We start from the raw sequence: 115,343 nt of genomic DNA, 5'->3' as shown, positions 1-115,343 counted from the left end.
ACCACGCTCTGGGCCCAGGCCGTCGGTACCGACCCGCTGGGCGGCGAGAACCTGCTCGGGCCGGAGGATCTCGCGATGGTGCGGGGCGAGCTGGAGGAGAACGACGACGTGGACGGCGTCGTCGACTGGCTCTGGCCGGCCCTGACCCCGACCCGCCTGGTGCGCGAACTGCTCGCCTCACCGAAGCGCATCCGGGCCGCCGCCGCGCGGGTCGGGCTCACCCAGGCCGAGCAAGACCTGTTGCTGCGCACCGGCAATGCCTGGTCGGAGGCCGACGTGCCGCTGCTCGACGAGGCCGCCGAGATCCTCGGCCGCGACGACTCGACCGCCCGGCGCCTGGCCGACGAGCTGCAGACGGCCAACCTGGCCTACGCGCAGGGCGTGCTCGACCTGCTGCGCGGCTCGGAGTCCGGCGACTTCGAGGACGAGGAGAGCGAGATCCTGGCCGCGTTCGACCTCGTCGACGCCGAGGCGCTCCTCGACCGCCAGGAGGAGATCGACCACCGCACCGCCGCCGAGCGCGCCGCCACCGACCGCACCTGGCGCTTCGGGCACATCGTGGTCGACGAGGCGCAGGAGGTCTCACCGATGGCCTGGCGCATGCTGATGCGCCGCTCGCGCTCGATGACGATCGTCGGTGACGTGGCCCAGACCGGGGATCCGGCCGGGGCGTCGTCGTGGCGTCAGGCGCTGGGCCCGCACGTCGGCGACCGCTGGCGTCTCGAGGAGCTGAGCGTCAATTACCGCATGCCGCAACCGGTCGCGCGGGTCGCGGCGTCGGTGCTGCGGGCCCTCGCCCCCGATCTGCCGGTGCCCGAGCCGGTGCGTCCCGACGGCCCGCACCCCTGGAGTCTGTGGGCGGCCGACGTTCCGGCGGCGCTGGCGGCAGCGGTGGCCGGTGAGCTGCGCACGCTGGACCGCGGCCGGCGCCTGGCCGTGGTCACGGCGCCGGGCCGGTCGTCCACCATCTTCGGCGTCCTTGCCCGCTCCCTGCCCGAACCCGTTGCCCTCGGCGAGGATCCGGACGACGATCGGCCCGCACGGGTGGTCGTGCTGGAGCCCCGTGAGACCAAGGGCCTGGAGTTCGACGCGGTCGTGGTGGCCGAGCCCGATCTCGTCCTGGCCGCCTCACCCCGCGGGCTGGGCGATCTGTACGTCGCGATCACCCGGGCCACGCAACGGCTGGGCGTGGTGCACGCGGCCGATCTTCCGGAATGCCTCCGGGGCCTGCGGTCCGTAGGCTCCCCGGCATGAGCCCACCGTTCCGTCTGGAAGGCCCGGGAATCGTCCTGCGCGAGTTCGGTCCCGACGACGTCGACGTGACCGCCGCGATCGTCGGCGACCACCACGTCACCCATTGGCTGGCCTTCGACGAGCAGGACCGCGAGAGCGCCGCGAGCACGGTCGCGGCGGCGATGGACTCGGCGCTGGTGCGCCCGCGCACCGAATACCTGCTGGTGATCGCCGAACCCGGTGACGAGACGATGATCGGTTTCGTCCGGCTGGCTCTCGGCGGGGTGAAGGCGGCCAAGCTGGGCTATGCGATCCACGCCGACCACTGGGGCCGCGGCCACGCGACGGCCGCGGCTCGCCTGGTCCTCGGCCACGCCTTCACCGAGCTGGGGCTGCACCGGGTGACAGCGGCGATCGGCCCGGTGAACGTGCGTTCGGTGGGCGTGGTCGAGCGCCTCGGTTTCCGGCTCGAGGGCAGGCTGCGCGACCACGTCTTCACGAACGGCGCGTGGCGCGACAGCCTGCTGTTCTCGGTCCTGGCGCACGAGTGGTCGGGCGCCTGATCCTCTCCCCCGACCGATGGTGGACGCCGTGGTCGCCCGGCGACCACCACGTCCACCAGCGACCGTGGTTGCGAACTACTCGGAACCGGCCGTGCGCACGGTGATCTGGGCACCGGACTCGATCGTGCGCGAGACCGTGCAGGTGCGGTCGTGCGACGCCTTGATCGCGCGCGGCAGCAGCATGCGGGCGCCGTCACCGGCCTCCCCCTCGGGGAAACGCACGTCGAACGTGAGCACGATGTCCCTGAGGCTGTTCTCGCCGTTCTCGCGTACGTAGGTGGCGTCGACCTTGGCCTCGAAGTGCTCGGGCGCGGCCCGCCGGCCGGTGACCACGTCGACGTCCACGGCGGAACACCCGGCGATGGCGGCCAGCAGGAGCTCCACCGGGGTGAACGCGTCGTCGGCCTTGCTCCCGAAGCGCAGCGTGTCACCGCGCTTGTTCGTGGCCAGGTAGACGCCTTCCTCGAGACGCTCGATGCTCACGGAACGGTTGTCGTCACTCATCCCGTGAGCATCGCACGGCCTACCCCAGCACGGCCGCGCGCCCCGCCTCGAGCCGGGCGATCGGTACCCGGAACGGCGAGCAGGACACGTAGTCGATGCCGACCCGGTGGAAGAAGTGGATCGAGTCCGGATCACCGCCGTGCTCGCCGCAGACCCCGAGCTTGAGGTCCGGACGGGTGCGGCGCCCGTCCTCGGCCGCGATCTGGATGAGCCGGCCCACCCCGTCGACGTCGAGGCTCTCGAACGGCGACACCATGAACACGCCCCGGTCGAGGTAGGTCGCGAAGAATCCGCCCTCCACGTCGTCGCGCGAGAAACCCCAGGTCGTCTGGGTCAGGTCGTTCGTGCCGAAGGAGAAGAACTCGGCCGCCTCGGCGACCCGGGTGGCCGTCAGCGCGGCGCGCGGCAGCTCGATCATCGTGCCGATCGGGATGCCGAGCTCGACCCCCTGTTCCTCCTCGACCGTCCGCAGGATCTGGTCGGCCTCGTCGCGGATCAGGAAGAGCTCCATCACCGACCCGACGAGGGGAACCATGATCTCGACCCGCGGGTTCTGGGTCCTGGCCCTCAGGGACGCGGCCGCCTCGGTGATCGCCCGCACCTGCAGCGCGAACAGCCCGGGCAGCACCAGCCCCAGCCGCACGCCCCTCAGTCCCAGCATGGGGTTGGACTCGTGCAGTTTCTCCACCGCCGCGAGCAGCCTCTCCTCGTCCGGGTCGGCGGTGCCGGCCGCGCGGTCGAGCGCGACCTTCACCGACAGCTCGGTGCGGTCGGGCAGGAACTCGTGCAGCGGCGGGTCGAGCAGACGGATCGTCACCGGCAGCCCGTCCATCTCCGTCAGCAGGTCGACGAAGTCCTGGCGCTGCAACGGCAGCAGCTCCTCGTACACCTCCTCGCGACCGGCCTGGTCGGAGGCCAGGATCAGCCGCTCGATCAGCACCCGCCGGTCGCCCAGGAACATGTGCTCGGTGCGGCACAACCCGATGCCCTGCGCGCCCAGATGCCTGGCCCGGGAGGCGTCCTCGGCGTTGTCGGCGTTGGTGCGGACGGCCAGCCGGCGGATCGAGTCGGCGTGGCTCAGCAGCCGGTCCACCGACCGCACCAGATCGGCCGTGTCGTCGTCGATGTTCTCGACCGCCGCGTCCAGGCCGCTCTCCAGGTAGGTCGCCACCGGCGAGGCGACCACGGGTACCTCTCCCGCGAAGACCTCCCCGGTGCTGCCGTCGATGCTGATCATGTCGCCCTCGTTCAGCACCGTGCCGTTGACCGTGGCGGTGCGGGCGTCACCGTTCACGTCGAGCTCGGCGAAACCGCAGACGCAGGTACGGCCCATGCCCCGCGCCACCACGGCGGCGTGGCTGGTCTTGCCGCCGCGGGAGGTGAGCACGCCACTGGCCGCGATCATGCCGCCGAGGTCGTCGGGGTTGGTCTCCTTGCGGACGAGGATGACCGGTTGCCCGGCCTGCGCCTGTGTTTCGGCGGTCTTGGAGTCGAACACGATGTGCCCGGTGGCCGCCCCCGGGGATGCGGCCATGCCCCTGCCGAGCTGGTTCTTGTCGGCGTCGGCGTCGAACCGGGGGAACATCAGCTGTGCCAGCTGGGCCCCGTTCACCCGTTCCAGCGCCTCGTCCATCGTGATCAGGTTCTCGTCGACGAGCTGCGTGGCGATGCGGAAAGCCGCCGCCGCCGTGCGCTTCCCGACCCGGGTCTGCAGCATCCAGAGCTTGCTGCGCTCGATCGTGAACTCGATGTCGCACAGGTCGCGGTAGTGCGTCTCCAGCCGGCGCATCACCTGCAGCAGCTGTTTGTACGACGAGGGATCGAGGTCTTTCAGGTCGGCGAGACTGAGGGTGTTGCGGATGCCCGCCACCACGTCCTCGCCCTGGGCGTTGACGAGGTAGTCGCCGTACACGCCACCGTGACCGGAGGCCGGGTCACGGGTGAAAGCCACGCCGGTGCCCGAGGTCTCACCCATGTTGCCGAACACCATGGTGCAGATGTTGACGGCCGTGCCCAGGTCCTGCGGGATGCGCTCGCGGCGGCGGTACAGCCGGGCCCGCTCGGTGTTCCACGAATCGAAGACCGCGCGGATGGCCAGGTCGAGCTGCTCGCGCGGGTGCTGCGGGAACTCGGCGCCGCTCTGCTCGCGGATGACCGTCTTGAAGGTCTCGACGAGGCCCTTGAGGCTCTCGACGTCCAGCTCGACGTCGGTGTCGACGCCCTGCTGGGCCTTGGCCGCGTCCAGGCCCTTCGAGAAGATCTCGCCGTCGATCTCGAGCACGGTCTTGCCGAACATCTGCAGCAGGCGCCGGTAGGAGTCCCAGGCGAAGCGCTCGTCGCCGCTCTCCTCCGCGAGCCCCTTGACGCTGGCGTCGTTGAGCCCGACGTTGAGCACCGTCTCCATCATGCCGGGCATCGAATGCATTGCGCCCGAGCGGACACTCACGAGCAGCGGGTCGTGACGGTCGCCGAGCTGACGCCCGAGATCGTCCTCCAGCCGGCGCAGCGCCATGGTCACCTGAACCCGCAGCTCGCCGGGTTCGCTGCCCGCGGCCAGGTACGACCGGCAGGCCTCGGTGGTGATCGTGAACCCCGGAGGAACCGGGAGCCCGAGGTTGGTCATCTCCGCCAGGTTCGCGCCCTTGCCGCCGAGAAGCTCCTTCTGGTCCTTGTTGCCTTCGGTGAACGCGTACACGTACTGGGTCATGGATGCGTCATCGCCTCTCCGCCAGGGTCTTCGGCACCGAGGGTAAGCAGGAAGAAGCTGTCCGGACAGGGGGCGCGATGGTGACGCCGCCCATGCCCCCACCGGCTTGACCAGCGCTTTCGCACCTGGTTACGACGCGCGCCACCCAGCGCCAGGCGGTCGGTCTCCGGGGGCTGAGGGGTTTCAGGATCGTCGTCGTGACGACCGGGGCCACTGACATGACCCTATGGGATACCTTGTCATGATCAGTCACAGAGCGGGGTTGAATGACAGCATTCGGCGACATCGTGGAGCTCCTCCTCTCCGTCACCGCGGCAATCGACGAAGCGACGGCAAGCAGCGAGGCGAGCCGTGCCGTGGCCCTGGGCCTGATCCACACCGCCGACGAGCACGGCTGGAACGGCCTGGCCCGGGGCATCGGCGAGGCCGCCGATGCCTGCTCCGCGACGGCGAGCGCCCTCCGTGAAGCCACCACAGCCACACATCTGGCTGTGGTGGCCCTGCGGCTGGTGCCCGAGCAGGCCGCCGGTTCTGCCGTCGCCCATCACCTCGGGCCGGCCGCAGACCAGATGACGGCGTGCTCCCTGGCGCTCACGAGGGCGGCTCACGACCTGGAGACCTGGCACCAGGCCGCCGCCCGCACCGACATCCCGGTACTCATGGCCCGCGGAATCACCCTGGCCTCGGCCGTTGCGGGCCTGAGACAGCAGCTCACTCGGATCGCGGAGGCCACGGAGGCGGAGAGTCAGGCCGCCCTCGCTCTGGGACGGGACGGCGCCTCGCCATCTCCGCACAAGGTCCGGGGCCCTGCCGCCCGGGAGCCCGCGAGAGCACCGCACCCGCGGCATTTCCTGAGCCGGATCACGTCGAAGTCGGTCCGGAAGAACGTCAATACCGTGATCCTGCCGCAGGTCGACGTCGAGGCGGACGTCGCAGCGATCCGGAACGGGACGGCTCCATGGGACCCGGCCTCGCAGCGCTACGTGACCTCCACGGGACGCCGATACGCCATGAAGGAACAGGGCACGCTCTTCCCGGAGTCCGGGCCAGGTCTCGAGCAGCTCTCCCGGGCCGAGTTCCAGGCCCTGCAGACGTACATCCAGTTCGCGGATGACCGCGCCCACGCGGAGAGGACCATGGATCACAATAGGCTCCTGACCCCCGAGGTCAGACGCCGCGCCCTGGCTGTATTCCGCCACCACAAGAGCTTTCGGGGATGACGCATGGAAAACTACGAACTGGCCTTCGACGGCCGGGTGGACCCGGCCGGTCTCCGCGAAGCCCTGGCAGAGCTCGGCGTCACCGGCGAGCGCGTGCTGCTCGGCGCCGACGCCCCCGACACCAGGATCGGCGATCCCGCGGTTCTGCTGGAGCAGGGCGACCCCGGTCGGGGGTTCAGCACGACCCTCGTCTGCTACGCCGGGTTCGTCGGCCCACTGGGGATGTCCGAGCTGCAGCTGGCCCAGTTCCTCTCCCCCCGTCTGGGACGCCGGTGCCTCGTCGACGACGGCACGACTCATCCCGACCGCTGGATCCTGGTGGCCACAGACGCGAGTTTCGGCAAGGTCATCACCGACGAGGACGCGGCCGAGGAGGGCGACCTGCGCATCGATCACGCCGTCGCCCCGATCGCCGGCGCGCCGGAGCTGACGGTGCGGGCGGAACCCGGCTGGGTGGGCTGACCATAAGCGCCGGTACGCGGGAGTTTGTTCATCATCACCACGTGATGTCTTGATTACCGTCCGCCCGCTTACGAGACTGAACGGCATGCCGAGACCGGAACGTGTCGCCCACGTCGCTCCCCTGGCCTTCGACGGGGAACGGTTCCTGCCCGACGGCGCCACCGTGCTGGTCGAGGGTCCGTCCATTCTCGCGGTGCATCCGGGGATGAGCGTGATTCCCGAGGGGTTCGCGGTGCAGCGTCACGACGGGGGCACGCTGCTGCCGGGGCTCATCGACACGCATGTGCACCTGATCGCCGACGGGCAGGACGGGGCTCTCGGTCGCGACCCTCGGCGCACCGCCGACGAGCGTGAGCAGGTCGTGCGGGAATCGTTGCAGGGGCACGTGCGGGCCGGGGTCACCACCGTGCGGGATCTCGGCGACAACCGCTGGAACGTGCTGCAGCGCGAAACACGCTCCCACGAGCCGACTGTCGTCGCGTCCGGGCCGCCCGTCACCACGCCGGGCGGGCACTGCGCGGCCCTGGGAGGTGAGGCCGCGGGGGCGGACGCCCTGGTCGCCGCCGTGGACGAGCGGGCCGAACGGGGCGCGCCGCTGGTCAAGATCGTGGTCAGCGGGGGCGCGATGACGCCCGGTTCGGACCTGCTGTCGCTGCAGTACTCCCCTGACGACCTCGCCCTGGTGGTGAAACGGGCCGAGCGCCACGGGCTTCCGGTGGTGGCGCACGCTCACTCGCTCGACGCCGTCAACCTCTGCATCGACTCCGGCGTGCGGGGCATCGAGCACTGCACCTGCCTGACCACCCACGGCGTGCAGACCCCGCCCGACCTCGCCGAACGTCTGCGGCGTCACGGCATCCACATCGGGCCGACCTTCGGGCGGATCCCCGGCAGCCGGCCGTCGGCCCAGGCGCAGGAGGTCACGCGGCGCACCGGGCTGGTGCCCGCACACCGGTTCGCACAGGTCGAGAAGCTGCACCGCGAGGGCGTTCTGGTGATCAGCGGTTCCGACGCCGGCATCCACGCGGCGAAACCGCACGGCATCGTGGCACTGGCCGTGGCCGAGCTCGTGGCCGCCGGAATCGCACCTGATGACGCGATCGCCACCGCCACGGGCGTGTCGGCCCAGGCGTGCGGGCTGGCGAACAAGGGACGCCTCGGGGCCGGCGCCGACGCCGACCTCCTGGTCGTGGACGGAGACCCCCGGCTCGACATCACCGCGCTGACCAGGGTTCGCACCGTGGTCGTGCGCGGTGACACCGTGCGGGACAGCAGCTTCAGGGACGACGCAGCACGATCACCGAGTTGATGACGTCGTTGAGCGGGTGGAGCACGCCGAGCTTCTCCCACCCGCTCAGCTCCTGCGTGCCGACGGCCGGGTAGAGCAGCCGCCGCAGACCGGCCGCGCTGCGCACCAGGAGCACCGCCCCCGGACTCAGCCGCTGCCGGAGCGCCGCCAGGATCGCGTTCTTCTCGGCCGGGTCCAGCCCGGCCAGTGCCCCCAGCACCACCACGTCGGCCCCGGCCACCGCCTCGAACTCGGCCGCCTCGGCCTGGTGGAACCGCACGGCGCCGTGCCCGAGCAGGGCGTTCACGCACGCCGCCCCCAGGGCGACGGCTTCCGCGGACCGGTCCACCACGTCCACCATGACCCCGAGCTCCTCGTGCAGACAGACCGCGCTGAGCGGGAGCGGGCCCGCCCCGAGGAAGCAGATGCGCCGCGCCGCCGACGGTTCCACGCCGAAACAGCGCAGCAGGTTGATCTCGAGCCGGGTCAGCTCGCGGTAGTTGCCGAGGTAGGGGAAGTGCTCGAGCACCTCGCGCGGCTTCTCGGCCACCGCGATGCGCCGCGACCAGTGGATCTCCATCAGGTACTCACCCTCGGCGCACACCTCGTGCAGCCCGGACAACCGCGAGGCGACCCGCTCATCGCTCAGCACCCGGGCCGCGCGCGCCGAAAGGTCTCCCCCGTCGTCCTCACACAGCCCGACCAGCTCGGTGAACAACCGGTCGACCACGATCGACGGCGCCAGACCGGGCTGCTGCCGCAGATTCTCGTAGATCGTGGCGACCCGGGCCGCGAGCTGCTCGGCGTCGGACCGGTCGCGCAGCAGGGCCAGATCACCCGCCTCGGCGACGACGTGAGCACCGGCTGCCGGCGTGACCCCCGCACCGCTCACCGGCCGAGCGCCCCGATCTTCGGCAGGTCGATCTCGAAATGCACCGTGTTGTCAGGATCGGGCCGCTCGTCGAGCACCTCGACCGTCGGCATCGACCGCCAGAACGCCTCCGCGCCGGGCACTCCCGCGTCGGTGTGCAGGTAGACCGTCTCGTAGCCGGCGACCTGCGTGGCCCACGAACAGGCCTGCGCCACCAGCATCCGGGCGATGCCCCGGCGCCGCGCCTGCGCGCGCACCCAGACCCGCACCAGCTGACTCGCGCCGGGAACGTTGTAGCGCTCGGCGAGCCACCCGGGATTGGGCGGCGAGGCCAGATGACAGGGACGCACCGCGGTCGTCGCGAGCACGCGCGCCTCGTCGCCGGCCTCGACCGCCACGAACAACGCCGCCCGCTCGGCCTCGAGGTAGGTGGCCGCAAGGTCGTCGATGTCACGGTGCCAGCGCTCGCGGTACCCGCCCATGTCACGGTCGAGCACCTCACGCATGCAGGCGGCGGCACCGCCCAGGTCTTCTGCTCGTGCGAGCCGGATCTCCATAGCGGCCATTGCCCTTCCGTCCCCCGTGGTCGTCGCTGTCACCCGCACGACGATAACGGATCTTCTGAGAATGACTCTCATTCACTCGCGAGTAACGCCCCGTCGCGCCCCGGGACTTGACCGGGATCACAGCAAAGTCGACCGGTACTCGTCACTCGGGTCGAAACCCTCACCCCGGTCGGCGAACACGGCCTGGCAGCGCTCGCGCACCCGGCGGATCGCCGGGCTGGCGGACATCGAGTCCCGCCAGATCATCTCGATCACCCGGGTGGGCGCGGGTCCCGCGACCGGCACCGCCACCACGTCGTCGGGCAGAGTGCCCCGGCCCAGCCGGGGCAGCAGCGCCACCGCGACGCCCTCCTCCACCAGGCGCAACTGCGACCCGAACTCCTCGACCCACATCCGCACGGCCGGCGGACGCGCGAAACCGGTGAACATGTAGACGAACCAACCGTGACAGATGGTGCCCACGGGGGTCGAGGCCCAGGGCTCGTCGACCAGGTCGGCCGGGGTGACCAGCTCTTCCCGGGCCAGCCGGTGGTCGCGGTGCACCAGCAGGTCGGCGGTGTCGAACCCGATGAACTGCGCGGCCACGTGGTCCGGGCGGTGCAGCGGCACGCCCACCCAGTGGTGCACCAGGCCGATGTCGGCCTGGCCGGCCGCGACCGAGTCCACCGCGTCGAACGGGTCACGCTCGAACAGCTCCGGCACCAGGCCCGGCGCGCTGCGGGCCAGGTCGGCCAGCAGCGGCGCCACCAGACCCCGCACCGCCGTGGAGAACGCCACGATCCGCAGCGGCCCGGCCGGCTCGGCGCCGTGCCCGTTGATACCGGCCGTGGCGGCCTCGACCTGCCGCAGGATGCCGTGCCCGTGCTGCACCAGGGCCCGCCCCTGCTCGGTGAGCACCACGCCCCGCCCGACCCGCTCGAGCAGGACGGCGCTGAGATCCTTCTCGAGGCGCTTGATCTGCTGAGACACCGCGGACGGGGTGTACCCGCCGGCCTGGGCGGCGGCCGCGACGGTGCCGTGCTCGCCGACCGCGATCAGGGAACGCAGGGCCACCAGATCCATCATGTAGCGATGCTACCGATTGGGCGGCAGCAGGAGTCGATGGACGTACATGGTTGCCGGGAGCATCGTTGGCGGGGTGACCACCCGCGACTCGCTCCTGGCCGTACTCGTGACCGTGATCTGGGGAATGAACTTCGTCGTCATCGACGAGGGTCTCGCCGGGTTCCCACCGCTGCTGTTCGTGGCCCTGCGGTTCGTCGTCGTGCTGCTGCCGGCGGTGTTCCTGATACCCCGCCCGGCGGTGCCCTGGCGCACGCTGCTGCTGGTCGGCACCTTCCTCAGCCTGGGGCAGTTCGCGTTCCTCTACACCTCGCTGAACGCGGGCATGCCGGCCGGGCTGGCCAGCCTGGTGCTGCAGACGCAGGTGGTGGCCACGGTCGTGATCGCGGCCGGGGTGCTGCGCGAACGGCCCAGCCGCAAGGCCGCCATCGGGGTGGGACTGGGCGCCTGCGGTCTGGCCGTGGTGGCCCTGGGCCGCTCCGCGGAGACACCGCTCGTGGGCCTGGCGCTGTGCGTCTGCGGAGCGCTGAGCTGGGCGAGCGGCAACGTGCTGAGCCGCCGGGCGGCCGTGCCCTCGGGGCTCGCGCTGACGGTGTGGTCGGCGGTCGTGGTGCCGGTGCCGCTGTTCGCCCTGTCGCTGCTGATCGACGGGCCGGCCGAGGTGGGGCACGCCCTGACCCACATCACCCTGGGCAACGTGGCCTCCACGGTCTACACGGCGGTGCTGGCCTCGCTGGTCGGCTACGGCATCTGGAACACCCTGCTGGCGAAGTACACCGCCGCCCAGGTGGTGCCGTTCACCCTGCTGGTGCCGGTGGTCGGGCTGATCACGGCCTGGCTGGTGCAGCACGAGCAGCCGGGTCCGTTCGAGCTGCTGGGCGGCGGCATCCTGCTGGTCGGGGTGGCGGTCGTGGCACTGCGCCGACCGGGTGGCCCCCGCCCCTCGGATGTCCCCCCGCAGGATGACGCCGGTACCCAGGTACCGGTGAATTCAGCCCGGGGGCTGACGCTTTGAGGGCCACTGCCGACGGATGCTGGAACGCGACCCGGCAGTCCGGCCCCCGAAGGAGACCGTCATGTTCGTCGAGCTCTTGGCACTGGCTCCCGGTGCGTTCCTGTTGCTGGCCTGCGGCTTCGGGAAGGTCGTGGCCGGGCGTGGCCGCGACCCGCAGCGGGACACCGAACCCCTCGGGGCCGCCGGGCGGGGCACCCAATCCGCCGGAACCGGCGGGCGGGGCACCGAAACCGCCAGAACCGGCGGGCGGGGCACCGAAACCGCCGGCGCCGGCGAACCGGCCCGGATCGCCTCCGTCACCGATGATCTCGTCGCCGACCTGCCACTGGTCGCCCCCGAGCGGGCCGGGTACGGCGACGCGGGCCGGCTCCTGGTGCAGGCGGCGCTCGACCGCCGGGCGCGCAACCGGGCGGGGTCCACGGCGACCGGGCTCCCGGAACCGCGAAAGGGACGCATCCACGCGGCCTGATCGGTCATCTCTGCTTATGATCCGATGCGATGACTGACATCGACTTCCGCCGCGCGACCGTCCGTGACGTGCCCGCGATCGTGGGCCTGCTGGCCGACGACCGGCTCGGCGCCCTGCGCGAGAGCCCCGACGACCTTGCGCTCTACGAAAGAGCTTTCACCCGGGTGAACGAGGATCCCGGCCAGTTCCTGGTGGTCGGCGAACGCGACGGCACCGTGCTGGCCACCGCGCACCTGACGTTCGTGCCGGGGCTGTCCCGGCGGGGAGCCACCCGGGCGATCGTCGAGGCGGTGCGGGTGTCGAGCACCGAGCGCGGCGCCGGTCTGGGGTCGACGCTGATGCGCTGGGTGCTCGACGAGTGCCGTTCCCGGGGCTGTGACCTGGTGCAGCTGACGTCCGACCGGACCCGCACCGACGCCCACCGTTTCTACCTGAGACTCGGCTTCGTGCAGTCGCACGCCGGGTTCAAGTACGAGCTCTGAGACTCCTCACGGGCGCTCGAGCCGTCCACTCCGCAGCCGCACCACCGCGTCCATCATCCCGAGCCCCTCGGATCGGTGGGTGACCAGCAGCACCGACGTGCCCGCGGACGCCTCGAGCACGTCGGTGAGCACGGCCTGGGCGGTCTCGGGATCGAGGCTCTCGGCCGGCTCGTCGAGCACGAGCACCCGGCGGTCGGCGAGCAGGGCCCGGGCCAGAGCCAGGCGGCGCCGTTCGCCGGCCGACATGGTGGCCCCGCGCTCACCCAGCCAGGTGTCGAGGCCCTGCGGGGTGCGGTTGAACCAGTGGCCGAGCCGGGCCCGGGTCAGCGCGACGCGCAGGTCGCCGTCGGTGGCGTCGGGCCGGGCCAGTCTCAGGTTCTCCCGCAGGCTGCTCGCGAACACGTGGTCGTCGTCAGAGACCAGGCCCACGTGAGAACGCACCTGGTCACCGGTGAGATCGCGGTAGTCCACGTGGTTGCGGAGCACGCTGCCGCCGCTCGGGTCGAGAAACTTCAGCACCAGCGCGGCCAGCGTCGACTTCCCGCAGCCCGACGGCCCCTGCACGGCGATGCGGCGCCCGGACGCGACCGTGAGATCGAGCCCGTCCAGCACCGGTTCGCGCGCCGGGTCCCAGCCCGCCCTCACATCCCTCAAGTGCACGGCGGGGGCACTCTCGACGCTGTCAGTGGTTTCGGTGCTGTCACGGGTGGACGTCCCGGCACCATCGGTGCTCACCGGCCGGCTCTCGAGCACCTGGGTCAGGCGACGCCGGGCGACGAGTCCCCGGGTGCGGGCGTTCACCGCGTCGGGAAGTGTGGCCGTGACGTCGGCCAGGGCGAGCGTGCCGAGCACGAGCACCCCGACCTGTTCCAGGCTGAGCCCGGCGCTCGCGGTGGTCGTGGCGATCATGACCCCGGCCACGGCCAGTCCCGCACCGGCCATGCGCAGGAACTCGGCCAGCGCGGTGCGCCGCACCTGAGCCCCGTCCACGGCGGTGACGGCGCGTGCCGCCGCCCGCACCGGCCCGACGCCGGCCCCCTCGGCGCCGAGAGCCTTGACGTCCTCGGCCCCGGCCAGCACCTCGACCACCGACTGCGAGTAACCGGCCTTGGCCTCGGCACCGCGCTCGGCCCGGAGGTCGGCTCCGGCCCCGGCGACGGCCGGCGCGATGAGCGCGGCGACGACGAGACCGGGCAGAGCCGCCAGCGCCGCGGCACTGTCGATGATCGAGCCGATCACGATCGCGGTCGCCAGCGTGGCGCCGGCCACCACCGCCGGGCGCTTCCAGCGCAGCACGGTGTCGCCCACCGCGTCCACGTCGTCGACGAGCCGGGTCAGCAGGTCACCCCGCCGGGGCAGCGCGGGCCCGGGCACCCGCGGGATCAGGTCGGCGTACACCCGTGCCCGCAGACGGCCGAGATCGGCCAGGGCCACGTCGTGCGCGACGAGCCGGTCGAGGTAGCTCAGCACCGGCCGGGTCACCGCGAACAGCCGCACCCCGACCACGGCCACGGTCAGCGTCAGGATCGGCGGTTGCCCGGACGCCTTGGTCAGCAGCCAGGCCGCCACCGCGGTGAGCGCGACCCCGGACAGCGACGACAACGTGCCCAGCACGATCGCCAGGTTCATCGTCGCGGTGCGCAGACGGGCGGGGATCCAGCTGCGGGTGGGCCGGGCGTCGGCCCAGGCCCGGCCGAATCCGGGCAGGGCGGTTTCGTTCACGGTGCGCGTGGGCCTGTTATCGGCCGCCGAGTGGGTGGTGCCGCTGCCCGGGTGGTCGATGAGGGACGCGTCGGCACCGGTCCGGGGGATGCCACGCGTCGGGGACGTGGAGACGTCGGCCGACGAGAGCGCGGCGTCGGTCCCGGCATCCGCCCCACCGTCGGTCCCGGCGTCAGTCCCGGCCCAGGCGTCGGCCGCAGTGGCCTCGCGAGCTGACCGGGGACGGGGTGAGGGCACGAGGCGGGGCAGGCCGTCGGATGGTGTGGGCCGGCCGTCGGAAGGGGCGATCGTTCGGGATGTGGTCGCCCGGAGGTGGGTGACCTCGTCGGCCGCGGCGACGGCCGCGGGGCGGTGGGCCACCGTGACCACGGCGGCACCCGCGTCGGCGCGGCGGCGCAGGCCGGTCAGCACCGCCTGTTCGGTGGCGTCGTCGAGGTGGGCGGTGGGCTCGTCCAGGAGAAGGACGGCACCGCGGTCCACCCGGGAGGCCTGCACGAGGGTGCGGGCCAGGGCGAGGCGCTGGCGCTGGCCGGCGCTGAGGTCGCGGCCGTCCTCGGCGAGCGGGGTGTCGAGGTCGGTGACCCAGTCGGCGGCAGCGTCACGCAGGGCCTGCGCGACCACGGCGTCGGGCGCGTCCGGCCAGGCGGCGGTGACGGCGTCGCGCAGGGTGCGGGCCAGCGGGAAGGTGGGACGCTGCGGCTGGTAGACCACCGACGCCGCGTCGCCCTTCACCACACCGGCCTCCGGCACCTGCTGGCCGGCGAGAACCCGCAGCAGCGTGGTCTTCCCGACCCCCGACGGTCCCGCGATCGCCGTGACCTGGCCCGTGAACACCCACAGGCCCACCCCCGACAGCACCGGCTCGGCACGGCCGGGCACGCGCACGGTGAGACCGTCCGCCAGCAGCGCCACCCCGGAAGGAAGGGAACCGGAGGTGACCGCGGGGGCGACCACCACGTCCACAAGCCCGGAAGCCTCGTCGAGAACCGCCGACGCGTCGGCACTCTCGTGGAACCGCGCCCCCAGCTCCCGCACCGGACGGTAGGCCTCGGGCGCCAGCAGGATCGCCAGCAGCGCCGTGCCGAGCCCGAGATCGCCGGCAGCGACACGCAACCCGGCCTCGACCGCCACCAGCCCGACCGACAGCGTGGCCACCAGGTCGAGCGCGGTGCCGGACAGGAACGCGATCCGCAGCACCCGCACGGTCGCGGCCCGGTGCCGTTCCCCCACCTCGGCGAGCGTCTCGACCTGCCGCTCCGCCCGGCGGTAGGCCCGCAGCGTGACCAGACCCTGCACCACGTCGAGGAAGTGCGCCGACAACCGCGACATCAGCTGCCACTGCTCGTTCGAGCGGCGCTCCGTCAGCCAGCCCACCAGCGCCGCGAACAACGGGATCAGCGGCAGCGTCACGACCACGATCACCGCCGAGCGCAGGTCGAGCAGCGCCAGCACCACGATCACCGTGGGCGGCAGCAGCACGGCCGGCACGACCGCGGGAAGGTAACGGGTGACGTACTTCTCGAGCGTGTCCACACCACCGGTCGCGAGTGCCGAGACGGCGCCCGGACCCGTCGCGGCCAGCCGCCCGGGTGTCATCCGCAGACCGGCCCCGACCAGTGCGGCGCCGAGGGCCTCGCGGGCCCGGCCCGAAGCCCGGGCCGTGAGCAGGTTCTCGGCCGCCCGCAACGCACTGCGCACCAGGGTCGCCACGACGAAGGTGATCACCGCGGGCCCGGCCGAGTCCCCCCGGGAGAAGGCGGTCACCGCCCAGGCCGCGCTGACCAGCTGTCCCAGCAACCCCAGCGCGCCGAGAGCCGAGACTCCCCCGATGACCACCGCGTCCCCGCGCAGGGTGGGAACGAGAGCGAACACGCGGGTGTCGACCGGACCCCGGGGGCGGGGCGTCACGGGAGCCTGCACGTCGTCGTCCCGGACCACGGCGGGAGCCTCGACCGTGCTCATGCCACCCTCGCGCTGCTCAGCCGGCGGCGGAAGACCCAGTACGAGAACGCCTGGTAGGCCACCACCGCGGGCATGATGAACAGGGCCGCCCAGCTGATCACGCCGAGCGAGAAGTCCGACGTGACGGCGCTCTCCATGGTCACCGACCAGCTCGGGTCGAGCGTGCTGGGCAGCAGGGTGGGTGCGTGCCAGGCCATCCCGAGCACGGTAGCCAGCGCGATCGTGACCGCCCCGGCGGTGAAGGCCAGGCCCTCACGCCGCCCGAACGCCCCGGCGGCGGCGAGCGCGGCGGGCACCGCGATGAGCACGACCACGAACTGCCCGGTCAGCGCGGCGACCACCAGGGCCCCCACGGCGAGCGCCCCACCGGTGCGCACGGCCACGTCCCGCGCCCAGTCCCGCAGCGGGCCGTTGGTGCGCAGCGACAGGAACAGCGCCCCGGCCAGCAGCGCCATCAGCACGCCACCGGCCGCACCGGCGGCGGCTTCGGTGGTCAGGAGCGGGTCGATGCTGCGCGTCCAGCCGGACGCCATGACCTCGCCCCCCTCGTCGATCGCCAGGCCCCGGGCGAGCACGGCCACCACGGCGCCCCAGAGCGCGACGATGACGAGCGAGGAGGCGGCCATCACCCTGTCGCAGCGGTCTTTCCAGCGTTCCTCGCCCTCGCCGTGGTACTTGCCGCGGAACTCCAGGGCGACACCGCGGGCGGCGAGCGCCAGCAGGATGAGCACCATCGGCAGGTACAGGCCCGAGAGCACGGACGCGTACCACTCCGGGAAGATCGCGAACATCAGGCCGATCGCGCCGACCAGCCAGACCTCGTTGCCGTCCCAGACCGGGGCGATGGTGCGCACGGCGACGTCCCGTTCGTGGCGGGGGCGCCGGCCCAGGCCGACGATCATGCCGACCCCGAAGTCGAAGCCCTCGAGCACGAAGAACAGCACCCAGGCGGCGATGATCACGCCGAACCAGATCGTGGGCAGATCCATTTCCGTCACTCGCCTTTCAGTCAGTACGTGAGGACGAGTCGGTCGTCGTCGCGGTCGGGTGTGCTGTCGCTGTGGTCGTCTTCGTGAGCGTGCTCGTCATGGCCCGGCCCGGAACGCACGAGGCGGCACATCAGGCGTACCCAGACCACCGCGAGCACGCCGTAGACGATGGTGAAACCGGCGATGGAGATGATCACCTCGGTCGCCGTGACCCCGGGGCTGACGCCCTGCTCGGTGCGGAACAGGCCGAAGGCGAGCCAGGGCTGACGGGCGGTCTCGGTGAAGATCCAGCCGATGGCGTTGGCGGCGAGCGGCATCAGGCCGACGGTGACCGGGACGAGAACCGCGAAGGGCCGGATGCGCGCGTGGCTCAGGACCGCCGGCAGGTCGCGGTCCTTGTGGGTGACGAACAGGTAGAGCGCGGCGAGCACGGCGGCGGTCATGCCGACGCCGATCATCAGGCGGAACGACCAGAAGGCGACCGGCACCCAGGGGACGTAGTTGGCCTCGCCGTACTGCTGCGTGTACTGCGCCTGCAGGTCGTTGATGCCCTGCACGGTGCCGTGGAAGTCGTGGGTGGCCAGGAACGAGAGCAGGCCGGGGATGTCGATCTTGATCGACGGCTCGGCCTCGCCCGGCCCGGCGTAGGAGAACAGGGAGAACGGCGCGCCGGTGGTGGTGCTGTAGAGCGCTTCGGCGGCGGCCATCTTCATCGGCTGGACCTCGGTGATGACGACGCCGAGGCGGTCACCGCTGATGGCGACGAGGGCGCCACCGATGACGACCACCCAGGCCCCGACCCGTCCCAGGGCGCGCACCGCGGCGCGGTCGGCTCCGGGACGGCGCAGCTGGTTCCAGATCGAGATGGCCAGCAGCAGGGCGCCGCCGGTCATCAGGGCACCGGAGGCGGCGTGCGGGTAGGCGGCCAGGTTGAGCTTGTTGAACAGCAGCGTGCCGAAGTTCTCCAGCTCGGCCCGCCCCGTCTCGGGGTTGATCGAGTAGCCGATCGGGTTCTGCATGAACGAGTTGGCCGAGAGGATGATGAACGCCGACAGCTGGGTGCCGATGGCGACGATCCAGATCGTGGCCAGGTGCAGGCCCTTGGGCAGCTTGTCCCAGCCGAAGAACCACAGGCCGAGGAAGGTGGCCTCGAGGAAGAAGGCGAGCATGCCCTCGATCGCCAGCGTGGGGCCGAACACGTCGCCGTAGAAGCGGGCGAAGCTGCTCCAGGCCAGGCCGAACTGGAACTCCTGCACCAGGCCGGTGACCACACCGACGGCGAAGGTGATGAGCAGGAGCTGGCCGCACAGCACGGTCGCCCGCTTCAGGTGGTCCTTGCGGGTGCGCAGCCAGGCGGTGTGGAAGAGGGCCGTCAGCAGCGACAGGCTCATCGACAGCGGCACGAACAGGTAGTGGTAGACGGTCGTCACCGCGAACTGGAGCCGCGCGAGATCTGTGACGTCCATGGCCTTGAGCCCTCCTGGATCGGGACGATGAACCCTACGACTCATCTACGACACAGTGTAGTACGACGGATTGTCGTACTACACGGGCTCGTACCTTCGGGCGGTCGAAGGTAGAATCCGGTGCGTGAGCCTGGGTCATCTCGAACGCGACGTCATGGACTGCCTGTGGGCGTCACCGGCACCGATGACGGTGCGCGACGTGCACGCCTCCCTGGGCGAGCAGCGCGAGGTGGCCTACACCACGGTCATGACGGTGCTCCAGCGTCTGGCCAAGAAGGGCCTCGCGAGCCAGACCCGTGACGGCAAGGCCCACCTGTACTCCGCCGCCGAGTCGCGCGAGCAGATGGCGGCCGAGCTGATGATGGACGCGCTGGGAGACGTCGGTGGCGCGCAGGCCCGCCAGGCGGCCCTGCTGCACTTCGTCGGCCGGATGTCCCCCCGGGAGACGGAACTCCTCAAGGCTGCGCTCAGCGGATCGCCGGAACGCGCTCCGTGACCACCCGATGAGCGCACCGGCCTGGCTCTGGCTGCTCGCGATCACGCTGGTGTGGCCGGTTCCGGCCGTGCTGGCCCGGGCCCGGCTGCTGCTCACCGTGCCGCGGGCCGCCGTGGTGCTGTGGCAGGCCGTGGCCGTCGCCGCGCTGCTGGCCACGTTCGGTGCGGCCCTGGCCACGATCCAGGCGCTCGTCTTCAACCTCTTCCTGCCCCGCGACGGCGAGCGCGCCCGGATCCCGGACCAGCTCGACGCGACCGGCGTGCTGCACCTCGGCATCGCCGGCCTGCTGCTCGTTCTCACCGTGGTCGCCCTGGTCAAGCTCAACTACGTGGGCATCCAGGTGGCCCGCCGCCTGCGGCGTCACCGCAGCCGGCACCGTGACCTCATCGACCTGCTCTCCAGTTCCCGCCGGGTGGACGCGTCGGGCCCCTCCGAGGAAGACGTGCGGGTGCTGCGGGCGGGCGAGATCGCCTACGCCTACTGCCTTCCCGGCCGCGACGCCCGCGTCGTGATCAGCGACGCGGCCCTGCGTGACCTCAGCGCCGAGCAGGTGGCGGCCGTGATCGAGCACGAGCGGGCGCACCTGCGGGCCCGGCACGACCTGCTGCTGGAGTTCTTCACCGTGCTCTACGAGGCGGCCGGGCGCCGGGCCGGCACCCAGGCCGCGCTGGAACAGTCCGCGGTCCTGGTGGAACTCCTGGCCGACGACGCCGCCCGCCGCCTGTACGGTCCCCAGCCCCTGATCGCCGCCCTGGCCACGATGGGCGGAACCACCACACTGGAGAGCCCGGGCTCCTCCTTCTCCACGCTCCCCCACGACGACGCCGCCGCGAACGAGGTCACCGGCCTCGGCGTGCTCCCCCGCCTGCGCCGCCTGGTCGACGCCCCGGTCTCGGTCGCCCCGCCCGGCCTGGCCGCCGCCGTCTACGCCGGCGCCGTGGCCCTCATCGCCGTCCCCACCCTGGCCGTCGCCCTCCCCTGGCTGACCAGCACCTGGGACGCCGTCCGCTAGGACCTGTCCCACCAGTCGCCGCCGTGTGCTGCGGCGACGCCCGGGGCGTCGGCCGGGCGGGTCCCGACGGCATCGGAGGTGCCCGCAGCGGGCATGGCCGGATGAAACAGGGCCTGGTGCGACATCAGTTGCCCACCGGCCCGAGTCACGGCAGCCCAAGTCACGGCGGCAGCCCGAGCCAGGGCAGCCCGAGCCAGGGCAGCCCGAGTCACGACGGCCCGAAACACGACGGCCCGAAACACGACGGCCCGAGTCACGACGGCCCGAGTCACGGCAGCCCGGATCACGGCGGCCCGAGTCAGGAGGGTCCGGGCGCTACGCACCGTGTTTCCCGATTGCGGCCCCCAAATCCGAATAACACTCAGCCGTACGAGTTCGGGAAATCCCGGAAAAACCGTGTTCGGAGTTTGACCGAGGGTTAACCCGAGGCATTACCGATACCCCCTCGGGTCACACCGGCATCAGATGTCGCACCCATATGGCATCGGCGGGATCCGGAAATTCCGCGACCACCGAAATCGGTCCCGGATAATCCCGCAATTAAGTCGTGAATTCTCAACCGGATTGAACTCAGTCATCGCCCGAAACACCAGGTTATCCAAGGCGACACCTTTCCCGCAGGACACTGACGGTGACCCGGACAGCTCCCAGAATCGCGTTCTGTCAACGAATTCCGTCATTTCCCTGTTCACCGGCGCGAAGGCCTGGTTAAGTACATCCAGCCGCGACTCTGCGTTGACTAATCGGCACTGCCAGATTGCAACCGACAGACAGCTCGACCACCAGCAACCGCATTCTTGACCGCGCAGGAACTGACCCACCGGGTCACCCGGAGCCTGACCTGAGAACCAGCGAGAAACCAGCCACGGAGGAACCGTTGACAGCGGTCCAGCACGAGCCGGCCCAACTCGGCTCCGGTCGCCCGGATTCACCGGCGGGCGACTCCGCCACCACTGCCCGGACCTTTCCGGAGCCCCGCCACCGATCGCCCGACCCGCGGCGTCCCACCACCGGCGGCGGCACGATCGGCCGCCGCGTCGCCCGCATCCTGGCTCTGCCCGCGGTGGTGATCCTGCTGCTCCTGGGCCTGCTCTCGGCCCAGCAGATCGGCAGCTACCGCGACTCCTCCTCCACCTCGGACGCGGTCACGCTGTCCCTCGAGGTGCAGAAGCTGGTCAGCGCCCTGCAGACCGAGCGCGGCGTGACCGCGGCCGTGCAGGGCGGCAACGGCAGCTTCACCCCCGAGCTGGCCCCGGCCCGGTCCGAGGTCGACTCCCAGCGCCGTGTGGTGCAGGAGCTCGTCGACGAGGGCGACGACGCGCAGGCCCGGGTCGACGCGGCCCTGGCCCAGCTCGACGGCCTGACCGCGATCCGCGCCTCCACCGACTCCCTGAAGAGCGGCGACGAGGTCCAGAACGCCGAGCGCACGGCCACTTTCGAGTACTACACCGAGCGCGTCGCGGCCCTGGCCGACGTCGACCTGGGGCTGGGCAACAGCGGCGACACCGAGCTGCGACGCGGGCTGACGGCCTTCCGGTCGCTGCAGCACGCGATCGAGGGCATGTCGCAGGAGCGCGCGTTCCTGGGCGGCGTGTACTCGGCCGGCGGGTTCAGCGACGACGAGTTCGTGCGCCTGGCCGACATGCGCGCCGAGTACCAGTACTCGCTCGACCAGTTCGACGAGTACGCCACCGCCGAGCAGAAGACGTCGCTGGCCTTCATCTTCTCCACCGGCGCGGCCCAGGTCGTGCAGTCGTTCGAGCAGACCGCCCTGGAGGCCGGCGACGGGCGGCACCTGAACGTGAACCCGCAGAGCTGGTGGTCGGGCATGGGCACCCTGCTCGACGACGCCAACCAGCTCGAGCAGCACGTCGGCTCGCAGATCCAGCTGCGCGCGCACGACCTGCAGACCGCCGCCGCCCGGCGCATCGGGCTGCTCGTGGTCGCCGTGGTGATCTGCTTCGCCGGGTCGGTGTACCTCTCGACCCTGGCCGCCCTCTCGATCTCGCGCCCGCTGGCCTCACTCGCCGCCGAGGCCGACGAGCTGGCCTCGCACCGCCTGCCCGAGGCCGTGCGCCGCGCCCAGAACGCCGCGCCGGACTCACCCCCGCAGCGCCCCGAGCCGGTGCGCGTGCCCGACCGGGCGACCGACGAGATCCGTTCCGTGGCTCTCGCTCTCGACCACCTCCAGGGTGCCGCCTACGAACTCGCGACGGAACAGGCGGTGCAGCGGCGCGACACGGTGGAGTCGCTGGCCAACCTGGGCCGGCGCAACCAGAACCTGATCCGCCGCCAGCTCGGCTTCATCACGTCGCTGGAACGCGAGGAGGTCGACCCGAACGCCCTGGCCAACCTCTTCGAGCTCGACCACCTGGCCACCCGCATGCGGCGCAACGCCTCCAGCCTGCTCGTGCTGGTCGACGCGTCCAGCCCCCGTACCTGGTCGCAGGCCGTGCCGGTCTCCGACGTGATCCGGGCCGCCGTCTCCGAGGTCGAGGAGTACCGCCGCGTCGCGCTGCGCCGGGTGGACGAGGCCAACGTGGTGGGCAGCGCGATCGGCTCGGTCGCGCACCTGCTGTCCGAGCTGATCGAGAACGGCCTGACCTTCAGCCCGCCCGACAGCGAGGTCGAGGTGCAGGGCCGGCGGGTGGCCGACGGCTACCTGATCGCGGTCACCGACCAGGGCGTCGGCATGAGCCCCGAGGAACTGCGCCTGGCCAACAGCCGGCTGCGCGGCGAGGGCGACTTCATCGCCGCCCCGACCCGCTTCCTCGGTCACTTCGTGGTCGGAAAGCTGGCGCGCGACACCGGTGTCCGCGTCGAGCTGCTCCCCTCGCCGGTCACCGGGGTCACGGCCCGGGTCGTGCTGCCGGCGTCCCTGCTGGCCGCGTCGTTGTCGGTCGAGGTGCAGTCGCTGCGCGAGAGCACGCCCGCCCCGCTCTACGACCAGTCCGCCCCGCTGCTCGCCCTGCCCCGCCTCGACCGGCACGACCGCCTCGACGACCTCGAGACCCCGCTGGTGCCCGACGACCCGGGCGAGCTCGTCGACGCGGCGACCGGCCTGCCGGTGATCGAGCCACTCATCGAGACCGGCGGCGACCCGGGTTCCGGCCCCGCCGCCACCCCGGCGAGTGACCCCGCGAACGAGACCACCACGTCCGCAGGCCTCGGCCGCACCGCCGACCTGCCCGCCCCCGAGCACATCGCGGGCACCCCCCGCTGGGCGAAGCCCGGTGACCTGGTGGCTCACCAGTTCGAGCAGAGGACGCACGAGGCACCTCACGACGGTGACGTCACCGAGGACGGGCGACCCGACTTCATCGACCTGCGCACCCCCGCCGCCGGGCTCGACCTGCCCGCGGCCCGCTTCGCCCCGGGTATCCCCTCGGCCCCGGTCCCGGTGATCCCGGGAGCCCCCGGCGCACCGGGGAACCCGAGCATGCCGGGCACCACCGACGCACGTCCGCCGGGCTCGCTGCGACCCGCCCAGGCGCGCACGCCGTCCACCCGCCGCAACGCCCCCGGGAGCCACCCCGACGGCTACCCGGACCTGCACCCCCACGCCCCGGGCCGCACGCAGAGCCCACCCACCGGCGGTGTCCCGATCGTCCGGGGCCCCGGGCGCACCACCCCGGCCGCGGGCGTCCGCACCCCGGAACGCCGGCCCGTCGCACCCGGCGGTCCCGGCGGTCCGGGCGCCCCCGCCGTCACCGAGAACGGCCTGCGCAAGCGGGTTCCGCGTAACCAGCGCCAGAGCGAGGGCGGCCCGCCGCGCCGCGTCATCGACCTCGACGCGGCGGCGGCCCGGAGCCGGCAGGTCGCCGACTCCCCCGCCGATGTGAGTGCCCGTCTGACCGCTCTGCGCGCAGGGATGCGCCGTGGGCAGGCCGGTCAGAGTTCGACGGTCACGAGTGCCTCCCACCGCCCGACAGAGGAGTCCTAAGAGGATGAGCGTCCACACCCATACCGACCGGCACCAGTTCGGCTGGCTGCTGGGCAATTTCGTGCACCAGACCGACGGCGTGCGCGAGGCGGTGGCCGTCTCCTCCGACGGTCTGCTGATCGCCAGCTCCGACGGCCTGACCCGCACCGAGGCCGACCACCTGGCCGCGATCGTCTCCAGCCTCTCGAGCCTGGGACGCTCCGCCGCCCGGCGGTACGACTTCGACGGGCTCAAGCTGGTGATGATCGAGATGAACCGCGGGTTCCTGCTGGTGTCGGCGATCGCGGGCGGCAGCTGCCTCGGCGTGGTCGCCGAGGGTGACTGCGACCTGGGCCTGATCGGTTACGAGATCGCCTCGCTGGCCGAGCGGTTCGGCCCGCTGCTGACGCCGTCGCTGATCTCCGAGTCCCGGCAGCACCTGCCGCAATGACCCCCGCCGACCCCGATCCGTTCGATCCGTCCGCTGCCGAGGACATGGTCATCCGGCCGTTCCTGCTCACCGGCGGCCGCACCCGCCCGGTGCAGGACGGCCTGCGGGTGGAGACCCTGATCCACGCCCGGGAGGCGGTCAGTTCCGCGGGCCTGCGGTTCGAGCACCGGCAGATCGTGCAGCTGTGCCGGGAACCCACCTCGCTGGCGGAGATCTCGGCGGCCCTGAAGGTGCCGTTCGGGGTCGCCCGGGTGCTGGTGTCCGACCTGGTGGCCGACGGATCGGTGGTCGTCACCCAACGCGAAGAGCTGTCGATACAGCTGATCGAGAGGATCCGGGATCGTGTCCGCGCTCTATGACCGGCCCGTCACCACCGTGGCGCCGATCTCCGTCAAGATCGTCATCAGTGGCGGTTTCGGGGTCGGCAAGACCACGTTCGTCAGCTCGATCTCGGAGATCGAGCCGCTGCTGACCGAGGCCGACATGACCGACGAGTCGGTCGGCATCGACAACCGCGACCCGGTGCCCGGCAAGGTCACCACCACGGTCGCGCTCGACTTCGGCCGGATCAGCCTGGACGACGCGCTGCGCCTGTACCTGTTCGGCACGCCCGGCCAGGACCGCTACGCGTTCCTCTGGGACGACCTGGTCGAGGGGGCGCTCGGCGCGGTGGTCCTGCTCGACACCAACCGCATCGAGGACTGCTTCCCGGCCATCGACTACTTCGAGGAGCACCGCGTCCCGTTCCTGGTGGCGGTCAACTACTTCCCGGGCACGCCGCAGTTCGAGCTCGAGGAGGTACGGGAGGCCCTGGGCGTCGACGGGCTGGTTCCGCTCGTGCTGTGCGACGCGCGGCGGCGGGAGTCGGTCAAGGGCGTGCTGGTGGCCCTGACCGAAGAGGTGCTCGCCCGGCGACTGGCCGAGCAGGCCGCCGCCTACTGAGGCGAGCCACCGCGCGTCCCCCATTTCCGTTCTGATCAAAGGCAAGAGGAGAGACCGTGACCACCCGCTCCCGACTGATCGCCCTCACCGCCGGGGCCGGACTGGCCCTGACGGTGCTGACCGGGTGCGGGGGCCCGGCCCCCGCGGTGGTCGCGGCGCCCGGCGTCCAGCCGAAGGACTGCGGCACGGTCACTCTCGCCGAGAACCCCTGGGTCGGGTACTCGGCCAACCTCGCCGTGATCAGCTACCTCGCCCGCACCGAGCTGGGCTGCGAGGTGAAGGTGGTGTCGGAGGCCGAGGACGCGTCGTGGCAGCACCTGGCCGACGGCAGCGTCGACGCGATCCTGGAGAACTGGGGTCACGACGACCTGAAGAAGAAGTACATCGACAACGAGAAGGTCGCCGTCGAGGCCGGGCTGACCGGGAACAAGGGTGTGATCGGCTGGTTCGTGCCGCCGTGGATGGCCGAGGAGTACCCGGACATCACCAACTGGCAGAACCTGAACCAGTACGCCGACCTCTTCGACGGCACGTTCCTCGACGGCGACCCCACCTATGTCACGAACGACAAGGCGCTCATCGAGAACCTCGGGCTCGACCTCACCGTGGCCTACACCGGCAGCGAGGAGAAGCTGATCGCCGCCTTCGAGAAGGCGCAGGAGAAGCGGAAGCCGATGATCGGCTACTTCTACTCGCCGCAGTGGCTGCTCTCCGAGATCGACCTGGTGCACATCAAGCTGCCCGCCTACACGCCCGGCTGCGACGCCGACCCGGACACCGTGCGCTGCGACTACCAGTCCTACGACCTCGACAAGATCCAGAACCGGGACTTCGCCTATTCGGGCAGCCCGGCCGCGGAACTGATCCAGCGGTTCCGGTGGGGCAACGATGATCAGAACCAGGTCGCGAGGGATCTGAACGCCGGTCTGGCCCCCGACGACGCCGCCCGGAAGTGGCTGGACGCGAACCAGGCCACGTGGCGCTCATGGCTGCCGGGAGCCGTGTCCGCTTCGTGACAGTGTGTGGATGATCGATACTCCGTTCGTATCGCGTTCACCTGGTGACGTTGCGCCGCTTTTTCCTATGAATTCCCTCTGACCTGCAAAGACGTAGCTGTGAACCCGCGTGTGGCTTCTCACATGCCGTGCACCGGATGTCAGCGATCGGCTGACCGGCGTGTCGCTCCATGAGTAGGGTGGCGGCACGCTCGCGGATGCCGGGCCACGTGTTGAGATGCCTGTCCATGGTCGAGCGAAGGCAGAGAGGTCCACCCGCGACATGCCACACCCGAGCGCGCCGGATCCGGACGGCCGGCCCCGCAGCCGAAGAGAGCTGCGCGAGCTGGAGCGTCGCCGGGCGGCTGCCGATCACGCCGCGGAGTCCGGCGCTGATGCCCCCTCGGCGTCCGCCGGTGCCGCGCCGGCGGATCGCCGGACCGCTTACCAGTCGTCGGGTCGCACGGCCGTTTCCACCGTCGACGAGGTGTGGGTGCAGGAGCGCCCCGGTCAGGTGGGGCAGCTCGGTCAGGCCGGTCAGCCGGGTCTGGGACATCGCCGCGCCGAGAACGGTGACCCGTGGTCGCCGCCGCGCCCGTCGCCGATTCCCCCGGTGTCACAGCCTTCCCGGGTCGAGCCGGGCCTTTTCAGCCCATCCGCCGAGACCCCGGTGTCGATCCCGATCCCGCTCGAGGCGTCCGGCCCCTCGTCGTCCCCTTCCCCCGAACGCCCGGACGGACGCTGGGACGGCCCCCTTCCCGGGTCCCGTCCCGCGGCCGCACCGCTGCGTGACGGCTCCGCGCCCCAGAAGCGTGACAGCAGCGGGCCGTACACCCCGGTCCCGCCGAGTTCCCTGCTGAGTGGCCCCTCTTCACCGTCGCGCAGCGGCTCGCTCCCGGCGTCCCGGGGCGACGCCCCCGACGCCCGGCGTCGCGAGCCCGCGTCCGGTGACCTTCCGGGCAGCCGGAACACCGCGTCCCCGGCGGGTTTCGGCCCGTCACGCGGCCGGCGGCCGATGCTGCCCGACAACGACGGCCCCCTTCCGGGCGACCGCGTTCCGGGCGACCGCGTTCCGGGCGACCGCGTTCCGGGCGACCGCGTTCCGGGCGACCGCGTTCCGGGCGACCGCGTTCCGGGCGACCGGGTTCCGGGCGACCGGGTTCCGGGCGACCGGGTTCCGGGCGACCGGGTTCCGGGCGACCGGGTTCCGGGCGATCGGGTTCCGGGCGATCGTTCCGAAGACCCCACTGCTTGGGGACGTTCCGGTCACCCGCTGCCCCACGAGGACTCCCCGGTCTCCCGGGTTTCCGGACGGGACGACGCACGCCCCCACGGCTGGGACGCCGAAGGTTCCGCCTCGGCCCCCCGCGGCCACGAGGCGCCGGGCAGCCGTCGCAACGGCCGACCCAGCCCGTTCGGTCCCGAGCCCGCCGGCCCGCCGGCGCGTGACGCCCGCAACGCCCCGGGCCGCAGCCTGCTGCCCCCCGACGTGCGGGAGACCGGGAACCCGGGCGCCGCGAACCGTCGCGGTGACGCGTGGGCACCTCTCGCCCCCGGCGACCAGGCCCCGCAAGCCCTCGCCCCCGACCCGGCCGAGGGTCGGTCCCGCGACGCCGAGCGCTCGCCATTCGACACCCGCCGCCCCGACGAGGCACTCTCCGACCGGGCCGAGACCTCCGGCCGGGCCGAGCCCTCCGGCCGGGCCGAGACCTCCGGCCGGGCCGAGATCTGGGGCCGGGCCGAGACCTCCGGCCGGTCGCGGTCCCGCGGTCCCTCCCCCTTCGGTCCCGGCGACCAGCGGCCCGCCCGCGACCAGGGGAACCGGGCCTTCGCGACCGACCCGGCCGAAAGCACGCCCCGCCGCGACGACGAACGTTCGCCGTTCGGCGACCGGCGTACCGAGGGCGCACGCGACAGCGATCGTTCTCCGTTCCCGGCCGACGCCCGACCCCAGAACCGCCGGCCCCAGAACCGCCGACCCCACGCCCCCGGGCCGGCCGACGACACTCCGCCGCGCGGCCTGGCCGGCCGTGCGCCTCGGCCCGCACCCGCCGGGAACTCGCCGGCATCAGGTCTTTCGCGGCGCGGTGCGACGTCTGCCGCCGCGAGCCAGGACGCACCTCCCCACAACTGGCCTGAACGCGCCGGCCAGGCCGAGGGTTCCGGCTCCCGTCTCCGCGGACGCCGCGAGCGGGGTCAGCGGACGCCTGCCCCCGGCAGCCCACTCGGCGCCGCAACCTCCGGCACCCGCGACGAGTTCGCCGGGCCGGACGAGTTCGACGGTCCCGAGGGCCCCTCGGCGCCGCACGGTCTGCTGGGACGCGACCACGACGTCCTCCCTTCCGACGCACCGCCCTCCGGACGCAAGCGGGACGCCCGCATGCCCGGATTCGGTTCCGGCTCACCGGTTCAGGGACGCCCCGGGCCCCAGCCACCGCTCACCGACCTGGGCGAGGAGCGCGGCGGCACCGGGCGCGCCGGCCGGGACGGGCGCCGGGACTCCCGCATGCCCGGATTCGGCTCGGACTCCCCCGTCCGCAGCAACCACCCCGGCGCCGGAAACCACGGCTCGAACCGGGGCGTCGGCCCACGCCCTGCGCGCGGCTCGGCTCCGCAGGGCCTGCGCCCGCAGAAGAAGACGTGGCGCGACTGGCGTCCCAACCAGATCGTCCTGCGCCGCGGTCAGGTGGTCACGCTCGGCGTGATCACCGCGTTGGTCATCCTGATCGCGGTGGCCGGCGTCTACAAGAACGGCGCGACCCAGGACGAGTCGGCCCGCAGCAGCGCGGCCACCACGGACGCCGCGCCGACGACGGCGGCGACGCGCGCGTCCCTCGACGGACGGCTGGGGGTGTTCAGCGGCACCAGCCCGGACTCGACGGAGGAGTTCGAGAAGTGGCTCGGCCGCGACATGACCTTCGCGACGCTCTTCGCCGACCGCGAGACCTGGGACGACATCGCCAGCCCGGGTTCGTACCTGACGCCCTGGAAGAACAGCGGCTACCGGGTCGTGATGGCCGTGCCGATGATCCCCAACGAGCTCAACGCCACCAAGGAGACCTCGATGCGGGCCGGTGCCCGCGGCGAGTTCAACGAGTACTTCGTGACGCTGGCCGAGCACCTGGTGGAGAACAAGCAGGACAAGGCCATTCTGCGGGTCGGGTGGGAGTTCAACCTGAAGTCGTGGCCGTGGGGCATCGACGACGAGGACACCTACATCGCGTTCTACCGGCAGATCGTGAAGTCCATGCGCTCGGTGGAGGGCCAGCACTTCGAGTTCGACTGGAACCCGAACAACGGCTACAACCCCTACGACGGCAAGGACTACTACCCGGGCGACAAGTACGTCGACTACGTCGGGGTGGACGCCTACGACCTCCACAGCGGGCTGTACCCCTACCCCAAGGGCTGCAACCAGGCCTGCAAGGAAGACCGGCAGAACCGCGCCTGGCACGAGGTCATCTTCGGCGGCGACCGGGGGCTGATGTTCTGGACCGACTTCGCCAAGCAGCACGACAAGCCGGTCTCGCTGCCGGAGTGGGGCATGTGGGACCTGTACGCCGACTCCTCCGGCGGCAAGGACAACCCCCAGTTCGTCGAGTACATGTACGACTTCATCACCTGGGCGCCGAACAACGTGGCCTACGCGAACTACTTCAACGTGAACTCGCCGCTCGGTGAGCACAGCCTGACGGAGTCGTTCCCCAAGGGCGGCAAGAAGTTCAGGGAACTCTTCGGCGACAGCAAGTAGATCTTCAAATCACCCAGAGTCACCGTCGGCCGGGGCACTGTCCCCGGCCGGCCGGATTTTGGGAGAATCTTTGCGTTATTTAATAATCACAGCGAGCTATTTGAGGCTTGAACTGGACGGATGCCCGAATGGGCAGCCCGCACCACGGGGCGTAACGGTGCATGTTAAATCCGCATGATGTTAGGCACTTCAGGTGACTGTTGATCACGAACCGGTCTGAGCTGCGTAAACACCAGGTGGGCGACCTCACCCAGGGTGTCCGGACATGTAGCACACAAGGTGCCGATGCCTATGGTCCGGGTCACACTTCGCTGATCACATTTTGATTACTCCCCGAATGGACGTAGTGTCGCCGTCGGCTCTTCACCCGAAGGGCCGGGTGGCCGTCCTGCCGAGGTCCGTCGGCGGCTGCTCAAAGATCCAGACGGACGCCGGGGAACCACCTAGGCGCCGGACAGCCGGTCCGGTCGCCGCGGGGCGAAGCCGAGCTCGAGAGAGCCGGCCGGGCAACTTCCGCCCGAGCCCGTCAGCTCACCTGGTAGGCGAGGGAAGGACACCACCTCTTTGGAGAAATCGCGTGTTCGAAGATCGGTCGTGCCGCTCAGCGCAGTCTTCACCGGCGCCGCGCTGACGCTCACGGGAGGCATCCCGGCTCTGGCGGCCGACGGTTCCACCGGCAGCGACGAAGCGAAGACCGGAGCCGCGGCCCTCAAGACCGCCACCGTCAAGGTGAGCGACACGGAGACGGCCCGCATCACGCGCAAGGCCACCGCGAAGGCCACTGCGCGACTCACCAAGAAGGTCAAGGCGACCGCCAAGGTCACGGCGTGGAGCACTCGCACCGCCAAGGCCACGCGCACGGTCACCGTCACCACCAGCGCCACCGACTACAACACCGCGGTGGCCAAGGCCAAGGCCGCGGCCAAGAAGAAGGCGCACGAGCGGGCCCGTTCCGCCGCGATCGCCGAGGCCAAGAAGCAGGCCGTCAAGAACTCCCGGGCCAAGGCGAAGCACCGCGCCCAGGACAAGGCCGAGCGCCTGGTCCGGGTCAAGTTCGGTGCCGAGGTCGTCTCCGACGCCGCCAAGCTCAAGGGCACGCCGTACGTCTACGGCGCCACCGGCCCGCGCGCCTTCGACTGCTCCGGCTACGTCGGTTACGTGCTGCGCCAGAACGGCGTCACGCACCTCAACCGCACGTCGTCCGGTCTGGTGAAGAACACCAAGAAGGTCTCGAAGCACGCGAAGAAGAAGGGCGACCTGGTCTTCTTCTCGAGCGGCAGCGGCGTCTACCACGTCGGCATCTACGCCGGCGGCGGCAAGATCTGGCACGCGCCCAAGCCGGGCAGCTCGGTGAAGAAGGAAACCATCTGGACCTCGAGCTACTCGGTCGGCCGGGTCAAGGTCTAGTCCGGTCCAGGTCCCACCAGCACCGCGGGTCCAGACACTGGGCCCGGCCCGCCACCCCTCCGGCGGGCAGAGAAGGCCGGGAGCTCGTGTGCTCCCGGCCTTCTCGCGTTTTGACCCCATAACGCGCCGAACGCCTCATCCGCACCTATGGTGATCAAAGTCCCCTGATCCCCTGGCCGAGGAGGCTTTCCGTGGCACGACGACGCGCTCTCATCGCGGGCGGAGGCCTCGGCGGCCTGACCGCGGCCCTCGCCCTGCACCGGCGCGGATGGGACGTCTGCGTGTTCGAGCAGGCCGTCACCCTGGAACCGGTCGGGGCCGGCATCAGCCTGTGGCCCAACGCTCTGCGATCCCTCGACCGACTCGGCATCGGTGACGCGGTGCGTGAGGTCGGACGCCGTCCCGGCCCGGGCGGGATGCGGCGGCCCGACGGCAGCTGGGTGCTCCACACCGACCTGTCCGCCATCGTCGAGGAGCGTTTCGGCGACCCGGTGGTGCTGGTGCACCGCGCCGAGCTGGCGAACGTGATCGTGCAGGCCCTGCCGTTCGGGGTGGTGCAGGCGGACACCCGGGTCACCGGCGTGCGGGCCGGCGACGAGCACACCCCGGCCACGCTGCTCACCGAGCACGGTGAGAGCGACGCCGACCTGATCGTGGCCGCCGACGGGCTGCGCTCGGTGCTGCGGGGCGAGCTGTTCCCCGGGCACGCCGACGCGCACGCGGTGGGATACACGGCCTGGCGCATGGTGGTTCCCGACCCGGGTGGTCTGGCCGAGGAGGACACCGGCTTCGAGACCTGGGGCCCGGACGGACGCCGGTTCGCCGTGATGCCGCTGAAGGACCGCAGTCTGTACTGCTACGCCACGGCCACCGACGGGCACGAGGCCGGGGTCGAGGGCCTGCGGCAGATGTTCGGCGACTGGCACGAGCCGATCCCGGCGATCCTCGGCGCGCTGGTCGAGGAGCAGATCATGCGGCACCCGGTCGAGGAGCTGAACCCGGGTCCGCCCGCGTACCACCGGGGCCGGGTCGCCCTGATCGGTGACGCCGCCCACGCGATGACGCCCGACCTGGGTCAGGGAGGCGGGATGGCGATCGAGGACGCGGTGGTGCTCGCGTCGCTCGTGGGCGACGGTCGCGTGGGTGAGGAGTTCGTGAGCGTGCCGATCCCGCCCGCGCTCGAGGAGTTCACGGCCGCGCGCAGGGAACGCGCCGAGGGCGTGGCGAAGAAGTCGCGGCAGCTGGGGCGGCTCAGCGCGTCGGCGCCCTACCCGGCGCAGGTGCTGGCGGCGAAGGTGCTCGACTCGCTGCCGGGCAAGCCGATCGTCAGCGGGGTGCAGTCGATCGTGGAGTGGGAGCCGCCGGAGGTGCCGGAGGCCGACCCGCGCCCGGGTATCTAGGCGCGGGCCGGCTTCGGATCAGCTCAGATCAGGCCGAGCTTCTGCACGGCCTCGCGCTCCTCGGCGAGCTCGGCGACCGAGGCGTCGATGCGGCCGCGGGAGAACTCGTCGATCTCCAGGCCCGGCACGATCTCCCAGGAGCCACCGGCCGAGGTGACCGGGAACGAGGAGATGAGGCCCTCGGGCACACCGTAGGAGCCGTCGGAGACGATGGCGGCCGAGGTCCAGTTGCCCTCGGGGGTGCCGTTGACCCAGCTGTAGACGTGGTCGATCGCGGCCGAGGCGGCCGAGGCGGCCGAGGACGCGCCCCGGACCTCGATGATCTCGGCGCCGCGCTTGGCCACGCGCGGGATGAACTCGTTCTCCACCCAGGCCTGGTCGTTGATCGCCTCGGACACGCTCTTGCCGTCGACCAGGGCCTGCGTGATGTCCGGGTACTGGGTGGCGGAGTGGTTGCCCCAGATGGTGACCTTGCTCAGGCTCGACACCGGCACGTTCAGCTTCAGCGCGAGCTGGGCCAGGGCGCGGTTGTGGTCGAGGCGGGTCATCGCGGTGAAGCGCTCGGCCGGCACGTCGGGCGCGTGCGAGGCGGCGATCAGGGCGTTGGTGTTGGCCGGGTTACCGACCACCAGCACCTTGATGTCGTCGGCGGCACCAGCGTTGATCGCGGTGCCCTGCGGCTTGAAGATGCCACCGTTGGCCTCGAGCAGGTCGCCCCGCTCCATGCCCTTGGTGCGGGGGCGGGCGCCGACGAGCAGGGCGACGTTCGCACCCTCGAAAGCCTGGGTCGGGTCGTCGAACACGTCGACCGAGTGCAGCGCCGGGAAGGCGCCGTCGGTGAGTTCGAGCGCGGTGCCCTCGGCGGCCCTGACGGCCTGCGGGATCTCCAGCAGGCGCAGCTTGACCGGGACGTCGGCGCCCAGCAGCTGACCGGAGGCGATCCGGAACAGCAGCGCGTATCCGATCTGGCCGGCGGCACCTGTGACGGTCACGGAGACAGGGGACGAAGTCATGGCCTTCTCTTCCTCGAGGTTGCTGCGGCTGCTGACGGCTTTGTTTCAGCACGGCCACTCTATCCACGCCCCCGGCGCCGATCGCGTAGGTGTCCGGACAGCTACGTCACACTCTCCACAGCACGCCGAGGTCACGGGCCTGCGCCCGCGGGGGTTCCGTGGCGATCACCACACGGTCGGGCCTCACCAGAACCGCGTGGGTCGCCTGCGTGGTCATCCAGCGGTGGACGACGTCGAGCCCGGGTGCCTCCGTCCGGATCACGCGGGCACCGAGTCGGGCGGCCCGGCGGTGCAGGCCGGCGGCGGGCGGGTCGCCGCGGGTGAGCAGGGCGAAGCCTGGTCCGAGGAGGTCGTCGCCGCCGTGCGCCTGGGGGACGTGGGCGCCGATCGGCGTGCCTCTGGGGAACCACGGCGTCAGGGCGCCCGACCGCAGCGGGGGCGAGGTGCCCGCGAGGATCTTCTCCCGCACGAACGCCGAGCGGCCCACCGGCCGGAGCAGACGCGTCGCCGGTGAGGCCATCAGCGCCCCCGCGAGCGCAGACAGCCGGATCTGCGCGGTGACGTGCGGGACGCGTTCGGCCGCGTAGGTGTCGAGCAGGTCGTCGCCGGCCTCGCCGCGCAGCACACGTGCCAGTTTCCAGGTCAGGTTGGCGGCGTCGCGCAGGCCGGCGCCGAGGCCCTGGCCGATGAAGGGCGGGGTGAGGTGGGCGGCGTCACCGGCCAGGAGGACGCGTCCGCGCCGCCAGTGGCTCGCGACGGCGGCCCGGAACGTGTAGGTGGCGGTGCGCAGCACCTGCCGCTCCCCCACGCCGTCGCCGGTCCAGGGGTCGACGAGCTCGCCCAGCCGCTCAGTCATCTCGGCGGCGGACTCCCCCGGTCGCAGCCGGAACTCCCAGCGCAGCCGGTCTTCCCCGACGCGCAGATAGGTGGCCGGGCGGGCGGGATCGCAGATCTGCTCGACGCCGTCCCACTCCCGCGTGGGGGCCCGGCCCGCGAGGTCGGCGACGAACCAGGTCTGGTCCCGGGCGAGCGTGCGCCACCGGGCCCCCAAGGCTCGCCGGACCACACTGGAGGCTCCGTCGCAGCCGACCACGGCGTCCACCGTCAGGACCCGGCCGTCGACGAGAACCCGGCCCGACGCGTCCACCCCCGTGACCTCGCGGCCCCGTCGCACCGAGATCAGTGGCTCGCGCGAGACGGCCTCGGCGAGGAGGGATTCCAGCGCGGGCTGGTCGAAAAGACTGGCCTGGGGATGACCGTGGACCCCGACGAGCCGCGAGCGGCGGAACTCGGCGAGCGGACGGTGCCGCGCGTCGAGTAACCGCAGCCCGGCCGCCGGACGGCTGATGCGGGCGAATCCGGTTGCCACCGAGGCACTCTGGAGGATGCGCGCGCACTCGTCGTCGAGGTGGACGGCCCGCGGCAGCGGGTAGGGCTCCGGGCGCCGTTCGAGGACCAGGCACGGCTGCCCCTGACGGGCCAGGAGCAGCGCCGTGACCATCCCGACCGGGCCGGCACCGACGACGACGATCACCTCGTCGACGGTACCCCGTCCGGGCCGGCTCAGTGACCCACGTTCTCCTCGAGTTCGGCCTGCATCATGACCTGGTTGCGGCCGTTCTGCTTGGCCTTGTAGAGGCCCTGGTCGGCCCGGGCGAGCAGGGTGGCGACGTCCTCGTCCTCCTCGTCCAGGAAGGTCATGCCCACGCTGACGGTGATCTCGAGCGGGCCCGACCGGGTCTGCACCGGTTCCTCGGCGATGCAGGCCCGCAGCCGCTCCGGCAGCGCCCCGTCGTGCTGGGCGTCCTGGAGCAGGACGGCGAACTCCTCGCCGCCGTAGCGCCCGAGCACGTCGGTCTTGCGGATCTGCTGACGGAACCGGTCGGCCACCGTCTTGATCACGTCGTCACCGGTGGGGTGCCCGTAGGTGTCGTTGACCTTCTTGAAGTGGTCGATGTCGATCATCAGCGCGGTGAGCTGACGGCCGTGCCGCTTGGCGCCGGCCAGGTCCCGGGCGCCGACCTCGAAGAAGCGGCGGCGGTTGGGGACCCCGGTGAGCTCGTCCACCACGGCCAGGTTCTGCACCTGCTGGAACAGTGTGGAGTTGTCGTAGGCGGACAGCCCCTGCGCCGCGAGAACGGCTGCGGTGGTGATGGTCTGGGCCAGGTCGACGGTCGGCGAGCTGTTCGCGGTGGTGGCCACGATGAGCACGCCCAGGTCGGCCCGGCGTGAGCGCATCGGCACCGAGATCCAGCTGGTGGCCTCGCCCAGCTGGGTGGCCAGGCCGCCCGGCACCAGGTCCTTGCTGCCCACCCGGGGCTGCTGGATGGCCAGGAGGCCGCGCAGTTTCGCGTCCTCCTCGATCACCAGCGGCTCGGAGTCGCCGGAGTCGCGCAGGGAGTAGACGCCGTCCTTGACCGACAGCAGCCAGGCGCGGTCGGTGCCGAGCACCGGGCCGGTCGCCATCAGCAGCTCCTTGAGCACCTTGGTCGGGTCGTCGAGCTTCTCGGCCATCTCCCGCAGCGCGTCCCGCAGATTGTTGGCCACGGCCCGCTCACGGTCGGCGGTCTCCACCGAGATCTGCAGCTGCGCCACCCGCGCCGTCTCCATGGAGGTGGCGATGTGGTTGGTCAGCGCGGACAGGATGTCGACGTCGCCGGCGGTGAAGATGCCCTTGGCGACCTGGCTGTCGAGGTAGACCACCCCGGTCATCCGGCCGTCGACCTTCATCGGGGCGGCCAGCACCGAGCGCAGGCCGTGCGCGACCACGCTCTTCGTCCCGAGCACGGCACCCTCCTCGGTGCCGGTGAAGACCTGCGGCTGGCCGGTCTGGCGCACCCGGTCGACGAGAGTCGTGCTGTAGCCGGTGAGCTCGGCGATGTCCCGGCCGTCGGCGTCGCGGCCGAGGTAGGTGGCCAGGCCGCCGGCGAGGCTGGCCTCCGCGGCGTCGTCGGGCACCAGGAACAGGTAGGCACGGTCGGCCGAGAGCAGCTTGATCGTCTCGTCGAGCGCGATCCGGGCCAGGATGCGCGGGTCGAGCACCTTGGCCGCGGCGGCGCTGACGGTCTGCAGGGCCTGCAGACGCAGCCGCTCGTGACCGGCGGTGTAGGTGCCACCGGCGGTGCTGGAGTGAGTGCCGCTGACGCCCGAGCCGAGCCAGTCGGTGCCGAGGGCGAACTCGGTGGCGACGGCCTGGGCGCGGTGCGGCCAGCCCTCGCCGATCGCGACGGCGTAGGCGTGCTGCGCCTGGCGCCGCGCCTCGGGGGTGCCGAGCACGGTCAGGGCGCGGGCCCGCACCCGGGCCACCTCGAACGAGACGGTCGGCGAGTCCGGGGTGAGGAACAGCCCGATCCGGCCGAGCATGTTCAGCGCGTTGTGGGGACGGCCCTCGGCCACCTCCAGGTCGGCGCGCACCAGCAGGGCCAGGGCCTCCAGCTCGGGGGCACCCGGGTGCTTGGCGGCCTGCTGCACGGCGAACCGGGCCATCTCCAGGGCCACGCCGCGCTCGGCCTCGCCGGCCGCGCGCAGCTGGGCCAGGCGGCCCACCGCGATCAGGTAGAACAGCGGGTGGTGGGCGCGGAAGACCCGCTCCGGGCGCGGGTTCTGGTTCTCCACCTCGGAGGCGACCGTGTCGAACACCGAGCCGAAGTCCCGCTGCTCGGCGAGCTGGAACAGGGTCGCCAGCTGCCGCAGCATGTCCAGGGTAGGCACCCGCTCGCAGACCTGGCGGATGTGCCGCAGCTCGGTGCCGGCCTCGGGGAAGCGGCCCAGCAGCGACATGGTCAGCGGGGCGGCGACGATGAACGGGGTGGCGTCGACGTTGCGGCCGGTCTGGCGGTTGCGGCCGCGGTCCAGCCAGTGCTGGGCCTCGGCGGTGCGGCCCATCACCGCGGCGCGCGTGGCGAAGACCGCGAGCGCGTCCAGCTCCTGGCCGAGTTCCATCCAGGGGCCGTCGGCCTCGACGTCCCGGGTCCAGTCCACGCCGTCGTCGAGATTGCCGCCGTACAGGGCCATCCCACGCAGGTAGGAGTTGGTGGCGCGGCGGGTCGGGACCTGCGAGACCTCGTCGGCGTCCATCCGGGCGAAGGCCCGGCGGGCGGCCCGGCGCCAGCCGTTCCAGGCCGCGACCATGCCGAACGCGGCGTCGGCGGCGACACTGCCGGCGCCGTCGCGCAGGCGCAGGGCCCCGGCCCGGGCACGCAGCGCGTGGGCGAACGCCAGGCCGTGGTCCTGGGCGAAGAGGGCCACGAACGAGGCGGTGCTGTGCAGCTGCACGGTGACCAGCAGGCGCCGGCGCTCGGCCTCGTCGAGCTCGCGGCGCCCGCCCAGGAGCCGGGCCCGGGCGAAGCGCAGGATCGAGCCGGCGTACAGCGCGGTGCGCGAGTCCGGCACCCGGGTGCCGAGTTCGGCCAGGCCCAGCCGCACCGCGGTGAGCGCGGCGGAGTTGTCCCAGTCGTCCTTGTAGAGGTCGGCCAGCAGCGACATCATCTCGGCGCGGCGCACCGGGTCGATCTCGCCCGCGAGGGCCTGCTCGGTGCGGTTGCGCGCGGCCTCCAGGCGGCCGTTCTGCTTGAGCGCGTGGGCCAGTTCGACCAGGAACGCGGTCGGCGGCTTGGCCCGCAGGCCGGCGGCGAACTCGAGGAAGTTGATGGCCTCGTTCGGCGCGTGGTTGGCCAGGGCGAGTCGCCCGGCCCGCCAGGCGGCGTCGAAGATCTTCTCCAGACGCTGGTCGCTGTCCGGGTCGCACTGCATGTAGTGGTGCGCGATCGAGTACGCGTGCTCGGGCCGGTCGCTGCCCGGGGCGCCCATCGCCAGGGCGTCCTCGAGGGCCTCGGCGATGCGCAGGTGCAGCGCGGCGAGCTCGTCCTCACCGAGCTGGGCCTGCAGGGCCTGCCGCACCCGGTCGTGGAGAAAGACGTGGGCGCCGCCCTCGCGGGTGTCGATGAGGCGCTGGCCGACCGCCTCGGACAGGGCCGGCAGCACCTCCTCGCCGGTGAGACCCATGACCGCGGCGAGCACCTCGCCGTGGAACTCGTTGCCGATGACGGCGGCGGTGACCAGGAGCTCGTAGGTGCCGGGGGCCAGGTTCTGCAGGCGGGTGAGCACCAGGCCGACCGCGTCCTGCGGCAGCTCGAGGCGGTCCAGGCCCTCCTCGTCGAGCTTCCAGGCGCCCCAGAACGGCTGCAGCAGACCGGCGTCGATCACGGCGGAGAGGTACTCCCCGGCCACGAACGGGTTGCCGTTGCTGCGGCGGGACAGGATCTCGACCAGGCTCGACCCGACGTCGAGACCCGGGATGAGGGAACGGATCTGGAGGCCGATCGACTCCTCGTCGAGCTCGACGACAGGCACCTCGACGTCCAGCGACATGCCGGCGGCGTGGTAGAAGGCGCCCAGGCCCTCGGCGTACTCGACCTCGTCGCGGCTGGCGGCGAGGATCAGCACCTTGCTGTCCTTGCTCTCGGCCATCTGCGCGGCCAGGTGACCGACCACCTCGCGGGAACCGGCGTCGAGCCACTGCACGTCGTCGAGGAAGAGGAGCAGGTCGCCGGTCTGCCGGGCCAGCGCGGCCAGGAAACCGGCGATGGCGACGGCGAACTGGCTCTCGTTCATCGGCTCGGGCTCGGCCTGCTTGGCCTGCCCGTCGGCCTTGGAACCACCCAGACCCGTTCTCGCGGTCAGGTTGTCCTTGCCCTTGAGGGTGTCGGAGCCGTTGAGGATGGCCTCCAGACCGGGGGCGATCCGGCCGAGCATGGCCGGCGACCACCCGGCCGAGGCCGCGCGGATCTTCGACCGGCGCCGCCAGCGGTCGCCCACGGGCATCCGGGCGATCTCCTGGAGGTGGTTCAGGATCGCGTCACGGATCGGGGCGAACGGCACCGGGCTGTCGGGCACGCAGGTCGCCTGCAGCACCGTGCTGCCGGACTCGCGCACCTGGGTGAGCAGCTCGGACACCAGGCGGGTCTTGCCCGTGCCCCCGCCGCCGTGCACCAGGGCGACACCGCTGCGGCCGTTGCGGACCTCGTTCCAGCGGCCGGACAGCACACTGATCTCGGCGTTGCGGCCGAACAGCGCGGTCTCGTGACCGGTGACGAAATCGCTGTTCTGGCGCGGCATCCCGGCCAGGGCGCGGAGGTCGGCGGCCAGGTCGCGGCCGCTCTGGTAGCGGTCGTCGGGGTCCTTGGCCAGCAGCGTGGCGACGACCTCGGCGAGCGCGGGCTGGATGCTCGGCACCAGCACGTTCAGGTCGGGGGCGGGCACCACGGCGTGCATGCGCAGCAGCTCGCCCAGGTCGGGGCTCGAGAACGGCAGCACGCCGGAGAGCGCCTGGAACATGATGACGCCGATGGAGTACAGGTCGGACCGGTTGTCGACCGGCCGCTTCAGCGTGCCGCCCTGCTCCGGCGCGGAGTAGGCGAGCGTGCCGACGGCGGCGGAGGTCTCGCCGTCCTCGCCGTCGCGCGCGGTGAGGCCGAAGTCGATGAGGCGGGCCTCGCCGCCCTCCATGATGACCACGTTGGCGGGCTTGAGGTCGCGGTGGACCAGGCCCTTGTCGTGCACGGCGGCCAGCGGCTCGACGATGTCGAGGACGATCGCGATCACCTTGTCGGTGCTCAGGGCCCCGCCCTCGAGCACCTGGGAGAGCGCCCGGCCCGAGACCAGGTCCATGACCAGGTACGGGCGCCGGTCGAGGGCACCGACCTCGTAGACCTTCACCAGGCCGGGGTGGTTCACCCCGGCCAGCAGCGCGGCCTCGCGGCGGAACGCCGCCTCGGCCTCGTGCGAGTCGGCGAGCGGCTTGTCGAGGATCTTGAGGGCGTACTCGGCCCGGTGCCCGGTGGCGGCGTCCTCGGGACGGCGGACCTTGAACACCGTGCTCTCGGCTCCGTTGCCGAGCTGCTCGACGATCTCGAAGCCGGCGAGCGTTCCGTTATGGGTCCGGCCGTCCCGGGCGTCCCGACCTGAATCCCGGGCGGCGGGAACCCTGGTGGCCTCTCGGGGCGGCGAGACCTGGCGGCTGGAAGTCACGTCCTCTTATCGGCCCAACCCCCACCGATCATGAGGAAATCTGGAAGTCCCCCTGCTGAGGGACGCATCTTCGCAGGTCAGTCAGCTACTCCGGTCTCGCCCAGAACGCGGCTCGGGGTGATTCGCACCAGAAACTCGCCCGCGACAGCGTTGCGCGCTCCGTAAGAACCGGCGAGTTCGTCACCCATGTAGCGGGCGGCGATCGCAGTGGAACGGTCACGGAACTCACTCGTAGCCTCGTCGAACGTGAGCAGTTCGGCCGTGCCCTCCACGATCACGTAGGAGAAGGGTGGCGTGGAGTCGTCGACCGAGATCGTGACCCGGGGATCGCGCCGCAGGTTGCGGCCGGCGACCGAGGAGTGCCAGGTGTTGAAGTACAGGACGAAGCCGGCGGGCGTGCCGTCGGTGACGAACCAGATCGGCTTCGCGTGCGGACGGCCGTCGGCGCGCACCGTGGCGAGGTGGCCGGTGCGCACGCCGGCGCCGAGGAACTGGAACGCCTGCTCGGGAGTCATCTTGGTCATGCCCCTAGGAGTACCAGGTCCGCCCAGGGCGAACGCGGAACTAAGTAATCAAGTAATCGCATTGACCGGGCATGACCAGCGAGACCTATCCCGTCCTGTTCCTCGATGATGTCGTCGTCCTCCCGGGCATGGCCCTGCCGATCGAACTGACGGCGCAGGCTCAGCAGACCCTGGACGCGGCCCGTGCGGCCGGCTCGCAGCACCTCCTCGTCGTCCCGCGTCTCGACGGCAAGACCGGCGTCGTCGGCACGGTCGCCCAGGTGGTGCAGATCGGCCGGCTGCCCAGCGGTGAGCCCGCCGCGGTGCTGCGCGGTGAGCACCGCGCCCGCATCGGCCAGGGGGTGCCGGGCACCGGCGCGGCGCTGTGGGTGGAGGCCGAGACCCTCACCGCGGACAAGCCGAACGGCCGGGTGCGTGAGAAGGCCGCCGACTTCAAGCAGGTCCTGACCACCGTCCTGCAGCAGCGCAGCAACTGGCAGGTGCTCGACGCCGTGCAGCGGATGACCGATCCGTCGGAGCTGACCGACGTGGCCGGGTACGCGTCGTGGATCGAGCCGGCCGAGAAGGTCACGCTGCTCGAGACCCTCGACGTGGAGAAGCGGCTGGACTTCCTGCTGGAGCGCGGCAAGGCGCACCTGGCCGAGATGGAGGTCAGCAGCAAGATCGCCGAGGACGTGCAGGAGGGCATGGAGAAGACGCAGCGGGAGTACCTGCTGCGCCAGCAGCTCGCGGCGATCCGCAAGGAACTGGGCGAGGAGGACGCGGGCGGCTCGGGCGACTACCGCACCCGGGTGGAGGCCGCCGACCTGCCGGAGAAGGTGCGCACCGCCGCGCTGGCCGAGGTCGACAAGCTGGAGCGGGGCTCCGAGCAGTCACCGGAGGCCGGGTACGTCCGGACCTGGCTCGACACCGTGCTCGAGCTGCCCTGGAACGAGCGCACCACCGACAGCACCGACATCGGCCACGCCCGTGAGGTTCTCGACTCCGACCACACCGGTCTGGACGACGTGAAGGAACGCATCGTCGAGCACCTGGCCGTGCGCGCCCGCCGGGCCTCGCGGGGTCTGGATGTCGTCGGCGGACGGGGTTCGGGTGCGGTGCTGGCGCTGGTCGGCCCGCCCGGGGTCGGCAAGACCTCGCTGGGTGAGTCGGTCGCTCGGGCGCTGAACCGCGCGTTCGTGCGCGTGGCCCTGGGCGGTGTGCGCGACGAGGCCGAGATCCGTGGCCACCGGCGCACCTACGTGGGCGCGCTGCCGGGCCGTCTGGTGCGGGCGCTGCAGGAGGCGGGCACGATGAACCCGGTCGTGCTGCTCGACGAGATCGACAAGGTCGGCTCGGACTTCCGCGGTGACCCGGCGGCGGCCCTGCTCGAGGTGCTCGACCCGGCGCAGAACCACACCTTCCGCGACCACTACCTCGACCTGGACCTGGACCTGTCCGACGTGGTGTTCCTGGCCACGGCGAACGTGCTCGAGACCATCCCGTCGGCGCTGCTCGACCGGATGGAGGTGGTCACGCTCGACGGGTACACCGAGCGGGAGAAGGTCGCGATCGCCCGTGACCACCTGCTGCCCCGGCAGCTCGACCGGGCCGGCCTGACCGCGCAGGAGGTCACCATCGACGACGAGGCGCTGCGTCGCCTCGCCGGTGAGTACACCCACGAAGCGGGCGTGCGGCAGCTCGAGCGGTCACTCGCCAGGATTCTGCGCAAGGTCACTACGGAGATTGAGGTCCCCCTGGACCGTCGGCCTGGGGAGGTGCCCCCAGCGTCGAACGGCACCTCGGGTGTGTCGGTTGGCCGCGAGGACGTCACGAAGTACCTGGGCCGACCGCGGTTCACTCCCGAATCGGCCGAGCGCACCGCGGTTCCCGGGGTGGCGACGGGTCTGGCCGTGACCGGGGCGGGCGGCGACGTGCTCTTCGTGGAAGCCGCGGCCATGGACAGCGAGAACGGCGGCCTGGAGCTCACCGGGCAGCTGGGCGACGTGATGAAGGAGTCGGCCCAGATCGCGCTGAGCTACCTGCGGGCCAACGGTTCCCGGCTCGGCGTGCCGGTCGGGGAACTGTCGAACCACCGGGTGCACGTGCACTTCCCGGCGGGCGCCGTGCCCAAGGACGGCCCGAGCGCGGGCGTCACGCTGACCACGGCCCTGGCCTCGCTGCTGACCGGGCGCCTGGTGCGGGCCGAGATCGGCATGACCGGCGAGGTCTCGCTGACCGGGCGGGTGCTGCCGATCGGCGGGGTCAAGCAGAAGCTGCTGGCCGCGCACCGGGCCGGTCTGACCGAGGTGATCATCCCGGCCCGCAACGGCCCCGACCTCGACGACCTGCCCGAGGACGTGCTGTCGCAGCTGGTCGTGCACCAGGTCAGCGACGTGGCCGACGTGCTCCGGATCGCGCTGGAGCCCGCCGCGGTCAAGAAGGAGTCGCAGGCCGCCTGAGCGCGGCCACCATCTCCTCCACCGCGGACCGTGAGGTGACCCGGCGCGTGCCCTCGTCGTAGGGCAGCGCCGGGTTGCCGAACACCGAGGCCGAGCGCACCGTTGCGGACGCCCGGCAGTGCACCTCGCCCACCCCCGACGCCGCGACCAGCCCGGCCACGTTCGCCGGGCGCACTCCCCCGCCGGCCATCACCGAGATCCGTCCGGCGGCCCGTTCGGCCAGCGACCGCAGGGCGCCCGCGTCGGCAGCCGCCGCACCTCCCGAGGTCAGCACCCGCGAGACCCCCAGACCGGCCAGCACGTCGAGGGATTCACCGAGAGACACCGTCGCGTCGAACGCCCGGTGGAACGTCACCGGACGATCCCCGACGACGCCCAGCAACCGCTCCAGCACCTCGATGTCGACACGCCCGTCCGGGGTGAGACACCCGACCACGAACCCCAGGCGGGGCGAGAGACCTACGAGCTCCGACGCGTCCTCGAGCATCACCGCCACCTCGGCGGGACCGAACACGAAATCGCCGCCCCGCGGCCGGATCAGCACCTGCACCCCGATCCGCGACGTGCTCGCGAGCGCGTGCCGCACCGCACCCACGCTGGGGGTCAGGCCGCCCTCGGACAGGGCCGAGCACAGTTCGACGCGGTCGGCGCCGGCCGCTTCCGCGACCGCGGCACCGACCGCGTCCTCGATACAGATCTCCAGAAGGGTCACCCTCCAGAGGGTATTCAGAACTTCCCGTCGCTCGCGCAGGTCACCATCTGACGCACGCAGCTCTTGACCCGGTCGTTCATGGTGCGCACGTCCCAGGCGAAGAAGGCGTCGGCGTGCATGGAGGACGCCATTCCGGACGCCAGCCTGAAGCCCGCCTTCTGGCCGCTGGTCGGGTAGTAGATCGAGAAGGTCACGGCCGGGATCCGCACCGGGTAGGCCTTCGGGCAGTCACCCTGCGCGCCGTAGGAGACGTGCGACTTGTGGTCGGGGCTGTCGAGGTGCTTGCCGTCCCAGCAGTCGGGGAAGCGCATCATGAAGTGCACCGTCCCGCCGTCACCGCAGACCGGCCAGTTGCCGTCGGTGCTGCGGGTCTTGCCCTCGAGCGGGCCGCCGGAGCAGTAGAACGCGTCGCGGGAGCCGGCCGGGGTCTTGACCTGCTTGCTCGCGTCGCCCCAGATCATCTTGAGGCCGTTGGGCATCGGCACGGTCTTCTTCTTGTTCACGTCGTCGAGAAGGCTGCCGTAGTAGGCGATCAGCATATTGGGCTGCACGGCCTTGTCGTTGGCGTTGTTGTAGAGCGTGGGCAGCCAGTACGACGAGTGGTCCTTCCTCGGCACGCAGCTGGTGGCCGTGTACTTCATCATGTCGGCCACGGTGGTGTCGGCCTTCACGGCCTTGTTGCCGTAGAACGAGTGCATGTGCGACTTGCCCGGCTGGTTCGGGAAGACGATCGGGTCGTTCTTGCCCGAGTGACTGAACGTGCAGGTCGCGTTGAACTCGGTGTTCTTCTTGGCGGTGGCCGGGGGCTTACGGGCCTTGGTCTTCTTGAAGTCGGCCAGCTGCGCGGCCCAGGTCTTCTTGTTCACCTTGACCCACTTGCCCTTGGGCATGGCCATGGCCTTCATCGAGTGCTCGGTGGCACTGGGAGCCGGTTCGACGGTGGACGCGGTGGACTTCGCGGCCTTCGAGGTCGCCTTCCCGGGGGTGTGGGTGGGGTCGTGCTCCGCCTTCGCGCCGCTGCGCGCCTCGGTGGTGGTCTGCGCCGGGGCCGCCGTGGCGGTGTGGTGCTGCCCGGCCGTGGTGGTGGCCGCCGGGGTGAGCTCGGCCGAGTTGCCGGGCAGGACGTTGAACGCCACCGCGGCGGTCACTCCCAAGACCGTTGCCGTGGCCACGGCGATCGCCGGGCGCAGCAGCCGGGGACGTTGTCTCGACACGGTGGGTTCTCCTTGTGCGGGTCTTCGGGGTCGGTCGGGAGGACTCAACCGCGGACCTGTGAAACCGCTGTAGGCCCAAAGTCCTAGATCCGTTTCTTCCCATCGGCCGCGGAGTTGGTAGTTTCACCGCGAAGGGTCACGTGAAGAAGGACGAGGTGGACGAACTCCCGCAGGACCGGGTGCAGCAGATCGTCGCCGTCGCCCTCAGCCGCACGGTGCTCCTGACCCGGGCCGCCGCCTGCCTGACCACCGCCGTGGTCGGCCTGCTGGTGCAGACCGACGGGGTGCGCTCGGCCGCGCTGATCGTCGTGCTCCTGCTCAGCACCGCCGCCGGCGTGGCCGCACTGCCCCGCTGGCCCACGCTGGTGCGCTCCCCCGTGCCGCTGCTCGCCGCCGACGCCGTGCTGGTGCTCGCCGTGCTGGGCCTGAGCCGGGGCGGCATGACCTACTTCGTGTTCGCCGCCGGGGCCGCCGCCCTGGCCGGGGCCGCCCTCGGGTTCGCCGCGATCCCGCTCTGGACGGCCCAGACCGTGCAGGGCCTGGTCGTGTGCGCGGTGCTGCTGCGGGCCGAGGAGGTCCCGGCGAGCCTGGCCGGGTTCCTGCTCGCCGCGCCGCCGGCCGCCGTGCTCGCCGGGATCGGCACCGTGCTGGCCAAGCGGGTGCTGACCCGGCAGATGAGCCAGACCGTCGCGCTCGTCACGCACGCCCAGCGTTCCGCGGCCGCCGCCGAACGCGCCCGGCTGGCCCGCGAACTGCACGACTCCGTGGCCAAGACCCTGCGGGCGATGTCACTGGCCGCAGTCGCGCTGCCCGGGTCGCTGCGCCGGCAGCCCGCGCTCGCCGAGCAGCTGGCCGGGGTGATCTCGCAGGGGGCCGACGCCGCGACCCAGGAGACCCGGCAGCTGATCGAGGGGATGCGGCTCGACGCGCCCGAGGAGGACTTCGCCACCACGCTGCGCCGGGTCTGCACGCTGTGGTCGGCCGAGACCGGGATCAGCGCCACGGCCACGGTCGCGCCGGTCGAGCCCCCGGTCGCCGCGCGCTACGAGCTGACCCGCATCGCCGGTGAGGCCCTGGTCAACGTGCACCGGCACGCCGGGGCCACGCGGGTCGGGATCACGGTCAGCGAACGCGGGCGCGGGCTGGTGATGACCGTGCGGGACAACGGACGCGGGTTCGACGTCCCGTTCGAGGCCGACCTGGCGGCTCTCCAGCACCGGGGCCACGCCGGTATTGTCGGCATGATGGAACGGGCGCGCACGATCGGTGGATCACTCACCGTGGAGTCGGAGCCGGGCCTGGGCACGCTGATCCGGGTGCGGGTGCCGGTGCTGTGAGCGACTTCGACGCGGCCGCCTGGCTGAGCACCGGGTCGGTGCCGACCACCGCACCGGGCAACCGCATCACCGTGCTGCTGGTCGACGACAACCCGACGATCCGGGCCACGCTGCGTCCGCTGCTCGAGGCCGACCCGCAGATCAGCGTGGTCGCCGAGGCCGGCAACGGAGCGGCCGGGCTGTCCGAGGCTCGGCGGTTGCGTCCCCGCGTCACCGTTCTCGACCACCAGATGCCCGTGGCCGACGGCCTGTCGGTGATCGAGGACATCGCCCGGCACAGCAACGTGCTGGTCCTGACCAGCAACGACAGCCAGGACATCATCGCGCCGATGCTGCGCGGCGGGGCCCGGGGCTACCTGGTGTACGGACGCTTCGACCCGGCGGATCTCGTCGCTGCGGTGCGCGCGGTGGCGGACGGGCAGGGCTGGCTGATCCCGGCCGCCGCCTCGGTCGCGACCGGGGCGGTGCGCGACGCCTACGCCCGGGAGCGGGCGGCCGGGGCCCGGCACGGCAACCTGCGGCGCACCCGGCGGGCGTTCGGGCTGAGCGAGCGCGAGATCGAGGTGCTCGAGCTGGTCGGCGACGGCCTGTCCAACGCCGCGATCGCGACGCAGCTGAAGCTCTCCGAGAAGACCGTGAAGAACCACCTGAGCAAGGTGTTCGGCAAGCTCGACGTCACGAGCCGCACCGAGGCCCTGGCCCGCTGGCACGGCTGGCGGTAGCGATGACATCACGCACGCGGCAGTCGTTCACCCCGTGGTGGGGCATCGGGCTGCTCTCCCTGACGGTGGGCGCCTCCTCACTCGCCGTACCCGCCCTGGTGCCGGTGCGGTCCGCGGTGGAACCAGCCGTCGTGGCCGCCACCCCGACCTCCGGACCCACGCCCCCCACCCCGGCGGTGACCACCCCGACGGCGCCCACCCCGGAGGTGACCACCCCGGCGGCGTCACCGTCCGCGGCCGAGGCGACCACGTCGTCCCCCGTTCCCTCGACGACCACCCGGAAACCCGAGCCGCGCGCCACTTTCGAGCCGGTGACCATCAACCCGTGGGCGAAGCAGCACGAGAGCGACGGCATCGCCGTGATCGACTGCCCGACCTGTGCCTCGGGCAGGCGCGTGCAGTACCTCGGGCAGGGGCACTACGTGATCGTGCGCCTGAAAGACGTCGCGGTGAGCGGACGGCGCACCATGACGGTGATCTACACCTGCGCCTGCGAGGACTCCCCGCGTGACCTCGACATCATGGTGAACTCCGACCCGGTGCGCCGTTTCAGCCTGAAGGGCGCCGGCAGCTGGGAGTATCCCGACCGGTTCACCGCGAAGATCGACCTGGTCCGGGGCGACAACGTGATCCGCTTCTTCAACCAGCAGGACCCGGCGCCCGACCTCGACCAGATCCTCGTCCGGTGAGCCTTCTCCGCCGCGCCGAGAGCGCGCTCGAACGGCCGCTGCCGATCAGTTCCGCCCTGCCGGACCTGGTTTCGTCGTTGTCCACCGCGGGCGCCGGAGTGCTGGTCTCGCCGCCCGGCACCGGCAAGACCACCCTGGTTCCGCTGGCCCTGGCCGACGCGGTTCCCGGGCGCATCGTGGTGGCCGAGCCCCGGCGCGTCGCGGCCCGGGCGGCGGCGCGGCGCATGGCCTCGCTGCTGGGTGAGTCTGTCGGCGACAGCGTCGGTTACGCGGTGCGCGGCGACCGGCGGGTGGGCGCGCGCACGCGGGTGGAGGTCGTCACCACCGGCCTGCTCGTACGGCGGCTGCTGAACGACGCCGAACTGCCCGGTGTTTCGGCGATCCTGCTCGACGAGTGCCACGAACGGCACCTGGACACCGACCTGGCGCTGGCGTTCTCGGCCGAGGTGCGCTCGGCGCTGCGGCCCGACCTGTGGCTGCTCGCGGCCTCGGCCACGGCTGACAGTTCCCTCCTGTCAACGCTTCTCGGCGACGCACCGGTCACCGGCGCGGACGCTCCCCTGTTCCCCGTCTCGACGGTGTGGTGCCCGCCGACCGGATCGGTCGATCCGCCGCACGGGCTGCGCGTGGACCCGCGCCTGCTCGACCACGTGGCCTCGGTGGTGCGGCGCGGCCTGGCCGAGAGCACCGGTGACGTGCTCGTGTTCCTGCCCGGCGCCGGTGAGATCGAGGGCGTGGCCCGGCGTCTGGGCGGCGTGCCGGTGTTCCGGCTGCACGGGCGCCTCAGCGGTCAGGACCAGGACGCGGCCCTGCGCCCCGGCTCGCAGCGGCGGGTGGTGCTGGCGACGTCGGTGGCCGAGAGCAGCCTGACCGTGCCCGGCGTGCGCGTGGTGGTGGACGCCGGGCTGGCCCGGGTGCCGCGCACCGACCTGTCGCGCGGGCTGAGCGGCCTGGCCACCGTGCGGGTCTCGCGGTCGTCGGCGCACCAGCGGGCCGGGCGCGCCGGACGGGAGGCGGCCGGCTCGGTGTACCGCTGCTGGTCCTCGGCCGAACACGACCGGCTGGCCGCCCATCCCGCCCCCGAGGTGGACGTGGCCGACCTGACCGGGTTCGCGCTGTCGCTCGCGGTCTGGGGTTCGCCCGACCCCTCGTCGCTGCCGCTGCCCTCGCAACCGCCGGCCTCGGCGATGGCGGTGGCCACGCAGACGTTACGGGCGCTCGGCGCGGTGGGGGCCGACGGGCGCGTGACCCCACGGGGATCCCGGCTGGTGGCGGCGGGCGTGCATCCCCGGCTGGCGCGGGCCCTGCTCGACGGGGCCACGCGGGTGGGGGCGCGGCGGGCGGCCGAGATCGTGGCGCTGCTCGCCGACGACTCGCTGGGCGGGGGCACCGACGACCTGGCCGCCGCGTGGCGGAGGCTGCGGGGTTCGGACGCCCTGTCGGGGAAGTGGCGTGAGGAGGTGCGGCGGCTGGAGTCGGCCGTGCCCCCGGTCACGGCCCGGCCTCCTCGGATCTCCGACGACCTGGCCGCGGGCATCGTCACCGGGCTGGCCTTTCCCGAGCGCATCGCCCGGCTGCGACGCACCGGGGGTTATCTCATGACCGGCGGCACCGGGGCCGAGCTCTCCCCCGGCTCCGGTCTCACCGGCATCACCTGGCTCGCCGTCGCGGTGGCCCAGCGCCAGGCCGGGGCCCAGGCCGCACGCATCCGGCTGGCCGCCGCGATCGACGAGAGCACCGCCCTGGAGTCCGGCGAGGACCTGCTGACCACCGTCGACGAGGTGGTCTGGGAGAACGGGGACGTCGTGGCCCGGCAGCGCGACCGGCTCGGGGCGATCGTGCTGACCGAGCGCCCGCTGAAGAACCCGGCGCCCGACCAGCTGCACGATGCTCTGCGGGAGGGGCTGGAGAAGGAAGGCCTCGGCCTGCTGCGCTGGAGCCCGGGGGCGGTCAGCCTCCGGTCGCGCCTCGCCCTGCTGCACAGGGCGCTGGGCGACTCCTGGCCCGACGTGTCCGACGCCGCGCTGCTCGAACGGGCACAGGAGTGGCTGCTGACCGCCCGCCGCCGTTCCGACCTGCAGCGCCTCGACCTGGTGCAGGCCCTGCGCGGGCTGCTCGACCACCGGGCCGTCCGCGAACTGGACACCCTGGCACCCGAGCGCATCACCGTCCCCAGTTCCTCCAACATCACCCTCACCTACTCCGGCGACCTGAACGACCCGGCGGACCCGGTGCTCGCGGTGAAACTGCAGGAGGTGTTCGGCTGGCCGGCGGTGCCCCGGATCGCGCACGGTCGCGTGCCGGTGGTGCTGCACCTGCTCTCACCGGCGGGCCGGACGCTCGCGGTGACCGCCGACCTGGAGTCGTTCTGGCAGAACGCCTATCCGGGGGTGCGTTCCGAGATGCGCGGGCGGTACCCGAAGCACCCGTGGCCCGACGACCCGACCGTGGCGACGCCGACGCGCAGGACGAAGCGTTAAGGCCTGCCCCGTGGTGCACCGGGTGCCCTGCAGCAGGTGATGACTCGCGGGACAGGCCCTTATTCGTTCGACTCGACCGTGAACGGGGAGTAAGGTGCCCCCTCGTGTCTGCTGCCATTGATGACGTCCTCGGTTCGGAGCAGGCGTACCTCGCCCGGGCCCGCGCCGACCTGGAACACATGCGCCAGCAGGTGCTTTCGCTCGAGGTCCAGGGGGGCAACGAGGTCTCCGCGGAGTACCTGAGCGCCGCCCTCCACCATCGCGCGCAGGCCCTGATCGACGACCCGGGCACGACGCTGTTCTTCGGCCGCACCGACCACGACGACGGCAACCGCTGGTACATCGGCCGGCGGCACGTGGCCGACCCGAAGGGCGACCCGGTCGTCATCGACTGGCGCGCCGAGGTCTCCAAGGCGTTCTACCAGGCCGGGCGCAACGAGCGGATGGGCGTGGCCAAGCGCCGCCGGTTCGGCATCGAGCGCGGCGAGATCACCGCCTACGAGGACGAGGTGCTGACCGACCCGGCCTCGGACGACACCAGGAGCCAGATCCTGGCGCACGAGATCGAACGGCCGCGCGCCGGTCCGATGCGCGACATCGTGGCCACGATCCAGCCCGAGCAGGACGTCATCGTGCGCGCCGACGTGGAGACGTCGGTCTGTATCCAGGGAGCGCCGGGCACCGGGAAGACAGCCGTCGGCCTGCACCGCGCGGCCTGGCTGCTGTACGCGTTCCGGGAGCGCCTGGCCCGCTCGGGGGTGCTGGTGGTCGGGCCCAACGAGTCGTTCCTCGAGCACGTCAACGCGGTGCTGCCCAGCCTCGGCGAGGCGCAGGTGCGGCACGCCACGGTCGAGCAGCTGGTGATCACGTCGCCCGGTGGGGCCGAGACCCTGCTGACGGTCAGGGGTTCCGACACCTCGGCGGTCACCGGGCTGAAGGGTGACGCCCGGATGGCCGAGGTGCTGCGGCGGGCGGTGTGGGCCGGGGTCACGAAGCCGACCGAGGCGCTCGTGGTGCCCCGGGGTGCGAACAAGTGGCGGGTGCCGGCGTACGAGCTGGCCGAGATCGTGGAAGAGCTGCGGAACCGCGGGGTGCGCTACTCGGCGGCGAAAGACATGCTGCCGCACCGGATCGCGCACGCCGTGCTGCTGCTGATGGAGGCGGCCGGGGACTCGCCGGACGACCGGGTGCAGGACGCGGTGGCCCGCGGTCGCGAGGTGAAGAAGTACGCGGACGCGGTGTGGCCGGCGGTCGACCCGAAGAAGATGCTGCACCGGCTGTTCTCCCAGCCGGCGGTTCTGGCCGAGCACGCTTCCGGGATCCTGACCGACGACGAGCAGAAGATGCTGCTGTGGGAGAAGCCCCCGCGCACGGCCGGTTCGGTGAGGTGGAGCCCGGCCGACGCGGTGCTGCTCGACGAGCTGACCGACCTGACGCGGCGGTCGCCGAGCATGGGTCACGTGGTGCTGGACGAGGCGCAGGACCTGTCGCCGATGCAGCTGCGGGCGGTGGGGCGGCGCTGCTCGACCGGCTCGATGACGGTGCTGGGTGACATCGCGCAGGGAACCACGCCGTGGGCGACACCGTCGTGGGAGGTGACGCTGGAGCACCTCGGGCAGGTCGGTGCGGTGATCGACGAGCTGGACCGGGGGTTCCGCGTGCCCGACGCCGTGATCCGTTACGCGGCAAGGCTTCTCCCGTCGATCGCGCCGGGGCTGAACGCGCCGACGTCGGTGCGTGACTCCCCGGGCAGTCTGCGGGTGGTGCGCTCGGACGAGCGCTGGGCCGAGGTGGAGCGGGCGGTGCGGGACGCGCTGACCGAACTCGGGTCGATCGGGCTGATCGTGCCCGACTCGCTGGTGCCGGAGACGGCGAAGCGGTTGCGCGACAGCGGGATCGAGCATTCGGTGCTGGGGCCGCACGGGGCTTCGTCCGACGGTGACGCCCAGGCCGAGGACCCGCTGTCCCTGCGGGTCAGCGTGGTGCCGGCCACGACCGCGAAGGGCCTGGAGTACGACTGGGTGATCGTGCTGGAGCCCACGCAGATCGCGGCCGAGGAGCCCGACGAGCGCACCGGGCTGCGGCGGCTGTACGTGGTGCTGACGCGTGCGGTCACCGGCCTCACGGTGGTGCACGAGCAGGACCTTCCGGAGGTGCTGGCGTGACGGGTGCCGGTGTGACGGGTGCCCGTGTGGCCTCGCGGGCGGAGCTGATGGTGGACCAGGCGGTTTCGGGCTTCGCACGGGCGATCGAGACCCTGGGCGCGGTGACGCCCTCCGGGTCGGCGCAGCGGTTCGGCGACGCGGTGGCCGTGACCACCGGGGCGAAGCTGGCGTCACTGAACTACGTGATGGCGATGGGACGCACGCCCACGAAGGACGACGTGGTCGCGGCGGCTTCGGCACTGCGGGCGACCGGTCTGCCCTGGGGCATGGAGTTCCGCACCGATCCGGGGCCGGAGATCACCGAGCTGGCAGCCGGTCTCGGGCTGCACACGCTGAGCCGGCCGGTGTTCATGGTCGCGGCCGCGGACGATCTGGTGCTGGGCGAGACCTCACGGGTCGGCGTGGAAGCGGTCGGTGCCGACCGCTGGGAGGAGTACACGCGCGTCCTCACGCAGGGGTTCGAGACGCCGGAGGGGGTTTTCGGCACCCTGATGGGCGGCCCGGTGCTGGACGTGCCCGGTTTCACCGGCTACCTGGCGTTCTCCGACGAGGGCACGGCGGTCGGCACGGGGATGGCGACGATCACCGAAGACGGTGCGCTGAGCGTGTTCAACATCGCCGTGGTCCCGTCGGCGCGGGGCCGCGGGGTCGGCCGGGCACTGACCGGGACCGCCCTGGAAGACGGCCTGGACCGCGGCGCCCGGGTGGCCTGCCTGCAGACCAGCGCGATGGGCCGCCCGCTCTACGAGTCGCTCGGCCTGCGTGAGGCCGAGGCCTGGTACACGTTCGGCTAGGCCGTCTTTCGGCGGCGGCTACAGCTGGGCCTGCAGCGCCCGGATGCCCTGGATGAGGATCTCCAGGCCGGTGTTCTGGTAGCGCCGGTTCACGGTCTTGCTCACCAGGGACGGCGCGCAGTAGATGATGGTCGGGTAGCGCCCGGGCTCGAGAGCCTCGAGGCTGGCGCGCTTCTCGCGGGTGCGCCGGGCCACCTCGTCGGCCGAGTAGATCACCGCGTTCTCGCCCGGCTCCATCGTCACGAGCATGACCAGCGTGTGCAGCGCGTGCACGCCGATGTCGCTCATCTGCTCGTCGTCGAACCCGCCCTCGCGCAGCGCGGCGAAGGTCAGCTCGGCCAGGTCGAGACCGGCCGCGCAGCCCATGAACCGGTGGTGCACCAGGTCGGCGACCTCCGGGTGCCGGGCCAGACCCTCGAGGATCGCCTCGCAGCACTGACGCACCCGCACGTCCCACGGCGGCAGGTCGCTCTCCGGCCAGGACGGGGTCCTGATCTCGTCGAGCACGTGCTCGACCAGGCCGTCGAGCAGGGCCTCCTTGTCCTTGAAGTGCCAGTACAGGGCCATCGGGGTGACGCCGTGGTCGGTGGCCAGGCGCCGGATCGTGACCGCCCCGATCCCCTCGGCGTCGGCGAGCGCCAGGGCCGAGGCAACGATCGTCTCGCGGCTCAGCCGTTCCTTGGTCGTGCTCCTCTTACCAGCCACGACGTCGACTTTACCGTGTACAGGTGGGGCTTGCCAGGGGCTGCCTGTACGCGGTACATGTATGTCGTACATGTATGTCGTACATGTACGCCGTACAGGATTCCCCTAGAGAGGTATGACGCCATGAGGCGTAGTCCTTGGTCGACCCTGACCGTGCTGGCCCTGGCCCAGTTCATGGTCGTTCTCGACGTCACGATCGTGAACGTCGCCCTGCCCGACCTGCAGACCGACCTCGGCTTCAGCGCCGACAACCTGCAGTGGGTGGTGAGCGCGTACACCCTGGTGTTCGGCGGGTTCCTGCTGCTCGGCGGGCGGGCGGCCGACCTGCTCGGGCGCCGCCGGCTCTTCGTCGCCGGCCTGGTGGTGTTCGGCCTGGCCTCGCTCGCCGGTGGTCTCGCCGACTCACAGGGCGCACTGATCGCGATCCGGGCCGTTCAGGGTCTGGGTGGCGCGATGCTCTCCCCCGCAGCGCTTTCCATTCTCACGGTGACCTTCCCGCCGGGCCGGGACCGCAACATCGCGCTCGGTGTCTGGGGTGGCCTGGCCGGTCTGGGCGGCACGCTCGGTGTGGTCGCGGGCGGGTTCCTGGTCGACGGGGCGAGCTGGCGCTGGGTGTTCTTCGTCAACGTGCCGGTCGCGATCGCGCTGGTCGTGATCGCCCCGATGATCGTGACCGAGAGCAAGGTCGAACCCGAGGGCGGGCGGCGCACTTTCGACGCACTCGGCGCGCTGCTGGCCACGACCGGTGTGCTGGCCCTGATCTTCGGTGTGATCCGGGCCGAACCGCTCGGCTGGAGCGATCCGGAGGTCCTCGGCTCGCTGGGTGCCGCGGTGGTGCTGCTGGCCGGATTTGTCTGGGCCGAGGCCCGTTCCGCCGCCCCGCTGGTGCCGTTGCGGATGTTCCGCTCACGGTCGCTCAGCGGTTCGACCGTGCAGCTGGGCCTGAACGGTGCGGCGTTCCTGTCGATGTTCTTCCTGGCCGCCATCTTCCTGCAGCAGGTGCGCGGGGCCTCGGCGATCGAGACCGGCGTGCAGTTCCTGCCGATGGGTTTCGCGGCCATCGCCGGCGCCACGATCGCGTCCACCCTGGTCACCCGGATCGGTACCCGGCCGGTGCATCTCGCGGGTGCGGTGATGAGCGTGATCGGCCTGCTGCTGCTCACCACGGCCGGGGCCACGGGCAGCTACGCGCTCGAGCTCCTGCCCGGGTTCCTGCTGTTCGGCTTCGGGATCATGTGGATCGGTGTGCCGGGCCAGATCTCGGCGGTGTCCGAGGTCGACCACAACGACGCCGGGGCGGCCTCGGGCCTGGTCTCGGCGGGCTACCAGGTGGGTGGCGTGCTGGGTCTGGCGATCGTCAACACGCTGTCGACGTCGCTGGCCAACAGCCGTCTGGCCGAGGGTGCCGACCCGCAGACCGCGCTGGTCGACGCGTTCCACCGGGGCATCCTGGTGGCCGCGGCGTTCGCGGCGGTCAACATCGGCCTGGCGTTCGTGGTGCGGCAGCGGGTGGCCGACGCCGAGGAGCTCGCCGAGGCGGTCCCGGTCTAGGGCTTTCGATCATGACGGACGCGGTGGTCGCCTCGGGCGGTCACCGCGCCCATCGTTGTGATCGGGGTAACATCGGCGGTTCGCGCACCCGTCGGTCAGGGGAGAGTCGTCCATGCTCGAGACCAGAACCACCGCACGGCGCTTCGCCGCTCTCGGGGCCCTCGCGGTCTGCGGACCGCTGTTGATGGCCTCCAGCCCCAGCGGTTCCGTGGCTCCTCCCCCGAAACAGGCCGAGGCCGTCGGTCACGGCGGGGCCGTGGCCAGTGTCGACGCCGACGCCACGGCGATCGGCCTGGAGGTCCTGCGCCGGGGCGGGAACGCGGCCGACGCCGCGATCGCCACGGCCGCCGCGCTGGGCGTCACCGAGCCGTACTCCTCGGGCATCGGCGGAGGCGGGTTCCTGGTCTACTACGACGCGCGCAGGCACAGGGTCAGCACGATCGACGGGCGTGAGACCGCCCCGAAGGCCTTCACCCCCACGGTGTTCCAGAAGGCCGACGGCACCGCGCTCGACTTCGGCACCGTGGTCAGCTCCGGCCTGTCGGTGGGGGTTCCGGGCACGCCCGCGCTATGGGACAAGGCGGCGAAGAAGTTCGGCACCCAGGGCCTCGACCAACTGCTGGCCCCGGCGCAGCGCCTGGCCGAGCGGGGGTTCGTGGTCGACGAGACCTTCGCCCAGCAGACCAGCGCCAACGCCACCCGGTTCGCGAAGTTCCCGGCCACGGCGAAGCTCTACCTGCCGGGCGGGTCGGTGCCGGCGGTCGGTTCGGTGCTGAAGAACCCGGATCTGGCCAGGACCTACGGCATTCTGCGCCGCCAGGGGGTGAAGGCGCTCTACCGCGGTGAGATCGGTGAGGCCCTGGTCGAAACCGCCTCTGCCCCGCAGACCTCCGACGGCACGAGCGTCTATCCGGGTCTCGTCACCGCCAAGGACCTCAAGGCCTACGAGGCGCTGGTGAAGAAGCCGGTGCGCAGCGAGTACGAAGACCTCACGGTGTTCGGCATGCCGGTCCCCTCGTCCGGCGGCATCGCGGTGGCCGAGGCCCTGAACCTGCTCGAGGAGTACCCCGGAGACCTGGGAGACCTCTCGGACGTCGACTACCTGCACCGCGTCGCCGAGGCCAGCGCCACGGCGTTCGCCGACCGCAACCGCTACGTCGGTGACGGCGCGGGCACCCCGGTCGCCGAGCTGATCTCGCAGGGCTACGCCGCCGAGCGGGCCTGCCAGCTCTTCGACCCGGACAAGGCCGCGCCCCGCCCGATCCCGTTCGGCTCACCCGACGGCGACTACGACGCCTGCGCGCAGAAGCCTTCCGTCACGCAGGAAGCCGCCCGCGACGACCACGGCACCACGCACCTGACCGTGGCCGACAGGTGGGGCAACGTCGCGGCGTACACCCTGACCATCGAGCAGACCGGCGGCTCGGGCATCACCGTTCCGGGCTACGGATTCCTGCTCAACAACGAGCTCACCGACTTCAACTTCGTGCCCCTGACCGCGGGCGTGCCCGACCCCAACCTGCCCGCCGCCGGCAAGCGCCCCCGCTCGTCCATCTCCCCCACGATCCTGTTCCGGGACGGCGACCCCTACCTGGCCCTGGGCTCCCCCGGCGGCGCCACGATCATCACCACGGTGCTGCAGGTGGCGGTGGGCCACCTCGACCGCGACCTCTCCCTGGTCGACGCGATCGCCGCGCCCCGCCTGTCGTCGCGCAACGGAGCCACCGCCGACGCCGAACCCGCGATCACCGACGGCCCCACCGGCGCCGGCCTGACCTCACTCGGCCACGCCCTCAAGTCAACTGCGGAGATCGGCGCCGCTACCGCAATCCAGTTCCCGGACAACGGCCCCGGCCACCACGGCAAGCAGTCCAGGCCCGGCACCCGGGGCCCGAAGCTGGTCGCCGCCGCCGAACCCACCCGCCGTGGCGGCGGCGCCGCCGCAGTCGTCACCCCGTCGAAATAGCCTGCCCCGCCGGGTCAAGCAGTGCGTCGCCCCGGCGGCGCGCTGCTTGACCCGCCGTGTCACACCGCCCTGCCGGTGGTGCGGGAGCGTGAGGACGCGGCGGTCCAGGTCGCTGTTCCGTTCCGCAGAGCGCTCGGTGCCCCGAGAAACCCGGGACACTCACGCGTCCCCCATTGGCCCGAGCAGCAAGACACCCGCCATACCGAAACGGTATAGCGGGTGTCTGCGCACGCGCGAGCCGGCGCTCAACGCGTCCTCAAAGAACCGAAAGAGCCGGCACCACAGAAAACATCAGGCCTCGATCGGCTCAGACACCCCACTCAGCACGGCCGTGAGCAGCCCCGGCCAGCGCGCGTCCAGATCTTCACGCCGCAGAGACAGCTGACGCTCACGACCACTCTGCACCGACCGCGTCACCCCCGCCTCACGCAGCACCTTCAGGTGGTGCGACCGCGTGGACTTCGGCATCTCCGGCCCCACCGAGGCGCAGACCAGGGGCACCTCACCGGCCTGCCAGGCCGCGAGCTGCCCGACGATCTCCAGGCGCACCGGGTCGCTCAGTGCGAACAGGACCGAGGGCAGGGTCAGCTCCGCGACGTCGGGGTGCGTGTACGTGCTGCTCATGGGCATCAGCTTAACCCGCCGGGCACAACAGTTCGACTTTTCTAGAACTTGGACCTACGCTTCAACGGTTCCACTCTAGTCGAACCTTTCGTGGAGGCCCGGATGTTCACGCAGTCGCGTCGGGCGGCCGGATTCTGGCTGGTCGCCCTGACCTCGGTCGCATTCCTGGCGGTGTCCAGCGCACCGTCGCCGCTGTACGTCGTCTACCAGCAGCAATGGCATTTCGGGGCGCCGACGCTGACGCTCGTGTTCGCCGTCTACGCCGTCGTCCTCCTGATCACCCTGCTGATCGCGGGTGGGATCTCGGACTTCGTCGGGCGCCGCCCGGTGATCCTGACCGCGATCGCCATCGAGATCGCGTCCCTCGTCGTGTTCCTGGTCGCCGACGGCGTCGGTGACCTCATCCTCGGCCGGGGGCTGCAGGGGGTCGCGACCGGGATCGGCATCGGCGCGCTCGGTGCCACCATCGGTGACCTCGCGCCCGCCGACCGCCCGGCCCTGGCCGCCGGCATCAACGTCGCCTCACCCACGTTCGGCCTGGCCGCCGGGGCCCTGCTGTCCGGCCTGCTCGTGCAGTTCGCGCCGCGCCCCACCACGCTGGTCTTCGAGGTGCTGGCCGCACTGCTCGTGATCATGCTGCTGGCCTGCGCTTTCGTCGTCCCTCGCAGTGAGCGGCGACCGGGCGTGCGAGCCAGTCTGCGGCCGGCCGTCACGGTTCCGCGCAGCGCCCGCACGGCGTTCCGCAACGCCCTGCCGGTCATGGTCGCGACCTGGGCCGTCGGTGGAGTGGTGCTCTCGCTCGGGGGTTCGCTGGCCGTCGGTGTCTTCGACGTGCACAACCACGTGATCAGCGGGGTGTTCGTCACGGCGATGGCGGGCACCGGCTCGATCGCGGCCTTCCTGGTGCGGGGTCGCCCGGCGCGCACCACGATGCTGTACGCGTCGTTGTCCCTGGTGGCCGGCATGGCGACCGTGCTGGTGGCCGTCGACACGACCGTGCTGCCCCTGTTCTTCGCCGGACTGGTCCTGGCCGGAATCGGTTTCGGGGCCGGCTTCACCGGGGCTCTCGGATCGGTCGCCCAGCTGGTGCGGCCCGGGGAGCGCGCCGAGCTGATGTCGGCCGTGTACGTGCCCAGCTACGGCGCTTTCGGGGGTGCCGCGGTGCTGGCCGGGCTGGCCGTTCCGCAGTTCGGGCTACGCCCCACCACCACCGGGTTCGGCCTGGTCGTGATCGGGCTGGCGCTGATCGCGGTGGTCACGGAACTGCGCACCCGCCGGGCGGAATCGGGGCGGGTCACCCGGGTCACGCGGATCGGCACGAGCGAAACGGTGGACGTTCCGGAGCCTCCCAGAGTCGTCAGCCACACGCGGTAGTCGCCCGGGGAGGCCGCGCAGAACTCGGAAAAAGGGCCGGAACGGGTGAAAACACACCCACGAACGGCCCGGACGGCGAATACTTGCCAGCGTGGTGGACGGGGACGGGGAGCAGCAGCGTGACCTGAGTCGTCTGCTGGCTCCCCGTTCCGTCGTTGTCGTCGGGGCCACCGAACGTCCCGGCTCGTACGCCGCCCAGACCCTGACCAACCTGCGCACCGCCGGATTCACCGGGGCACTGGCCGGGGTGCATCCCCGCCGGTCCGAAATCCTCGGCGTGCCGTGCAAACCCGACCTGGCCGGAGCGCTCGCCCTGATCGGCGGACCGGCCGACATCGTGGTCGTCGCCACCACCGCCGCCACCGTTCCCGACTACCTGGCCGAGGCCGGGCGCCTGGGGTGCGGTGGTGCCGTGGTGTTCGCGAGTGGATTCGCCGGCGGTTTCGCGGGCGAGTTCACGGGTGGTTTCGCCGAGAGCGACGACCGGGCCGCGCAGCAGCGGCTGGTCGCGGCGGCCGGGCGGCACGGGCTGCCGGTGCTCGGGCCGGACAGCGCGGGCCTCGTGAGTTTCCGGTCGAGGGCAGGGGTGTGGCGGGAGCGGATGTCACCGGGGCCGGTCCCGGCACCGGTCGACGACGAGCCCCGGGCCCTGGACCGCAGCGGCGGCGGCGGAGGAGGCCGGGCGGCCCGGGACGACCGTGCCGGGGGCCGGGGCGCCGGGAGCAGGGCCGACGACGGCATTGCGGTGGTCACCGAGAGCGTCGTGGCCGGGCGGCGGCTGCTCGCTCATCGCGACGGAACCGGCCTGCACACGGTGATCTCGGTGGGCAACGGCGCGGTGGTGGACACGCCGTCGGCGCTGGCCGGGCTGGCGGTCACCGAGGGGGTGAGGGCGGTGGCGCTGTACCTGGAGCGGATTCCGGACGGGGCCCGGCTGGCCTCCGCCCTGGCCGTGTGCGCCCGGGCCGATGTGCGCCTCGCGGTGCTGAGAACGGGACGGACCACGGGGCCCGGCCACGGTCACGGTCACGAACCCGGTTCCGGGGCGGCGCTCGACGCGCTGCTCGACGAGGCCGGGGCCGTGCCGGTTCACGACCTGCACCAGCTGATCGAGACCACGCGGGCCCTGGCCCGGGGCACGCGGTCGCGAAAACCGGTGGCCGTCATCACGTCCTGCGCGAGCGACGCGGCCCTGGCCGAGGATCTCGCCGCCGACGCCGGCGTCGAACTGGCCGAACTGCAGGCCGCCACGCGGCTCAAGCTCCGGGGGCACCTTCCGCGCCCGGCCGTCCCGGCGAATCCGCTCAACCACACCGCCCAGCTCGGGGCCGATTCCGGGGAGCTGGCCGCGATCAGCGCGGCGGTGTCCGCCGACCCGGGTGTCGGCACGGTGCTCTACGTGCAGGACGAGCCACCCGAGGATCCCGGACGTCGCGGCCTGCTGCTCGTCTCGGCCATGCCCGGCCAGGAACCGCCGGGCGCGGTGTCGGGTCTGCCCGCCGCCATGGCCGCCGTGGCCCGCCTGCGGGGCCCCGCGCCCGATCCCCTGCGTCTGAGCCGCATCGCGGAAGTGGCCCGCCGCAGCGGGTTCCCGGCTCGAGGCGCGGATGCGCTCGGCGCCCCGGGTCGTCACACCGGGCCCGGCGCGGGAAGGGGCAAGGGGGCCCGCCCGGGTTCGGGCCACCGCGCGGATCAGGGTCCGGGGCCTGGTGCGGGTTCGGGTTCCGGCGCAGGACCGGGTTCGGGTCGCAGCCCGGGGTCGGGTCTCAGCCCGGGGTCGGGTTCCGGCCCGGGGTCGGGTTCCGGCACGGGGTCGGGTTCCGGCACGGGACAAGGTTCACGGGCCGTGTCCACGCGGGCCGGGCGGAGCGGAGCTCTGGCCGGGAACGGGGACGGGGTGGGTCGAGGTTTCGGGTCGGTCGTCGAGGTTCCCGAGCACACGGCCAAGGCCGTGCTCGACCGGGCCGGCATCGACGTGCTGCGTCACGCGGTGGTGCCGATGCCTCCACGGGACGCTGATCCCGAGGCCGTCGCGACCGCCGTGACCCTCGCGGCCGCGCAGATCGGGTTCCCGGTGACGTTGCGGCTGTCGGCGGCGGGGCTCCTGGACAGTCCGGAGTGCTCCAGTCTGACCAGCGGGGAAAAGGTCACGCGCCGCGTCGCCGAGCTGCTCGCCGGCGCCCTGTCGCTGGACGAGAACGCCCGTCTCGACGCCGCTCTCCTCGTCGAGGGGCTGGCCCGGCCCGGCGTCCCGCTGACGATGACGGCGCACCGTTCCGGGCCGGTTCCCGCGCTCACGGTCGGTCTGGGCGGGGCCTGGGCCCAGGTGCACGGCGGCACCCGCACCGTGCCGCTGCCCGCCGATCCGGAACGCGTCGTGACCGCCGCCGCGTCCCTGCCGGGCACCGCCACCGCCGACCTGGACGCGGCCGGCCGGGCCGGTCACCGCCTGGGTGAGCTCCTGATCGAGGGCGACTTCGCCGGGTTCCGGATCACGCTCACCGATGGCACCGTGTCACACGCGCAGGCTCGCCGGTTCACGCGTTCCTCAGGCGCACATCACCACCATGGTGGACGCTCCTGAGACTCGAGTCTCCGAAACGTCCACCATTGTGGTTATTTCGCTGTTCAGGACCAGCCCGGGACCGCAGCTCCCCGCCGGACCCCGGGCGCGTTTCGCCGGACGCCGTGACCCGCTGTGATTGCATGGCGTCATGGTGGCGCGAACCGCGGCTTCCGGCGATCTGTCGGTCAGCACAGACCTGGAATCCGGCCCGGAACTCAGGCCCGGCCCGGATCTCAGGGATGGGCCGGTGCTCAAGGATGGGCCGGTGCTCAGGGATGGCCCGGAGCTGAAGAACGGTCAGGCGCCGAAGAACGGTCCGGAGCTGAACGCCGGCCCGGACGGCCTCAAGGTCGTCACGAACAAGGGCACCGCCCGGGACCGGATCATCGAGGGCACGGCCACGCTGCTGGCCCGTCGCGGGCTGCAGGCCACGTCGCTGACCGAGATCCTGGCCGCGTCGAAGGCCGCACGCGGCTCGATGTACCACTCCTTTCCCGAGGGTAAGGAGCAGGTGGTCTCGGAGGCGCTCGGGCTGGCCGGACAGCGCACCCAGGCCTGGCTCGACCGCTGGGACGGTGACGCCGCCGACGTGGTCACCGAACGCTTCCTGCACAGCTGGCGTCTGCTGCTGTCGCGTTCGGGCTGCTCGACCGGTTGCGCGGTGGTCGCGGTGACCGTGGCGGCCGACTCCCCCAAGCTGCTCGACGACGCCGCCGAGGTGTTCCGCGGCTGGCGCTCCCGTCTGGCCCGGCTGCTCGAGAACGGCGGCCTCTCCCCCGACGCCGCACCGGCTTTCGCGACGCTGCTGATCGCGGCCAGCGAGGGCGCGGTGGTGCTGGCCCGGGCCGAACGGGACCTGGAACCGTTCGACCTGACGGCCGGCCAGCTGCTGACCCAGGTGCGCGCGCTGCTCGGATAGGGCCGGTTCCGAGGCGCCAGTTGCTCGGTCAAGCCCGGCACCGCGGCGCCCGTCGCTCACTCAAGCCCGGCTCCAGGCACAGGTCGCTCAATCAAGCCCGGCTCCAGGCACGGGTCGCTCACTCAAGCCCGGCACCGGGGCACAGGTCGCTCAGTCAAGCCCGGCACCGGGGCACAGGTCGCGCACTCAAGCCCGGCACCGCGGCACCGGTCGCGCACTCAAGCCCGGCACCGCGGCACCGGTCGCTCAGTCAAAGCCGACTCCGGGGCGCCGATTCCGGATCTCCCGGTCCCCCTGGCACCTGTGCCTGGTGGCGCGTCGTCCGAACCGGGGCGCCTGCTCCCTCGAGCGCACTCCGGGAACGGAAACAGAACGCCGCAGCCGGACCGGTTCCACACGGTTGGACCGCGCGGAACCAGCCCGGCCGCCGAGGCTTTCAGCCGGCTACTTGTTCAGCAGCCCGGCCCGGCGCAGAGCGTCGGCGAGCGCCGTGTCGGGCACCGAGCCACCGCCCTGCCCACCGCGACCCTGACCACCGTGACCGCCACGGCTCTGGCCACCTTGACCGCCACGGCCCTGGCCACCCTGACCACCCCGCTGACCGCCGCCACCGGGACCGCCCTGACCGCCGCGTCCGCCGTTGCCGCCCTGACCACCGCGGCCCTGACCACCGCGGCCCTGACCCTGACCGCCCTGACCGCCGCCCTGGCCACCCCGCGGCCCGCGATCGGAACGCTCACCCCGCGGCGCACCGCCGCGCGAACCGCGGCCACCACCGGCCGGGGCGCCGATCTCGTCGTCGAGCCGCAGCGTCAGCGAGATGCGCTGGCGGTCGACGTCGACCTCCATGACCTTCACCTTCACCACGTCACCGGGCTTCACGACCTCGCGCGGGTCGGACACGAACTTGTTCGACATCGCGCTGACGTGGACCAGACCGTCTTGGTGCACGCCGATGTCGACGAACGCACCGAACGCGGCCACGTTGGTGACGACTCCCTCGAGCACCATGGCGGGCTTGAGGTCGGCCACGGTGTTGACGCCCTCGGCGAAGGTCGCGGCCTTGAACGCGGGACGCGGGTCACGGCCGGGCTTGTCGAGCTCACCGAGGATGTCGGCGACGGTCGGCAGGCCGAACGTGTCGTCGGCGAACTCGGACGGCTTCATCGTGCGGATGAGCGCGGTGTTGCCGATCAGCGCGGGCAGGTCGACCTCGGCCTTGGTGAGGATGCGCCGCACGAGCGGGTAGGCCTCGGGGTGCACGCCGGAGGCATCGAGCGGGTCGTCGCCCCCCTGGATGCGCAGGAAGCCCGCGGACTGCTCGAACGCCTTGGCACCCAGCAGCGGCACGTCACGCAGCGACTTACGGTTCTTGAACGGCCCGTTCTGGTCGCGGTGCGACACGATGTTGGCCGCGAGCGTCTCGCCGATGCCGGACACCTGCCGCAGCAGCGGGGCGGACGCGGTGTTCACGTCGACGCCGACCGCGTTCACGCAGTACTCGACCACTCCGTCGAGCGAGCGGGCGAGCGCCGACTCGGGCAGGTCGTGCTGGTACTGACCGACGCCGATGGACTTCGGGTCGATCTTGACCAGCTCGGCCAGCGGGTCTTGCAGGCGGCGGGCGATCGAGACCGCGCCCCGGATGCTGACGTCGAGATCCGGCAGCTCGGCCGAGGCGTAGGCCGACGCGGAGTAGACCGAGGCCCCGGCCTCGGAGACCACGACCTTGGTCATGTTCAGGTCTTTGGCGCGGGCGATGAGCTCGGCGGCCAGCTTGTCGGTCTCGCGGGAGGCGGTGCCGTTGCCGATCGCGATCAGGTCGACGTTGAACTGGCGGGCGAGCTTCTCGAGCTCGTCGAGCGACTCGGCCCAGCGGCGGCGCGGCTCGTGCGGGTAGATCGTGCTGTGGGCCACGACCTTGCCGGTGCCGTCGACCACGGCGACCTTGACGCCGGTGCGGATGCCCGGGTCGAGCCCCATCGTGGCGCGGTTGCCGGCCGGGGCGGCGAGCAGGAGGTCGCGCAGGTTGGCGGCGAAGACGCGGATGGCCTCTTCCTCGGCGGCGCTGCGCAGCTGGCTGCGCACGTCGAGACCGAGGTGCACCGAGATGCGCGTGCGCCAGGCCCAGCGCACCGCGTCGATCAGGAACTTGTCGCCCGGGCGGCCCTGGTTGGAGATCTCGAAGCGGTGCGCGATGGTCTGCTCGCTGACCCCGAGCTCGCCCGGGGCGGGCGGCGGCGCGTCGTCGGCCTCGAAGGCGAGGTCGAGGATCTCTTCCTTCTCACCGCGGAACATCGCCAGCACGCGGTGCGAGGGCAGCTTGGTGTAGGGCTCGGTGAGGTCGAAGTAGTCGGAGTACTTGGCGCCCGCGGCCTCCTTGCCCTCGCGCACGGTCGCGGCCAGCCGGCCGCGGTTCCACATGCGCTCGCGCAGGCCACCGATGAGATCCGCGTCTTCGCTGAAGGTCTCGACCAGGATCGAGCGTGCGCCCTCGAGCGCGGCCTGCACGTCGGCGACACCCTTCTCGGCGTCGACGTACTGCGCGGCCACGTCTTTCGGGTCTTGCGAGGGGTCGGCCAGCAGACCGGTGGCCAGCGGCTCGAGCCCGGCCTCGCGCGCGATCTGGGCCTTGGTGCGCCGCTTGGTCTTGTACGGCATGTAGATGTCCTCGAGGCGGGACTTGGTCTCCGCCTCACGCACCTGGGCCTCGAGCTCGGGAGTGAGCTTGCCCTGCGAGCCGATCGACTCGAGGATCGCCTCGCGCCGCTTCTCCAGCTCGCGCAGGTAGGCCAGCCGCTCCTGCAGCGTGCGGAGCTGGGCGTCGTCGAGCGTGCCCGTGATCTCCTTGCGGTAACGGGCGACGAACGGCACGGTCGCGCCGTCGTCGAGCAGCCCGATCGCGGCGACCACCTGCCACAGCTGTACCTGCAGCTCGTCGGCGATGCGCTGTTCGACGGACACTGTCACGTTCTACCCACCTCTTGCCCGGTGCTTGCGGAAGGACCACCGCAGACTCTAGGGGCTAGCACCGACAACATGCGGACCCGACGGTGGGCGAAGCACGGCGACCCGGGCGCCACTCCCCTCATCCCCACCCAAATCCGCAGCAAGCGCCACCGTGGGTGGTGCGCGTCACCCGTTCGGCAGATACCCGCGAGGGAATACGGAGAGCCCTCCTCTACGCTTCACCCTCCGGTTAGTTGCCGTCCGCAACGAACTACCACGCTTGTACGAAAGCCGTCAGTGCCGACGCCTGCTTCTCATCCCTGGCACCAGTTCTGCAACAAGAAGGCGGAGTAACCAGCTTGTCCACCCCCCAGAGCCCGCAGCAGAAGGGTCATGGCCTCCTGGTCGTGGGCCTCGCCACCGCGGTGATGACGCTGTCACTGCTCCAGACCCTGGTCGTGCCGGTGCTCTCGCGCATCGCCGAGCAGCTCGACGCCGACCTCACGGCCGTCGCCTGGGTCCTCACCGCCAACCTGCTCGCCGCCGCCGTCGCCACCCCGGTGCTCGGTCGCCTCGGCGACGTCTACGGCCGCCGCCCGGTGATGCTCGGCATCCTGGTCGTGGTGCTGGCCGGCATCCTGCTCGCCCTGTTCACCAGCTCGCTGCCGCTGCTGATCGTGGCCCGCGTGCTGCAGGGCACCTCGTACGGCCTGTTCCCGCTCTCCATGGGCGTGCTGCGCGACGAGGTCCCGCCGCAGAAGCTGACCCAGTCGATGGCCCTCGTCAGCGCCACTCTGGGCGTCGGCGGCGTGGTCGGCCTGCTGGTCACCGGCCTGCTCACGCAGGGCGACGCCAGCTACCGCCGCCCGTTCTGGTTCGGCCTCGCCATCACCGTGATCGCGCTGGTCATCGGCTGGTTCACGTTGCCGCGCACCAAGCCCGACGGCACCAACACCTCGGTCGACTGGGTCGGCGGCGGCATCCTCGGCGCCGGTCTGGTGCTGCTGCTCCTGCCGATCTCGCAGGGCGAGAGCTGGGGCTGGAGCTCCCCCGCCACCATCGGCCTGTTCGTGGCGGCCGTGGTCGTGCTGGTCAGCTGGGTCTTCGTCGAGGGCCGGATCAAGCAGCCCCTGGCCAGCCCGAAACTGCTGGCCAACCGCGGTGTCGCGATGACGAACGTGGCCGGCCTGCTCGTCGGTTTCGGTCTCTTCGCCTCGTTCCTCGGCATCACCAGCTTCGTCGAGACGCCCGGTGCGCTCACCGGTTACGGCTTCGGCGCGGACGTGCTCACCGCCAGCGCCGTGTACCTGCTGCCCGGTGGTGTGATCGGCGTGATCGCCGCCCCGTTCATCGGCGCGTTCGTGCACCGGGTCGGGGCCGGTCGCGCCCTGTCCACCGGGGCGACGTTCGGCGTCATCGGTTTCGCCGGCATGGCCCTGTTCCACGACCACACCTGGCAGATGGTGCTCTTCGGCAGCGTCGGCCAGCTCGCCGTGACCTTCGGCTTCGCGACCCTGCCGGCCCTGCTGGTGCAGAGCGTGCAGCCGTCCGAGACCGGTGTGGCCAACAGCGTGAACTCGATCATGCGGTCGGTCGGCTCGGCCCTGGCCAGCGCGCTCATCACCAGCCTGCTCACCGGCATGGTCAGCGACACCACCGGCCTGCCGTCCGAGGGCGCCTACGTGGTGGTCTTCGTGCTCGGCGCCATCGCGTTCGCGGTGGTCGCGCTGATCGGCCTGTTCGGTGTGCGCGGTCACCACGCGGTGGCGGCGCAGGAGGAGCGTGAGGAGGCCGCGGTCAGCATGGCCGGCGAGTTCTCCCCGGTGTCGGGCCTGTCGTCCTGACCTTCCCCCACTCCCGTGCGGCCCGGCGGTTCCCGCCGGGCCGCACGGTGTTTGCGTGAGGACGGGTCAGCTCGTGGCGAGCAGGACCGAGTTGATCGGCGTCATGTTCTTGTCGATGTACCAGCCCGCCCCGAGGGCCCCCTCGCAGCCGGTGCCGTTGTAACCGGTGCAGGTGCGCGCGATGGCCCCACCGGTCTGGTTGTTGAAGAGCCGGTGCGTGCCGAGGACGTTGCTGAGGTTGTGCGCACCGTACGTGTACCACTTGGCCTGCGGCACGTCGTTGTTCCAGCCGGCCGACGGGTACATGCACACGTACCCGTCGGGGCAGCCGTGGGAGGTGGCGGCGATCGTCTGGCCCGCGGCCTGGGCGGTGCCGGCGCCGAGCGTCAGGGCCAGTCCGGTGGCGGCGAGAGCGGCGGCGATCCGGGTGCGAGTGAACATGTGGAGAGGTCCTTCCGAGTGGGAGCCGCGCCGGCTGCTTCCGAGGCGCGTCGTCGCCCAGGCAACCGTCCTGGTGAGGGCCGCGGCGGCATCTCGGACGATCTCGGACGACCCCGAACGGGTTCGGAACGGCCCGGAACCGCTCGGCCGGGGGGCTTCAATCCGGTGACGCCGGGGAGACGTCCTCGGCACAGGCCGGCGAGGCCTGGTAGACCCGCAGCCGGATGCCCGGGAACCAGCCGGTCAGGTCGTCCTGCCCGGGCACCGAGACCCGGTACCACTGGTCGGTCGACATGCCCTCCTCGTCGACGATGAGCCGCCCCTGGGTCACGCAGTGCAGGATCAGCCGGTCACCGTGCCAGACCCGGGTCAGTCGGTTGGCGGCCGAGGACGGAGCGTGCGGGTCCCGCACGACGCCCAGGCCGCACTCCTGGGTGCGCAGCGGCCGGCACGCCGCCTCGACGTTGTAGACCGGTAGCTCCTGCGATCGCTCCGCCGCCTCGGCGCCGTCCGGCCAGAACGTGCCCCACGCTCCCCCGGGCAGAACCACGGCGCCGGCGAGAACCGCCACCGCGACCGCCATCCCGCTGAGCAGGACGCGTCGGCGACGGGGGGCGGGGATCGGGGCCAGAACGGGAGCCGGTGTCGCGACGGAGGGCGTTCCCGGTTCCGCGACCTGCAGCCGCTGCCAGGTGAGCACCCACTGCCGGGCCTGGCCCGGATCGGCGGCATAGGCCCCCACGACCGCCTCGACCACCTCGGGACGGGGCCGGCGGCGCCCCGCGAGCATGTCCGCCAGCGTGCTGCGGGGAATGCCGGTGCGCTGGGCCAGGGCCTGATAGCTCTCCTGCCGCATACGCCGCCGGAGGGCGAGTGCCCGCAGGAACTCGCCGTCGGAACGAGCTCGGGCGGGATCGCCGGCCAGGTCGCCGGCCGGGTCACCGGTCAGGTCCGGGGGCACCTCCCCGAACGAGTCCGGCTCATGACCTCTCGGGTTCATCGCGGTGACCATGACGGCACCATAAGTAACAGAAGCGGCTAATGTGCAGATTTTGCCGCGATCTTCACCCGCCGGGCTTTCCCGCACGTCAGGGGTGCGCTCGTGAGACACGGGCGGTCCGGTGTCGTGGTGCGTGATCTCCGGCCGGGCGCCCGCCACCCCGCGGACGACCCGTCACCTAGGCTGCGGGCATGAGCACCGCCGTCGGCCTCGACGCCCTCCGGGCCGCCCATCCGACCTTCACCGTGGCCGGCGCCACGGGCACGGTCGAGGGGACGGACCTCGTCGTCCGGTTCCGGTTCGAGGTCGGGCAGCACACGTTCGAGCCCTCGGTCACCCTGCGCGGCCTGGAGCCCCACGAGCTGGCGCGCGCCGGTGACGAACCGGCCCGGGCGCTGATGAACGCACTCGCCACGGTCGAGGCGTTCTCGTACTGGAAGGCCTTCTGCAGCCCCACCCTGAGCATCCCGGTCCTGCCCGGGCAGCACCGCTGGTGGGCCGGGTTCTGGCCTTCGGCGATGGGAGAGTTCTTCTACCGCAACGACATCGACTTCACCGCGCCGGACTTCCTGACGCTCGTGACCACGGGCGAACCAGGCCCGGCCGGGGCCGCCACGCAGCCCGGCGCGCGCGCCCTGGTGATGTTCTCCGGCGGCAAGGACTCGCTCGCGCTGGCCCTGACCACGCGAAAAGCCCTGCCGATGGACATCTTTCTCCACAACCCCGCCCCCGGTCAGCTCGAGGTCGCGCAGACCCTCGGCCCGGGGCGCATCATCACCGCCGAGCAGCAGATCCTTCCCGAGCTGCTGCGGCTCAAGGCCGCCGGGCACCCCGACGGCCACACCCCGTACTCCGCCGGCCTGGCCTTCACCGCACTGCTGGCCGGGTACCTCGCAGGTCACACGGACGTGCTGGCCGGCACCTCGCGCAGCGACGACGAGCCGAACATCAAGGCCTACCGCGGACGCCCGGTCAACCACCGGTGGACCAAGACGTACGAGTTCGAGGACCTCCTGCGCGAGTACCGCGACCGCTGGGTGCCGCAGGCACCCGCCTACGCCGGCCCGCTGCGTCCGTTGCTCGAACTCCAGATCATCTCGCTGCTGACCGACGACCTCGACGCGTATCTGCGCACGGCCGGCTGCAACCAGGCCGCCGCCCGGAGCGAGGGAACCGGCCGGGACTGGTGCCGGACGTGCGCCACGTGCGCCTGGGTCTTCCTGGCCACCTCGGTGATGTTCGGTCACGACGTGGCGGTGGGCAAGGTCGGCGGCGACCTGTTCGCCGATGTCACCCTCGCGGATCTCTACGAGCGCATGGCCGGCCTGCACGGCACCAAGCCGTTCGAGGGCACGGGCAGTGAGGACGAGGTCAGGGCGGCGATCCGGGTGGTCCTGCAGACCGGCACCCCCGCCGCCCTCGCGATGATGAGTGAGGACGCGCGGATCAAGAACGCCCCGTCCCTCACCGAGGTGCTGGGCGAGTGGGGCGCGGACGACCTGGTCCCCGCCGCGATCCGCCCCTTCGTCGAGAAGGCGCGCACTCGCGGTACTGGACGTGACGCCCCGGACACGGTTGATTACCCGTGACGTGTGGCGAGAAAGGGCGGCAGTGATGCTGAAGGTGTGTCTCAACGGGTCCCGCACGGCGTCCGAGCACGCCGGACTGCCGGTCACCCCGTCCCAGCTCGCCCGCTCGGCCCGCGCCGCCGTCGAGGCCGGGGCCGACGCGATCCACCTGCACCCCCGCGGCTCCGACGGCACCGAGTCCCTGCTCGCCGTCGACGTCGCGGCCGCGGTCAGTGCCGTGCGCCAGGCCTGCCCCGGCGTGCCGGTCGGGGTCTCGACCGGGCTCTGGATCACCGCCCGTGACGTCTCCGCCCGCCGCGAGCTGATCGGCGGCTGGGTGGTGCTGCGCCCCGCGGAACGCCCCGACTTCGCCTCGGTGAACCTGTCCGAGCCCAGCGCGCTCGAGCTGGCCGGGATCCTGCACGGCACCGGGATCGGGATCGAGGCCGGGGTCTGGACCACCCGCGACGCCCAGCTGCTGCTCGCGGCCGGGATCCCGGGCCTGGTGCGGGTTCTCGTCGAGATCATCGGGGTGCGGCCGGACCACGCGGTCGCCGAGGCCGACACGATCCTCAAGGAACTGGGCGACCCCGGCGTGCCGGTGCTGCTGCACGGCGAGCAGGAGGCCTGCTGGCCGGTGCTGCGTCACGCGCTCGGTCTCGGGCTCGACACCCGGATCGGCCTGGAGGACACCCTGTCCGGACCGGACGGCGACAAGGTCACCGGCAACCACGACCTGGTGCGGGCCACCCTGAACCTGCGCTGATGAGGGACGACGTGCGCACGTCGTCCCTCATCACCCGCCCCGCCAGGGCGACGGTCGCGCTCAGGTGCCCACGTCGTCCCTCAGGGGACAGCTCTCATTCGGCGGGCTGAACCGGCCTCGCCTGCAGGCGTTCTCCCGGCGCGTTCTCCGGGAAGTGGCACGCCACCTCGTGATCCGGCGCCAGCGTGACCAGCGGCGGCTCGGTCACCGAGCAGATCTCCTGCGCCTTCCAGCACCGGGTGTGAAACCGGCAGCCGGACGGCGGTTTCAGCGGGCTCGGCGCCTCGCCCCGCAGGCGGATGCGCTCGCGGTCGGTGCGCACGTCCGGGTCGGGAACCGGCACGGCCGACAGCAGCGCGTGCGTGTACGGGTGCATCGGGCTGTCGTAGAGGCTGTCCCGGCCGGCGATCTCGACGATCTTGCCGAGATACATCACCGCGACCCGGTCGGAGATGTGACGCACCACCGACAGGTCGTGCGCGATCACCACGTAGGTCAGGCCGAACTCGTTCTGCAGGTCCTCGAGCAGGTTGATGACCTGCGCCTGGATCGACACGTCGAGGGCCGAGACCGGCTCGTCGGCGATGATCAGCTTGGGCCGCAGCGCGATCGCCCGGGCCACGCCGATGCGCTGCCGCTGCCCGCCGGAGAACTCGTGCGGGTAGCGGTTGTAGTGCTCCGGGTTCAGGCCGACCAGCTTGAGCAGGTCCTGCACGGCGGGCTTGATCTTGTCCGCGGGCAGCGTCTTGTGCAGCCGGAACGGCGCCCCGACGATCGTGCCCACGGTGTGCCGCGGGTTCAGCGACGAGTACGGGTCCTGGAACACCATCTGCACGTCCCGGCGCAGCGGGCGCATGGCCCCCCGGGACACGTGGGCGATGTCGGTGCCGTCCAGCAGGATCGAACCATCGGTGGGCTCGTCCAGACGGGTCAGGAGCCGGCCGGTGGTGGTCTTGCCGCAGCCGGACTCGCCGACCAGGCCCAGGGTCTCGCCCCTGCGCACCTGGAAGTCGAGGCCGTCCACGGCCTTCACCGCGGACACCTGACGGCGGAACATCCCGCCGCGCCTCACCGGGAAGTGCCGCTTCAGTCCCTGGACGTCGAGCAGCAGGTCGTCGGAAGTCACAGTTTCGGTGCCACCTCCTCCGTCCACAGCTGCCGGCGCTTCTCGAACGGCAGGTGACAGGCCACACTGTGCGCGGATTTCCCCGGCACCGGCCGCAGTTCGGGCACGTCGGTCAGGGCCTTCCCGTCGGTCAGCTCGTCATAGGGGCAGCGCGGGCTGAACGCGCACCCCGGGGGCAGGTTGATCAGGCTCGGCGGGTTGCCGGGCACGGGCAGCAGGCGCTCGGCCCGCACCCGGTCCATCCGCGGCATCGAGCTGAGCAGGCCCCAGGTGTACGGGTGCTCCGGCGCCTTGAACAGTTCACGCACCGGCGCGTGCTCCACGGCCTTGCCGCCGTACATCACCAGCACGTCGTCGGCCAGCTCGGCGATCACGCCCAGATCGTGGGTGATCATGATGACCGCCGACCCGAACTCCTGCTGCAGACCCCGGATCAGGTCGAGGATCTCGGCCTGCACGGTCACGTCGAGCGCCGTGGTCGGCTCATCGGCGATCAGCAGCTCCGGGTCGCAGGCCAGCGCCATGGCGATCATCGCGCGCTGTCGCATGCCCCCGGAGAACTGGTGCGGGTAGTCGTCCACCCGGGAGGTCGGTTCGGGGATGCCGACGCGACCGAGCAGGTCGATCGCGTGCTGCCGGGCGACCTTGCGGGGCACGTCGTTGTAGAGCCGGTAGGCCTCGACGATCTGGGCGCCGACCTTGAAGTACGGGTGCAGGGACGACAGCGGGTCCTGGAAGATCATCGCCATCTTGCGCCCGCGCAGCCTGCGCACGAAATCGGCCGATGCGCCGACGAGTTCGTCGCCGTCGAGCCAGATCTCGCCGGACACCCGGGCATTCGTGGTGCGGTGCAGACCCATGATCCCGAGACTGGACACGCTCTTGCCGGAGCCGGACTCGCCGACGATCCCCAGCGTCCTCCCGCGTTCCAGCGAGAAGGTGAGACCGTCGACCGATTTCACCAGACCGTCGTCGGTCGGGAAGTGGATCCGCAGATCCTTCACGTCCAGGAACGGACGCTTGGTGTCGCCCTCTTCGACGAGAGTCACCTCAGAGCCTCACCCTCGGGTCGATCACGGCATAGAGGATGTCGACGACCAGGTTGGCGATCACCACGAAGGTCGCCGCCAGCAGGGTCACGCCGAGCACCTTGGGCAGGTCGTTGCCCGAGATCGCCTGCACCGTGTAGGCGCCCAGGCCGGGCAGCGAGAACGTGGACTCGGTGAGGATCGCGCCGCCGACGAGCAGGCCCAGGTCGAGGCCGAAGATGGTCAGGATCGGGGTGAGCGTCGAGCGCAGCGCGTGTTTCATCACCACCGTGCGCTCGGCGAGGCCCTTGGCCCGGGCGGTGCGGATGTAGTCCTCGTTCATCGTCTCGAGCATGCCCGCACGGGTCAGCCGGGCGTATCCCGCCGCGTAGAGGAAGGCCAGCGTGACCCAGGGCAGGATCAGGTCGTAGGCCCACTCGATCGGGTTCTCCAGCAGCGGGGTGTAACTACCGCCGGGCGGGAAGATCTTCAGGGTGTAGCTGAAGACGGACAGCGTCAGCAGACCGGTGAAGAAGATCGGCAGCGAGACGCCCGCGAGCGCCACCGCCATCGCCGACCGGTCGAAGACCGTGCCCCGGCGCAGCGCCGACAGCACGCCGGTGCCGACGCCGACGAACAGCCAGACCACGGCCGCGCCGGCCGCCAGTGACAGGGTCACCGGCAGCCGGTCGAGCAGGTCGGGCAGCACCGCGTTCTGGTCGATGAACGAGTACCCCAGACAGGGCGCCGCGCAGTGTTCCGGCGTGGGCCCGCCCAGGTCGTAGTCGCGGCCCGCGAAGATGCCCTTCACGAAGTCGCCGTACTGCTGGTGGACGGGGTCGGTGAAGCCGAGCTGCACCGCCCGTTCGTGCACCTGTTGCGCGTCTGCCGTCTTGCCCACGTAGCGAGCCGCCAGGTCGTCGGCGCTCGCTCCGGCCAGCCTCGGCACCAGGAAGAAGATCGCGAAGGTGATGAAGCTGACCAGAGCCAGGATGACGACGGCGGCGGCCGCGCGCCGCGCGATGAAAGCCGTCACTGCACATTCCTTTCCGGTCGCCGCCGTCGTTGATTCATCGGTTCTGCGTACCCCTCAGATCACTTCTTGACGCCGAGCGCCGCGTAGTCGTAGCCGTCCCAGGCGCTGCTGACGAACACGTTGGTCAGGTTCTCCGGCCGGTAGAGCAGGACCTTGGCCCAGACACCGGGGTACACCCAGGCGCCTTCCATCGTCTTCTTGTCGATGGCGGCCCAGGCGGCCAGGCGGGTCGACTCATCGGTCTCGTTGACCGCCGCGTCGATCATCTTGTCGATCTCCGGGTCCCGGACGCTGGTGTTGGTCGCACCACCGGTCTCCCGGATCACCCGGCTGTCGACCAGCTGGGCCAGGAAGCCGTAGCCGTCGGGCCAGTCCGCACCCCAGCCGTTGGCCTGCAGGCCGAGGCCCTCCTTCTTGACGAACGAGGGCTTGCCCGCGTAGAGGGCGAAGTAGTCGGACTGCGGGTAGGGCTTGAGCGTCAGCTTGATGCCGACCTTGGCCAGGGCCTGCTGCATCGACTCGCCGGCGGCCTTCTCGGCCGGGCGCTCGGCGCGGTAGCTGTAGTTGGTCTCGAACCCGTCCGGCTGACCGCAGGCGGCGAGCGCCTCCTTGGCCTTGGCGATGCCGTCGGCCTCGTCCTTGACCGGGTACAGGTCGATCTTCTGCTGGCCCGGAATGGTCGGGGGCAGGAGGCTGGTGGCCACCTCGCCGCCGGCCAGCGCACCACCGAAGGCGGTCTGGTAGCCGGTGCGGTCGGCCGCGTAGATCACGGCCTTGCGGCAGTCGATGTTGTCGAACGGCGCGACCAGGCCGTTGATCGAGGTGAACCAGGTGCGGTTCAGCGGAGCGGAGTCGGCGAACTTCTTCTTCTCCGGGTCGGCCAGCACCTGGGCCCGGGCGGCCGAGCCGATGCCGAGCTGCGTCACCGCGACGTCGATGTCACCGGCCAGCAGACGCTGGTCGAGGTCGTCCTTGCTGACGTTGAGCGCGACCTCGATCTGGTCGGGCAGGGCCTTGCGCACCTCGTCGGTGGCCGGGTCCCACTGGTCGTTGCGCACCAGGGTGTAGCTCTTGCCGTCCTGGTAGTCGGAGAACTTGTACGGCCCGGACGAGACCACGGTCGACTTGTACTTCGAGCCGGTGTCCTTGTCCTTCGGCACCGGGGCGGTGGCCGGCAGGGCGGCGAAGTTGTCGAAACCGCTGAACGACTGGTTCAGGTGGAAGACGATCGTCTTGTCGTCCGGGGTCTCGATCGAGTCAAGACCCTTGCCGCCCTCGTAGGGCGAGTACCCGTCGGGGACGTCGGCGAGGAAGTCGTTGAAGTAGGTCGGCCCGTTCGGGAACGTGGCCTTGTCCAGCTGCCGCTCCACCGCGTACTTGACGTCGGCGGAGGTGATCGGCGAGCCGTCCTCGAACTTCAGCCCGTCCTTGAGCGTGTAGGTCCAGGTCTTGGCGTCGTCGGAGGGCTTGCCCAGGTCGGTCGCCAGGTCGGGCACCGGGGTGGCGCCCTCGGCCCCGGGGGCCGACTTGTAGGTCACCAGGGTGCGCAGGTAGTAGCGGCCGAAGTTCCAGGCGTACCCGTAGTAGGTGTTACCCGGGTCGGTGGAGTCCCACTTGCCCTCGTTCGCGTAGCGGATCGTCCCGCCCTTCGCGTCGGAGGCGTTGACGACGCTGGTGATGGCGGCGTCGAACGCCACCGCACCGCCCGCGCCTCCCTCACCGTCGCCGGAGGAGTCACCGCCGCCGCACGCGGCCAGACCCATCGTCAGCGCGGCAGCCGCGGCGACGGCGATGGTCGTGCGCCTTGTTCTCATGGTGTGGACCACCTTCACTGTGTTCAGCTCGGCACCTTCTTCGAAATCCCGGGCGGGGTGGCGTCTTCGCGCCCCCGCGTCAGGGGGCTCAGCGCGCGCGGGGATCCAGGGCGTCCCGCAGCCCGTCGCCGAGGATGTTGAACGCCAGCACGGTCACGAAGATCGCCAGGCCGGGCACCAGCATGAACACGGGGTCCACGCGGTAGTAGGTGGTGGCGCTGGACAGCATCCCGCCCCAGGTCGCGGTGGGTGGGCGGACGCCCACCCCGAGGAACGAGAGCGCGGCCTCGAACAGGATGTTCGTGGGAATCAGCAGCGTGGCGTAGACCAGGATGGGCGCCACCAGGTTCGGCAGCAGTTCGCGGAACAGGATGTACGGGGTGCGGGCCCCGAGACTGCGTGCGGCGTCGACGAACTCACGCTCGCGCAGCGACAGGGTCTGGCCCCGCACGATGCGGCCGATGTAGGGCCAGTTGAAGAACCCGATGATGAAGATGAGCAGCGCGATGCGCAGGGCGTCACCGTTCAGCCCGAACGCCCTGTCCGGCACCACCCCGGCCAGGGCCAGGGCGAAGACCAGGAGCGGGAAGGCCAGGAAGAGGTCCATGGTGCGGCTGATCAGGGTGTCGACCCAGCCGCCGTAGTAACCCGCGACCACGCCGAGCACGGTGCCGATGAACACCGAGAGCAGGGTCGCCAGGAAGGCGATGAGCAGCGAGATGCGGGCGCCGTAGACGACCCGGCTGAACAGGTCGCGCCCGTTCACCGGCTCCACGCCGAACAGGAAGTCGGCGCTGATCCCGCCCATCGGGTGCAGCGGCGTGGAGAGGTCGGGATCGATCTGGTCGGGGTGGAACTCGTTGGGCGGGTGCCCCAGCAGCGCCACCACCAGCGGCGCGAAGACCGCCATCAGGATCAGGAGGACCACGACGAGGCCGCCGGTCAGCGCCCAGCGGTCACGCCGCAGGCGGAGCCAGGCGATCTGCGTGAGTGAGCGCCCGGCGACGGCCGTGCCGGCTCCGGCCAGGACCGCTTCCGGCTGCGCCTGCGTCGCACCCCCGGGCACGTCGAGCGGAGCGGACATACGGGTGACTCCCCTTCTGGCGGATCTGCGGCCGGCGGTGCGGGCACGGCAGTACGGGCTCGGTGGTGCGAGCTGGAGAACAACGAGGTGGAACGCGGTTCTGGAGCAGGCGGAGCAGAGGGCGGCGGTCCGGAGAGATTGCCACCCGATGTGAAACCAAAAAGGGGGAGAGGCGCAAAACTTCCTGTTACCCGTGGGTTTCGGTGCACGTTAGTCATTTGCCACCGGTCTGGCCAGTAAGGTTGCCCTTACTTCGACCGTTTTGTCAGTGCTGTGCGTCCGCTGTCACACGATTGTGATATTTCGGTCATGTACGCGCTCATCGGCGCCAACGGCCCGGCCGCGAACGGCACGGTTCCCGGGCCGGCCCCGCCGCATCGGCCCGGCGCCCGCACCACCTCTCGAGCGCCGGGGCAACGTGCCGCCGGTGCCACACGGGCGCCCGACCGTGCACACGACGGAGCTGACGGACGAGAGCCCCGGTTCCGCAATCCGGGCTCCCCCTCCCTCCCGGGGCACGAAACCCGTTGGCACACACACCTTCCCGAGCCGGAACCCGATCGGCCGGGCCTCCCGGCGCGGCGGGCCGCCCGAACGGCTCCTCGCCGGCGGCGATGATCCCCATGACGGCCTCCCCCTGAGTCGTCGACGAGGTCCATCAGACACCCGATCGGGGCCCCGCCGGGGAGAAAAGCGGGAACGGATCAGACCAGCAGCGCGATCCCCAGCACGCCGGCCAGGCCCATCACCGAGATCAGCGTCTCCATCACCGACCAGGTGCGCAGTGTCTGCCCGACGGTGAGCCCCAGGTACTCCTTGACCAGCCAGAAGCCCGCGTCGTTGACGTGCGAGAAGAACAGCGAACCGGCCCCGATCGCCAGTACCAGCAGCGACACCTCGGCGGTGCTCTGGTCGGCGGCCAGCGGCGCCACGATGCCGGCGGCCGTGATCGTCGCGACCGTCGCCGAACCCGTCGCCACCCGGATCCCCACCGCCACCAGCCAGCCCAGCAGCAACGGAGACAGGTCGGCGTCGCGAGCGGCGTCGGCGATCACCTGGCCGATGCCGGCGTCCACCAGTACCTGCTTGAAACCGCCTCCGGCCGCGACGATCAGCAGGATCGCCGAGATCGACGGCAGCGCCCCGGCCACGCTCGAGGACACCTGCGTACGGTCCATCCCGGTCGCGAACCCCAGCGTGAACATGGCCACCAGAACGCCGACCAGCAACGCCACGAGCGGTTCACCGGCCACCTCGAGCGCGTTGCGCACGCTGTCACCCTCGTCGAGAACCAGCTCGCCGATCGCCCGCGCGAGCATCAGCACGACGGGCAGCAGAATGGTCGCCACCGCGGGCCAGAAGGCCGGGCGCCGGGTGATGGCGGACGTCCCGGTCACCTCGGCGCGACCCTCACCTCCCGGGGTGAGGGGAGTCCCGGTCACCCCGGGGCGCTCCTCACCATCGGGGGCGGAGGACGTCGCGGTCGGGTCGGTGCCCTCCTCACCCCGGGTGCCGGAGGACGCGGCAGCGGGGTAGGCCCCCGCCTCACCGCGAGTGGTGGCGGACGTCGCGGGCCCTTCGGTGCCCGGGTCCGGGTCGCCGGCCCGGCCACCCCGGGTGGCCTCGGTGTCCGCGTGAGTCTCCGGCGCGTCCACCGTGACCCGCGAAGCCCCGCCCGACGAAGCCGCGCCCGACGAACCCGCGCCCGACGAACCCGCGCTCGACGTCCGCTCTCCGTGCGAACCCTCCTCGCCCGGGAAACCGCCCGACCCCGCGATGCCACCGGCCGGCACCAGCTCGGGCGGAGCCTGGGCCACCACGTACCGCGAGACCCAGGACGCGAACACCGGCCCCGCCACGATCACCGTGGGCACCGCCAGGATCAGCCCGAACAGCAGCGTCAGCCCCAGGTCGGCATCGAGCGCACTGACCGCGGCCAGCGGCCCGGGGTGCGGCGGCACCAGACCGTGCAGCACCGACAGCCCCGCCAGCGCCGGAATCGCCACCTTGATCAGTGGGACCCCGGTACGCGCCGCCACCAGCAGAACCACCGGAATCAGCAGCACGACACCGATCTCGAAGAACAACGGCAGGCCGATCAGTGCCGCGACACCGGCCATCGCCCAGGGCAGACGGCCACCGGGCACCCGGCTGACGACGCGGTCGACGATGCGGTCGGCGCCCCCGGAGTCCGCGAGCAGGGCGCCGATCATGTTGCCGAGCGCGATCAGCAGACCCACGGTTCCCGCCGTCGCCCCCACTCCGGCCACGAAACTGTCGATGGTGGTGGCGACCCCGAGCCCGCCGGTGATCCCCAGGACCGCCGACCCCAGCACCAGGGACAGGAAGGGATGCAGCTTCGCGGCGGCGATCAGCACGATGACCACGGCGATCGCGAGCACCGCGGCCGTGATCAGCCGGGCGTCACCGGAGGCCTTCCCGGTCCCGTCGGCCAGCGGAGGGAGCAGGGTGAGCGGTGACGTCGATGTCACGGAGGACCTCCTCGTCCGGGCACTGCTGCCCGGCACCGTAGGCAGTTTTCCCGTTTTGTGCACCTAGAGGCAGACCACTCGGCGCCGGGCGGACGCCCGAACGAGCGATGACCTGTGCGTGAACCGGCTCGACACAGTCGCGACACAGCCTCTGCTCAGGGGAAACTAAGTGGAATCCGTATCTCCGCTTCCTTTAGTGTGTTCCGGAAACTTCTCTCCACTTCTTTTCTCCCCGGGGACATTCATGTCAACCACTGAACCTGGCCGCGACGCGGCCGAGCCGCCCTACGGCGCCCCTGAGCCGGGCTTCCCCGAGGCGGCCGCCGCGCAGCCGGCCTCGTCAGCGCCGGCGAACGCACCGCAGTCCCTCGACCGCGGCCTGCTGCTCGTGGCCGCCTGCGTCGTGCTCGGCGCGATCATGTCCATTCTCGACGTCACGGTCGTCAACGTCGCACTGCCCACGCTGGTCAGCGACTTCGACACCAGCCTGGCGACGATCCAGTGGGTGGCCACCGGCTACACCCTGGCCCTGGCCACCGTGATCCCGCTGACCGCCTGGGGCGCCGAGCGTTTCGGCACCAAGCGGCTCTACATGACCTCGATCTTCCTGTTCGTGGTCGGCTCCGTGCTCTCCGGGTTCGCCTGGAACGACACGTCACTCATCGTCTTCCGCGTGCTTCAGGGTCTGGGCGGCGGCATGGTCATGCCCGCCGGTATGACGATCCTGACCCGCGCCGCCGGCCCGCAGCGTCTCGGCCGCGTCATGGCCGTCATGGGTGTGCCGATGCTGCTCGGCCCGATCCTGGGCCCGATCCTCGGCGGCTGGCTGGTCGAGAGCTTCAGCTGGCGCTGGATCTTCTTCATCAACGCCCCGATCGGCGCGCTGGCGCTGTTCATGTCGTTCCGCATCCTGCCGAAAGACGTTCCCACGCCGGGCCACAAGCTCGACTGGCTGGGTCTGGGCCTGCTCTCCCCCGGCCTCGCCCTGCTGATCTACGGCCTGGCCGAGTCCAGCGAGAAGAGCGGCTTCGGCCACGCGATCGTGCTGGTGCCGATGCTCGCCGGCGCGCTGCTGCTGGCCGCGTTCGTGGCGCACGCCCTGCGTGACCCCGAGAACGCCCTGATCGACCTGCGCCTGTTCACCAACAAGGTGTTCGCGGCCTCCTCGGTCACCATGATGCTGATGATCATCTCGGTCTTCGGCGGCATGCTGTTGCTCCCGCTCTACCTGGCCCAGGTGCGCGGCGAGACCCCGTTCGACACCGGTCTGCTGCTGGCCCCGCAGGGTATCGGCGCGATGATCGCGATGCCGATCGCCGGCACGCTGGTCGACCGCACCGGCGTCGGCCGGGTCGCCCCGTTCGGCCTGCTGGCCGTGGCCCTGTCGTTCGTCGGCCTCACCACGATCAGCGCCGACACCTCGTACTGGGTGCTCTCGGGCTTCCTGTTCCTGCAGGGCGTCGGCATGGGCTTCTCGATGATGCCGCTGATGACCGGGGCCATGCAGACCATGCGTCACGCCGTGGTCGCCAAGGCCAGCACCACGCTGAACATCATTCAGCAGACCGGTTCCTCGATCGGTACCGCGGTCATGGTCGTCATCCTCACCGGCGCCATCAACAGCCGGGTCAGCCCGGAGATGCTGGGCGCCGGCGCCCAGGTGCAGGCCGCGCCCGACCCGTCCCAGGTCGACCCGAGCGTGCTGGCCCTGGCCCAGCAGGGCCTGGCCAAGACGGCCGAGTCGTTCGGCCACACCTTCTGGTGGGCCACCGGCATGGTCGGGATCGCCTTCCTGGTCGCCGTCGTCCTGCTCCCCAAGAGCAAGCCGCAGATGAGCGAAGAAGACCAGGCCGAGATGCAGGCCCACATGATGATGGGCTGACCGGTCCTCGCTCAGCACCTCAGGCACGGCATCATGGTGCAGACACAGTGGTTTTCCCCCTGGGAGGTCCGGCGATGACGCTGGAACAGTCAGTGGGCGCACCGACGGGGATCCGGCGCCGGCCTCTGCGGGCCGACGCGGAACGCAACCGGCAACGGATCCTCACGGCTGCGGCCGAGGTCTTCGCCGAACGGGGCCTCGACGCCGGCATGGACGAGATCGCTCGTCGTGCCGGCGTCGGCACCGGTACCGTCTACCGTCGTTTCCCGGACAAGTCCTCGCTCATCGAGGCGCTGTTCGCGAGCCGGGTGGACGCACTGGTGGAGCTGGTCGAGCAGGCCCGGCACGCGCCCGACGCGTGGACGGGGCTGGTCACCCTCATCACCGGCTCGGTCGAGATGCAGCTCGCCGATCGCGGGCTGAAAGAGCTTCTCTACGGTGACGTCACGGTCGCCGCGTCGATGCAGACGCGTGTCGTGGAGAAACTGGCCCGGATCCAGCCGATGGTCGCCGAGATCCTCGGGCGGGCCCAGGCCGAGGGCACCGTGCGGCACGACGTCACGGTCACCGACCTGGCCGTCACCCAGTTCATGCTGCACGGCGTGGGCAAGTTCTCCGCACCCGACCAGTGGCGCCGGCAGTTGGCCCTGGTGCTCGCCGGGCTACGGCCCGACGCCCGGGCCCCGCTGCCCGGCGACCCGCTCACCGACCTCGAGCTGCTCGAGGCCTGTGCGCCGGACTGCGCCGGGCCACCACCGGTTCAGCTGGCCGTCGTGCCCGACTGACCCGACTGACCCGACTGATCAGCACGACCTCACGCGAGAGCTCCCCGACCAACCGCGGCCGGGGAGCTCTCGTGCGTCCATCGTTGGACCTCGGGCCGAAACCCTCAGGCCGGCAGGCGGAACGAGGAGATCACACCGTTGAGCTGCTGACGCAGCGAGGTGATCTGCGCGGCGCTGTCGGTACCCCGCTGCATGGACGAGGCGGTGGCGGCGGCGTTGCGCGCGGCCGTCGCGATCGAGTCGGCGATCTCGGTGGAACCACCCGCGGCCTCGTTCACACCCGCGTTGATGGCCTGCGTGGTCGCGCTCTGCTCCTCGACCGCCGAGGCGATCGTGGCCTGGTACTCGTTGATCCGGTTGATCACGGCGGCCACCGACTGGATCGCCTCACCGGCCTGCACCGCGTCGGTCTGGATCGTCTCCACCCGGGTCGAGATGTCCTCCGTGGCCCGGGCGGTCTCCTGCGCGAGCTGCTTCACCTCGTCCGCGACCACCGCGAACCCCTTACCCGCATCCCCCGCCCGAGCCGCCTCGATCGTCGCGTTCAACGCCAGCAGATTCGTCTGCTCCGCGATCGACGTGATCAGCTTGATCACATCACCGATCTCCCGCGACGACTCCCCCAGCTTGTTCATCGTGCCCGTCGTCGACTCCACGGCGTTCACCGCGGCCGTGGCCTCGCGGGCGGCATCGCCCGCGCTGCGGGCGATCTCGCCGATCGAGGCTCCCATCTGCTCCGACCCGGCCGCGACCGCCTGGATGTTCGCCGAGACCTCGTTGGCCGTCGCCGACACCTGGCCCATCTGCGTCGACGTCTGCTCGGAGGCCCCACCCACCTCGGTGAAGATCCCGGTCAGGGTGCCGGCCGAGTCGCCCAGGCGGTTGCTGGAGTCGGCCAGCAGACCGAACACCTGCACCAGACGCAGCCGCATGTCCTCCAGCGCCCGCGCCATCTGGGCCAGCTCGTCCTTGCCGTGCACCGGCACCGGGTGGACGAGATCGCCCTCGGCGACCCGGTTCACGGCGCCCTTGAGCTCGTCCACCGCGCTGCCGATCCGGCGTCCGTAGGCGAGCAGCAGACCACCGAGGAGCACGGCGGTGAACAGGCACAGCGCCAGGGTGACGATGCTGTTGGTGCGGCCGGTGCTGTCGATCCCGGCGGCGACGTCGTCCTGGTGGGCCTGCGCGGTGTCCATGGCCGTCTTCACCGCCTGGGTCGCGACGCCGATCTGCTCCTGGATCTGCTGTGCCTGCTCCTGCTGCTCGGCGGCGTTGCGCGGACTGGTGAGGCCCTCGAGGAAGGCGCTCAGGTTGGTGTAAGCCGTTCCGACACCCGCGATCTGCTGCTTCAGGTCGTCCGGCACGTCGAGCGACTGGCCGTGATCGACCAGGCCCTGCATCGTCGCGAAGTTCGCGGTGCGCTCCTTCGTCATGTCGGCGGCCAGCTGCGGGGCGAAGGCGATCATGGCGTTGTTCGAGACGATGCCCGTGCCGGTGTTCTGCATGTCCTTGATGTCGGCGAACGCCTGCACGGTGGCCTCGTAGCGGTCCTGCGCGGCGGCCTGGGCGCGATGGGAGTATGTCGCGGCCAGGGCGATGGCCCCGAGCGCGACCAGGGTGGCCACCACCAGCACGCGGAAGACGACGCGAATCGGCCAGGCCGAGAGTCGGGACATGAGCGGGGGAACTCCCATCGGGGTGGCCACGTTGACGTGACCCATCAGTAGACGGGATTTGATCGGGGATCCCCCGGTCCTGCTGAAGTTCCGGGCACGTAGTGTCACGAGGGCGTACCCGTTCGGGGGTACACAGGGGCCGAACGGGTACGAGCCGCGGCTACCGCGCTGTGATCTCCACCATCTCGGCTCGTTTCGGCAGGATCGCGTCGCCGCTGGAGACACCGCGCAGTCGCCGCCCGATCCACGGCACCAGGAACGTGCGGGCCCACTGCAGGTCGGAGGCCAGGTCCTCGACCCGGCCGCTCGCCATCCGCGACGGCAGCGACTCACGCCACCAGCCCACCGGCGCCGCCTCGTCCCTCACGCCGAGAGTCTCGAGCACCGCGCCGGCCACCCGGGCGTGTCCCTCGGGCGTGAGGTGCAGCCGGTCTTCGTGCCACAGGCGCCGATCGAGCAGGGCAGGCACGGCCACGTCGGCCAGCAGGCAGTCGTAGCGGTCGGCCGTGCGGCGGGCACAGGTGTTGAAGGCCGCGAACTTGCTGTGCAGACGGGCGGTTCCGCGGGCCTGCCGGTCGCCCGGGGCGTTGGGCGGGCCGACGGCCGTGAACAGCAGCACCTGCGCGCCACTCTCGCGCAGCTTCGCCACGGCCTGGTCGTAGGTGGCGAACAGGCGGGTCAGGTCGGTGTTGGGGCGCAGCGCGTCGTTGCCCCCGGCGTGGAAGGCGACCAGCGCGGGTTTCTGGGCCAGGGCGAGGGGCACCTGCTCGGCCACGACCTGGTCGAGCAGCCGCCCGCGGATGGCCAGATTGGCGTAGCGCACCCGGCCGTTGGCGGTGGCCAGGCCCTCGGCGACGCGGTCGGCCCAGCCGCGGTGGCGCCCGTCCGGGCCCAGCTCGTCGTGCAGGCCCTCGGTGAACGAGTCGCCGAGCGCGATGAAGCTGTCGAGGGTGGACGGGTCGACGGTGCCGGGCATGCGGTGGGCTCCTTGGCTGTGCTGGTTCATCCGTGAGACTTGTTCACCCTCGGGCACGTTCGTCCTCGGGCACGTTCATCCTCGGGCGTGTTCATCCTTGGGCCCGGGCGTGGGTCTCCAGGCGCGCCCGGCGCTCGGCCGGCGCCTGCCGTGGGCAGCTCAGGCACTTGCCCATCGGCACCCGGTAGAGCAGGCAGCACGAGACGCGGTGCACGTAGGCACGCCCGAGAACGTCAACGAAGCGGGGCGCGGGCATCCGACGCAGCACCAGCTCGGCGGCCAGGTGCGGCGCCCGGGACGCGAGCAGCCGGGTGGCCAGCGAATCGGCCGTCACCGCCCACAGCGACTGGGGCGTGGCCCGGCCGACCTCGGCCAGCGCCGTGATCACCGGGGCGAGCACCGACTCCAGATGAGCGCCGTACGCGGCGGCCCCCGGGGCCACGGACGGGCCGGGGACGACGCGATCCAGACCGCCGGGCCGTGTGACCATGCGCACATCGGCCGGGTCGAGAGACGCTCCGGAGCCGAGCAGGACGAGCTCGTGCACCGACTGACCGAGCAGGACCGCGCTCGCCGAGTACCACCAGAGGGTGGCGCCGAGGCGGGGGTCGTCACTGCCGTACGAGATGCCGGTGGTGAGCACCTGGCCGGACAGCCAGTCGTGGTCCAGGAGCAGGCTGCCGGGCAACAGGGCGACGGGTTCGGGCAGGCCGCCGGTGATGCCGACGGTCATGCCCGACTCCCCCATCGAGAGAACAACTGACCCCTCCCGGGTGACGAAGGTCACGGCCAGAAGCCAACGACCGTAGCGGTGCAGGTACCCGATGTTCTGGGCCCTGCACCGCGTACGTCACCCGTGGAGGTGAACAGTCAGAGGTGTAGCTGGTGGTGCTGGTACTGCTGGTGAAGCAGGTGGATCAGCGCGAGTAGTACTCGACGACGAGCTGCTCGTTGCAGGTCACCGGAACCTCTTCGCGCGCGGGCAGGCGAACCAGCCGGGCGTGGAGCTGCGGGAGCAGCACCTCGAGGTAGGGCGGCGTGGTGGCGAGCTGGTGCGCACCGGCGGCGGCCACCTGGAACGGCGTCTTGTTGCGGCTGCGGGGCGCGACCGCGATCACGTCTTCCGGCTTGACCTGGTACGACGGCTTGTCGACCAGGATGCCGTTGACGGTGATGTGGCGGTGCACGACGGCCTGACGGGCCTGGTAGATCGTGCGGGCGAAGCCGCTGCGCAGCACCAGGGCGTCGAGACGGGTCTCCAGGGAGACGACCAGCGCCTCACCGGTCTTGCTGGCGCCACGGTGAGCCTTCTCGAAGGCCCGGGCCAGCTGCGTCTCGCTGATGTTGTACTGGAAGCGAAGACGCTGCTTCTCGAGCAGACGCACCTTGTAGTCCGAGGTGGACTTGCGCGCGCGGCCGTGGTCGCCCGGCGGGTACGGACGCTGCTCGAAGTACTTCACGCACTTCGGCGTCAGGGGGATGCCGAGGGCGCGAGACAACTTCGCCTTGGGACGGGGGTTATTCACTGACTGATCTCCACGGTAGGTTAGGTAAGGCTTACCTATGTTGCTGGAGGCGCAAGTGGACACCCGCACGCACACCCCCACCCGCCCGTCACAGGCGGAAAGAGCTCGAACTGTTCTGGCCGCGGCCGCCTCGGTGTCGGTCCGGTGGGACGGCGGTCGCGTCGACCTTCTCGGGTGTCATCACGACGACCCGTTGGGCGACGTGATCCTAACGCTAGAAACGAGCAGCACGTTAGCTCGGGCTGCGCAAGCGGCCCGAGGAACCTCCGAAGAAGATATTCCAGTCACCGTCGAGCTTACCGAACTCTGCGCGGTCAGTGTGCGCGACCGGGTCCGGTCAAGGGTCTGCCTGGGTGGCTGGATGTCCCTGGTTCATCCGGTCAGGCCCGGCCGGGCGGCCTCGACCGGCTCCGTCAGCCTGCGTGTCGACGTCGCCGAGGTGATGCTCGAGGAGGACGGGCGCAACGAGTGGGTCACGGTCGAGGACTACCGCCGGGGCGAGCCCGACCCGCTGCACCTGGGCGCGGCCGAGCAGCTGCAGCACCTGGTCGCCCACCACCCCGACGCGATCGTCACCCTGTCGCGCCTGTGCGAGCCCGAGGAGCTGCTCGGCGTGGTCCGGATCCTGCCGATCGCCCTCGACCGCTACGGCATCGTGCTGCGCGTGGAGAAGCTGCGCGACCACACAGATGTGCGACTGCCCTTCCGTCGCCGAGTGGACTCGGGCACCGAGGCCGCGGCTGAGCTGCGGCATCTGCTGGCCGAGGGCAGCCGCCGCCGGCCGTGCGCCCGCTGATGCGAACGCGTCCGGGCCGGAGGTCTACGGTGTGCCGCACCGTGATCTTCAGCAGCGCCCCACTCGATCGTCGGGAGGCGAGATGTCCGAGCTGAACTCCCCGTTCGCCAGACTGCTCCAGGAGCAGGTCAGCCACGAGTTCACCGCGCAGCAGCAGTACGTGGCCCTCGCGGTGTGGTTCGACGCGCGTGACCTGCCCCAGCTGGCCGGGTTCTACTATCGGCAGGCCCTCGAGGAGCGCAACCACGCGATGATGATCGTGCAGTACCTGCTCGACCGGGACATCCCGCCGCGGATCCCGGGCATCAGCGAGGTGCGCAACGACTTCGGGTCCCCGACCGAGATGGTGGCGCTCGCCCTGGCCCAGGAGGAGCAGGTCACCGCTCAGATCGAGGCACTTTTCAAGGCCGCCCGCGACGAGGGGGACTTCCTCGGCGAGCAGTTCATCCTGTGGTTCCTCAAGGAGCAGGTGGAGGAGGTGGCCTCGATGAAGACGCTGCTGACCATCTGCGAGCGGGCCGGCTCCGACTACTTCAAGATCGAGGACTTCGTGGCCCGGGAGACCGGCTCGGAGGCCGAGGACCCCTCGGCCCCGTCCGCCGCCGGGGGCGCACTGTAACCACTGGGGCACCAATGGTTCTCAAGCGTCAAAAGCAGCACAGGTAAGCCGTAACAGCCGTGTTCCGGGCTGGACGGGTGGGGCGGGGCGTCTGTAATGCTGATGCCCCACCCCACCCGTGCCCCACCGGTGCCCGATCCGCACCCGACCGCGGCGCCGTGGCCCACCGAGCCCTTCGTGAGGATCCGCCCGATGACCGACCGTTCCGCCCTGACCCCGGCGAACGCCAAGGCCCCCGAACTCCCCTTCTCCGCCGGTGTGCGCGCCGGCAACACCGTGCAGGTGTCCGGCCAGGGCCCGACCGACCCCGAGACCGGCGCCTTCGTCTTCCAGGGCGACGTGAAGGCCCAGACCGTGCAGGTCCTGCAGAACGTCGAGTCGGTGCTGAAGGCCGGGGGCGCGGGCTTCGACGACGTGATCATGCTGCGCGTCTACCTGACCACCCGCGACCACTTCAGCGCGATGAACGAGGCCTACGCCGAGTACCTGACCGGGCGCTGCGAGAGCGGCGTGCTGCCCTCGCGCACCACCGTCATGGTCGGCCTGCCGCACCCGGACATGCTGGTCGAGATCGACGCCCTCGCCGTGGTCGCCTGAGCGGCCGGGCGTGTCGAGCGTGATGAACTGAGCGCATGCCGCTGCTCACCTCGCTGACCGACCCGGCCGCATCCGACGGGATCGCCCTCACGGTCGGCGAGGTGAGCCTCGGCCGCGAACAGCTCCGGGCCGCCGCGGGTGCTGTGGCCGACCGGGTGGCGGGTGCCCGGGCCGTGGCCGTCGAGGCCACCGCCGACGCCCGCACCGTCACCGCGATCGTCGGCTGCCTGCTCGCCGGGGTTCCCGTGGTGCCGGTGCCACCCGACAGCGGCGACACCGAGAGAGCGCACATCCTGCGCGATTCCGGGGCGGAACAGATCCTCCGGGCCGAGGACGTGGTGCTCACCGCCCGGGGCACCGGCACCCACGCCGTTCCCGCGGGCGACGCGACGGCCCTGGTGCTCTACACGAGCGGCACCACCGGTGCGCCGAAGGGCGTTCCGGTGACCCACGCGTCCATCATCGCCGGGCTCGACGCACTCGCCGACGCCTGGGACTGGACCCCCGCCGACACGCTCGTGCACGGCCTGCCGATCTTTCACGTGCACGGTCTGGTGCTGGGAGTGCTGGGGCCGCTGCGGCACGGCTCGCCCCTCGTGCACACGGTGCGCCCGAGGCCCGAGGCCTACGCGAAAGCCGTTGAGCAGGGCGGATCCCTGTTCTTCGGGGTGCCCACGGTCTGGTCGCGGATCACCGCGCAGCCCGACGCCGCCCGGGCCCTGGGCGCGGCGCGCCTGCTGGTCTCGGGCAGCGCCCCCCTGCCGGTGCCGGTGTTCGGGCGTCTCCAGGAGCTCAGCGGGCACCGCCCGGTGGAGCGCTACGGCATGACCGAGACCCTGATCACCGTGAGCACCCGCGCCGACGGCGAGCGCGTTCCCGGGCTGGTCGGGGTGCCGGTGAAGGGCGCGCGGACCCGGTTGACGGACGACACGGGCGCCTTCCTGCCTCACGACGGCGAGGCGGTGGGCGAGCTCCAGGTGCACGGCCCGACGGTGTTCTCCGGGTACCTGAACCGTCCCGACGCGAATGCCACGGCGTTCACGCCCGATGGCTGGTTCCGCACCGGTGACGTGGCGACCATCGACTCCGGCGGCCGTCACCGCATCGTCGGGAGGGCGTCCACCGATCTGATCAAGAGTGGTGGTTACCGCATCGGTGCCGGTGAGATCGAGGACGTTCTGCTCGCCCTGGCGGGTGTGCGCGAGGTCGCGGTGGTCGGGGTTCCCGACGACGACCTGGGCGAGCGCATCCGGGCTTTCGTGGTCGGCGACGGGGTGAGCGCGCAGCAGGTGATCGAGCACGTGGCCACCCGGCTGTCGGTGCACAAGCGGCCGCGCGACGTGGTGTTCGTGCCCGGGCTCCCCCGCAACGCCATGGGCAAGGTGGTCAAGCAGCAGCTGCGCTGACCCGGGCTCCGGCCGGGCCCGGGATATGCTCAGAGGATGTGAGAGACATTGCCATCTTCTCCGGGAGCGCCCACGTCGAGCTGGCGGAGGAGATCTGCCAGTACCTCTCCGTGCCACTGCTCCCCTCCCGCACCTCCCGTTTCGCGAACGACTGCCTAGAGGTGCAGTTGCAGGCCAACTGCCGCGAGCGTGACGTCTACCTGATCCAGCCGCTGGTGCCGCCGGTGCAGGAGAACCTGGTCGAGCTGCTCCTGCTGCTCGACGCCGCGCGCGGCGCCTCGGCCGCCCGCACCACGGTGGTGATGCCGCACTACGCCTACGCCCGGTCGGACAAGAAGGACGCGCCGCGCATCTCGATCGGTGGCCGTCTGGTGGCCGACCTGCTCAGCACCGCCGGCGCCAAGCGGGTACTGACGATGACCCTGCACTCGCCGCAGGTGCACGGGTTCTTCGACGTGCCGGTCGACCACCTGCACGCGCTGCGCGAGCTCGCGGCCCACTTCCAGAACAACGACCTCACGAACACCGTGGTGGTCTCCCCCGACCTGGGCAACGCCAAGGCCGCGACCGCGTTCGCGCGCATCCTCGGCGTGCCGGTGGCGGCGGGCGCCAAGCAGCGCTTCTCCGACGACAAGGTGGTGATCACCGACATCATCGGTGACGTGGCCGGGCGCGACGTGATCATTCTCGACGACGAGATCGCCAAGGGCAGCACCGTTTTCGAGCTCCTGACCCGGCTGCGCGAGCGCGGCGCGAAGCAGGTGCGGGTGGCCTGCACGCACGGCCTGTTCTCGTCGGGCGCCCTCGACCGGCTGCAGGCGGAGGACGACGTGCTCGAGGTGGTCTGCACGAACACGGTGCCGATCGGCAAGGAGAAGCGCGTGCCGAAGCTCGAGGTGCTCTCGATCGCCCCGGCGATGGCCGAGGCGATCCGGCGGATCCACAACGGGGAGTCGGTGTCGTCCCTGTTCCACTGAGGACTCAGTACCCCCGGAACACCCCGTCCTCGGGGTCGGCGACCTCCACGATCTCCTCCCAGCCGATGTTGGCGATCTCCAGGTTCACGTGCACCCCCCAGAGCTCGTCGGCGGTGACGCGGATGCTGCGGGGACTGCCGGGCTCGGGCTCGTAGTCCTCGCTCTCCCGGGGGATGGCGGCGTTGACCGTGAGCACGGGGTACCCCTCGCCGGTGATCGCCTCGGTGTCGGCGATGTAGACGGCGGGGATCCGTGCGAGGTCGGGGACGGCGTCGACGACCTCGTCGAGCGTGGCGCCGGCCCAGGCCGGGTCGTTCACCGGGTCGACCTCGGCGTCGTCGAACAGGGAGCCGGCGGCGAGTGCCCCGAGCAGCGCCTCCCAGGCGGCGTCGTCGGAGAAGTCGGTGCGCACCAGGAGGCAGTCCCGGTCGGGCAGCGGGGTCCGGCCGGGCGGGGTCACGGGCTCCGGCGTTCCCGACGGACGGGCGAGACCGGCGGGGACGAGCCCCCCGAGCAGATCGCCGCGCAGGTCGGCCGGCGCCAGGTCGGCCAGGTCGACCCCGTCGACCCCGGCGGCCTCGTCAACCTTGTCGGCCCCGTCGACCCCGTCGGCCCTGGCGGCCCTGGCGATCCCGTCGATCCCGTCGATCCCGGCGGCCCGGAAGAGGAACTCCAGACCGGCGAAAGCGGCTGCCCAGTCGACATTCCCGCGCAGGTGACCGACGCCGGTCTCGTTCGCGGCGCGCACCAGGCCGGGGTGGGTCAGGCCCTTGCGGATCTTGCGGTGTGCCTCGCGCAGGTGGGCCACGGTGTCCCCGTCGGCGTGCATCGAGAACTCGGTGGAGTAGCCGTGGCACGGGATCGTACGGCTCTCGCGCAGCACGGTGGTGCCGGGCGACAGCGGGTCGCCGGGCAGGTCGGGCGCCCCGGCCAGGAGCAGCGTGCCGTTCCTGATCGGCACGGCCGCCACCGGAACCACCCCGTCGTGCCGCCCGGCCTGGTGCTGCTGCCAGGTCGCACGGACGGGGGTGGCCACTCCCCAGCGGGTCAGGGCCTGTTCGGGGGTGACGTCCCTGACCACCGCGACCGTGTAGCCGTGATCGGGAGCCAGCGAGTCGAACCAGCGCTGCAGCCGGCTCTGGCGCGGACCGGTCGGCGTCCCCCCGGGCCGGTGATCGCCGCCCGCCGACCAGAGCACCTGCCCGGCCGCGTCGCGCAGTTCGACCCGGCCGGGCAGCACCCGCAGTTCCTCGGCCGGACCGCCGAACTCGTGCCGGGTGCCGGTGCCCGCCCGCAGGCGCAGGATGCCGTCGGTGCCGAGTTCCAGGGCGGTGCCGGGCTCTTCGACGGGGTGCCGCCAGCGCACGCCCCCCTCGTCCAGGAACAGGCAGACGCCGAAGTCGGTGTGGGCCAGCACGGTGTCACCGTCGTCCGAGACCAGCGACTGGTGACGCAGGCTCTGCCCCCGCGACAGCACCGACCCCAGGCCCGGCACCCCCTCGTAGGGCGGGAACGGGTCGAGGCCCGGCGCGGTGCCCGTGCTCCAGACCACGGCGCCGGTGGCGTCGGCCAGTTCCAGGTCGCCCGCGTCACTCAGGCGCAGCTCGACGGCGCCGCGCCCGGCCGTGCCCGCCCGCCAGCCGGGGTCGCGGTGGTGGTTCCAGACCACCAGGTCGCCGTCCAGCCCGAAGCTGAAGGTGCTCAGGCCGTGGACGTTGTCGTAGGGCACGGTCCAGAGCGTCTCGCCCGTGCCGTTGTCGTGCAGGGCGGTGCCGGCCCCGAGGGCGTTGTGGAACGTGAAGCGGCCCGAGGGTGAGGTGAGCGACGAGGCGTACAGGTACTCGCCCGGGCGCAGGACGTTCGGCATGGTCATGTCCGTACTCACGGTCGACCCGGTTCCGCCCGTTCAGGCCACCCAATTGGGTGAGCGCTCAACTTCCCCGCGACGAACGAGGAGCCGAAAGGTACGATGACGTACATGACGGAACCACGGTGGCTTGATCAGGACGAGCACCACACCTGGCGCTCGTACCTGGCGGCGACCAGGTTGCTCAGCGCCCAGCTCGACCGCGAACTGCAGCGTGACAGCGGCATCCCGCAGTCGTACTACGAGATCCTCGTGCGGCTGTCCGAATCGCCCGACCGGCGCCTGCGCATGAGCGACCTGGCCGAGGTCAGCGACTCCTCGCGCAGCCGGCTCTCGCACGCCGTGGCCCGGCTCGTGGCCAACGGCTGGGTCAGCCGCGAGAGCTGCCCCACCGACCGGCGGGGCGCGTTCGCCGTGCTCACCGACGAGGGTTTCGAGGCTCTCTCCACCGCCGCGCCGCTGCACGTGAGCAGCGTGCGCACGCACCTGTTCGACCGGCTGACCCGCGAGCAGATGCTCCAGCTCGGCCAGATCACCGACGTAATCGTGGCCGGGCTGCGCGACAGTTCCGACGAGATCGCTCAGGAGTGCACGGCCCGCCAGCACGAGTTCGCCCCGGAGTTCAGCGCCGAGCGCGGGCCCGTCCCCGAACAGGCGGCACCGCCCCAGGTGGCCTGAGCCGTCGGGCCCGTCCCCGAACAGGCGGCACCGCTCCAGGTGGCCTGAGCCCCCAGGCCCGACCACAACGTCCGTGCTTGGACGCTTTTCGACCCCGCCGCGCTCGTGGGTCCTGATCTGCCCGGTCAGCGCCGATCGTCCTCGGCACCGAAATACCAGCGAGTCGGGCAGATTCCGGCACTCTGACAGAGCGTTATCAATTATTGACACGCAGTAATGGACTGTGGTGCCTGCGGGACCTAGCGTGTCGGCCGTGACGACTGTCGTTCCGGGGCGCCCCCATGAGGATCCGCCCACCCATGCGGCCTCTTCGGACCTGGCCGTCATCGCGCCGCGGGAACCGGAGATCGCCCAGACGCTGTCCCGGCCGGCGACGATCCGCAGCATCCACCGGCCCGTGGTGGCCCTCGCCGACGGCACCTGCCTGGGCTACCAGGCCACGGTGCGCGTCGGTGACTGGGCCGCCCGCTCCGCCGCCCCCTACTTCGAGGCCGCCGCGCAGGCCGGGCTCTCCGGCCAGCTCGGCGCCCTCGCGCTGCAGGCCGCCCTGCGCGAACGCTCCGCGCTGCCGTCGGACAAGTTCCTCGCGGTCGAGATGGACGCCGACGCCCTGTGCCACCGTGACGTGCTGGGCGTGCTCAACCGCGCCGGCGAGATCAGTGACCTGGTGCTGAGTCTCATCACGCCGCACGTCACCCCCGGGCATCCGGCGATCGACGTGCTCTCCAGCCTGCGGGCGCGGGGGCTGCTGGTCGCGGCCGGGGTCGGCTCGGGCGGGCTCGACGACCTGCTGGCGCTGGAGCACCTGGTGCCCGACCTGATCCGGGTGCCCTCCGAGCTCGTGCGCGACGTGCACCAGCACGCGCTGCGACGCCGGCTGGTGGAGAACGTGGTGGACCTGGCCGAGGACCTCGGCGCGGCGGTGCTGGCCGAGGACGTCGAGAGCCTGGACGAGGCGTCGGTGCTGCGTGGCTGCGGCGTGCGGCTGGCCTCGGGCTGGTTGTTCGGACGCGCGCGGCCGGGTTTCGCGCCTCCGTCGCCGGAGGTCTGCGAGTGGCTGCGGGTCTGGAACACCCAGCCCGGTCTCATCCCGCGGCAGGGCGGCTCGCCGTCGGCCGAGTCGTTCGACCCGACGGTGCCGCTGGTGCCCGAGGTGACCGGGCGCTACATCGACCTGGACAGCTACCGCACCCCGCCGCGCGCGATCGACGACGACGGGCCGCGGCTGCTGTCCTGACCGGCACCCGACCCCGCTGATCCGGCCCGATCAGCGGATCTCACACCCGCAGTGCCCACATCGCCACGGCGGCCGCGGCCGCGACGTTGAGCGAGTCCACTCCCCCGGCCATCGGGATCATGACCGTGCGGTCGGCGTTCTCGACCGTGGCCCGGCTCAGCCCGTCGCCCTCGGTGCCGAGGATCAGCGCGACCTTCTCCGGGGCGCGGGCGGCGAACTCGTCGAGGCTCACCGCGTGGGGGCTCAGGGCCAGCGCCCCGACCTCGAAGCCGGCCTCCTGCAGCATCCCGATGCCCTCGGGCCAGGGGTCGACACGCGTCCACGGCACCTGGAACACCGTGCCCATCGACACCCGCACCGACCGGCGGTAGAACGGGTCGGCGCAGCGCGGGGTGACCAGCACGGCGTCGGCGCCGATGCCCGCGACCGACCGGAAGATCGCGCCCACGTTGGTATGGTCGACGATGTTCTCCAGAACCACCACGCGCCGGGCGTTCTCGAGCACCTGCCCGACCGGCGGCAGGGCCGGCCGGTGCATGGCGGCGATCGCCCCGCGGTGCACGTGGAAGCCGGTGATCAGCTCGATCAGCTCGATCGGCCCGGTGAACACCGGCGCCCCCGTCGCCTGCACGTCGGCGACCAGATCGTCGAGCGAGGAACGCCAGTTCTGCGCCAGCACCATCGAACGCGGACGGTGCCCGGCCCGCATCGCCCGGCGGATCACCTTCTCGCTCTCGGCCATGTAGAGACCGCCGGCCGGTTCGAGCCGGGTGCGCAGGACGACGTCGGTCAGGCTCACGTAGTCGGCGAGGCGGGGGTCGTCGGGAGTATCGAGGTGGATCAGGGTCACCGCAGGATTTTAGGGGGCCCGCGAACCCCGGTGCGCCTCCTGTTCCAGCACCGCCTCCAGGTCCTTCAGCCGCCCCATCCCCGCGTACGAGCGGCTCATCCGGTGGTTGTTCGCGAACTCGCCGCGGTTACGGTCGAGGAAGGCCCAGTACCCCGCGGTGAACGGGCAGGCGTCCTCCCCCAGGCGCTTCTTCGGGTCGTAACGGCAGCCGCCGCAGTGGTCGCTCATCCGGTTGATGTAGGCGCCACCCGCCGCGTAGGGCTTGGTCATCATGGCGCCGCCGTCGGCGTGCAGGGCCATGCCGACCACGTTGGGCACCATGACCCAGTCGTAGCCGTCGACGAAGTTCGTGTGGAACCAGTCGGTCATCGCGACCGGGTCGTACCCCCGCTGCAGGGCCCAGTTCCCGAGCACCATCAGCCGCGGGATGTGGTGCGCCCAGCCGTCTTCCCGCACCGAGGCCAGGGCGCTCGAGAGGCACTTGGCCTCCACCGTGCCGTCCGGGTCGAGATCCGCGAACCAGGCCGGGATCCGGCGCCGGGCCTTCAGCCGGTTGCGTCGACGGTAGTCGTCACCGAAGTGCCAGTAGACGTGCCAGACGTAGTCCCGCCAGCCGACCACCTGCCGGATGAAACCCTCCGTGCTCGCGAGACCGGCGTCCCCGTCCCGGTAGGCCTTCTCGGCCCGCCGCGCGACCTCGACCGGGTGCAGCAGACCCAGATTCAGCGGCACCGACAGCAGCGAGTGGGCCATCCAGCGGTCGCCGGTGAGGATCGCGTCCTCGTAGGGCCCGAAGTCCTCCAGCCGCGTCGTCACGAACGACTCCAGCGCCCGCAGCGCCTCGTCGCGGGTGACCGCGAACCGGCGCGGGCCGTCCTCGCCCGCGAACTCCACGCCCTGCGCCGCCCAGCGGTCCAGGTCGGCCCGGACCTCCTCGTCGATCTCGTCCTCCTCCGGCCACCAGGGCTCACGGACGCCGGTCGCCTCGGCCAGCGTCGTGGTCCGGGGAGGTGGCTCACGGTTGTCCTGGTCGTAGTTCCAGCGCCCGCCGACCGGTTCGCCGTCGCCCTCGAGCAGCAGCTGGTGGTGCTTGCGCACGTCGCGGTAGAAGTCCTCCATCACCAGCTTGCGGCCCTGGCGGCGCTGCGCCCACTGCGCGAACTGCTCCTCGCCGATCGCGTAGCCCCGTGAGGGCAGCACCTCGATGCCGTCGTGCTTCTCGATCAGGCGCCGGGCCGCGAAGGTGGTGGGGGCACAGACGCTGAGGTTCTTCGTCAGTGCCTCGCCGTAGGTCGCGACCTTGCGGTAGTGCGCGCGGTCACCCAGCTCGGCCGCGCGGTGGCGCATCGCCGACAGCACCAGGTGCGCCTTACGCCGGTGGAACCGCCGCCGCTCGAACACCCGGCGCGACTCGATGAGCAGCACCGGCTGGTCGTCGGAGTCGAGGAAGTGCGGGCCCAGCTGGTCGGCGAAGAGCCAACGGCGGCCCCGGGTAGCGGTCACGATCGGTAATCTGCCGCTCCCCCTCCGGATCGGCATCCCGAGAACCGTGCGTCCGGCCGGTCGACGGGCCGGTCGACGGGGCTGGTCGACGGGGCTGGTCGACGGGGCTGGTCGACGGGGCTGGTCGACGGGCCGGTGTCCCGGTGCACGCCCGGCCCCGCGGTCGGCAGCCGGCCCCTGACGGGCAGCCGGCCGCCGGTCAAGGCCCCCGGTCCGGGCGCCGATCTTCCCGGGGTGCCCCGGAACCCGCCCACCCCGACCCGGACGCTGGTGCCGGTGCCCCTGCTGCGCGCGGCCGGGCTCGCCGCCGTCCTGCTCGCCGCGGTCCTGTCCGGACCGGCGGCGAGCGCAGCCGCGGCGCCCCGGTCGTCCCCGCCGCGAGCGGGCGCGGCCGATGACGCGCAGGCCCGCGCGTCCCGGGCGCAGGAGCGCGTCGAGAAGCTCCTCGAGCAGTACGAGCAGGCCGAGAAGGCCGTGTCCACGCAGCTTTCGCGGGTGACGCGGGCGTTCGCGACGGCCGACGCGGCCGGGGACGACGCCGAGCGGTTCGCCCGGCTCGAGCTGGCCGCCGAGAAGCAGCGGCAGCGGGACATCCGCGCGGTGTACGCCTCGGGCGGCGCGGCCGGGCTGACCGCCACGTTGCTCGACGCCGACTCCCCCAGCGACGTGCTGTGGCGGCAGAGCACCAACACCCGGCTGATGAAGAACCTGCTCGACTCCGACCACGAGACCCTGAGCAGCGCCCGGCTGACCTCGAACCGGGCCGACGCCGCCGCGGCGCGCGCGGACGCGGCGGCGGCCGAGCAGGCCGCGGCGATGACCGAGCTGAAGACCGACGCGCAGCAGGCCGGGACCGCCCTGACGCGGGCCCGCGTCACGCTGGCCCGGCTGGACCGGACCGCCCGGAAGGCCCGCGCCGCGCAGCAGGCCCGCGAGCGCCTGGCCCAGGCGCAGAGCCGGGCGCAGGCCGATCGCCGCAGCGCTACGGGCACGGTCACGGCGCTGGGGATCCCCGCCGACTACCTGGCGGCCTACCGGTCGGCGGCGGGTACCTGCACCGGGCTGCGGTGGACGCTGCTCGCGGCGGTCGGTCAGGTGGAGAGCGGGCACGGGCGCAACGTCGGGCCGTCGTCGGCCGGGGCGCAGGGGCCGATGCAGTTCATGCCGGCCACGTTCGCGGCCTACGGCGTGGACGGTGACCTGGACGGGGTGACCGACGTGTGGGACCCGCAGGACGCGATCTTCTCGGCCGCGAACTACCTGTGCGCGTCGGGCATCCGGGACGGGAAGGGCGACCGGACCGCGCTGTTCGCGTACAACCGGGCCGACTGGTACGTCGACCTGGTGCTGACGACCGAGCGGGCGATCATCGCCCGCCCGGCCTGAAACAGCTACTGCTGCGGCGGAGTACCGAAGTCGTCCCGCTGCTGGATCGGCTGCGTGTACCCGGCCGGGCCGGCACCCGAGACCTTGCGGGCGTCGGCGTCGGCCTCGGCGGAGGCCCCGGCGGCCTCCCGACGGGCCCGCTCCAGCGCCTCGTTCGGGTCTTCGAGCTGGGTGTCGGCGAACGGGTTGTCCACCACGTCGGAGCTGGGCCGCGCAGCCGCCGCCGGCGGGGACACGGCGGTGTCGCCCCCGAGCGCACTGGTGATGCTGCCCAGGGCCGCGGTGAGCTCGGTCGGCACGATCCACATCTTGCTGGCCGTGCCGTTCGCGATCTGCGGCAGCATCTGCAGGTACTGGTAGGCCAGCAGCTTGGGGTCGGCGTCGCCGCGGTGGATGGCGTCGAACACCTGGGTGATGGCGCGGGACTCACCCTGGGCCTTGAGCACCGCGGCCTGGGCCTGGCCCTCGGCCCGCAGGATGGCGGACTGCTTGTCACCCTCGGCCGTGAGGATCTGCGACTGCTTGACGCCCTCGGCGTTCAGGATGGCCGCGCGCCGGTCACGCTCGGCGCGCATCTGCTTCTCCATCGAGTCCTGCACCGAGGCCGGCGGGTCGATCGCCTTGAGCTCGACCCGGTTCACCCGGATGCCCCAGCGGCCGGTGGCCTCGTCGAGCACCCCCCGCAGCTGACCGTTGATCTGGTCGCGGCTGGTCAGGGTCTGCTCCAGGTCGAGCGAGCCGATCACGTTGCGGAGCGTGGTGACGGTGAGCTGCTCGATGCCCTGGATGTAGTTGTAGATCTCGTAGACCGCGGCCTTGGGGTCGGTCGGCTGGAAGTAGATCACCGTGTCGATGTTCACGACCAGGTTGTCGGACGTGATCACCGGCTGCGGCGGGAACGAGACGACCTGCTCGCGCAGGTCGACCACGGCGCGCGGACGGTCGACGAACGGAACCAGGAAGTGCAGGCCGGGTTCCAGGGTGCGGGAGTAGCGCCCGAGCCGCTCGACGATGACCGAGGTGGCCTGGGGGACGATGCGGATCGCCTTCGCGATCGTGGTGCCGACCAGGATCACCACCAGTGCCAGTACGACGAGGAGCACGACATCACCTGGTTCCATGACTACTGCCTTCCTTCGGGGATCTCGGGGAGCTGGGTCGTCGGGGCCACCACGGCGGTGGCGCCGTCGATCTTGATCACGTGCACCGGGCTGTCGACCTCGAGCGTGAGGGCACCGGGCTCGACGCGCGCGCTCCAGACCTCGCCGGACAGTTTCACGAGACCACTGGTCTCGGTGACCGGCTCGACGACGCGGGCCTGGTGGCCCACCAGCGCGGCGGTACCCGTGATCGTGCGGTCGCCCTTCTGCGTCCACGCCCTGAGCGGCGGGCGGGCGACGAAGAGCAGCACACCGGAGGCGGCCGCGAACGCGATCACCTGCACGGCGAGCGGGGCGCCCACGGCATCGGCGGCGGAGGCGGCGAGCGCCCCACCGGCGAGCATGAGGAAGAAGAAGTCGAGCGACGTGATCTCGATCAGGCCGAACACCACGGCCACACCGATCCAGATCAGCCAGGCGTGGTCACCCCAGTTGTCCACCGCGTCCTCCTTAAACTGTGGAGGGCGCCCCCTCCATCACTCCTGACGCAGCACCGCAGTCCAGCGTTGCGCGGTTCGCCGCACATTCAGAGGAACGTCGAAGGCGGCTGTCAGGTTCTCGTCCGTCAGGGTCTCGTCGATCGGGCCCGCGGTGACGACCTTCCCGGCCTTCAGCATCAGCACGTGCGTGAAGCCGGGCGGGATCTCCTCGACGTGGTGGGTGACGAGCACCAGCACCGGGGACTTCTTGTCACCGGCGAGCTCGGCCAGGTCGCGCACCAGGGTCTCGCGGCTGCCCAGGTCGAGGCCGGCGGCCGGCTCGTCGAGCAGGACCAGCTCGGGGTCGGTCATCAGGGAGCGGGCCAGCTGCACCCGCTTGCGCTCGCCCTCGCTGAGCGTGCCGAACGTGCGGTCGGCCAGGTGCTCCACGCCGAAGGCGGCGAGCAGGTCACCGGCCCGGCCGTGGTCGAGCTTGTCGTAGTCCTCGCGCCAGCGGCCGGAGATCGCGTAGGCCGCGGTGAGCACCACGTCGCGCACCAGCTCCTCGGCCGGAATGCGCTCGGCCAGAGCCGCACTCGACAGGCCGATCCGCGGGCGCAGCTCGAAGACGTCGGTGCCGCCGAGGGTCTCGCCGAGGATCGAGGCCTGCCCCTTGGTGGGATGCATCCGGGCCGCGGCGACCTGCAGCAGGGTGGTCTTGCCGGCGCCGTTGGGGCCGAGCACCACCCAGCGCTCGCCCTCGGCGACCTCCCAGCTCACGTCGTCCAGGAGAGCGTTACCGCCACGCATGATCGTGACGCCGTCCAGGTCAAGCACGTCGGCCATAACAGGACCCTATGGCACCCGGGACCCGCTCCGCCGCCGGGTCCGGCGGATGCGGACCGTGATCACATCGGCCGGTGCGCAGTCCGGGCGGGACACCGCGACCGGGCCGGCTCCTCCAGCTGACGGATTAGGCTGTTGCGATGCTTCTCCTGCCCAGGTCCGCCCGGTTCGCCGCGTGGGGCACAGCCGTGCTCGCCGACGGTGTGGACCCGGCCGAGGCGGTCGCCGCCGTCACCCGTGACGACGAGCCGCACCAGGTCACAGCCGACTTCGAGGTCTCTGCCACGCTCGGCCTGCCGCCCGAGGGAGGTCTGCTCGAGCTGCTCACCAGCCTCCTGCGACACGGCACCCCGTCGCTTCAGGTGGCTCTGCCCGCTCCCGGTGACGTGCTCGGCCTGCCCGGCCCGCCCGCCTTCAACGAGGCCGCGATGGAGGCCGGGGAGTGCGTGCTGGCCGACGGCCACGCCGGTCCGGCGATCGGGATCGTGGCCGAGATCACCGAGTTCGGGTCGGTCTACGAGCCCGGGGCGATGGTCGCGTGGAGCGCCCGTTCGGTCGGCCGGCGCCGGGTCACCGACATCGGCAGCGTCGCGGACGCCGACCGGGAGCTGCGCTCGGCGCTGACCGAGGCGGTCGAGGAGCTGGGCCGTCTCGACGTGGCCCGCTGGCGCGACGACGCGGCGGTGCGGGTCGCGGCCATCCGCGACGGCGGTCTGGAGCGCGGCATGATCCCGCCGACCACGCCGAAACGGGTGGTGCAGGTGCTGTCCCGGGCCGCGCGGGTGCGGGCGATCGTGGAGCTCGCCAGTGAGGACGACGGCGCCGCCGTCACCCAGCACGAGGCCCAGCGCCGCACCGAGGCGCTGCGGCGGCTCGACGGGGTGTCCCGGCGCGCGATGGTCGCCGCCGTGAACGGCATGAAAGAGCCCGCCGACGACTGAGTCCGGCTTGAGGACGACGCGGTCGTCCACACCTCTCCGGTCACCGGCCGCCGAGGTGAGGTCCGCCAGGACGCCGGTCGCGTCGTCCCTCGTCGCGAGACCCGGCCGCCGCCCGAGGCGACCCGGGCCGACCCGGGGCGACCACGTCGTCCCCCGTCAGCCACGGGCCGGCCGCCGCCCGGGAAGATCGGGCGACCGCGTCGTTCCTCAGCGGCTCAGAGCACCGAGCGGTAGACCTCGATCGTGGTGTCGGCGATCGCACCCCAGGAGAAGTGCTCCTCGGCACGCTGCCGGCCGGCGCGGCCCCACGCGCGGGCGCGGGCGGGGTCGGAGCAGACGTCGGTGAGCACCGCGGCCAGGTCGGCCACGAACCGCTCCGGATCCAGCGGGGTTCCGGTGCCGTCGTCGACCTGCTCGATCGGCACCAGGCGGCCCGTGACCCCGTCGGCCACGACCTCCGGGATACCGCCGGTGGCGGTGCCGACCACGGCCGCCTCGCAGGCCATCGCCTCGAGGTTGACGATGCCCAGCGGCTCGTAGACCGACGGGCAGACGAACGTGGTGGCCGCCGACAGCACGGTGCACAGCTCGTCGCGGGGCAGCATGCGCTGGATCCAGACCACGCCGTCACGCGTCTTCTGCAGCTCGGCGACCAGCCCGGAGACCTCGGCCATGATCTCCGGGGTGTCGGGAGCGCCCGCGCACAGCACCAGCTGGACCTCGGGCGGCAGCAGCGCGGCGGCGCGCAGCAGGTACGGAAGGCCCTTCTGGCGCGTGATCCTGCCCACGAAAACCACACTCGGGCGCTCCGGGTCGATGCCCAGCGACCGGACCGTGGACTCGTCGTCGATGCGCCGCCAGCCGGACAGGTCGATGCCGTTGTGCACGACCTTGACCTTCGCCGGGTCGACCGACGGATAGCTGCGCAGGATGTCGTCCCGCATGCCGGCGCTCACCGCGATGACGGCGGCCGCGGCCTCGTAGGCGGTCTTCTCGGCCCACGAGCTCAGCGCGTACCCACCGCCGAGCTGCTCGGCCTTCCACGGCCTCAGCGGCTCCAGACTGTGCGCCGTGAGCACGTGGGGCACCCCGTGCAGCAGCGACGCGAGGTGCCCGGCGAGGTTCGCGTACCAGGTGTGCGAGTGCACCACGTCGGCCCCGGCGCAGTCGGCCGCGATGCCGAGGTCGACACCGAAGGTGCGCAGGGCGGCGTTGGCGTCCTTGAGGGTCGAGGGCTCGGCGTAGGCCGTGACCGACCGCTCGTCGCGGGGTTCGCCGAAGGTGCGTACCTCGACGTCGATCTGGCGGCGGAGCACCTCCACGAGATTCTGCACGTGAACACCCGCCCCTCCATAGACATCCGGCGGGTATTCACGGGTGAGAACGTCGACGCGCATGAGGACCACCGTAGTGCGACCGGAGGCCGACGCCATACAGTCAGCACATGGCGAATCCGAGGGTTCTGGCGATCGTTCTGGCCGGTGGGGAAGGCAAGCGGTTGATGCCACTGACGGTGGACCGGGCCAAACCCGCCGTGCCCTTCGGAGGCGTCTACCGCCTCGTCGATTTCGCGCTCAGCAATCTGGTCAACTCCGGCTACCTGCGCATCGTGGTGCTGACCCAGTACAAGAGTCATTCGCTCGACCGTCACATCGCCCAGGCCTGGCGGATGTCGACGCAGCTCGGCAACTACATCGCGCCGGTGCCGGCCCAGCAGCGCGTGGGCAAGCGGTGGTACCTCGGCAGTGCGGACGCCATCTTCCAGAGCCTCAACCTGGTCAACGACGAGAAGCCCGACATCGTCGTGGTGGTCGGCGCCGACCACGTCTACCGCATGGACTTCGCCGCCATGGTCCAGCAGCACATCGAGTCGGGCGCGGGCTGCACGGTCGCGGGCATCCGCACGCCGATCGAGGAGGCCAACCAGTTCGGCGTGATCAAGACCTACGACGAAGACCCGCGCCGCATCGAGGCCTTCCTGGAGAAGCCCACGAACCCGGTCGGCCTGCCCGACTCCCCGGGTGAGGTGCTGGCGTCGATGGGCAACTACGTGTTCGACGCCAAGGCCCTGATCGAGGCCGTCACCAGCGACTCCGACGACCCGGGCTCGCGCCACGACATGGGCGGCGACATCGTGCCGTACTTCGTCGGCCGGGGTGAGGCCGCGGTCTACGACTACAAGGAGAACGACGTCCGCGGTTCCACCGACCGCGACCGTCACTACTGGCGCGACGTCGGCACCATCGACGCCTACTTCGAGGCGCAGATGGACCTGGTGTCGGTGCACCCGGTGTTCAACCTCTACAACTACGACTGGCCGCTCTACACCCACCAGGGCCCGTGGCCGCCGGCCAAGTTCGTGCACGGCTGGCAGGGGCGCATCGGGCACGCGGTGAACTCGATCGTCTCCCCCGGCACCGTGGTCTCGGGCGCGTTCGTGGAGAGCTCGGTGCTCTCGCCGAACGTGAACGTGCGCTCGTGGTCGACGGTCAGCGAGAGCGTGCTGATGGACGGCGTGGACATCGGCCGGCACGCGGTGGTGCGCCGGGCGATCCTCGACAAGAACGTGGTGGTGCCCGAGGGCGCCCGCATCGGGATGGACCCGGACGCCGACCGCGAGCGCGGTTTCGTGGTCACCGAGTCGGGCATCACGGTGATCGGGAAGGGCCAGCGCGTCACGGTCTGATCTTCGGGGTCACAGCGGACGGTCACGCCTACGATGCGAGGCGTGACCATTCGCATCGGTGTTCAGATCCAGCCCCAGCACGCGGACTACCGGGCCATCCGCCGCGCGGTGGCGGAGGCCGAGGAACTCGGCGTCGACATCGCGTTCAACTGGGACCACTTCTTCCCGCTCTACGGTGAGCCCGACGGTCAGCACTTCGAGTGCTGGACCATGCTCGGGGCCTGGGCCGAGGCGACGTCGCGCATCGAGATCGGCGCGCTCGTCACCTGCAACAGCTACCGCAACGCCGACCTGCTGGCCGACATGGCCCGCACCGTCGACCACATCTCGGACGGCCGGCTCATCCTCGGGATCGGGGCCGGCTGGTTCGAGCGCGACTACGACGAGTACGGCTACGACTTCGGCACCCCGGGCACCCGGCTGGCCGACCTGGAGCAGGCGCTGGCCCGCATCGAGGCGCGCTGGAAGAAGCTGAACCCGGCTCCCACGCGCGACATCCCGATCCTCATCGGCGGGGGCGGCGAGAAGAAGACGCTGCGCTACACGGCCCGGCACGCCGACATCTGGCACACCTTCGGCGACGTCGAGGTGCTGCGGCGCAAGAGCGCGATCCTCGACGAGTGGTGCGTCACCGAAGGCCGGCCGGCGTCGGCGATCCAGCGGTCGATCGGGGTGGGCGACTCCCCCGACGTGAGTGGCGAGGAGCTCGTGGCGGCCGGGGCCGGCCTGTTCACGATCGGCCTGACCGGCCCGACGTACGACTTCGGCCTGGTGAAGGAGTGGCTGGCGTTCCGGGACGCGCAGAACTAGGCACGTCCCGGCCGGACCGGGGCGGCGGACGGGTCCCCGATCCGGCCGGCGGCCCGGCGGTCAGCCGCGCCGGGCGCGGAAGATCGTGTCGTGGATGGTGATCTCCTCACCCTCCGGGTTCTTCGCCCGGCGGGGACGGGCGTCGGCGGTGATCACCTGCCAGCCGGTCAGGTCGAGGGCGGCGGTGATCTCACCGGCGGTCCAGAAGCCCTCGGGGATGTCCGGGCGGCCCATCGTGGTGTCCAGGTCGAGGGGGCTGTGCAGCACGATCAGCAGCTGGCCGCCCGGGGCCACGGCGGAGGCCAGGCGGCGGAACAGGGCTCGTCCGTCGTCGCCCGCCTGGTGCACGAAATGGCTGGTCACCAGGTCGTACTGGCCTCGTGGCGGCGTCCAGACCCGCAGGTCGCCGGGGACCCACTCGGTCAGGTGCCCCAGGCCGAGCCCGGCCGCGCGCTCGGCGTTCTTCTCCAGCACCCGTGTGGAGAAGTCGACGCCGGTCACCCTCCAGCCCTGCTCGGCCAGCCAGAACACGTCGCCGCCCTCGCCGCAGCCGGCGTCCAGCGCCGAGCCCGGCGTCAGGCCCGCGGTCTCGGCCACCAGCTGGGGGTTCACGTCGCCGCTGAAGATCGTTCCCTCGGCGGCGTACCGCTCCTCCCAGGCCGGGGCCTCGAACCAGACCCGGTGGTCCACCGCGTCGCTCATCGCCCGTCGCCCGCACGCCGCGCGGCGACCGCCCGGGCCACGTCCTCCTGGATCAGGTCGGCGTTGATCTGCGACCCGGCCATCAGCCCGGCGCCGGCCGAGATCACCACCTGGGCCGCCATCGACGCCACGTTGCCCGCCGCCCACACCCCCGGCACCGAGGTCTTGCCGAACGGGTCGGCCTTCACCGAGCTGCCGACCACCGCGCCGCCCATCTCGATCTCGTCCACCTCGAGCCCGAGTCCCGCGAGCCCGTCCACCCGCGCCGTGAACCGCGGCGCCACCACGAGCACCTCGCGCTCGACCACCTCGCCCGAGACGAGCCGCACCCCGCTCAGACCGGACGGGCCGGTGACCACCGCGTCCACCGTTCCCTCGACCACCCGCACCCCGAGGGCCGCCAGCTGCTCGTGGCTCTCCTGGCCGAACGCGGGCGCGGAGTGCTGGAAGACCACCACGTCGTCGGAGAGCTGACGGAACATCAGCGCCTGGTGCAGCGAGTTCGGGCCGGTCGCGAGCACCCCGATCGCCTGGCCCCGGTGCTCGTAGCCGTGGCAGTAGGGGCAGTGGATGACGTCCCGGCCCCAGCGCTGCGCCAGCCCCTCCACCTCGGGCAGCTCGTCCCGCAGCCCGGTCGCGACCAGCAGACGGCGCCCCTGAACGGTCTCGCCGCTCTCCAGCGTCACCTCGAAGGCGTCGTCCGTGCGGGTCGCCGACACCACGGTGCCCGGCAGCACCGAGCCGCCGTACCCGGCGAGCTCCTTGCGTCCGTCGGCCACCAGGTCGAGGGGCGAGGCACCCTCTCGGCCCAGGTAGTTGTGCATCGCGTCGGCAGGGGCGTTGCGCGGGTCGCCCGCGTCCACCACCAGCACCGACCGCAGCGAGCGGGCCAGGGCGACCGCCCCGCTCAGCCCGGCCGCTCCCCCACCGATGACCACGGCGTCGTACGTCTGCATGTCCTGCTCCTTCGTCGTCCGGTGCGTTCACGATGCGCCCCCGCTCGCGCTCTTGACAATCTTTGTTGCCAGAACGGCAAATGGAGCCATGAGCGACGAGGAAGACGACTGGCAGGACGTCCTGGAAGCGGTCGGCCCCCGGCTGCGGAGGCTGAGGCAGGAACGCGGATCGACCCTGGCCGAGCTGGCCGAGGAGACCGGGATCTCGGTCAGCACGCTGTCGCGGCTGGAGTCGGGGCAGCGCAGGCCCACGCTGGAGCTGCTGCTGCCGCTGGCCCGGGCCCATCAGGTGCCGCTCGACGAGCTGGTCGACGCGCCCCCGACCGGTGACCCCCGCATCCGGCCACGCAAGATCGAGCGGCACGGCGCGACCTACGTGCCGCTGAGCCGGCGGCCGGGCGGCCTGCAGGCCTACAAGATCATCTACCCGGCGCACTTCCCGGTGCACGGGCCCGCCCCCGACGAGCAGCGGGTGCACGAGGGCTACGACTGGATCTACGTGCTGAGCGGGCGGCTGCGGCTCGTGCTCGGCGAACACGACTTCGTGCTGGAGGCGGGTGAGGTGGCCGAGTTCGACACCCGCACCCCGCACTGGATGGGCAATCCGGACCCCACGCCCACCGAGGTGCTGGGGCTGTTCGGCCCTCAGGGTGAGCGGTTGCACGTGCGGGCCCGGCCGCGGCGGGCCGAGTGACGCACAGGGACCGGGCTCAATGGGATGAACTCCTCAGCAACGGAATGGTCTCATTCCGGCAACGCTCGACTAGATTCGGTGCCGTGACCCCGCAGCAGGACGTTCTGACCCCGGCCGTGCGGCTGCCCTCCGACGGCGCCCGCACCGTGCTCTTCACGCTGACCGGCCCCGACCGGCCCGGCGTGACCACCGCCGTCTTCGGTGTCCTGACCCGTTCCGGCGTCGAGGTTCTCGACGTCGAGCAGGTCGTGGTCCGCGGCCACCTGACCCTGGCCGTGCTGGTCACGGCGGGCGCCGACGAGCCCGGCATGATCGCCGAGGTGCGGCGCACCGGCAGCGATCTGGGCCTGACCGTGAGCGGTGAGCCCGGCACCGGCGACAACTCCCGGCGGCGCCGCAACCGGCTGGCCGTGACCATGCTCGGCGCTCCGCTGCTGCCCTCGGCGGTGGCCGGGGTGACCGGCCGGATCGCCGCGCACGGCGCGAACATCGACCGGATCCGGCGTATCTCGCGATATCCGGTCACCACGCTCGAACTCGACATCTCCGGCGGCGACGCCGAAGGGCTGCGCCGCGAGCTGGCCGCCGAGGCGATGGCGCACGGTGCCGACCTGGCCGTCAGCCCGGCCGGGCTGGCGCGGCGCGGGCGGCGCCTGGTGGTGATGGACGTCGACTCCACGCTGATTCAGGACGAGGTGATCGAGCTCCTGGCGGCCCACGCCGGGCCGGAGGTGGAGAAGAAGGTCGCCGAGGTGACCGAGCGGGCCATGCGCGGCGAGCTCGACTTCGCGGCCAGCCTGCACGAGCGGGTGGCGTGCCTGGCCGGGCTGCCCGAGAGCGTGCTCGACGACGTCTACCACGCGGTGCGCCTGACCCGCGGCGCCCGCACCCTGACCCGCACGCTGCGCCGCCTGGGCCTGACGCTGGGCGTGGTCTCGGGCGGGTTCATCGAGGTGGTCGAGCCGCTGGCCCGCGACCTCGGCATCCACCACGTGGCGGCGAACAAGCTCGAGATCGCCGACGGCCGGCTGACCGGCCGGGTGACCGGGCCGGTGGTCGACCGGGCCGCGAAAGCCGCGTCGCTGCGCCGTTTCGCCGAGCTGGAGGGCCTGCCGCTCTCGCGCACGGTGGCGATCGGTGACGGCGCCAACGACCTCGACATGCTGGCCACCGCCGGGCTCGGCATCGCGTTCTGCGCCAAGCCGGTGGTGCGCGAGCAGGCCGACGCCTCGGTCAACGTGCCCTATCTCGACGCCGTCCTGTACCTGCTCGGCATCCCCCGCTCCGAGATCGAGGACGCTGACGCCGCCGCCGAGCAGCCGTCCTGACCGTGAACACCCCTGAATCTCACCAGATCTGACCAGAGGAACCAGCAACAGCGTTCGGAGGGAACCGAAATGAGCACCGCACCCACCCGCAGGCTGATCATGGTCCGGCACGCCAAGGCGGAACAGCCGGCGCCGGGTCAGGCCGACGTGGACCGCGCACTGACCTCGCGCGGCCTGCTCGACGCCGGGGCCGGAGGGGCCGAACTGGCCCGGATCGCGCTGCCTTCCGTGGTGCTGTGCTCGACCTCCCGCCGCACCCGCCAGACCTGGCGCGCGGTGCTCGAGGGGCTGAGCGCCGAACTCGCCCTGACCACCGGGGATCTCGGGGCCGGGGCGGCCGCGCACCCCGAGGTGAAGTACGTGCCCGGGCTCTACCAGGCCGAGGTCTCCGACGTCGTCGAGACCGTGCGCCGGAGCGCGGGTTCCGCATCGGTGGTGGTGGTCGTCGGGCACGAGCCGACGATGTCCGAGGCCACTCTCGCACTGGCCGGTCCCGAGTCCGACGCCGAGGCCGTCAAGCACGTGAAGTCCGGCTTCCCGACCGCCGGCATCGCGGTGCTCGCGCTCGAGCGGGAGTGGGCCGATCTGGCTCCCGGCGACGGGCGGCTCGAGCAGTTCGTGGTGCCGCGGGCCGAGGGTGGCGGCTCGATCGGCTGAGTCCCGAAAACCCGATGGGGGACGTGGTGGTCGAGTCGACCACCACGTCCCCCGTCGGGTTTCGGAGACCTACGCGTTACCGGCGACGGCCTGGAAGCCGCCGTCCACGTAGACGATCGTGCCCGTGGTCGCCGGGAACCAGTCGCTCAGCAGCGCGACGCAGGCCTTGGCGGTGGGGACGGGGTTGCGCACGTCCCAGCCGAGCGGCGAGCGGGTCTGGAACAGCTCGTCGAACGCGTCGAAGCCCGGGATCGCCTTGGCCGCGGTGGTGCGCAGCGGACCGGCCGACACGATGTTGCTGCGGATGCCCTTCGAGCCCAGGTCGCGGGCCAGGTAGCGGGAGGTCGACTCCAGCGCGGACTTCGCGACGCCCATCCAGTCGTAGGTCGGCCAGGCGATGCGCGCGTCGAGGGTCAGGCCGACGACCGCGCCGCCCTCCTTCATCAGCGGCAGCGCGGCCACGGCCAGCGACTTGTAGCTGAAGGCCGAGATCTGCAGGGCGGTGGCGACGTCCTCCCACTCGGTCTTGAGGAAGTTGCCGCCCATCGCGGTCTGCGGCGCGAACCCGATCGAGTGCAGCACCCCGTCGAGGCTGTCGACGTGCTCGAGCACGCGCTCCGGCAGCTTCTCCAGGTCCTCGGTGCTGGTGACGTCGAGCTCGATCACCGGCGGCGTCTTCGGCAGGCGCTTGGCGATGGCCGCGGTCAGCTTCATCTGCCGGCCGAACGAGCTCAGCACGACCTCGGCGCCCTCCTCCTGGGCCACCTTCGCCGCGTGGAAGGCGATGGACGTGTCCATCAGCACACCCGTCACGAGCAGCTTCTTGCCCTCGAGCAGTCCCATTTTCGTGCCTGTTCCTCTCACATCACGTCACCCGTGGTTGGCGGGCGGAAGTCTTCTGGTGGGGCTCAGTGCCCCATGCCGATGCCGCCATCCACGGGGATGACGGCGCCGGTGATGTACGCGGCCTGCTCCGAGGCCAGGAAGCGCACGGTGGCGGCGATCTCGTCGACGTTGCCGAAACGCCCCGCCGGGATGCGGCTCAAATACTCGTCCCGCAGCTTCTCGGGCAGCGACGCCGTCATGTCGGTGTCGATGAAGCCCGGGGCCACCACGTTGGTGGTGATGCCGCGGCCGCCGATCTCACGGGTGATGGCGCGGGCCATGCCGACCAGGCCGGACTTGGTGGCCGCGTAGTTCACCTGACCGGGTGAGCCCATCAGGCCGACGACGCTGCCGACCAGGATGATGCGGCCCTTGCGGGCCTTGATCATCGACTTGCTGACGGCCCGCACACAGCGGAACGTGCCGCCCAGGTTGGTATCGACGACCGTGTCCCAGTCGTCGTCGCTCATCCGCATGAGCAGGGTGTCGCGGGTGACCCCGGCGTTGGCGACGAGCACCTCGATCGGGCCCTGGTCGGCCTCGACCTGGGCCACGGCGCTCTTCACCGACTCGGCGTCGGTGATCTCGCAGATGACGCCCTTCAGGCCGGCCGGCGGCTCGCCGCTGCGGTGGGTCACGGTGACGTTGTCGCCGTCCTCGGCCATCGCGCGGGCGATCGCCAGCCCGATCCCCCGGTTACCACCCGTCACCAGCACGCTGCGTGCCACAGTCAACCTTCCATCGGTGTTCAGAGCTCTCGGTCCGTGTCGTCCGGTCACCCGCACGCGCTCGGGAAGCGCCTGGTCCGGTCGCCGGACGGAATCCGACGAGTGACGTTATCCGACTCCGGAACCACGACGCACCAGCGCACCGGTGGCAAAGATCGGACGGGAAATCTGTCGGAACCGTACAAGTACTTGGTGGCGGGACTCACGGACGACCTGCGAAAGGGAGTAGGTTCACGGCGTGCGAGCTGTACAGATAACCGAGTTCGGTGGTCCCGAGGTACTGAGGGTGACCGACCTCGACGAGCCCACGCCGGGCGAGGGCGAACTGCTGGTCGAGGTCGACTCGGCGGGTGTGAACTATGCCGACACCCACCAGACCGAGGACTCCTACCTGGTGCGGCAGACCCTGCCGTTCGTGCCCGGCAGCGAGGTGGTCGGCCGGGTCGTCAGCGGTGGCGGCCTCGAGCCCGGCACCCGTGTGCTGGGCCTGACCATGAGCGGCGGCGGGTACGCCGAGCGGGCCGTGGTGCGCTCCGAGCTGGCCTTCCCGCTGAAGGACGACCTGACCGACGCCCAGGCGCTCGGCCTGCTGGTGCACGGCACCACGGCCTGGCACCTGCTGCGCCGCAGCGCCGAGCTGCACCCGGGCGAGACCGTGGTGGTGCACTCGGCCGCCGGTGGCGTGGGCAGCGTGGCCGTGCAGCTGGCCCGGGCCTGGGGCGCGGGCCGCATCATCGCGACCGCCTCCGGCGAGGCCAAGCTCGAGCTGGCCCGGTCGCTGGGCGCGCACGAGGCCATCGACATCTCCGGCCTCACGAGCGCCGACGAGGTGAAGGACGCGCTGCTCGCCGCGGGCGGCGGGCAGGGTCCCGACGTGGTGCTCGAGATGACCGGTGGGCACGTCTTCGACGGCTCACTGGCCGCCATGCGCCCCCTGGGCCGGATCGCGGTGTTCGGGATGGCCTCGAAGACCGACCCGGCGCCGGTGCGGGTGCAGAAGCTGATGAAGAAGTCGCTCACCCTGACCGGTTTCTGGCTGCCCCACGCCGTGGCCCAGCCGGGTCTGCTCGAGGGCGCGCTCGAGGAGCTGCGCTCGATGGTGCGGGCCGGGGTGCTCAAGCCGGTGGTCGGTGGGACGTATCCCCTGGCCGAGGCGGCGCGGGCGCACGAGGATCTCCGCAGTCGCCGCAGCACCGGCAAGCTCGTGCTCGACGTGTCCGGAAAAGGTCTGTAGCTCTTCGAGGAGTCGTTGAATGACGGGGCAGATCGACGCCGATTTCCTGGCTCTGCCGCTGGAGACACTCGCCGACGCCGCTCTGCAGCACGCCCGCACGGCCGGTGGCGCTGCCCTGCAGCACGCCGACCTGCGGGTGCAGCGCATGCGCACCGGGTCGATGCACCTGCGTGACGCGCGGCTGTCGTCGAGTTCGGACGTGGTGTCGGCCGGGCTGGCGGTGCGGGTGCTGCTCGACGGGGTCTGGGGTTTCGCCGCCACCGACGAGCTCACCCCGGCCGCCGCGGTGGCCACGGCCGGGCGGGCGCTCGAGGTGGCCCGGATCTCCCGGCCGCTGATGGCCGAGCGGGTCGAGCTGGCGCCGGAACCGGTGCACACGGCGACCTGGGTGTCGTCGTACGAAACCGACCCCTTCGACGTGCCGGTGGCCGACCGGGCGCGGCACCTCGCCGCCTGGTCGTCGCAGCTGCTGGCGGCCGACGGGGTCGACCACTGTGACGCGATGGTGAACCTGGCCAAGGAGCAGAAGTTCTACGCCGATCTGGCGGGCACGGTCACCCGGCAGCAGCGGGTGCTGATCGAGCCGGAGATCACCGTGGTGGCGATCGCGGCCGACGGCCCGGAGTCGATGCGCACGCTGGCCCCGCCGGTGGCGCGCGGCTGGGAGTACCTGAACGGCACCGGCTGGGACTGGACGACCGAGATCGCCTCCCTGCCCGGGCTCCTCGCCGAGCGGGTGGCGGCCCCGACGGTCACCGCGGGCGACTACGACCTGGTGATCGACCCGACCAACCTGTGGCTGACGATCCACGAGTCGGTCGGCCACGCCACCGAGCTCGACCGGTCGCTGGGCTACGAGGCGGCCTACGCCGGCACCAGTTTCGCGACGCTCGAGGGCGTCGGGTCGTTCCGTTACGGCAGCGAGCTGATGAACGTCACGGCCGACCGCACGGTCGAGCACGGCGGCGCCACCACCGGTTTCGACGACGAGGGGGTGGCCACCCGCTCGTGGGACCTGGTCTCGAAGGGTGTGCTGGCCGGGTTCCAGCTCGACCGGGCGATGGCCGCACGCTGCGGCCTCCCCGCCTCGAACGGCTGCGCCTACGCGGACTCGGCCCTGAACGTGCCGGTGCAGCGGATGGCGAACGTGAGCCTGGCGGCCTCTTCCCAGGACGTCTCCACCGACGACCTGATCTCCGGCGTGGACGACGGGCTCTACGTGGTCGGCGACAAGTCGTGGTCGATCGACATGCAGCGCTACAACTTCCAGTTCACGGCGCAGCGCTTCTACCGGATCCGGGGCGGCAGGCTCGCCGGCCAGGTCAAGGACGCCGCGTACCAGGGCTCCACGCCGTCGTTCTGGGGGTCTCTCACCGGACTGGGCGGGTCTTCCTCCTCCTACCTGGGTGGCGCGTCGAACTGCGGCAAGGCCCAGCCCGGGCAGTCCGCCTGGGTCAGTCACGGCGCCCCGGCCACGCTCTTCGAACAGGTCAAGGTGCTGAACACGCGAAGCGAGGGGGGCCGGTGAGCACTGCATCCGAACTGGTGGAGATCGCCCTGGGCGCCGTGCCCGCGGACCTCGGTGCGGCCGTGCTGGTCTCCGAGA

92 protein-coding genes and 1 riboswitch (2 of these 93 cut by a window edge) are annotated in these 115,343 nt (G+C 71.6%); of the genes, 52 read left to right on the top strand and 40 right to left on the bottom strand.

The window, feature by feature from the left end; genetic code table 11:
- Positions 1–1,254 carry the 3' portion of a HelD family protein gene (locus tag J2S57_RS22195; RefSeq protein WP_503129172.1) on the top strand. 543 nt of this gene lie to the left of the window's left edge, so the window shows 1,254 of its 1,797 coding nt (coding positions 544–1,797); its start codon lies beyond the left edge, outside the window; its stop codon occupies positions 1,252–1,254.
- The gene (locus tag J2S57_RS22190; RefSeq protein ID WP_307246104.1) at positions 1,251–1,796 is read left to right on the top strand and encodes a GNAT family N-acetyltransferase; all 546 of its coding nucleotides are present in this window, start codon (positions 1,251–1,253) and stop codon (positions 1,794–1,796) included. Before J2S57_RS22195 ends, J2S57_RS22190 begins: the two co-directional genes overlap by 4 nt.
- Before the next feature lie 75 nt (positions 1,797–1,871).
- Here J2S57_RS22190 and J2S57_RS22185 read toward each other — a convergent pair whose 3' ends face one another.
- On the bottom strand, positions 1,872–2,300 hold the full coding sequence (locus J2S57_RS22185) for an OsmC family protein (RefSeq protein ID WP_307246101.1): 429 nt from the start codon (positions 2,298–2,300) through the stop codon (positions 1,872–1,874).
- Between the two features lie 19 nt (positions 2,301–2,319).
- Complete coding sequence (gene ppdK, locus J2S57_RS22180; protein ID WP_307246098.1) at positions 2,320–5,007, bottom strand: pyruvate, phosphate dikinase; 2,688 nt, start codon at positions 5,005–5,007, stop codon at positions 2,320–2,322.
- Positions 5,008–5,273: 266 nt separating this feature from the next.
- Between ppdK and J2S57_RS22175 the strand changes: the two genes are divergently transcribed.
- The 3 genes from J2S57_RS22175 to J2S57_RS22165 all read left to right on the top strand — a co-directional run bounded on the left by J2S57_RS22175 (position 5,274) and on the right by J2S57_RS22165 (position 7,998).
- Positions 5,274–6,227, top strand: coding sequence for a hypothetical protein (locus J2S57_RS22175; RefSeq protein WP_307246096.1), 954 nt, complete (start codon positions 5,274–5,276; stop codon positions 6,225–6,227).
- A 3-nt stretch (positions 6,228–6,230) separates the two neighbouring features.
- The gene (locus J2S57_RS22170) at positions 6,231–6,689 is read left to right on the top strand and encodes a hypothetical protein (RefSeq protein WP_307246094.1); all 459 of its coding nucleotides are present in this window, start codon (positions 6,231–6,233) and stop codon (positions 6,687–6,689) included.
- 85 nt (positions 6,690–6,774) lie between these two features.
- Positions 6,775–7,998, top strand: a complete 1,224-nt coding sequence (locus J2S57_RS22165) for an amidohydrolase family protein (RefSeq protein WP_307246091.1) — start codon at positions 6,775–6,777, stop codon at positions 7,996–7,998.
- On the opposite strand, the gene J2S57_RS22160 is transcribed toward J2S57_RS22165, so the two are convergent.
- The 3 genes from J2S57_RS22160 to J2S57_RS22150 all read right to left on the bottom strand — a co-directional run bounded on the left by J2S57_RS22160 (position 7,967) and on the right by J2S57_RS22150 (position 10,479).
- Positions 7,967–8,869 (bottom strand): nicotianamine synthase family protein, encoded by a 903-nt coding sequence (locus J2S57_RS22160; RefSeq protein WP_307246089.1) that lies wholly within the window; start codon positions 8,867–8,869, stop codon positions 7,967–7,969. The two genes, J2S57_RS22165 and J2S57_RS22160, sit on opposite strands and share 32 nt — an antisense overlap.
- A complete protein-coding gene (locus J2S57_RS22155; RefSeq protein WP_307246087.1) occupies positions 8,866–9,447 on the bottom strand; it encodes a GNAT family N-acetyltransferase in 582 nt (193 codons plus the stop codon). The genes J2S57_RS22160 and J2S57_RS22155 overlap by 4 nt, the downstream gene beginning before the upstream one ends.
- A gap of 84 nt (positions 9,448–9,531) precedes the next feature.
- Entirely contained in the window at positions 9,532–10,479 is a 948-nt protein-coding gene (locus J2S57_RS22150; protein WP_307246085.1) for a LysR family transcriptional regulator, read from the bottom strand.
- A 73-nt stretch (positions 10,480–10,552) separates the two neighbouring features.
- Here J2S57_RS22150 and J2S57_RS22145 point away from each other — a divergent pair, with 73 nt between their 5' ends.
- The 3 genes from J2S57_RS22145 to J2S57_RS22135 all read left to right on the top strand — a co-directional run bounded on the left by J2S57_RS22145 (position 10,553) and on the right by J2S57_RS22135 (position 12,442).
- Positions 10,553–11,491, top strand: coding sequence for an EamA family transporter (locus tag J2S57_RS22145; RefSeq protein ID WP_307246083.1), 939 nt, complete (start codon positions 10,553–10,555; stop codon positions 11,489–11,491).
- A gap of 61 nt (positions 11,492–11,552) precedes the next feature.
- On the top strand, positions 11,553–11,960 hold the full coding sequence (locus tag J2S57_RS22140; protein ID WP_307246081.1) for a hypothetical protein: 408 nt from the start codon (positions 11,553–11,555) through the stop codon (positions 11,958–11,960).
- 29 nt (positions 11,961–11,989) lie between these two features.
- Entirely contained in the window at positions 11,990–12,442 is a 453-nt protein-coding gene (locus tag J2S57_RS22135) for a GNAT family N-acetyltransferase (protein ID WP_307246079.1), read from the top strand.
- Between the two features lie 6 nt (positions 12,443–12,448).
- Here J2S57_RS22135 and cydC read toward each other — a convergent pair whose 3' ends face one another.
- The 3 genes from cydC to J2S57_RS22120 are packed head-to-tail and all read right to left on the bottom strand — an operon-like array spanning position 12,449 to position 18,581.
- Positions 12,449–16,126, bottom strand: coding sequence for a thiol reductant ABC exporter subunit CydC (cydC, locus tag J2S57_RS22130; protein WP_307246077.1), 3,678 nt, complete (start codon positions 16,124–16,126; stop codon positions 12,449–12,451).
- Complete coding sequence (gene cydB / locus J2S57_RS22125) at positions 16,123–17,115, bottom strand: cytochrome d ubiquinol oxidase subunit II (protein WP_307246075.1); 993 nt, start codon at positions 17,113–17,115, stop codon at positions 16,123–16,125. The genes cydC and cydB overlap by 4 nt, the downstream gene beginning before the upstream one ends.
- Positions 17,116–17,135: 20 nt before the next feature.
- Entirely contained in the window at positions 17,136–18,581 is a 1,446-nt protein-coding gene (locus tag J2S57_RS22120) for a cytochrome ubiquinol oxidase subunit I (protein ID WP_307246073.1), read from the bottom strand.
- 124 nt (positions 18,582–18,705) lie between these two features.
- On the opposite strand from J2S57_RS22120, the gene J2S57_RS22115 reads away from it, so the two are divergent.
- The 10 genes from J2S57_RS22115 to J2S57_RS22070 all read left to right on the top strand — a co-directional run bounded on the left by J2S57_RS22115 (position 18,706) and on the right by J2S57_RS22070 (position 32,957).
- On the top strand, positions 18,706–19,077 hold the full coding sequence (locus J2S57_RS22115) for a BlaI/MecI/CopY family transcriptional regulator (protein WP_307246071.1): 372 nt from the start codon (positions 18,706–18,708) through the stop codon (positions 19,075–19,077).
- A 7-nt stretch (positions 19,078–19,084) separates the two neighbouring features.
- Entirely contained in the window at positions 19,085–20,089 is a 1,005-nt protein-coding gene (locus J2S57_RS22110) for a M56 family metallopeptidase (protein WP_307246069.1), read from the top strand.
- A gap of 877 nt (positions 20,090–20,966) precedes the next feature.
- Positions 20,967–24,032, top strand: coding sequence for a sensor histidine kinase (locus tag J2S57_RS22105; protein ID WP_307246067.1), 3,066 nt, complete (start codon positions 20,967–20,969; stop codon positions 24,030–24,032).
- 4 nt (positions 24,033–24,036) lie between these two features.
- Entirely contained in the window at positions 24,037–24,462 is a 426-nt protein-coding gene (locus J2S57_RS22100; protein WP_307246065.1) for a roadblock/LC7 domain-containing protein, read from the top strand.
- Positions 24,459–24,821 (top strand): DUF742 domain-containing protein, encoded by a 363-nt coding sequence (locus tag J2S57_RS22095; RefSeq protein WP_307246063.1) that lies wholly within the window; start codon positions 24,459–24,461, stop codon positions 24,819–24,821. The genes J2S57_RS22100 and J2S57_RS22095 overlap by 4 nt, the downstream gene beginning before the upstream one ends.
- Positions 24,805–25,404, top strand: coding sequence for a GTP-binding protein (locus J2S57_RS22090; protein ID WP_307246061.1), 600 nt, complete (start codon positions 24,805–24,807; stop codon positions 25,402–25,404). The genes J2S57_RS22095 and J2S57_RS22090 overlap by 17 nt, the downstream gene beginning before the upstream one ends.
- Positions 25,405–25,460: 56 nt before the next feature.
- A complete protein-coding gene (locus J2S57_RS22085; RefSeq protein ID WP_307246058.1) occupies positions 25,461–26,420 on the top strand; it encodes a glycine betaine ABC transporter substrate-binding protein in 960 nt (319 codons plus the stop codon).
- Between the two features lie 262 nt (positions 26,421–26,682).
- Positions 26,683–30,150 (top strand): glycosyl hydrolase, encoded by a 3,468-nt coding sequence (locus J2S57_RS22080; RefSeq protein WP_307246056.1) that lies wholly within the window; start codon positions 26,683–26,685, stop codon positions 30,148–30,150.
- A 408-nt stretch (positions 30,151–30,558) separates the two neighbouring features.
- Positions 30,559–30,704, top strand: a riboswitch (cyclic di-AMP (ydaO/yuaA leader).
- Between the two features lie 40 nt (positions 30,705–30,744).
- On the top strand, positions 30,745–31,557 hold the full coding sequence (locus J2S57_RS22075; protein WP_307246054.1) for a C40 family peptidase: 813 nt from the start codon (positions 30,745–30,747) through the stop codon (positions 31,555–31,557).
- A gap of 191 nt (positions 31,558–31,748) precedes the next feature.
- Positions 31,749–32,957, top strand: coding sequence for an FAD-dependent monooxygenase (locus tag J2S57_RS22070; protein WP_307246052.1), 1,209 nt, complete (start codon positions 31,749–31,751; stop codon positions 32,955–32,957).
- A 23-nt stretch (positions 32,958–32,980) separates the two neighbouring features.
- Here the strand turns inward: J2S57_RS22070 and J2S57_RS22065 are convergent, their stop codons facing one another.
- From J2S57_RS22065 to J2S57_RS22050, 4 genes are all read right to left on the bottom strand, one after another.
- Positions 32,981–33,970, bottom strand: coding sequence for a malate dehydrogenase (locus J2S57_RS22065; protein ID WP_307246050.1), 990 nt, complete (start codon positions 33,968–33,970; stop codon positions 32,981–32,983).
- 106 nt (positions 33,971–34,076) lie between these two features.
- The gene (locus tag J2S57_RS22060) at positions 34,077–35,504 is read right to left on the bottom strand and encodes a bifunctional 3-(3-hydroxy-phenyl)propionate/3-hydroxycinnamic acid hydroxylase (protein ID WP_307246048.1); all 1,428 of its coding nucleotides are present in this window, start codon (positions 35,502–35,504) and stop codon (positions 34,077–34,079) included.
- 29 nt (positions 35,505–35,533) lie between these two features.
- A complete protein-coding gene (locus tag J2S57_RS22055) occupies positions 35,534–40,999 on the bottom strand; it encodes a diguanylate cyclase (RefSeq protein ID WP_307246046.1) in 5,466 nt (1,821 codons plus the stop codon).
- A 77-nt stretch (positions 41,000–41,076) separates the two neighbouring features.
- The gene (locus J2S57_RS22050) at positions 41,077–41,523 is read right to left on the bottom strand and encodes a PPOX class F420-dependent oxidoreductase (RefSeq protein WP_307246043.1); all 447 of its coding nucleotides are present in this window, start codon (positions 41,521–41,523) and stop codon (positions 41,077–41,079) included.
- A 71-nt stretch (positions 41,524–41,594) separates the two neighbouring features.
- Between J2S57_RS22050 and lon the strand changes: the two genes are divergently transcribed.
- A complete protein-coding gene (gene lon, locus J2S57_RS22045) occupies positions 41,595–43,964 on the top strand; it encodes an endopeptidase La (RefSeq protein ID WP_307246041.1) in 2,370 nt (789 codons plus the stop codon).
- On the opposite strand, the gene J2S57_RS22040 is transcribed toward lon, so the two are convergent.
- Positions 43,939–44,676, bottom strand: a complete 738-nt coding sequence (locus J2S57_RS22040; RefSeq protein WP_307246039.1) for a copper homeostasis protein CutC — start codon at positions 44,674–44,676, stop codon at positions 43,939–43,941. The two genes, lon and J2S57_RS22040, sit on opposite strands and share 26 nt — an antisense overlap.
- A gap of 14 nt (positions 44,677–44,690) precedes the next feature.
- Positions 44,691–45,890: a DUF1996 domain-containing protein gene (locus tag J2S57_RS22035; RefSeq protein WP_307246036.1), complete on the bottom strand. Its 1,200-nt coding sequence runs from the start codon at positions 45,888–45,890 to the stop codon at positions 44,691–44,693.
- Between the two features lie 140 nt (positions 45,891–46,030).
- Between J2S57_RS22035 and J2S57_RS22030 the strand changes: the two genes are divergently transcribed.
- The 6 genes from J2S57_RS22030 (at position 46,031) to J2S57_RS22005 (ending at position 54,077) form a co-directional block, all read left to right on the top strand.
- Positions 46,031–47,227: a sensor histidine kinase gene (locus J2S57_RS22030; RefSeq protein WP_307246034.1), complete on the top strand. Its 1,197-nt coding sequence runs from the start codon at positions 46,031–46,033 to the stop codon at positions 47,225–47,227.
- Positions 47,224–47,949, top strand: coding sequence for a LuxR C-terminal-related transcriptional regulator (locus tag J2S57_RS22025; protein WP_307246031.1), 726 nt, complete (start codon positions 47,224–47,226; stop codon positions 47,947–47,949). Before J2S57_RS22030 ends, J2S57_RS22025 begins: the two co-directional genes overlap by 4 nt.
- Before the next feature lie 2 nt (positions 47,950–47,951).
- A complete protein-coding gene (locus J2S57_RS22020; RefSeq protein ID WP_307246029.1) occupies positions 47,952–48,638 on the top strand; it encodes a carbohydrate-binding protein in 687 nt (228 codons plus the stop codon).
- Positions 48,635–51,118 carry an ATP-dependent helicase HrpB gene (gene hrpB, locus J2S57_RS22015; protein WP_307246027.1) on the top strand — a complete coding sequence of 828 codons (2,484 nt, stop codon included), beginning with the start codon at positions 48,635–48,637 and terminating at the stop codon, positions 51,116–51,118. Before J2S57_RS22020 ends, hrpB begins: the two co-directional genes overlap by 4 nt.
- Before the next feature lie 104 nt (positions 51,119–51,222).
- Positions 51,223–53,283: a HelD family protein gene (locus J2S57_RS22010; protein WP_307246024.1), complete on the top strand. Its 2,061-nt coding sequence runs from the start codon at positions 51,223–51,225 to the stop codon at positions 53,281–53,283.
- Positions 53,280–54,077 (top strand): GNAT family N-acetyltransferase, encoded by a 798-nt coding sequence (locus J2S57_RS22005; RefSeq protein WP_307246022.1) that lies wholly within the window; start codon positions 53,280–53,282, stop codon positions 54,075–54,077. The genes J2S57_RS22010 and J2S57_RS22005 overlap by 4 nt, the downstream gene beginning before the upstream one ends.
- A gap of 18 nt (positions 54,078–54,095) precedes the next feature.
- On the opposite strand, the gene J2S57_RS22000 is transcribed toward J2S57_RS22005, so the two are convergent.
- Positions 54,096–54,782: a TetR/AcrR family transcriptional regulator gene (locus tag J2S57_RS22000; protein WP_307246020.1), complete on the bottom strand. Its 687-nt coding sequence runs from the start codon at positions 54,780–54,782 to the stop codon at positions 54,096–54,098.
- 123 nt (positions 54,783–54,905) lie between these two features.
- On the opposite strand from J2S57_RS22000, the gene J2S57_RS21995 reads away from it, so the two are divergent.
- Positions 54,906–56,333 carry an MFS transporter gene (locus J2S57_RS21995; protein ID WP_307246018.1) on the top strand — a complete coding sequence of 476 codons (1,428 nt, stop codon included), beginning with the start codon at positions 54,906–54,908 and terminating at the stop codon, positions 56,331–56,333.
- A 112-nt stretch (positions 56,334–56,445) separates the two neighbouring features.
- A complete protein-coding gene (gene ggt, locus J2S57_RS21990) occupies positions 56,446–58,299 on the top strand; it encodes a gamma-glutamyltransferase (protein WP_307246016.1) in 1,854 nt (617 codons plus the stop codon).
- A gap of 291 nt (positions 58,300–58,590) precedes the next feature.
- On the opposite strand, the gene J2S57_RS21985 is transcribed toward ggt, so the two are convergent.
- A complete protein-coding gene (locus J2S57_RS21985) occupies positions 58,591–58,923 on the bottom strand; it encodes an ArsR/SmtB family transcription factor (RefSeq protein WP_307246015.1) in 333 nt (110 codons plus the stop codon).
- Between the two features lie 102 nt (positions 58,924–59,025).
- Between J2S57_RS21985 and J2S57_RS21980 the strand changes: the two genes are divergently transcribed.
- From J2S57_RS21980 to J2S57_RS21970, 3 genes are all read left to right on the top strand, one after another.
- Positions 59,026–60,297, top strand: coding sequence for an MFS transporter (locus J2S57_RS21980; RefSeq protein WP_307246013.1), 1,272 nt, complete (start codon positions 59,026–59,028; stop codon positions 60,295–60,297).
- Positions 60,298–60,388: 91 nt separating this feature from the next.
- Complete coding sequence (locus J2S57_RS21975; RefSeq protein ID WP_307246011.1) at positions 60,389–62,881, top strand: CoA-binding protein; 2,493 nt, start codon at positions 60,389–60,391, stop codon at positions 62,879–62,881.
- 247 nt (positions 62,882–63,128) lie between these two features.
- Positions 63,129–63,782: a TetR/AcrR family transcriptional regulator gene (locus J2S57_RS21970; RefSeq protein WP_307246009.1), complete on the top strand. Its 654-nt coding sequence runs from the start codon at positions 63,129–63,131 to the stop codon at positions 63,780–63,782.
- Between the two features lie 444 nt (positions 63,783–64,226).
- On the opposite strand, the gene J2S57_RS21965 is transcribed toward J2S57_RS21970, so the two are convergent.
- Positions 64,227–66,752 carry a Tex family protein gene (locus tag J2S57_RS21965; RefSeq protein WP_307246007.1) on the bottom strand — a complete coding sequence of 842 codons (2,526 nt, stop codon included), beginning with the start codon at positions 66,750–66,752 and terminating at the stop codon, positions 64,227–64,229.
- A gap of 338 nt (positions 66,753–67,090) precedes the next feature.
- Between J2S57_RS21965 and J2S57_RS21960 the strand changes: the two genes are divergently transcribed.
- On the top strand, positions 67,091–68,575 hold the full coding sequence (locus J2S57_RS21960; RefSeq protein WP_307246005.1) for an MFS transporter: 1,485 nt from the start codon (positions 67,091–67,093) through the stop codon (positions 68,573–68,575).
- A 66-nt stretch (positions 68,576–68,641) separates the two neighbouring features.
- On the opposite strand, the gene J2S57_RS21955 is transcribed toward J2S57_RS21960, so the two are convergent.
- Positions 68,642–69,016, bottom strand: a complete 375-nt coding sequence (locus J2S57_RS21955; RefSeq protein WP_307246003.1) for a hypothetical protein — start codon at positions 69,014–69,016, stop codon at positions 68,642–68,644.
- Positions 69,017–69,173: 157 nt separating this feature from the next.
- The gene (locus tag J2S57_RS21950) at positions 69,174–70,028 is read right to left on the bottom strand and encodes a helix-turn-helix domain-containing protein (protein ID WP_307246001.1); all 855 of its coding nucleotides are present in this window, start codon (positions 70,026–70,028) and stop codon (positions 69,174–69,176) included.
- Positions 70,029–70,207: 179 nt separating this feature from the next.
- Between J2S57_RS21950 and J2S57_RS21945 the strand changes: the two genes are divergently transcribed.
- Both J2S57_RS21945 and J2S57_RS21940 read left to right on the top strand, forming a co-directional pair.
- A complete protein-coding gene (locus J2S57_RS21945) occupies positions 70,208–71,605 on the top strand; it encodes a MurL-like N-terminal domain-containing (RefSeq protein WP_307245999.1) in 1,398 nt (465 codons plus the stop codon).
- 25 nt (positions 71,606–71,630) lie between these two features.
- Positions 71,631–72,350 (top strand): 3-keto-5-aminohexanoate cleavage protein, encoded by a 720-nt coding sequence (locus J2S57_RS21940; protein ID WP_307245998.1) that lies wholly within the window; start codon positions 71,631–71,633, stop codon positions 72,348–72,350.
- A gap of 94 nt (positions 72,351–72,444) precedes the next feature.
- On the opposite strand, the gene J2S57_RS21935 is transcribed toward J2S57_RS21940, so the two are convergent.
- From J2S57_RS21935 to J2S57_RS21910, 6 genes are all read right to left on the bottom strand, one after another.
- Positions 72,445–73,476, bottom strand: a complete 1,032-nt coding sequence (locus J2S57_RS21935) for an ABC transporter ATP-binding protein (protein ID WP_307245996.1) — start codon at positions 73,474–73,476, stop codon at positions 72,445–72,447.
- Entirely contained in the window at positions 73,473–74,525 is a 1,053-nt protein-coding gene (locus J2S57_RS21930) for an ABC transporter ATP-binding protein (protein ID WP_307245994.1), read from the bottom strand. Before J2S57_RS21930 ends, J2S57_RS21935 begins: the two co-directional genes overlap by 4 nt.
- 1 nt (position 74,526) lies before the next feature.
- Positions 74,527–75,540, bottom strand: a complete 1,014-nt coding sequence (locus J2S57_RS21925; protein ID WP_307245992.1) for an ABC transporter permease — start codon at positions 75,538–75,540, stop codon at positions 74,527–74,529.
- Positions 75,541–75,599: 59 nt separating this feature from the next.
- Positions 75,600–77,354 carry an ABC transporter substrate-binding protein gene (locus tag J2S57_RS21920; RefSeq protein ID WP_307245989.1) on the bottom strand — a complete coding sequence of 585 codons (1,755 nt, stop codon included), beginning with the start codon at positions 77,352–77,354 and terminating at the stop codon, positions 75,600–75,602.
- An 88-nt stretch (positions 77,355–77,442) separates the two neighbouring features.
- Positions 77,443–78,438, bottom strand: coding sequence for an ABC transporter permease (locus J2S57_RS21915; protein ID WP_307245987.1), 996 nt, complete (start codon positions 78,436–78,438; stop codon positions 77,443–77,445).
- A 704-nt stretch (positions 78,439–79,142) separates the two neighbouring features.
- Positions 79,143–80,930 (bottom strand): GntT/GntP/DsdX family permease, encoded by a 1,788-nt coding sequence (locus tag J2S57_RS21910; protein ID WP_307245986.1) that lies wholly within the window; start codon positions 80,928–80,930, stop codon positions 79,143–79,145.
- A gap of 244 nt (positions 80,931–81,174) precedes the next feature.
- Between J2S57_RS21910 and J2S57_RS21905 the strand changes: the two genes are divergently transcribed.
- Together J2S57_RS21905 and J2S57_RS21900 are read left to right on the top strand one after the other, a co-directional pair.
- On the top strand, positions 81,175–82,812 hold the full coding sequence (locus J2S57_RS21905) for a DHA2 family efflux MFS transporter permease subunit (RefSeq protein ID WP_307245984.1): 1,638 nt from the start codon (positions 81,175–81,177) through the stop codon (positions 82,810–82,812).
- Between the two features lie 74 nt (positions 82,813–82,886).
- Complete coding sequence (locus tag J2S57_RS21900; RefSeq protein WP_307245982.1) at positions 82,887–83,597, top strand: TetR/AcrR family transcriptional regulator; 711 nt, start codon at positions 82,887–82,889, stop codon at positions 83,595–83,597.
- Positions 83,598–83,701: 104 nt separating this feature from the next.
- On the opposite strand, the gene J2S57_RS21895 is transcribed toward J2S57_RS21900, so the two are convergent.
- The 4 genes from J2S57_RS21895 to rpsD form a co-directional block, all read right to left on the bottom strand.
- On the bottom strand, positions 83,702–85,318 hold the full coding sequence (locus tag J2S57_RS21895) for a methyl-accepting chemotaxis protein (protein WP_307245980.1): 1,617 nt from the start codon (positions 85,316–85,318) through the stop codon (positions 83,702–83,704).
- 115 nt (positions 85,319–85,433) lie between these two features.
- Complete coding sequence (locus J2S57_RS21890) at positions 85,434–86,249, bottom strand: SGNH/GDSL hydrolase family protein (RefSeq protein WP_307245978.1); 816 nt, start codon at positions 86,247–86,249, stop codon at positions 85,434–85,436.
- 91 nt (positions 86,250–86,340) lie between these two features.
- Positions 86,341–86,982 (bottom strand): (2Fe-2S)-binding protein, encoded by a 642-nt coding sequence (locus tag J2S57_RS21885; protein WP_307245976.1) that lies wholly within the window; start codon positions 86,980–86,982, stop codon positions 86,341–86,343.
- A gap of 184 nt (positions 86,983–87,166) precedes the next feature.
- Complete coding sequence (rpsD, locus tag J2S57_RS21880; protein WP_307245974.1) at positions 87,167–87,775, bottom strand: 30S ribosomal protein S4; 609 nt, start codon at positions 87,773–87,775, stop codon at positions 87,167–87,169.
- A 361-nt stretch (positions 87,776–88,136) separates the two neighbouring features.
- Between rpsD and J2S57_RS21875 the strand changes: the two genes are divergently transcribed.
- From J2S57_RS21875 to J2S57_RS21855, 5 genes are all read left to right on the top strand, one after another.
- Positions 88,137–88,571, top strand: a complete 435-nt coding sequence (locus J2S57_RS21875; RefSeq protein WP_307245972.1) for a DUF2470 domain-containing protein — start codon at positions 88,137–88,139, stop codon at positions 88,569–88,571.
- A gap of 82 nt (positions 88,572–88,653) precedes the next feature.
- Positions 88,654–89,190, top strand: a complete 537-nt coding sequence (locus tag J2S57_RS21870; protein ID WP_307245970.1) for a ferritin — start codon at positions 88,654–88,656, stop codon at positions 89,188–89,190.
- A gap of 192 nt (positions 89,191–89,382) precedes the next feature.
- Positions 89,383–89,787: a RidA family protein gene (locus tag J2S57_RS21865; RefSeq protein WP_307245968.1), complete on the top strand. Its 405-nt coding sequence runs from the start codon at positions 89,383–89,385 to the stop codon at positions 89,785–89,787.
- A gap of 35 nt (positions 89,788–89,822) precedes the next feature.
- Positions 89,823–91,193 carry an acyl-CoA synthetase gene (locus J2S57_RS21860; protein WP_307245966.1) on the top strand — a complete coding sequence of 457 codons (1,371 nt, stop codon included), beginning with the start codon at positions 89,823–89,825 and terminating at the stop codon, positions 91,191–91,193.
- A gap of 38 nt (positions 91,194–91,231) precedes the next feature.
- Positions 91,232–92,170, top strand: a complete 939-nt coding sequence (locus J2S57_RS21855) for a ribose-phosphate diphosphokinase (RefSeq protein ID WP_307245963.1) — start codon at positions 91,232–91,234, stop codon at positions 92,168–92,170.
- A gap of 4 nt (positions 92,171–92,174) precedes the next feature.
- Here the strand turns inward: J2S57_RS21855 and J2S57_RS21850 are convergent, their stop codons facing one another.
- Positions 92,175–94,055 carry a DUF6924 domain-containing protein gene (locus J2S57_RS21850; RefSeq protein ID WP_307245961.1) on the bottom strand — a complete coding sequence of 627 codons (1,881 nt, stop codon included), beginning with the start codon at positions 94,053–94,055 and terminating at the stop codon, positions 92,175–92,177.
- Positions 94,056–94,148: 93 nt separating this feature from the next.
- Between J2S57_RS21850 and J2S57_RS21845 the strand changes: the two genes are divergently transcribed.
- Positions 94,149–94,715: a MarR family winged helix-turn-helix transcriptional regulator gene (locus tag J2S57_RS21845; protein ID WP_307245959.1), complete on the top strand. Its 567-nt coding sequence runs from the start codon at positions 94,149–94,151 to the stop codon at positions 94,713–94,715.
- Between the two features lie 253 nt (positions 94,716–94,968).
- Positions 94,969–95,952 (top strand): EAL domain-containing protein, encoded by a 984-nt coding sequence (locus J2S57_RS21840; RefSeq protein WP_307245957.1) that lies wholly within the window; start codon positions 94,969–94,971, stop codon positions 95,950–95,952.
- A 40-nt stretch (positions 95,953–95,992) separates the two neighbouring features.
- Here J2S57_RS21840 and J2S57_RS21835 read toward each other — a convergent pair whose 3' ends face one another.
- Entirely contained in the window at positions 95,993–96,802 is an 810-nt protein-coding gene (locus J2S57_RS21835) for a TrmH family RNA methyltransferase (protein ID WP_307245955.1), read from the bottom strand.
- A 9-nt stretch (positions 96,803–96,811) separates the two neighbouring features.
- A complete protein-coding gene (locus J2S57_RS21830) occupies positions 96,812–98,341 on the bottom strand; it encodes a cryptochrome/photolyase family protein (protein ID WP_370882499.1) in 1,530 nt (509 codons plus the stop codon).
- A 198-nt stretch (positions 98,342–98,539) separates the two neighbouring features.
- Here J2S57_RS21830 and J2S57_RS21825 point away from each other — a divergent pair, with 198 nt between their 5' ends.
- Complete coding sequence (locus J2S57_RS21825) at positions 98,540–99,691, top strand: lytic transglycosylase domain-containing protein (protein WP_307245951.1); 1,152 nt, start codon at positions 98,540–98,542, stop codon at positions 99,689–99,691.
- Positions 99,692–99,696: 5 nt separating this feature from the next.
- Here J2S57_RS21825 and J2S57_RS21820 read toward each other — a convergent pair whose 3' ends face one another.
- The 3 genes from J2S57_RS21820 to J2S57_RS21810 are packed head-to-tail and all read right to left on the bottom strand — an operon-like array spanning position 99,697 to position 102,116.
- Positions 99,697–100,812, bottom strand: coding sequence for an SPFH domain-containing protein (locus J2S57_RS21820; RefSeq protein ID WP_370882498.1), 1,116 nt, complete (start codon positions 100,810–100,812; stop codon positions 99,697–99,699).
- A 2-nt stretch (positions 100,813–100,814) separates the two neighbouring features.
- Entirely contained in the window at positions 100,815–101,291 is a 477-nt protein-coding gene (locus J2S57_RS21815; RefSeq protein ID WP_307245947.1) for an NfeD family protein, read from the bottom strand.
- A 36-nt stretch (positions 101,292–101,327) separates the two neighbouring features.
- Positions 101,328–102,116: an ABC transporter ATP-binding protein gene (locus tag J2S57_RS21810; protein WP_307245945.1), complete on the bottom strand. Its 789-nt coding sequence runs from the start codon at positions 102,114–102,116 to the stop codon at positions 101,328–101,330.
- A gap of 140 nt (positions 102,117–102,256) precedes the next feature.
- Here J2S57_RS21810 and J2S57_RS21805 point away from each other — a divergent pair, with 140 nt between their 5' ends.
- Positions 102,257–103,057: an Rv1486c family protein gene (locus tag J2S57_RS21805; RefSeq protein ID WP_307245943.1), complete on the top strand. Its 801-nt coding sequence runs from the start codon at positions 102,257–102,259 to the stop codon at positions 103,055–103,057.
- Positions 103,058–103,272: 215 nt separating this feature from the next.
- On the opposite strand, the gene glgA is transcribed toward J2S57_RS21805, so the two are convergent.
- Complete coding sequence (glgA, locus tag J2S57_RS21800; RefSeq protein ID WP_307245941.1) at positions 103,273–104,454, bottom strand: glycogen synthase; 1,182 nt, start codon at positions 104,452–104,454, stop codon at positions 103,273–103,275.
- Positions 104,455–104,501: 47 nt separating this feature from the next.
- On the opposite strand from glgA, the gene glgC reads away from it, so the two are divergent.
- Together glgC and J2S57_RS21790 are read left to right on the top strand one after the other, a co-directional pair.
- The gene (gene glgC, locus J2S57_RS21795) at positions 104,502–105,743 is read left to right on the top strand and encodes a glucose-1-phosphate adenylyltransferase (RefSeq protein ID WP_307245939.1); all 1,242 of its coding nucleotides are present in this window, start codon (positions 104,502–104,504) and stop codon (positions 105,741–105,743) included.
- Between the two features lie 33 nt (positions 105,744–105,776).
- Positions 105,777–106,553 (top strand): LLM class F420-dependent oxidoreductase, encoded by a 777-nt coding sequence (locus J2S57_RS21790; protein WP_370882497.1) that lies wholly within the window; start codon positions 105,777–105,779, stop codon positions 106,551–106,553.
- Positions 106,554–106,613: 60 nt separating this feature from the next.
- On the opposite strand, the gene J2S57_RS21785 is transcribed toward J2S57_RS21790, so the two are convergent.
- Both J2S57_RS21785 and J2S57_RS21780 read right to left on the bottom strand, forming a co-directional pair.
- The gene (locus J2S57_RS21785; protein ID WP_307245936.1) at positions 106,614–107,255 is read right to left on the bottom strand and encodes a class I SAM-dependent methyltransferase; all 642 of its coding nucleotides are present in this window, start codon (positions 107,253–107,255) and stop codon (positions 106,614–106,616) included.
- Positions 107,252–108,211, bottom strand: a complete 960-nt coding sequence (locus J2S57_RS21780; RefSeq protein WP_307245934.1) for an NAD(P)/FAD-dependent oxidoreductase — start codon at positions 108,209–108,211, stop codon at positions 107,252–107,254. The genes J2S57_RS21785 and J2S57_RS21780 overlap by 4 nt, the downstream gene beginning before the upstream one ends.
- Positions 108,212–108,299: 88 nt before the next feature.
- Between J2S57_RS21780 and J2S57_RS21775 the strand changes: the two genes are divergently transcribed.
- From J2S57_RS21775 to J2S57_RS21765, 3 genes are all read left to right on the top strand, one after another.
- Entirely contained in the window at positions 108,300–108,905 is a 606-nt protein-coding gene (locus tag J2S57_RS21775) for a helix-turn-helix domain-containing protein (RefSeq protein ID WP_307245931.1), read from the top strand.
- A gap of 83 nt (positions 108,906–108,988) precedes the next feature.
- On the top strand, positions 108,989–110,233 hold the full coding sequence (gene serB / locus J2S57_RS21770; protein WP_307245929.1) for a phosphoserine phosphatase SerB: 1,245 nt from the start codon (positions 108,989–108,991) through the stop codon (positions 110,231–110,233).
- 69 nt (positions 110,234–110,302) lie between these two features.
- Positions 110,303–110,890 (top strand): SixA phosphatase family protein, encoded by a 588-nt coding sequence (locus J2S57_RS21765; RefSeq protein WP_307245927.1) that lies wholly within the window; start codon positions 110,303–110,305, stop codon positions 110,888–110,890.
- Positions 110,891–110,959: 69 nt separating this feature from the next.
- Here J2S57_RS21765 and fabI read toward each other — a convergent pair whose 3' ends face one another.
- Complete coding sequence (gene fabI / locus J2S57_RS21760) at positions 110,960–111,733, bottom strand: enoyl-ACP reductase FabI (RefSeq protein ID WP_307245925.1); 774 nt, start codon at positions 111,731–111,733, stop codon at positions 110,960–110,962.
- Between the two features lie 65 nt (positions 111,734–111,798).
- Positions 111,799–112,503 carry a 3-oxoacyl-[acyl-carrier-protein] reductase gene (fabG, locus tag J2S57_RS21755; RefSeq protein ID WP_307245923.1) on the bottom strand — a complete coding sequence of 235 codons (705 nt, stop codon included), beginning with the start codon at positions 112,501–112,503 and terminating at the stop codon, positions 111,799–111,801.
- A 238-nt stretch (positions 112,504–112,741) separates the two neighbouring features.
- Between fabG and J2S57_RS21750 the strand changes: the two genes are divergently transcribed.
- The 3 genes in view from J2S57_RS21750 to J2S57_RS21740 are tightly spaced (at most 19 nt apart) and all read left to right on the top strand, a layout consistent with a single transcriptional unit that may run on beyond the window.
- On the top strand, positions 112,742–113,737 hold the full coding sequence (locus J2S57_RS21750) for a quinone oxidoreductase family protein (protein ID WP_370882496.1): 996 nt from the start codon (positions 112,742–112,744) through the stop codon (positions 113,735–113,737).
- Positions 113,738–113,756: 19 nt separating this feature from the next.
- Positions 113,757–115,265 carry a TldD/PmbA family protein gene (locus tag J2S57_RS21745; protein WP_307245919.1) on the top strand — a complete coding sequence of 503 codons (1,509 nt, stop codon included), beginning with the start codon at positions 113,757–113,759 and terminating at the stop codon, positions 115,263–115,265.
- A protein-coding gene (locus J2S57_RS21740) for a metallopeptidase TldD-related protein (protein WP_307245917.1) crosses the window boundary here: on the top strand, positions 115,262–115,343 show its start. It continues 1,304 nt past the right edge of the window; 82 of the gene's 1,386 nt are visible here — the first part of the coding sequence; its start codon is at positions 115,262–115,264; the stop codon falls past the right edge of the window. Before J2S57_RS21745 ends, J2S57_RS21740 begins: the two co-directional genes overlap by 4 nt.

Source organism: Kineosporia succinea (genome assembly GCF_030811555.1).
GTDB lineage: Bacteria > Actinomycetota > Actinomycetes > Actinomycetales > Kineosporiaceae > Kineosporia > Kineosporia succinea.
Note: the sequence above shows the minus strand (reverse complement) of the source record. Positions and strands in the feature narration are given on the sequence as shown.

Excerpts from the sequence above, each read along its gene's own strand:
- J2S57_RS22190 (WP_307246104.1), top strand. The coding sequence starts at position 1,251 with ATGAGCCCACCGTTCCGTCTGGAAGGCCCGGGAATCGTCCTGCGCGAG.
- J2S57_RS22185 (WP_307246101.1), bottom strand. The coding sequence starts at position 2,300 with ATGAGTGACGACAACCGTTCCGTGAGCATCGAGCGTCTCGAGGAAGGC.
- ppdK (WP_307246098.1), bottom strand. The coding sequence starts at position 5,007 with ATGACCCAGTACGTGTACGCGTTCACCGAAGGCAACAAGGACCAGAAG.
- J2S57_RS22175 (WP_307246096.1), top strand. The coding sequence starts at position 5,274 with ATGACAGCATTCGGCGACATCGTGGAGCTCCTCCTCTCCGTCACCGCG.
- J2S57_RS22170 (WP_307246094.1), top strand. The coding sequence starts at position 6,231 with ATGGAAAACTACGAACTGGCCTTCGACGGCCGGGTGGACCCGGCCGGT.
- J2S57_RS22165 (WP_307246091.1), top strand. The coding sequence starts at position 6,775 with ATGCCGAGACCGGAACGTGTCGCCCACGTCGCTCCCCTGGCCTTCGAC.
- J2S57_RS22150 (WP_307246085.1), bottom strand. The coding sequence starts at position 10,479 with ATGATGGATCTGGTGGCCCTGCGTTCCCTGATCGCGGTCGGCGAGCAC.
- J2S57_RS22140 (WP_307246081.1), top strand. The coding sequence starts at position 11,553 with ATGTTCGTCGAGCTCTTGGCACTGGCTCCCGGTGCGTTCCTGTTGCTG.
- J2S57_RS22135 (WP_307246079.1), top strand. The coding sequence starts at position 11,990 with ATGACTGACATCGACTTCCGCCGCGCGACCGTCCGTGACGTGCCCGCG.
- cydC (WP_307246077.1), bottom strand. The coding sequence starts at position 16,126 with ATGAGCACGGTCGAGGCTCCCGCCGTGGTCCGGGACGACGACGTGCAG.
- cydB (WP_307246075.1), bottom strand. The coding sequence starts at position 17,115 with ATGGATCTGCCCACGATCTGGTTCGGCGTGATCATCGCCGCCTGGGTG.
- J2S57_RS22120 (WP_307246073.1), bottom strand. The coding sequence starts at position 18,581 with ATGGACGTCACAGATCTCGCGCGGCTCCAGTTCGCGGTGACGACCGTC.
- J2S57_RS22110 (WP_307246069.1), top strand. The coding sequence starts at position 19,085 with ATGAGCGCACCGGCCTGGCTCTGGCTGCTCGCGATCACGCTGGTGTGG.
- J2S57_RS22100 (WP_307246065.1), top strand. The coding sequence starts at position 24,037 with ATGAGCGTCCACACCCATACCGACCGGCACCAGTTCGGCTGGCTGCTG.
- J2S57_RS22095 (WP_307246063.1), top strand. The coding sequence starts at position 24,459 with ATGACCCCCGCCGACCCCGATCCGTTCGATCCGTCCGCTGCCGAGGAC.
- J2S57_RS22080 (WP_307246056.1), top strand. The coding sequence starts at position 26,683 with ATGCCACACCCGAGCGCGCCGGATCCGGACGGCCGGCCCCGCAGCCGA.
- J2S57_RS22065 (WP_307246050.1), bottom strand. The coding sequence starts at position 33,970 with ATGACTTCGTCCCCTGTCTCCGTGACCGTCACAGGTGCCGCCGGCCAG.
- J2S57_RS22050 (WP_307246043.1), bottom strand. The coding sequence starts at position 41,523 with ATGACCAAGATGACTCCCGAGCAGGCGTTCCAGTTCCTCGGCGCCGGC.
- lon (WP_307246041.1), top strand. The coding sequence starts at position 41,595 with ATGACCAGCGAGACCTATCCCGTCCTGTTCCTCGATGATGTCGTCGTC.
- J2S57_RS22020 (WP_307246029.1), top strand. The coding sequence starts at position 47,952 with ATGACATCACGCACGCGGCAGTCGTTCACCCCGTGGTGGGGCATCGGG.
- J2S57_RS21995 (WP_307246018.1), top strand. The coding sequence starts at position 54,906 with ATGAGGCGTAGTCCTTGGTCGACCCTGACCGTGCTGGCCCTGGCCCAG.
- ggt (WP_307246016.1), top strand. The coding sequence starts at position 56,446 with ATGCTCGAGACCAGAACCACCGCACGGCGCTTCGCCGCTCTCGGGGCC.
- J2S57_RS21985 (WP_307246015.1), bottom strand. The coding sequence starts at position 58,923 with ATGAGCAGCACGTACACGCACCCCGACGTCGCGGAGCTGACCCTGCCC.
- J2S57_RS21980 (WP_307246013.1), top strand. The coding sequence starts at position 59,026 with ATGTTCACGCAGTCGCGTCGGGCGGCCGGATTCTGGCTGGTCGCCCTG.
- J2S57_RS21955 (WP_307246003.1), bottom strand. The coding sequence starts at position 69,016 with ATGTTCACTCGCACCCGGATCGCCGCCGCTCTCGCCGCCACCGGACTG.
- J2S57_RS21950 (WP_307246001.1), bottom strand. The coding sequence starts at position 70,028 with ATGGTCACCGCGATGAACCCGAGAGGTCATGAGCCGGACTCGTTCGGG.
- J2S57_RS21945 (WP_307245999.1), top strand. The coding sequence starts at position 70,208 with ATGAGCACCGCCGTCGGCCTCGACGCCCTCCGGGCCGCCCATCCGACC.
- J2S57_RS21940 (WP_307245998.1), top strand. The coding sequence starts at position 71,631 with ATGCTGAAGGTGTGTCTCAACGGGTCCCGCACGGCGTCCGAGCACGCC.
- J2S57_RS21920 (WP_307245989.1), bottom strand. The coding sequence starts at position 77,354 with ATGAGAACAAGGCGCACGACCATCGCCGTCGCCGCGGCTGCCGCGCTG.
- J2S57_RS21915 (WP_307245987.1), bottom strand. The coding sequence starts at position 78,438 with ATGTCCGCTCCGCTCGACGTGCCCGGGGGTGCGACGCAGGCGCAGCCG.
- J2S57_RS21905 (WP_307245984.1), top strand. The coding sequence starts at position 81,175 with ATGTCAACCACTGAACCTGGCCGCGACGCGGCCGAGCCGCCCTACGGC.
- J2S57_RS21900 (WP_307245982.1), top strand. The coding sequence starts at position 82,887 with ATGACGCTGGAACAGTCAGTGGGCGCACCGACGGGGATCCGGCGCCGG.
- J2S57_RS21895 (WP_307245980.1), bottom strand. The coding sequence starts at position 85,318 with ATGGGTCACGTCAACGTGGCCACCCCGATGGGAGTTCCCCCGCTCATG.
- J2S57_RS21890 (WP_307245978.1), bottom strand. The coding sequence starts at position 86,249 with ATGCCCGGCACCGTCGACCCGTCCACCCTCGACAGCTTCATCGCGCTC.
- J2S57_RS21885 (WP_307245976.1), bottom strand. The coding sequence starts at position 86,982 with ATGACCGTCGGCATCACCGGCGGCCTGCCCGAACCCGTCGCCCTGTTG.
- J2S57_RS21875 (WP_307245972.1), top strand. The coding sequence starts at position 88,137 with ATGTCCCTGGTTCATCCGGTCAGGCCCGGCCGGGCGGCCTCGACCGGC.
- J2S57_RS21870 (WP_307245970.1), top strand. The coding sequence starts at position 88,654 with ATGTCCGAGCTGAACTCCCCGTTCGCCAGACTGCTCCAGGAGCAGGTC.
- J2S57_RS21865 (WP_307245968.1), top strand. The coding sequence starts at position 89,383 with ATGACCGACCGTTCCGCCCTGACCCCGGCGAACGCCAAGGCCCCCGAA.
- J2S57_RS21860 (WP_307245966.1), top strand. The coding sequence starts at position 89,823 with ATGCCGCTGCTCACCTCGCTGACCGACCCGGCCGCATCCGACGGGATC.
- J2S57_RS21845 (WP_307245959.1), top strand. The coding sequence starts at position 94,149 with ATGACGGAACCACGGTGGCTTGATCAGGACGAGCACCACACCTGGCGC.
- J2S57_RS21830 (WP_370882499.1), bottom strand. The coding sequence starts at position 98,341 with ATGCCGATCCGGAGGGGGAGCGGCAGATTACCGATCGTGACCGCTACC.
- J2S57_RS21820 (WP_370882498.1), bottom strand. The coding sequence starts at position 100,812 with ATGGAACCAGGTGATGTCGTGCTCCTCGTCGTACTGGCACTGGTGGTG.
- J2S57_RS21810 (WP_307245945.1), bottom strand. The coding sequence starts at position 102,116 with ATGGCCGACGTGCTTGACCTGGACGGCGTCACGATCATGCGTGGCGGT.
- J2S57_RS21805 (WP_307245943.1), top strand. The coding sequence starts at position 102,257 with ATGCTTCTCCTGCCCAGGTCCGCCCGGTTCGCCGCGTGGGGCACAGCC.
- glgA (WP_307245941.1), bottom strand. The coding sequence starts at position 104,454 with ATGCGCGTCGACGTTCTCACCCGTGAATACCCGCCGGATGTCTATGGA.
- glgC (WP_307245939.1), top strand. The coding sequence starts at position 104,502 with ATGGCGAATCCGAGGGTTCTGGCGATCGTTCTGGCCGGTGGGGAAGGC.
- J2S57_RS21790 (WP_370882497.1), top strand. The coding sequence starts at position 105,777 with ATGCGAGGCGTGACCATTCGCATCGGTGTTCAGATCCAGCCCCAGCAC.
- J2S57_RS21785 (WP_307245936.1), bottom strand. The coding sequence starts at position 107,255 with ATGAGCGACGCGGTGGACCACCGGGTCTGGTTCGAGGCCCCGGCCTGG.
- J2S57_RS21780 (WP_307245934.1), bottom strand. The coding sequence starts at position 108,211 with ATGCAGACGTACGACGCCGTGGTCATCGGTGGGGGAGCGGCCGGGCTG.
- J2S57_RS21775 (WP_307245931.1), top strand. The coding sequence starts at position 108,300 with ATGAGCGACGAGGAAGACGACTGGCAGGACGTCCTGGAAGCGGTCGGC.
- J2S57_RS21765 (WP_307245927.1), top strand. The coding sequence starts at position 110,303 with ATGAGCACCGCACCCACCCGCAGGCTGATCATGGTCCGGCACGCCAAG.
- fabI (WP_307245925.1), bottom strand. The coding sequence starts at position 111,733 with ATGGGACTGCTCGAGGGCAAGAAGCTGCTCGTGACGGGTGTGCTGATG.
- J2S57_RS21745 (WP_307245919.1), top strand. The coding sequence starts at position 113,757 with ATGACGGGGCAGATCGACGCCGATTTCCTGGCTCTGCCGCTGGAGACA.